The 82,264-nt window shown below is 38.9% G+C and carries 64 protein-coding genes, 2 tRNA genes, 3 rRNA genes and 2 pseudogenes (1 of these 71 running past the window's edge); 31 read left to right on the forward strand and 40 right to left on the reverse strand.

The genetic code is table 11. The features are described 5' to 3' along the window. From AC1M85_RS14230 to bamJ (AC1M85_RS14240), 3 genes are all read left to right on the forward strand, one after another. Positions 1 to 2,090, forward strand: partial view of a polysaccharide biosynthesis tyrosine autokinase gene (locus tag AC1M85_RS14230; protein WP_488213288.1) — the 3' portion only. 97 nt of this gene lie to the left of the window's left edge; the window shows 2,090 of its 2,187 coding nt (coding positions 98–2,187); its start codon lies off the left edge, out of view; its stop codon occupies positions 2,088 to 2,090. A 182-nt stretch (positions 2,091 to 2,272) separates the two neighbouring features. Further along, entirely contained in the window at positions 2,273 to 2,980 is a 708-nt protein-coding gene (gene bamJ / locus AC1M85_RS14235) for a BamJ family beta-barrel-assembly machinery protein (protein WP_488213289.1), read from the forward strand. Positions 2,981 to 3,028: 48 nt separating this feature from the next. Next, the gene (gene bamJ, locus AC1M85_RS14240; protein ID WP_035267761.1) at positions 3,029 to 3,718 is read left to right on the forward strand and encodes a BamJ family beta-barrel-assembly machinery protein; all 690 of its coding nucleotides are present in this window, start codon (positions 3,029 to 3,031) and stop codon (positions 3,716 to 3,718) included. A gap of 72 nt (positions 3,719 to 3,790) precedes the next feature. Here bamJ (AC1M85_RS14240) and murJ read toward each other — a convergent pair whose 3' ends face one another. Further along, positions 3,791 to 5,344, reverse strand: coding sequence for a murein biosynthesis integral membrane protein MurJ (murJ, locus tag AC1M85_RS14245; RefSeq protein WP_488213889.1), 1,554 nt, complete (start codon positions 5,342 to 5,344; stop codon positions 3,791 to 3,793). Between the two features lie 68 nt (positions 5,345 to 5,412). Beyond that, complete coding sequence (ampD, locus tag AC1M85_RS14250) at positions 5,413 to 5,982, reverse strand: 1,6-anhydro-N-acetylmuramyl-L-alanine amidase AmpD (protein ID WP_092767969.1); 570 nt, start codon at positions 5,980 to 5,982, stop codon at positions 5,413 to 5,415. Positions 5,983 to 6,126: 144 nt separating this feature from the next. Here ampD and nadC point away from each other — a divergent pair, with 144 nt between their 5' ends. Further along, complete coding sequence (nadC, locus tag AC1M85_RS14255; RefSeq protein ID WP_179999994.1) at positions 6,127 to 6,972, forward strand: carboxylating nicotinate-nucleotide diphosphorylase; 846 nt, start codon at positions 6,127 to 6,129, stop codon at positions 6,970 to 6,972. 433 nt (positions 6,973 to 7,405) lie between these two features. Next, the gene (locus AC1M85_RS14260; RefSeq protein ID WP_488213290.1) at positions 7,406 to 9,736 is read left to right on the forward strand and encodes a DUF6351 family protein; all 2,331 of its coding nucleotides are present in this window, start codon (positions 7,406 to 7,408) and stop codon (positions 9,734 to 9,736) included. 61 nt (positions 9,737 to 9,797) lie between these two features. Here the strand turns inward: AC1M85_RS14260 and AC1M85_RS14265 are convergent, their stop codons facing one another. Then, positions 9,798 to 12,029 carry a phosphocholine-specific phospholipase C gene (locus AC1M85_RS14265; protein ID WP_488213291.1) on the reverse strand — a complete coding sequence of 744 codons (2,232 nt, stop codon included), beginning with the start codon at positions 12,027 to 12,029 and terminating at the stop codon, positions 9,798 to 9,800. 308 nt (positions 12,030 to 12,337) lie between these two features. Further along, entirely contained in the window at positions 12,338 to 13,054 is a 717-nt protein-coding gene (gene rph, locus AC1M85_RS14270; protein WP_035270511.1) for a ribonuclease PH, read from the reverse strand. Between the two features lie 271 nt (positions 13,055 to 13,325). Here rph and AC1M85_RS14275 point away from each other — a divergent pair, with 271 nt between their 5' ends. The 3 genes and pseudogenes from AC1M85_RS14275 to AC1M85_RS14285 all read left to right on the forward strand — a co-directional run bounded on the left by AC1M85_RS14275 (position 13,326) and on the right by AC1M85_RS14285 (position 15,638). Continuing rightward, positions 13,326 to 13,775, forward strand: a complete 450-nt coding sequence (locus AC1M85_RS14275; RefSeq protein ID WP_488213292.1) for a PAAR domain-containing protein — start codon at positions 13,326 to 13,328, stop codon at positions 13,773 to 13,775. Beyond that, positions 13,768 to 14,052, forward strand: a pseudogene (locus AC1M85_RS14280) (PAAR domain-containing protein); the annotation flags it as partial. The gene AC1M85_RS14275 and the pseudogene AC1M85_RS14280, both read left to right, overlap by 8 nt. Positions 14,053 to 15,215: 1,163 nt before the next feature. Beyond that, positions 15,216 to 15,638, forward strand: a complete 423-nt coding sequence (locus AC1M85_RS14285) for a hypothetical protein (protein ID WP_180028922.1) — start codon at positions 15,216 to 15,218, stop codon at positions 15,636 to 15,638. Between the two features lie 171 nt (positions 15,639 to 15,809). Here AC1M85_RS14285 and AC1M85_RS14290 read toward each other — a convergent pair whose 3' ends face one another. Both AC1M85_RS14290 and AC1M85_RS14295 read right to left on the reverse strand, forming a co-directional pair. Continuing rightward, positions 15,810 to 16,952 (reverse strand): fatty acid desaturase family protein, encoded by a 1,143-nt coding sequence (locus AC1M85_RS14290; protein WP_488213293.1) that lies wholly within the window; start codon positions 16,950 to 16,952, stop codon positions 15,810 to 15,812. 32 nt (positions 16,953 to 16,984) lie between these two features. Beyond that, a complete protein-coding gene (locus AC1M85_RS14295) occupies positions 16,985 to 18,007 on the reverse strand; it encodes a flavin reductase family protein (RefSeq protein WP_481954740.1) in 1,023 nt (340 codons plus the stop codon). A 176-nt stretch (positions 18,008 to 18,183) separates the two neighbouring features. Between AC1M85_RS14295 and AC1M85_RS14300 the strand changes: the two genes are divergently transcribed. Then, on the forward strand, positions 18,184 to 18,828 hold the full coding sequence (locus tag AC1M85_RS14300; protein WP_180028924.1) for a TetR family transcriptional regulator: 645 nt from the start codon (positions 18,184 to 18,186) through the stop codon (positions 18,826 to 18,828). Between the two features lie 27 nt (positions 18,829 to 18,855). Here AC1M85_RS14300 and AC1M85_RS14305 read toward each other — a convergent pair whose 3' ends face one another. Beyond that, entirely contained in the window at positions 18,856 to 19,473 is a 618-nt protein-coding gene (locus AC1M85_RS14305; protein ID WP_180000355.1) for a thiol:disulfide interchange protein DsbA/DsbL, read from the reverse strand. 182 nt (positions 19,474 to 19,655) lie between these two features. Here AC1M85_RS14305 and ubiG point away from each other — a divergent pair, with 182 nt between their 5' ends. The 3 genes from ubiG to AC1M85_RS14320 are packed head-to-tail and all read left to right on the forward strand — an operon-like array spanning position 19,656 to position 21,826. Then, positions 19,656 to 20,372, forward strand: a complete 717-nt coding sequence (ubiG, locus tag AC1M85_RS14310) for a bifunctional 2-polyprenyl-6-hydroxyphenol methylase/3-demethylubiquinol 3-O-methyltransferase UbiG (protein WP_488213294.1) — start codon at positions 19,656 to 19,658, stop codon at positions 20,370 to 20,372. Next, the gene (locus tag AC1M85_RS14315; protein WP_488213295.1) at positions 20,369 to 21,055 is read left to right on the forward strand and encodes an HAD family hydrolase; all 687 of its coding nucleotides are present in this window, start codon (positions 20,369 to 20,371) and stop codon (positions 21,053 to 21,055) included. The genes ubiG and AC1M85_RS14315 overlap by 4 nt, the downstream gene beginning before the upstream one ends. Positions 21,056 to 21,079: 24 nt before the next feature. Continuing rightward, positions 21,080 to 21,826, forward strand: a complete 747-nt coding sequence (locus AC1M85_RS14320) for a YciK family oxidoreductase (RefSeq protein WP_035268812.1) — start codon at positions 21,080 to 21,082, stop codon at positions 21,824 to 21,826. Positions 21,827 to 22,072: 246 nt separating this feature from the next. Here the strand turns inward: AC1M85_RS14320 and dnaJ are convergent, their stop codons facing one another. From dnaJ to AC1M85_RS14340, 4 genes are all read right to left on the reverse strand, one after another. Beyond that, positions 22,073 to 23,188, reverse strand: coding sequence for a molecular chaperone DnaJ (gene dnaJ, locus AC1M85_RS14325; protein ID WP_035268804.1), 1,116 nt, complete (start codon positions 23,186 to 23,188; stop codon positions 22,073 to 22,075). A gap of 94 nt (positions 23,189 to 23,282) precedes the next feature. After that, entirely contained in the window at positions 23,283 to 23,660 is a 378-nt protein-coding gene (locus AC1M85_RS14330) for a hypothetical protein (RefSeq protein WP_035268802.1), read from the reverse strand. Positions 23,661 to 23,795: 135 nt separating this feature from the next. Beyond that, positions 23,796 to 26,930: an efflux RND transporter permease subunit gene (locus AC1M85_RS14335; protein WP_488213296.1), complete on the reverse strand. Its 3,135-nt coding sequence runs from the start codon at positions 26,928 to 26,930 to the stop codon at positions 23,796 to 23,798. Beyond that, entirely contained in the window at positions 26,927 to 28,042 is a 1,116-nt protein-coding gene (locus tag AC1M85_RS14340) for an efflux RND transporter periplasmic adaptor subunit (RefSeq protein WP_488213297.1), read from the reverse strand. The genes AC1M85_RS14335 and AC1M85_RS14340 overlap by 4 nt, the downstream gene beginning before the upstream one ends. Before the next feature lie 142 nt (positions 28,043 to 28,184). Between AC1M85_RS14340 and AC1M85_RS14345 the strand changes: the two genes are divergently transcribed. The 3 genes from AC1M85_RS14345 to AC1M85_RS14355 all read left to right on the forward strand — a co-directional run bounded on the left by AC1M85_RS14345 (position 28,185) and on the right by AC1M85_RS14355 (position 33,208). Then, positions 28,185 to 28,802, forward strand: a complete 618-nt coding sequence (locus AC1M85_RS14345; protein ID WP_035268797.1) for a TetR/AcrR family transcriptional regulator — start codon at positions 28,185 to 28,187, stop codon at positions 28,800 to 28,802. Between the two features lie 116 nt (positions 28,803 to 28,918). After that, positions 28,919 to 31,609: a phosphoenolpyruvate carboxylase gene (gene ppc / locus AC1M85_RS14350; protein WP_481593771.1), complete on the forward strand. Its 2,691-nt coding sequence runs from the start codon at positions 28,919 to 28,921 to the stop codon at positions 31,607 to 31,609. A 303-nt stretch (positions 31,610 to 31,912) separates the two neighbouring features. Continuing rightward, positions 31,913 to 33,208 (forward strand): solute carrier family 23 protein, encoded by a 1,296-nt coding sequence (locus tag AC1M85_RS14355; protein WP_488213298.1) that lies wholly within the window; start codon positions 31,913 to 31,915, stop codon positions 33,206 to 33,208. Between the two features lie 69 nt (positions 33,209 to 33,277). On the opposite strand, the gene AC1M85_RS14360 is transcribed toward AC1M85_RS14355, so the two are convergent. The 4 genes from AC1M85_RS14360 to ilvD form a co-directional block, all read right to left on the reverse strand. Continuing rightward, positions 33,278 to 34,969 (reverse strand): putative bifunctional diguanylate cyclase/phosphodiesterase, encoded by a 1,692-nt coding sequence (locus AC1M85_RS14360; RefSeq protein WP_488213299.1) that lies wholly within the window; start codon positions 34,967 to 34,969, stop codon positions 33,278 to 33,280. A gap of 171 nt (positions 34,970 to 35,140) precedes the next feature. After that, on the reverse strand, positions 35,141 to 35,428 hold the full coding sequence (locus AC1M85_RS14365) for a chorismate mutase (RefSeq protein WP_035270424.1): 288 nt from the start codon (positions 35,426 to 35,428) through the stop codon (positions 35,141 to 35,143). Then, positions 35,421 to 36,743, reverse strand: a complete 1,323-nt coding sequence (locus tag AC1M85_RS14370) for a hypothetical protein (RefSeq protein WP_488213300.1) — start codon at positions 36,741 to 36,743, stop codon at positions 35,421 to 35,423. The genes AC1M85_RS14365 and AC1M85_RS14370 overlap by 8 nt, the downstream gene beginning before the upstream one ends. A gap of 258 nt (positions 36,744 to 37,001) precedes the next feature. After that, a complete protein-coding gene (gene ilvD / locus AC1M85_RS14375) occupies positions 37,002 to 38,831 on the reverse strand; it encodes a dihydroxy-acid dehydratase (RefSeq protein WP_081403313.1) in 1,830 nt (609 codons plus the stop codon). A gap of 381 nt (positions 38,832 to 39,212) precedes the next feature. Here ilvD and fmt point away from each other — a divergent pair, with 381 nt between their 5' ends. Together fmt and rsmB are read left to right on the forward strand one after the other, a co-directional pair. After that, positions 39,213 to 40,175 carry a methionyl-tRNA formyltransferase gene (fmt, locus tag AC1M85_RS14380; protein WP_488213301.1) on the forward strand — a complete coding sequence of 321 codons (963 nt, stop codon included), beginning with the start codon at positions 39,213 to 39,215 and terminating at the stop codon, positions 40,173 to 40,175. After that, entirely contained in the window at positions 40,172 to 41,467 is a 1,296-nt protein-coding gene (rsmB, locus tag AC1M85_RS14385; RefSeq protein ID WP_488213302.1) for a 16S rRNA (cytosine(967)-C(5))-methyltransferase RsmB, read from the forward strand. The genes fmt and rsmB overlap by 4 nt, the downstream gene beginning before the upstream one ends. Positions 41,468 to 41,560: 93 nt before the next feature. On the opposite strand, the gene AC1M85_RS14390 is transcribed toward rsmB, so the two are convergent. The 8 genes from AC1M85_RS14390 to AC1M85_RS14425 all read right to left on the reverse strand — a co-directional run bounded on the left by AC1M85_RS14390 (position 41,561) and on the right by AC1M85_RS14425 (position 50,807). Beyond that, positions 41,561 to 41,671 carry a methionine/alanine import family NSS transporter small subunit gene (locus AC1M85_RS14390; RefSeq protein ID WP_081403317.1) on the reverse strand — a complete coding sequence of 37 codons (111 nt, stop codon included), beginning with the start codon at positions 41,669 to 41,671 and terminating at the stop codon, positions 41,561 to 41,563. Between the two features lies 1 nt (position 41,672). Beyond that, complete coding sequence (locus tag AC1M85_RS14395; RefSeq protein ID WP_488213303.1) at positions 41,673 to 43,157, reverse strand: sodium-dependent transporter; 1,485 nt, start codon at positions 43,155 to 43,157, stop codon at positions 41,673 to 41,675. A 371-nt stretch (positions 43,158 to 43,528) separates the two neighbouring features. After that, positions 43,529 to 44,980, reverse strand: coding sequence for an aldehyde dehydrogenase family protein (locus AC1M85_RS14400; RefSeq protein ID WP_488213304.1), 1,452 nt, complete (start codon positions 44,978 to 44,980; stop codon positions 43,529 to 43,531). A 470-nt stretch (positions 44,981 to 45,450) separates the two neighbouring features. After that, positions 45,451 to 45,565: ribosomal RNA gene (gene rrf / locus AC1M85_RS14405) — 5S ribosomal RNA — on the reverse strand. A gap of 180 nt (positions 45,566 to 45,745) precedes the next feature. Continuing rightward, positions 45,746 to 48,637, reverse strand: a 23S ribosomal RNA gene (locus tag AC1M85_RS14410). A gap of 379 nt (positions 48,638 to 49,016) precedes the next feature. Next, a tRNA-Ala gene (locus tag AC1M85_RS14415) sits at positions 49,017 to 49,092 on the reverse strand. A 39-nt stretch (positions 49,093 to 49,131) separates the two neighbouring features. Next, positions 49,132 to 49,208: transfer RNA gene (locus AC1M85_RS14420), tRNA-Ile, on the reverse strand. A gap of 61 nt (positions 49,209 to 49,269) precedes the next feature. Beyond that, positions 49,270 to 50,807, reverse strand: a 16S ribosomal RNA gene (locus AC1M85_RS14425). Together the 16S, 23S and 5S rRNA genes with 2 tRNA genes alongside form the textbook arrangement of a ribosomal RNA operon. A gap of 524 nt (positions 50,808 to 51,331) precedes the next feature. Between AC1M85_RS14425 and AC1M85_RS14430 the strand changes: the two genes are divergently transcribed. Further along, positions 51,332 to 52,249 carry a matrixin family metalloprotease gene (locus tag AC1M85_RS14430; RefSeq protein ID WP_488213305.1) on the forward strand — a complete coding sequence of 306 codons (918 nt, stop codon included), beginning with the start codon at positions 51,332 to 51,334 and terminating at the stop codon, positions 52,247 to 52,249. A 100-nt stretch (positions 52,250 to 52,349) separates the two neighbouring features. Next, positions 52,350 to 52,724: a hypothetical protein gene (locus AC1M85_RS14435; protein WP_035270344.1), complete on the forward strand. Its 375-nt coding sequence runs from the start codon at positions 52,350 to 52,352 to the stop codon at positions 52,722 to 52,724. Between the two features lie 59 nt (positions 52,725 to 52,783). Here AC1M85_RS14435 and AC1M85_RS14440 read toward each other — a convergent pair whose 3' ends face one another. From AC1M85_RS14440 to purE, 3 genes are all read right to left on the reverse strand, one after another. After that, a complete protein-coding gene (locus AC1M85_RS14440; protein WP_488213306.1) occupies positions 52,784 to 54,064 on the reverse strand; it encodes a lytic murein transglycosylase in 1,281 nt (426 codons plus the stop codon). Between the two features lie 671 nt (positions 54,065 to 54,735). Further along, positions 54,736 to 55,857, reverse strand: coding sequence for a 5-(carboxyamino)imidazole ribonucleotide synthase (locus tag AC1M85_RS14445; RefSeq protein ID WP_180028799.1), 1,122 nt, complete (start codon positions 55,855 to 55,857; stop codon positions 54,736 to 54,738). Between the two features lie 15 nt (positions 55,858 to 55,872). After that, positions 55,873 to 56,385: a 5-(carboxyamino)imidazole ribonucleotide mutase gene (gene purE, locus AC1M85_RS14450; RefSeq protein WP_035270333.1), complete on the reverse strand. Its 513-nt coding sequence runs from the start codon at positions 56,383 to 56,385 to the stop codon at positions 55,873 to 55,875. Positions 56,386 to 56,671: 286 nt separating this feature from the next. Here purE and AC1M85_RS14455 point away from each other — a divergent pair, with 286 nt between their 5' ends. Further along, positions 56,672 to 57,934 (forward strand): DUF2254 domain-containing protein, encoded by a 1,263-nt coding sequence (locus AC1M85_RS14455; protein ID WP_488213307.1) that lies wholly within the window; start codon positions 56,672 to 56,674, stop codon positions 57,932 to 57,934. Between the two features lie 16 nt (positions 57,935 to 57,950). On the opposite strand, the gene AC1M85_RS14460 is transcribed toward AC1M85_RS14455, so the two are convergent. Further along, positions 57,951 to 58,295 (reverse strand): DMT family protein, encoded by a 345-nt coding sequence (locus tag AC1M85_RS14460; protein WP_035270328.1) that lies wholly within the window; start codon positions 58,293 to 58,295, stop codon positions 57,951 to 57,953. Positions 58,296 to 58,547: 252 nt separating this feature from the next. Between AC1M85_RS14460 and mpl the strand changes: the two genes are divergently transcribed. Continuing rightward, positions 58,548 to 59,918: a UDP-N-acetylmuramate:L-alanyl-gamma-D-glutamyl-meso-diaminopimelate ligase gene (gene mpl, locus AC1M85_RS14465; RefSeq protein WP_092768737.1), complete on the forward strand. Its 1,371-nt coding sequence runs from the start codon at positions 58,548 to 58,550 to the stop codon at positions 59,916 to 59,918. A 33-nt stretch (positions 59,919 to 59,951) separates the two neighbouring features. Here mpl and AC1M85_RS14470 read toward each other — a convergent pair whose 3' ends face one another. Both AC1M85_RS14470 and AC1M85_RS14475 read right to left on the reverse strand, forming a co-directional pair. Then, positions 59,952 to 60,239: a GNAT family N-acetyltransferase gene (locus AC1M85_RS14470; RefSeq protein WP_035268576.1), complete on the reverse strand. Its 288-nt coding sequence runs from the start codon at positions 60,237 to 60,239 to the stop codon at positions 59,952 to 59,954. Between the two features lie 21 nt (positions 60,240 to 60,260). After that, a complete protein-coding gene (locus AC1M85_RS14475) occupies positions 60,261 to 60,548 on the reverse strand; it encodes a GNAT family N-acetyltransferase (protein WP_488213308.1) in 288 nt (95 codons plus the stop codon). Positions 60,549 to 61,184: 636 nt separating this feature from the next. On the opposite strand from AC1M85_RS14475, the gene AC1M85_RS14480 reads away from it, so the two are divergent. Beyond that, complete coding sequence (locus AC1M85_RS14480) at positions 61,185 to 62,147, forward strand: TerC family protein (protein WP_035268580.1); 963 nt, start codon at positions 61,185 to 61,187, stop codon at positions 62,145 to 62,147. A 68-nt stretch (positions 62,148 to 62,215) separates the two neighbouring features. Here AC1M85_RS14480 and AC1M85_RS14485 read toward each other — a convergent pair whose 3' ends face one another. Next, on the reverse strand, positions 62,216 to 62,779 hold the full coding sequence (locus AC1M85_RS14485) for a nucleotidyltransferase family protein (RefSeq protein ID WP_488213309.1): 564 nt from the start codon (positions 62,777 to 62,779) through the stop codon (positions 62,216 to 62,218). 164 nt (positions 62,780 to 62,943) lie between these two features. Between AC1M85_RS14485 and AC1M85_RS14490 the strand changes: the two genes are divergently transcribed. The 5 genes from AC1M85_RS14490 to AC1M85_RS14510 all read left to right on the forward strand — a co-directional run bounded on the left by AC1M85_RS14490 (position 62,944) and on the right by AC1M85_RS14510 (position 66,545). Then, positions 62,944 to 63,999, forward strand: a complete 1,056-nt coding sequence (locus AC1M85_RS14490; RefSeq protein WP_488213310.1) for a Rieske 2Fe-2S domain-containing protein — start codon at positions 62,944 to 62,946, stop codon at positions 63,997 to 63,999. Positions 64,000 to 64,051: 52 nt separating this feature from the next. After that, positions 64,052 to 65,383, forward strand: a complete 1,332-nt coding sequence (gene guaD / locus AC1M85_RS14495) for a guanine deaminase (protein ID WP_488213311.1) — start codon at positions 64,052 to 64,054, stop codon at positions 65,381 to 65,383. Beyond that, a complete protein-coding gene (locus AC1M85_RS14500; protein ID WP_257219949.1) occupies positions 65,349 to 65,480 on the forward strand; it encodes a hypothetical protein in 132 nt (43 codons plus the stop codon). The genes guaD and AC1M85_RS14500 overlap by 35 nt, the downstream gene beginning before the upstream one ends. Positions 65,481 to 65,616: 136 nt before the next feature. Continuing rightward, positions 65,617 to 66,144, forward strand: coding sequence for a hypoxanthine phosphoribosyltransferase (gene hpt / locus AC1M85_RS14505; protein WP_035268589.1), 528 nt, complete (start codon positions 65,617 to 65,619; stop codon positions 66,142 to 66,144). A gap of 149 nt (positions 66,145 to 66,293) precedes the next feature. Next, complete coding sequence (locus AC1M85_RS14510) at positions 66,294 to 66,545, forward strand: GlsB/YeaQ/YmgE family stress response membrane protein (RefSeq protein ID WP_035268591.1); 252 nt, start codon at positions 66,294 to 66,296, stop codon at positions 66,543 to 66,545. A gap of 53 nt (positions 66,546 to 66,598) precedes the next feature. On the opposite strand, the gene AC1M85_RS14515 is transcribed toward AC1M85_RS14510, so the two are convergent. Continuing rightward, positions 66,599 to 67,300, reverse strand: coding sequence for a DsbC family protein (locus AC1M85_RS14515; RefSeq protein ID WP_481592399.1), 702 nt, complete (start codon positions 67,298 to 67,300; stop codon positions 66,599 to 66,601). A 217-nt stretch (positions 67,301 to 67,517) separates the two neighbouring features. Between AC1M85_RS14515 and AC1M85_RS14520 the strand changes: the two genes are divergently transcribed. The 4 genes from AC1M85_RS14520 (at position 67,518) to AC1M85_RS14535 (ending at position 72,625) form a co-directional block, all read left to right on the forward strand. Continuing rightward, on the forward strand, positions 67,518 to 68,711 hold the full coding sequence (locus tag AC1M85_RS14520) for an MFS transporter (protein ID WP_488213312.1): 1,194 nt from the start codon (positions 67,518 to 67,520) through the stop codon (positions 68,709 to 68,711). A gap of 289 nt (positions 68,712 to 69,000) precedes the next feature. After that, positions 69,001 to 70,035, forward strand: a complete 1,035-nt coding sequence (locus tag AC1M85_RS14525; protein ID WP_488213313.1) for a DNA cytosine methyltransferase — start codon at positions 69,001 to 69,003, stop codon at positions 70,033 to 70,035. After that, the gene (locus AC1M85_RS14530; protein ID WP_488213314.1) at positions 70,036 to 71,121 is read left to right on the forward strand and encodes a DNA cytosine methyltransferase; all 1,086 of its coding nucleotides are present in this window, start codon (positions 70,036 to 70,038) and stop codon (positions 71,119 to 71,121) included. It abuts the gene before it with no gap. 1 nt (position 71,122) lies between these two features. After that, positions 71,123 to 72,625, forward strand: coding sequence for a hypothetical protein (locus AC1M85_RS14535; RefSeq protein WP_488213315.1), 1,503 nt, complete (start codon positions 71,123 to 71,125; stop codon positions 72,623 to 72,625). 129 nt (positions 72,626 to 72,754) lie between these two features. Here the strand turns inward: AC1M85_RS14535 and AC1M85_RS14540 are convergent, their stop codons facing one another. The 9 genes and pseudogenes from AC1M85_RS14540 to rpmH form a co-directional block, all read right to left on the reverse strand. Next, the gene (locus AC1M85_RS14540) at positions 72,755 to 75,235 is read right to left on the reverse strand and encodes a DUF927 domain-containing protein (protein ID WP_488213316.1); all 2,481 of its coding nucleotides are present in this window, start codon (positions 75,233 to 75,235) and stop codon (positions 72,755 to 72,757) included. Next, entirely contained in the window at positions 75,235 to 75,540 is a 306-nt protein-coding gene (locus AC1M85_RS14545) for a CHC2 zinc finger domain-containing protein (protein ID WP_488213317.1), read from the reverse strand. Before AC1M85_RS14545 ends, AC1M85_RS14540 begins: the two co-directional genes overlap by 1 nt. After that, positions 75,540 to 75,776 (reverse strand): helix-turn-helix transcriptional regulator, encoded by a 237-nt coding sequence (locus tag AC1M85_RS14550; protein WP_488213318.1) that lies wholly within the window; start codon positions 75,774 to 75,776, stop codon positions 75,540 to 75,542. The genes AC1M85_RS14545 and AC1M85_RS14550 overlap by 1 nt, the downstream gene beginning before the upstream one ends. A gap of 315 nt (positions 75,777 to 76,091) precedes the next feature. After that, complete coding sequence (locus AC1M85_RS14555; protein WP_488213319.1) at positions 76,092 to 77,321, reverse strand: tyrosine-type recombinase/integrase; 1,230 nt, start codon at positions 77,319 to 77,321, stop codon at positions 76,092 to 76,094. Between the two features lie 204 nt (positions 77,322 to 77,525). Continuing rightward, positions 77,526 to 78,890, reverse strand: coding sequence for a tRNA uridine-5-carboxymethylaminomethyl(34) synthesis GTPase MnmE (mnmE, locus tag AC1M85_RS14560; RefSeq protein WP_481596657.1), 1,365 nt, complete (start codon positions 78,888 to 78,890; stop codon positions 77,526 to 77,528). Positions 78,891 to 78,970: 80 nt separating this feature from the next. Beyond that, positions 78,971 to 80,725, reverse strand: a complete 1,755-nt coding sequence (yidC, locus tag AC1M85_RS14565; protein ID WP_488213320.1) for a membrane protein insertase YidC — start codon at positions 80,723 to 80,725, stop codon at positions 78,971 to 78,973. A gap of 5 nt (positions 80,726 to 80,730) precedes the next feature. Continuing rightward, positions 80,731 to 81,052 (reverse strand): annotated as a pseudogene (yidD, locus tag AC1M85_RS14570) (membrane protein insertion efficiency factor YidD). A 9-nt stretch (positions 81,053 to 81,061) separates the two neighbouring features. Further along, on the reverse strand, positions 81,062 to 81,454 hold the full coding sequence (rnpA, locus tag AC1M85_RS14575; RefSeq protein ID WP_035268604.1) for a ribonuclease P protein component: 393 nt from the start codon (positions 81,452 to 81,454) through the stop codon (positions 81,062 to 81,064). 32 nt (positions 81,455 to 81,486) lie between these two features. After that, positions 81,487 to 81,621, reverse strand: coding sequence for a 50S ribosomal protein L34 (gene rpmH, locus AC1M85_RS14580; protein WP_000831329.1), 135 nt, complete (start codon positions 81,619 to 81,621; stop codon positions 81,487 to 81,489). Between the last annotated feature and the right edge of the window lie 643 nt (positions 81,622 to 82,264).

Raw genomic sequence — 82,264 nt, forward strand, 5'->3', positions numbered from 1 at the left:
TGAGTCTGGTCTGTGCTCTACTCTACTTGCGTACAACACCAGATACCTACTCTGTTGATGCTTTGGTCCAAGTTGAAGAAAGTAAAGGGACTTCAGCTGCACTTTTGGGTGATCTCTCAAGTATGATTGAGCAGAAACAACCCGCTCAAGCAGAAATTGAAATCTTGAAATCTCGATTAGTCCTCGGTTCAGTGATTGAGAATTTAAATCTAGATCTTAGAGTGTCCGGTACGCAAAACTCTTTCTTTGATCGTTTATTTTCACCACATGACTATTCGACCAGTTATTCACGTCAATCCGTAATTTTTAACGATGACGAAAAATCTTTTGCTATTCCCCATTTCCATGTTCCTCAGAAATTTCGTGACCGTGCATTAGAACTTAATTTTACTGAGAAACAATTTACCCTGACGGATATAAAAACCGAAGAAGTGGTCCTGAAAGGTTTACTGAACCAACTCAATCAAAGCTCTACCCGTGATGGCGTATGGAAAGTTGAGATTCGCACACAAGATCAATTGAATGACCGGTATCTCATCACCAAACAATCTTTACCAACTGCGATGAAATCACTTTTGGCCAACTATTCAGTGGCTGCAAAAGGCAAAATGACTGGTGTTTTAGGATTAAACTATCAAGGTCAAGATAAAGAGCATATTACAAAAGTCCTGAATACGATTTTAAATGCGTATAGTCAGCAAAATGTTGAACGTCGTTCTGCCGAAACTGCGCAAACGCTCAAATTCTTGGATGAACAACTCCCAGAACTAAAACAACAACTGGATGTCGCAGAGCGCGAATTTAACAAATTCCGTCAAGGCTTTAATACAGTTGATGTCACCAAAGAATCTGAATTATATCTCACACAAAGTATTGCCTTAGAAACACAAAAAGTAGAACTTGAGCAAAAAGTCGCTGAAGCTGGTGCTAAATACACCAATGAACATCCAATCATGCAACAAATGAACGCTCAACTTGGCGCGATCAATAAAAAAATCAATGAATTGGATGGCACCTTAAAACAACTCCCAGACTTGCAACGTCGCTATCTACAGTTATTCCGTGAAGTTGAAGTCAAACAACAGTTGTATACAGCTTTGCTGAATTCGTACCAACAACTTCGCATTGCGAAAGCGGGGGAAATTGGTAATGTTCGTATTGTTGATACTGCCGTAGAACCGATTGAACCAATTAAGCCTAAAAAATTACAGATCCTAATTCTGTCCATTTTCCTTGGTGGTTTCCTCGGGACACTTCTAGCGCTGTTACGTGATATGATGCGTTCAGGCATCAAAGATTCTAGTCAAATTGAAAATGAATTGGATCTGCCGGTTTATGCTACGGTTCCACGTTCACCAGTGCAAGAAAGCCGTATTAAAATGCTGAAAAAGCATAAGAAAATTCCAATTCTCGCGATTAAGAATAGCGATGATATTGCGATTGAAAGTTTACGCAGTATGCGCACGGCGATTCATTTTGCGCTGAGTTCAGCTCGAAATAATGTGATTATGATTTCTGGTCCTGCACCTGAAGTGGGTAAATCATTTATTTCAACCAATTTAGCCACGATATTGGCGCAAGCTGACAAACGTGTTTTGATTATTGATGCTGACTTACGTCGTGGTTATCTACACAAATATTTCAATATTGAAACACAGCCAGGTTTGACTGATTACATGACTGATCAGCACTCTCTACAAAATATTATTCGAGACACTGAAGTCGCTGGTTTAAGTGTGATCACTCGTGGTAAGAGTCCGACTAATCCGTCTGAAATGCTGAGTTCTGAAAAATTCAAACAGTTGCTTGAACAGCTTTCAACACAGTTTGATCATGTGATCATTGACACGCCACCTATACTTGCGGTGACTGATGGTATTATCATTTCGCAATATGCAGGTGTGAATATTGTCATTGCTCGCTATGCGAAGACACAAATGAAAGAACTCGAAATCACAGTCAATCGTTTCGAACAAGCCGGTGTGAAAGTAAATGGCTTTATTTTAAATGACATTCAACGTAATGCAGCGGGTTATGGCTATGGTTATAACTATGCGTATGCATATAAAGCTTCAAAGGACAATGATTAATTATTGTTGAATAAAAGCCTGATCTATTCAGGCTTTTTTTATGCCGATCAAACACTGTATATTTGTGAAATTTTGTTGATTTCATTGAAATTCTATATCGCTGAAAGTGAATTGACGCTATGCTGTTTTGGTTCCGCGATTTTAGAATGTCGCACATATAATTGAAAAAAATTGGAAATCTCATGAGTAAAGCTTTACCCATCGCTGTTGCTGTCGTTTTAGGCGGTGCTGCGCTCGTCCCTGTTTATTATGCAAGTCAACATCCAACATCTGCGACAGTTTCTAGCATGACTGCTGATGCAAAACCGATTGATAAAATCAGTTATGCACTCGGTTATGAAGTTGCCAGCCAAACTCCTCCTGAAGTTGCCATTGATCCGTTTATTGTCGGTGTCCGTGAAGCGCATGCTAAAAAAGAACGTGCCTATACCGATGAAGAACTGCAAACTGCCTATGTGGCTTTACAAAAAGAATTAGAAGAAAAGAAAGTCGAAGACTCTAAAGCTGCCGATGCACAAAGCAATAGCTTCCTGGCTGAAAATGCAAAAAAACCGAATGTTAAAACTACTGCTTCTGGTTTGCAGTACCTCGTCAGCAAAGAAGGTACAGGCAAACAACCTGCTGCAAACTCTGTGGTTAAAGTGCATTACACCGGTAAATTACTTGATGGCAAAGTCTTTGATAGCTCGGTTGAACGTGGCGAACCGATTGAATTTCCGTTGAATCAGGTCATCCCTGGATGGACCGAAGGCCTACAATTGATGAAGGAAGGCGGTAAAGCAACCTTATATATTCCATCAAATCTGGCTTATGGTGAACAGGGTGTTCCTGGCACGATTCCACCAAACAGCACACTCATTTTTGATGTTGAATTAATCGAAGTCAAATAAGTTAATCAAAAGGAGAGCCCTCAGCTCTCCTTTTTTTGGATTTGAATGATGAAAAAAATCTCTATATTAAGCAGTCTGCTGATCCTCAGCTCTGCCTCATTTGCGGCAAACATTAGCAATAAAAGTACTGAGAAAGATCAGCTCGGATATAGCTATGGCTATGTGATGGGACGCACTAATGCGGATACATTAAAAGATATTAATTTGGATGCCTTTATTGAAGGATTGAAACAAGGCTCAACTGGTCAAAAATCGAGTTTAACCGATCAAGAAATGGCGCAGGCTTTAACCAAATACAAAAAGCAAAGCGAATCGAAACAGCTGATCGAATTTCAAAAATTGGCTGCAGAAAATTTAAAATCTGGGCAGCAATTTTTACAAGAGAATGCCAAGAAAGCAGGTATCGTCACACGACCAACAGGTCTGCAATATCAAGTGATTCAGCAAGGTCAAGGCAAAACGCCTAAAGCGACGTCAAAAGTGAAAGTTCATTATGAAGGGCGTTTGATCGATGGCACAGTATTCGATAGTTCGATCGCGCGTAATCAAGCGGTTGAATTCCAAGTGAGTCAAGTCATTCCGGGTTGGACTGAAGGCTTACAACTCATGAAGGAAGGTGCTAAATACCGCTTCTTTATTCCTGCTGATTTGGCCTATGGTGAGATCGGTTCGGGCGATGCGATTGAGCCGAACAGCACCTTAATCTTTGATGTCGAACTTTTAAAAGTTTTGCCTTAATATTCACATGACTTATAAAAAAACATCGCTTCCGCGATGTTTTTTTGTTTTATTTAGGGTCTGGTTGAAACACTAGCCATGTTTTAATTGTCTTGGTCTAAAGCCAGTCGCAAATAAACCCAATACATAGGCAACCACACCTAATACACAAAGAGCAAGCACTTCAAATACACGAATCCACGGCGCTACATCTGGGTTATACCAGCTTAGGCCATACCATAGAGCTGCGATCATCACGGCGTTGCCCACCATAAATTGGAAAAATAACTTTTTCCAGTGCGGACCAAATCGGAATATTTCACGCTTGTGTAAATAGAAATATAGCATCCCTGCATTGACTAAAGCAGAACCTGTAGATGACAACGCCAATGCCATATGGAGTTCTTCCCAACCCATCCATTTGAAGATACCAATAAAAACCACATTGAGGATTGCGTTGGCTGCAACTGCCATTAGGCCAACACGTACTGGGGTTTTGGTATCTTGAATCGCATAAAAACCAGGAGCAAATACTTTAATCAACATAAATGCCAAAACACCACCACTCATACATTGTAATGCCAAAGCGGTCATTTCTGTCGCTCGTGCATCAAAAGCACCGTGTTGGAACAGCGCTTGAATAATAGGTGTAGACAACATAAATAAAGCGATACTGGCTGGGATACCTGCAAATACGATGACACGTGCAGCCCAATCTAACATGGCCTTAAATTTAGTTTGATCCTGTTCGGCTTTACGCGCAGAGAGTGCAGGCAAAATCACCGTTCCAATGGCTACACCAATTAAGCCTAAAGGCAATTCGGTCATCCGTTCTGCAGTATAAAGCCATGACACAGAACCATTTTGCATAAAAGACGCCCAAATGGTATTGAGCAGTAAATTAATTTGTGTGACTGAAACCCCAAACAGTGCAGGCAACATTAATTTTAAAATACGCTCGACACCTTCGTGCTTAAAATCAACTTTGGGTGGAATCAGGAGTTTTTTGCGCCAAAGCTCCGGAATTTGTAGGGCTAATTGCAAAATGCCAGCAAACACCACTGCCCAACCCAATGCCATAATGGGTGTTTCCATATATGGTGACAGCCACAAAGCCCCTGCAATCATAGCAATATTCAACAACACTGGCGCAAATGCAGGTGCGGTGAACGAGCCATAACTGTTTAAGATACTGCTGGCAAATGCCGTCAGCGACATAAACATCAGGTAGGGAATGGTGAGACGGAATAAGTCGACTGATAAATCAAATTTGGCTGCATCGGCATGAAATCCTGGAGCATAAACATACAGTATCGCAGGTGCAACAATCATACACAGCAAAGTTAATGCAGTCATCACGGTAAGCAAACATCCAAATACCCGACTAATTAGGATCTGAACTTCAGCATGGAGTTTGGTGGTTTTATATTCTGTGAGAACAGGAATAAATGCTTGGGAAAATGCACCTTCGGCAAAAAGACGCCTAAAAAAGTTGGGAATACGAAACGCTACGACAAAAGTATCGAAGTCTTTACCTGCCCCGAACACATTTAACAGCACCATGTCTCGAATAAGCCCCATGACACGAGACAACATGGTCATTGCACTAACAATAAAGGTGGATCGCCAAAGCGCCATCATATTCACCACTTAAAAAGATTGACGATATTGTAATAAAACTTCGCTTTTAAATTGTTATTTCATTCGACAAAGCATCATATTTTTCGTTGTTTTAATTGATCTCTAAAATAAGACCATTGAAAATGCGGTCCTGGATCGGTCTTTCGTCCAGGTGCAATATCTGAATGCCCTGCGATATGACTTTTAATTTTAGGATAAGCGTGTTGAAGTGTTGCCACGACCTCAACTAAAGCTTGATATTGTTGTTCCGTAAAATCTTGATCATCACTACCCTCGAGTTCAATGCCAATCGAATAATCATTGCATTCTGGATTTGCCATGTACGTAGAGCGTCCTGCATGCCAAGCACGGTCTTTAAAATTAACAAACTGTAAAATTTCGCCTGACCTTAAAATCAACAAATGTGCTGAGACCTGCATCCCTTCAATGGTTTTAAAATAAGGGTGTGCATTCCAATCTAATTTATTTTGGAAAAACTGCTCAATATAGCCTCCTCCAAACTGTGAGGGCGGTAAGCTAATATTGTGGATGACCACCAGTTGAATGTCAGTATGGTCTGGTCTTTGATTAAAATTTGGTGAAGCAATAAATCTTGCACCTTGTAATACACCATCTACCACTTGAAGCTTGGGTACATTCGACATGTGTGATCTCAATCCGTGTTTGCAACTTATGACAATTCATCCACGCTCATCTTTGAAAAGACTTGGACGAAAAAAACAGCACCATTACTTGAGGTGCAATGGTAATATATTGCTCATTTTTCTGGTGCCTACAATAGGGATTTTATGAGCATACCGCAATCTTTGCTTGAACAATCAATTCAAATCAATATCCAACAAGCATTGCAAGAAGATATTGGTGAGCGTGATATCACCGCATTGCTGACACCTGAAGATGAACAAGCAACAGCAACCATTATCAGTCGCGAAACGATGATTCTTGCAGGGCAACCGTGGGTGAATGCTTTAATTAAAGCCTATGATCCAAGCGTTGATGTGATTTGGTTAAAGCAAGATGGCGATCAAGTTCAAGCCAATGAGGCATTTTTAAAACTTGCAGGCTCAGCACGCAGTCTGTTAACCGTTGAACGCCCAGCACTTAATTTTGTACAAACACTTTCTGCTGTTGCTACAAAAACGGCTGAATATGTGAAACATTTAGAAGGTTTAAATACCAAATTACTGGATACACGTAAAACATTACCTGGCTTACGTATTGCGCAAAAATATGCGGTGGGTGTAGGTGGTGGTCAAAACCATCGTTTAGGTTTATTCGATGCTTTTTTAATTAAAGAAAACCATATTATGGCTGCAGGTGGTATTCAGCAAGCAATCGACAAAGCGCATGCTATTGCACCAGGTAAACCTGTGGAAGTCGAAGTTGAAACTTGGGATGAGTTAAACCAAGCTTTAGATGCTGGTGCCGATATCGTCATGTTGGACAATTTCAGCCAACAACAAATGATTGATGCAGTCAAGCATGTGGCTGGTCGCTGTAAATTAGAAGCTTCAGGTAATATTACCATCGAGAACTTACGTGAAGTTGCTACTTCAGGCGTCGACTTTATTTCCATGGGTGTACTGACTAAAGATGTCAAAGCCATCGATTTATCTATGCGCTTTAACGCTTAATTGATTCAATCCTATCTCTCAATAAAAAAGGGGCTTTGCTCCTTTTTTTATTTGCTTAAAACTGTGATGCTACATTAACTTTATCGCAAGAATACAAAAAAATTTGAATTTATATGGTCCTAGTTGATACCTTCCACGCTTTAAGATTATTTTTTAATCAAAATCATGCTAAATCCATAGAATGCAAAGTAAATCATTAAATTTCAACTATTTATTCGCCTTAATTTTACAATTATTCAATTTTCTGTCATGGAATGCTGCCTAATTTTCATTCATAGTGAAGCCAATAAATACAATTAAACCATGAGTTCGCATTGTCTAAATAATAGGAGGGTGTCAACGCATAGACCATGCTGAATGTCAGTGAATAAATAAAAAGAAATGCAGTCATCGGATCGATTGCATCCACCATGTTGTACATTAGGGAAATCACATGAAAACGCAAATGATCTATACGCTTTTAAGCGTCGCGATTAGTAGCAGCTTACTCGTCGGTTGTAAAAGCTCCAGCGAATCTGGGGGGAATTCAGGCGGTGGTAATGGATCACAGCCAACTCCGACCAATCCAACTGATCCTGACAATCCAACGAATAAACTTGAAAAAGAATTCGTGACTGTTTTATCAACTCGCCCCGATCTTGTGACAGATAATGATGTATTGATCGAATTAGACCCATCGATTAATTTTAATGACGCAAATATAAGCATTCATTTAAATGGACAGGACATCAAATCTCGCTTTTCTAATGCTCAGAATAGAGTGCTATTAGATGGATTACAGTTAGGGGAAAATCTACTTAAAATTGAAACACCAAATGAAATTCAAAATTTATATTTAAAAAATTTCAGTACCACAGGTCCTCTTTTATCTGGACCTCAAATTAATCCATGGACCTGTACCAACGGCTCGACTGATTTATTTTGCCGTAAACCTGTTCAATATAATTACTACTATCGGAATTTGGTCGGAACTTTACAAACCTATAATCCTGAGAAACCACCTTCGGCGGGTCTAATTTCCAAAATTAAGACCGATACAGGCGTAGAAGTACCATTTATCATTCGAGAAGAAGTCGGCTATCAAAATCGTGATGAATATCGGTTTGCTGTATTATTTAATCCTAATCAGCCTTGGACTGCGTTGAATCCACAACCCCAATTTAATAATAAGCTGTTAGTAACCCATGGGCAAAGTTGCGGAAATGATTATCAGTCTGCAACTGCACCTACCGTGGTTGCGACATCAACTTCTATTTTGCCAGATATTACCATCAAGGCTTTGGGCAAAGGTTATGGCGTCATGTCTACGGCGCTATCCAACAGTGGACATAACTGTAATTTGGCGGTTCAAGCTGAATCAATCATTATGGCCAAAGAACGTTTTATCGAACAATACGGCACTTTAGACTACACGATTGGACAAGGCTGCTCAGGTGGCGCGCTCGCATCTCAATGGGTAGCTAACGCTTATCCAGGTGTATATCAAGGTTTGTTAGTAACGTGCTCCTTCCCTGATGCATGGAGTACAGCGTCTCAGTTTGCTGATTATCATATTATGATCAATTATTTTAAAACAGCAGAAGGCCGCTCTTTCCTCCCTCATCAAATTAACCATATTCAAGGTCATATTTCTGAGATTAATGGTTATGTCAGTGAACTTGCGCAATTCGATGTTGCTCGACCAAATACCATTTGTAGCGGAATATCAGAAACACAACTGTACAATGCCACCTCAAATCCGAATGGGACACGCTGTTCAATTCAAGAGGCTGCTGTAAATTTGTTGGGTCTCAGAAATCCAACCGAAGTTGATCCAAATACACAACAGCGTAGACAAATTTGGAGTCCTGTCGAAAACCAGCGAAATATTGGGTTTGCTAACCTACCAATTGATAATGTCGGTGTGCAATACGGGCTTCAAACCTTATTTGATGGTGTGATCAATGCTGAAAAATTTGTTTTATTAAATGAACGCCTCGGTGGAGTCGATATTGATATTAACCCAATTCCCGAACGGTTATATGCCACGGAGCAAGGTTTAAAAAATGCTTATCGAACTGGTTTAATCAATGTTGCCAATAATTTAGATCAAGTGGCGATTATTGATTGTCGTGGTCCAGATCCAGCGATATTCCATGATGCTTACCGAGCATTCGCGATTAGAGCACGTTTAGACAAAGCACACGGACATCATAACAATCAGCTTCTGTATGGAGGTGATACCATTATGATTGGCGATCTTAAATGTTTAGAAATCAGTTTCGATGATATGAACCAATGGTTGGATCGCGTAAAAAATGATACAAGCAATTTACCTCTGCCACAGAAACTCACTCGCAATAAAGTAAATCTTAACGACTCATGTATCACATTAGGAACGATTCGAAGATCTGGGTTCTGCAATAACCTTCGTGTACCGGTGTATAAAACACCGCGAATGGTAGCAGGTGATCAAATTAGTACCTACGCCAATAAATGTAAACTACAACCACTCACACGTCGTCTTTACCCCAATATTAACTTTACAGATGAGCAATGGGCTCGATTACAAAAAGTTTTTCCAGATGGTGTTTGTGATTACACCCAAGATCCTGTTGGGTTTGGTAAAACCTATCCTTGGTTAACCTATCAAAATCAAAATGGTCAGATCAATGATGTCATTTATGGTGGTAAGCAACTGGATGAAGATCCAAATCGCCCTGAGGAGCTTATAATGCCTCAACTTCCGAAAGGTTGGATCTCTAATTCATTTCGACTGTCTTAATACCTGAATTTTTCAATTCTGAAAAAAGCCGTGAACATTCACGGCTTTTTTTACTTCGTGTTTAAGATTTAGGTTGCAATAATCCCATCATAGGATCGGTACATGTATGCTGCCCTGTTTCAATACGTCCAGCAAATCGACGTTCATAAGCCTGCTCTCCCTGCTGTTGGGCGATCACAACATTAAAATCATACCATCCCCAAGACTCCGTTAAATCTAGATGAAGTTCAGCCTCATTCGATTGAGTTTTGACAGTCCACATTTTTTGATTGTAGTATGCATTGTCCTTGACCATCATCTCCACGGCTTCAGCACCATCATGCCGTATTTTTAAAATTATTTTAGGTTGACAGGCTTCATAGCAAATTCGAATTTCTGGCAAATGATCTCTTTCAATTTGATGGTGAAGATTTCCCTTGAATGCTCGATGATAACCATTTGGTCCAAGTACCCAAAGATCATATTGATCATCTACTAGCTCCCAAACATCCTCAAGCTGTTTCCCTGCCTCCACCATAAAACGTCGAGGAATAGCATTTAAATCTAGTTTGTCATAGACATGGAAAACCGCACCTTGTTCTCCACCATTTGCAAAAATCAATTGTATGTTTCGGGTTGCAACCTGTACGCGCGCGCTGGTATGTAATAAATAAGGTAATGCTCGAGAATGACGTATTCCAGATTCTTGCATAGGAAATTGTTGATTTGCTGGGACTGGAACCTTGCTGAGTTGCTCTTGCGAACGACGCGTATTGTCAGCTTCTTGTTTGGTTCTTTGCCCATTGAGTGTTGGCAGTACATTGAGGTTAGGTGTCTTAAAGTCAAATGCCGACGTAAGATCACCACAGACTGCTCTACGATAAGGGCTAATATTGGGCTCTTTTACACCAAAACGTTGCTCAAGAAATTGAATAATTGAAGTATGATCAAATACCTGAGAGTTGACCCATCCCCCACGACTCCATGGTGAAATGATATACATAGGAACACGCACTCCTGGACCATACACACCATGCCAGAAGTTTTCATTCTTACCATTTTTAAATTTTAATTCAGGCTGTGCTGTCGAACCTGATACACGTGGGTGATTGAAATATTCATATGATATCTCTTGTTCTGATAACGTGGTTTTACCATGAACTTTTACGATATCACCTGCTTCATTGATTTCTCTTGATGGTGCAGACGGCGATGGTACATGATCAAAGAAACCATCATTTTCATCAAAATTGACCAGTAAAACCGTCTGACTCCATAACTCTGGATCTGCCGTTAAAGTGTTTAACAGTTCTTGAATGTACCACGCGCCTTGAACAGGACTTGATGGTCCCGGATGTTCACTATACGCTGCCGGTGCGACCACCCAGCTCACCTGTGGCAATTTACCGTCTAAGATATCTTGTTTAAATTGTCCTAATAAACCGCCGTCCTTAGGCATCGTATTGGCAATCCCCTTATAGAGAGGTTGTCGTTGATCAATACGCTCATCATATTCAGGCGACAAAATATTGGCATGGCTAACTGGCTTACCAGATAATTCATTGGCTTTGCGATATTGCTTAAATCCCGCCAAAGGATTATCCGTAAAATTATCGGGCATATTTTGATAAACCTTCCAACTAATCCCAGCCTGCTGTAATCGTTCAGGATACGTGGTCCAGTCGTAACCGATCATTGATGAGCCAATACTATCAAACTCGTTGACTACACTCGCGACACCTGCAGCAGTTGGCCCGTTGGTCCCTGTCCAAATAAATTTACGATTGGGATTAGTTCCCGCGTGCATAGCGCAATGGTAGGCATCACATAAAGTAAATGCTTCCGCCAGCGCAAACTGGAACTCGAGCTCTTGTTTCTTAAAATAACCCATGGATTGGGGGTGTTTATGTTCCACCCAATTGCCCATACGCCCACAATCCCAAGCGGCTTGACCATCCTTCCATGAATGAGGTGTGCCCGAAACACGTTGAGCATTGCCCAATGAACTGTCTAGGTGATAAGGCAAAATTTTATTTTTGTTGGCATCATACTGTTCCCACACCGCTCTTTTACCACTCAATGGAATGGTGAATCGATCACCAAAACCACGTACTCCTTTGAATGTTCCAAAATAATTATCAAAAGAACGATTTTCTTGAGTCAAAATCACCACATGTTTCACATCTTGAATAGTGCCAGTTTCCACTTTTGCATCAATGGCTAAAGCTTTTTGAATACTCAGCGGAAAACTTGCTAATGCAGATGCACCCAATAATGTCTTGGTCGAATTTAAAATAAAGTCACGACGGTTCATATATTTATCCTGTTGTTATTCTTGTTATGGTTATGGAGCACAGTGGATTTCACAGCTGGGATCTGAAGGTTGCGGTTTGGATGGTTGGTGATCATCATCTCCTCCACAAGCTGTTAACAAAATACTTGGTGTAAGAATGAATATAAAAAAATAAGCTCGCATGTAGTTATCCTTCTCGTTTTATGCGAACTCAGTGATACGCTTTTTTCGTGACGCTGTAATGAAACTTCAATTGCAAATCTATGAAATAAAAAAAGCACCTCTATCAAGGTGCTTTTTTGCAATTAACGCATGCTATCAGATGCGAATTACCAACCTAGTGCTTGCTGTTGCTTTTGAATTAACTCTTGAATGCCTTTCTCAGCCATTTCAAGCATTGCGTTACATTGCGTACGCGTGAACGGTTTATCTTCCGCAGTACCTTGAATTTCAATAAACTCACCCGCCTGAGTCATCACCACATTCAAATCTGTTTGGCAGTTTGAATCTTCTTCATAACATAAGTCGAGTAGTACTTCGTCTTGATAAATACCAACAGAAATTGCAGCCACCAAACCTTTGAGTGGATCTTGTTTGATTTTCTTTTTCTCAAGTAATGAATTCATAGCATCAATCAAGGCTACCGCAGCACCTGTAATAGACGCTGTACGTGTACCACCATCGGCTTGAATAACATCACAGTCGATTGTAATCGTGTTTTCACCCAATTTTTTCAAATCCACCATGGCACGTAGACTACGGCCGATTAAGCGTTGAATTTCTTGAGTACGTCCACTTTGTTTACCACGAGCTGCCTCACGGTCACTGCGTGTATGGGTTGAACGTGGCAACATGCCATATTCAGCAGTCACCCAACCTTGGCCTTTTCCTTTCAAGAAGCGCGGTACTGAATTATCAACACTGGCAGTACAAAGAACTTTGGTATGACCAAATTCAACTAAAACTGAACCTTCTGCATAACGTGTATAGTTTCGAGTAATTTTAACGTCACGTAACTGGTCTAATGCACGCTGGTCAATACGCATAATACGTCCTAATTTTTACTTAAAAAAAGATTGGGCACATTATAGCAGATTGATGGCATCTAACTTTGTTATAAGTCCGTGTTTTAAAATTGCAGTTTCATTTAAAAACATACATTGGTTTGAACTGAGTTGACATAAAAAATGATCAGACTTCGTATAACGCCCATATGTAAAATGATCACTATTCTTGATAATGTGTGATTACATTTTGAACTTTTTCTTCATTCTGTATTTTGTTATTCTTTATTGAATTAGAATAATTGGATCTAGCATGACTAGCCCTATTTTTTTGCATGAACTGCCAGAAGAGCAGCTAAAAAAGCTTTCCCAAGATGATATTCAAAAGATTCACCAAGCAGAGCAACTCTACTGGAATAATAAGCCGTATACCAAAGTTTATGCTGCATTTAATGGTTCTAAAACGAAAAAAGGTGGTTTAGTAAGAGCCTCTACTGATACCTATAAGGTCAAAGGTATTTCTTTAGCTTTAGTAGGTGATGAAGCGATATACACTGATGGTTCAACAGCAAAAATTATCTCTGGTGCTGGTAGTGCCATCACTGTTCATAATCGATCCGCAGCACTTATTGGCTCACTATTAGAAAATGGTGATGAAATTATCGATAGTCCAATAACCGCTCATGTCTTACGTTTGTATCATGATGCCGCTTTACCCAAAGATTTCATGATTTCAACGATTGGAGGATCAAAGAGTGTCTAAAGGTTTTGGCATACATGGTTCTACAACAAGTCATGGTGGAACAGTGTTATCCACTCAATCGCGAAGTTCTCAAATGGGAAACCTATTTCTTCGTGCGGGAGATGGTTTTGCTTGTCCAAAATGTAAAACGTGGTCAACTTTGATTAAGAGTAATGACCATGTAATTTTTGATGGTAAAGCAGTCGCTTATGTCGGTGATAAGTTCACGTGTGGTGCTACTTTGATGCCAAAACAAGTTCATGTTGTTGGGACAAGTGGAAATGGTTCCAGTAGTTCGACCATTTCTAATTTGCAAACGACTAATAACCAACTTACTAATAACTTTTTGTCTGACAAAAATAATTTCGATATTGAGTTGAGTAAAATCAGTATTAAAACAGATTTATTTATACCTTGTGGTGTTCCTTCTTATCAAGGAAAAAAATCAAATGATAAAATTGATTATGAAATCAAAATTAAGGCTGGAATTTTTGAATATCTAAAATTAGAGATAGAGATGGAACCTGGGAAATATCAGTTAATAAAAAGAATTTCAGGCCCACATCACCCAGGAAAAAAAATAAAAGTTGATTGGGACGGGTTCGTAAATGATATCTATGATAGCAAAAAATTTACTTCAAAAGATGGCATTAATTTTAGAATAAAAGGCTATGCCTTTGATAAAGAGCAATGTAGTCAGACTAAAAATGTAAAATTTAAGTATAAAGACAAAGATTGGATAGACATTTTAATTAATAAAAAAACCTTAAAGATAGCAATTATATTAAGAATTGGTCTGTCAGATGGGGGGGAACAAGGTATTGATTCTTGGAAATATATCCCACCAAATCAGATTCTCATAGGAAAACCTCCATATCGGTCAAGGAATGTTTCCTATGAACAATTAAAAACAATGGCTTTAGATGGAATGAAATATTACTGGAGTCGAAATGGCTCTCATCCAGTTGGAAAAAGTATATTGTTAGATGGAAAAAATTATGAGGTTTTTCTAACTGCTCAAGAGTCAACAGTAAATATGATGCCTATGATGAAGTTAATATTTGCTACTAATTGGCGTCCAAGTAGAAGTGCTAATTGGGAGCTTTACAGGAGTACATTTTATAATACTGGTTATATGTTATTTAACACATCGAGAGGGGCTATATGGCAATTTTGGGATGCATCAAAAGCAAATAAACAATTTAGACTTACATTTGCACATGAAATGGGACATGAATTATTGTTAGCTTATAGCGGTCAAAAGCATTCAAAAGGGCATAAATCCACCTCTGGAATTATTAATCAAAGTCCAAAAGCAGGTACTACTTATCCAAAAAGTGGAGAAATTGATTTAATGAAATATGCAGATGAAAATGAAAATAATATAACTCTATTTCATGAACGATCTGTAGCAAGTCAAGAAGACGTAGCTGGGCTTTTATTTATTTCTGGAATTACAAAATGAAATTTTTTTTTAGTCATTTGCTTATAATATTTATATCCACTTTTTTAGTAGCTTGCACTCAAAAGACTTTATATTTAACTCCTGAAACTACAGGCTATATATATAGTATTGAAAGCAAAAAACCTATTGCCAATTATCATGGTTATATTGGATATGATACAGCTAGAGATAGTCATAATTCTATTACAACCGATAGCAAAGGTAAGTTTAAAATTTCTCCTGAAACACTAAAATATTATTTGATAAAACCAAGTTTAAAAGATTGGAATATGAGTGCTGCACATATTTATATTCAATTTCCTGGTTATAGAACGAAAATATATGATTATTCTGAAAAACTTCAGGAACAAGTTTCTAATTCTGATCCTAGTAAGTTAGAACAACTAGATGTTGGAATAATATTTTTGTCTTCTGAGTAACTTTAGATTTCTTACAATTAACGTAATACCCATTTTTTAATTTAAGTACCTTTATTTGATTCAAAAGCCCGATCCTCACCAATCGGGCTTTTTTGTTGACTCTTCACGTTCCACGCTTAAAACTTTGTTCAATGCTCCATGCCTTTCATGAATTAAACTAAATAGTGGTACTCAAGCAAATATTCCTCTTAATTTTCTTATAGATTGAGAAATTTTAGCTGTCTTATCATTTGGTAAAGAACATTTAGCTAAACGAACCCAAACGCTCCAGAATTGTTTCATAAAGTTAGCTTCATTATAGTGAATGCCATATTCCTCACATAATGCTTTAATTTTTGGCGCAGCTTCTGCATAGCGATTTGCAGGCATATCAGGGAATAAATGATGCTCGATTTGATGACTCAAATTACCACTCAAAATATGCAGCCATGATGTTCCCGTAAAGTTACTTGAACCTCGAATTTGACGTAAATACCATTCTGCTCGCGTTTCATTTTCGGTGTTATCCATCTCAAATGTTTCTGTATCTTCAGTAAAATGACCATTAAAAATCACTGCAGATGACCATAAACTTCTAATCACATTTGCAACTGCATTGCCTACGAAGACAGGAAGCGCATTTGGACCAGCGATAATCGGGAAAAAGACATAATCTTTCACCACCTGACGTCGTACTTTTTTTCTTAATTTTTCAGCATCTTTCCACACTTGTTTCCAAGATTTGGTTTTATAAACAAGCGCGTCTTCCAAGTGTAGGTTTTGAACACCGACATACCATTCAAAAAACACCATCAATTGAATCGCTAATGGAATATTCAACAAAAATCTTGGTTCCCACGGTTGAGATGCTGAAACACGAAGTAAGCCATAACCTACATCATGATCCATCCCCACAATATTGGTATAAGTATGATGTACATAGTTATGGGTATATTTCCAGTCATCGCCTGTTGAGATGGTATCCCAGTCATATGTCGCACCGTTTAAACTAGGATCATTCAACCAGTCAAATTGACCATGCATCACATTATGTCCAAGTTCCATATTTTCAACAATTTTGGACACGCCCAGTAATCCTGTACCCACCAACCAAACAGGTGGAATCCAACCACCAAACATCAGCAATGCACGTGAGCCAATCTCGCTATAGCGAACAAAGTTACGAATCTTATAAATATATTTGGCATCTTGTTCACCCAAATTATTCATAATACTGAGTCGGATCTGCTCAACGCGTTGTCCAAATGCTTCAGTTTGCTCAGCGGTCAGATGTTTAGATTTTGATTGCCATGTTGTATTAAGTGACATATTCATTATTTTTTCCAGTCTTATACGATACCGTTAAATTACAAATTAATCACAACAGGGCTTACTGCCTGACTAATACATAATTTAATTTGTCGATTTGGCTCATGTTCAATTTCACCTGTGAGCATATTTTTAGTAGCGCCACTCACTTTGTTACAGACACATGCATTACAAATACCCATTCGGCATCCATGAGCGGGTCTTAATCCAGCCTCTTCAGCACTCACCAACAAACTTTTTTGAGCTTCAAACGATTTCTGACTGCGGATAAACGTGACAGATTGTTTTTCAATTTCTTCATCTACACGGATTTGAAAAAACTCTTGTTTGAGCTGATTGCTGATCCCCTCTTCATGACAAATTTGATTTACAGCTTGCATCATCGAAGTTGCACCGCATGCATAAATCTGTGCTTGCCTAAAACTTGGCATTAACTGCTCTAACAACGCTAATGTCAGATATTGTTTATGTTGGCGTGTATTAAAATAGTGATAATTAAAATGATCATGTTTTGAAGCGAGCTGTTGTAGTTTCACGTGGAACGCGTCATCTCGACAGAAATAAATCAAATAGATAGGTACAGATAATGTGTTTAAAGCCTTCGTAAGCAATGCATAAATGGCGGTAATGCCACTCCCCGACGCCAATAACACAATTGGCTGTTGAGTCGGCTCAAGCGTAAATTTACCTTGCGCTTGAGAAATTTCCACAACAGAACCTATCGCCAATTGGCTTAAACAATTCGACACTACTCCTTGAGCTCGGACAGCAATCACCAGATTACCTGTCGCAGAAATTTCCACAATCGAATAACTACGTTGTAGACGCACGCCTGCAATTACGACTGTCACTAAAACACTTTGCCCTGCCTCAATCTGTTGAAAATCGAAATTGTGATTTGGACATAAATGAATCTCATAGAAATCGTGACTAAGTGCCTGACGACTCACGAGCGATGCTTTGACTTTTTTCCAAGCCAAAGTGGGATGTATTTTTTCAGCGATAAAATCGACGAAATCTTCTCGAATCCATTCAGGACGATATGACAGATAACTACTCATCTCAAACGTTCCTCTTTTGTATTTCAATTTAATTGAGTGAACAAGTGTTCTAATAGTGAACATGTGTACACTATATTGTTTTTAAAGTTGAGTCAACACATGTTCACTGACATTCGTCGTTTAATTTTTATATTTTTTTGATAGACTCATCTCGACTTCACTTCTCAGGTTTTAAGATGTCTATACGCGATGAACGTAAACAACAAAGTCGTCAGGCTTTACTGGATGCCGCTTTGCGCTTAAGCACATCTGGCCGTTCATTTAGCAGTATTAGTCTGCGTGAAGTTGCACGTGAGGTTGGTTTGGTGCCAACAGCCTTTTATCGACATTTTCAAGATATGGATGAATTAGGCCAAGAGTTAGTGGATCAAGTCGCGTTATATTTGAAAACCGTACTTCATCAGCTCGGTCAAGGTTTAGCCCACCCTGATGCTAAAGCCGAAACCAGCATGGAACTTTTTTTTGAAGCCATCGATTTAAATACCCAACCTTGGATTTTTATGATCGCAGAGCGCTGGGGTGGCTCTGAAGTGGTAAGACGTGCGATTGCTCGTGAAATTGAGTTTCTAAATTCTGATTTGGCCAATGACCTACAAAAATTCGAAATCGTACAAAATTTTCATCATGCTGATGACCTAAAAATGTTGTCGAATATTTTAATTAATTTATGTTTCACATGGGCAATGTCTTGGATTAGCTTAGGTCGTCAATATTCAGGTATGGAGCTTGAATTACAAAAATTAGTACTCAAAAAACAGTCCATTACCCAAATACGATTAATCTTTAAAGGGATTTTGAATTGGAATACTACTGAGGCATAAAAAAACCCGCTCAATGCGGGTTTTTTATTATTTAGCTTTGCGCTCTTTATCCAATAGATAATCAACCACTTGTAACACGCGGCCATTATCACCTTGTACGACATACTTCCCATTTACTACAACAGCTGGCACACCCGTCAATTGATATTGTTGCGCTAATTTATTTGCTTGAGAGACTTTGGCAGTAATTGCGAAAGAATTATATAAACTATTGAATTTCGCTTCTGGGATACCATACTTCGTAAAGAATTGCGCTTGTGATTTTTGGTCAAAAATCTGCTGACCTTTGTCATGGATCGCGTGGAATAAAGGCAAATGTGTACGTTTACGAACACCAAGTGCTTCAGAAACGTAGTAGCCACGTGCATTCTGTTCCCATACTTTGTTCATTGCAGCAGGTGTACGGACAAAATTCACATCTTTTGGAATTTTACGTAACCAAGATTGCATATGAGGTTCTAAAGTAAAGCAATGACCACAGCCATACCAAAAGAACTCACGTACTTCCAATTTACCAGCGACATCAACCTTTCCTGGGTTTTGCACGACCGTATAATCTTTGCCTTCAACAAAGTTCGCCATTGCACCTGTTGAAAGTGCCATCAGCACCGCAGCGGCAACGCCACTAAAAACCACCTTTTTCATTAAGTTTTTATCCTCTAAATCATTCTGATTAGCATATGGTTTCACTATAAAACAAATATGAGAAAATCGTTTTGATTCTGTGAACTTTTTTACAAGATTTATCGCTTTTTTTGGAATTAGCGATACACTAAGATCTGATATAAATTCTACCCATTAAAACGAACTTTGCTAAGGTGGCTGTAATGACTCAACTGAATGTTGACCCACAAGAAATTGCTAAATTTGAAGCACTTGCTGCAGTATGGTGGGATCAACACTCTGAGTTTCGCCCTCTCCATCAAATCAATCCATTACGATTGAATTGGATTGATGAACATGCAGGTGGTCTTAGTGGCAAAAAAGTCCTAGATGTGGGCTGTGGCGGCGGTATTTTGGCCGAAAGTATGGCACGCCGTGGTGCCGATGTCCTCGGTATCGATATGGGCACAGCACCATTAAATGTCGCACGTCTGCATGCAGAACAAGAAAACGTAACCAATATCGAATATCGTCAAATTCCAGTTGAGCAATTGGCTGAAGAACAAGCTGGTCAATACGATGTCGTAACTTGTATGGAAATGTTGGAACATGTACCAGATCCAGCGTCAATCATTCAAGCATGCCAAAAACTGGTGAAACCAAACGGTCATGTGTTCTTCTCCACAATTAACCGTAATCCAAAATCATATTTATTTGCAATTATCGGTGCAGAGTATGTGTTACGTCTTTTGAAAAAAGGAACTCATGACTATCATAAATTTATTAAACCTTCTGAATTAGCGCATGATATTCGTAACGCAGGTTTAAAACTTAAAGATATGACAGGCTTACATTACAACCCATTAACTAAACATTATTGGTTAGCCCCAAATGTCGATGTGAACTATATGGTTTACACGCATAATGAGGTGCATGAATGAAGGCCGTACTTTTCGACCTAGATGGGACATTAATTGACACTGCTGCGGATTTTATTCGTATTATTCAAGCAATGTGTCGTGAAGAAGGTCGAGAGATCGTAGATGCAGCCCTGATCCGAACTCAGGTTTCCGAGGGGGCTCGGGCGATGGTGAAATTGGTTTATCCTGAATTACAGGTTGATGATCCTATTTTCCTTGCACATCGTCAGCGCTTTCTAGATATCTATGGTGCTGATATTGCTGTGGATACAGCCCTTTTTGCAGGGATGTATCCTTTAATTGAGGACTTGGAACAACGCGATATTCCATGGGGAATTGTGACAAACAAACCTCGTTGGCTGAGTGAGGCACTACTTCAAGCCTTAAACTTAACTGAACGTTGTGCCGTTCTCGTATGCCCAGAAGATGTTAAGCACACTAAACCTGACCCAGAACCATTGTATCTCGCTGCTCAACAAATTAATGTTCCAGCTGAACAATGCATTTATGTTGGTGATCATCCACGTGATATTGATGCAGGTCGAAGCGCAAATATGTACACGATTTTGGCTGCTTACGGATATTTACCATTAGAACACAAAGATGACTTAGATTCTTGGCAGGCAGATTGTATAGTAAATGATGTACAAGAATTACATCAACACTTAATCGAATTGATCGAATCTCACCAAAAAACAGCTTAATTAGAACAATGAAGGAGGTCGCACATGAAATATTCAGAATATCAACCTCGCCCAGATTTATTGAAAGATAAAGTAATTTTAATTACGGGTGCAGGTGATGGCATTGGACGCGCAGCAGCGTTGAGCTATGCTTTACATGGTGCGACCGTCGTTCTTCATGGTAGAACGCTGAACAAGTTAGAAGTGATCTATGACGAAATTGAAAGTTTAGGTGCTCCTCAACCCGCAATTTTGCCACTGCAACTTTCTACTGCAACAGCATATGATTACGAACGTCTTGTGGAAACGCTTGACCAACAATTTGGTCGTTTAGATGGGATTTTGCACAATGCTGGGATTTTAGGTGAGCGCGTTGAATTGGCCCACTACCCTGCTGAAGTGTGGGATGATGTAATGGCTGTAAATTTAAGAGCACCTTTTGTTCTTACTCAACATTTACTTCCATTATTAGAAAAATCTCAAAATGCCTCTGTTGTTTTTGCAAGCTCAGGTGTCGGTCGTGAAGCACGTGCGAAATGGGGCGCATACTCAGTTTCAAAAATTGCCATTGAAGCGGTCAGTCAAATTTTTGCAAAAGAAAATGTCTATCCAAATATCCGTTATAACTGCATTAATCCTGGTGCAACACGAACAGCTATGCGTGCTAAAGCATATCCTGATGAAGATCCGAAAGTATTGGCAACGCCTGAACAAATCATGCCAGCTTATTTATATTTAATGGGCGAAGACAGTATAGGGATGAATGGTCAGAGTATTGATGCTCAGGATTAGTTTTTTCAAAATTACATGATGAGGATCTTCAGATCCTCTTTTTTTAAATTATAGTTCCAACAAAACCCATTAAAAATTTACCTTTTGATTTTGAAAGCTTAAATAAATAAGTCTCAACAACTTTTGAATACATCCATAAACTAGGGAATTGTCTAATGGTAGTATCACTACCCTGCTCTAAGCGTCTTAAGTATTTATAACTTAATAAAAACCCGACAATAATGTCGGGCTTTTATTTCATTCTGATCAGTCAAATAAACGATCGAAGAATGATTTCTTTTTAGGTGAAGATTTACTGTCTGCACCATCTAAAGATTCTTGTAACTCTTTTAAAAGTTCACGTTGACGTGCAGTTAAGTTGACTGGTGTTTCAATCACGATACGGCAAAGTAAATCACCTTGCATACTTGTGCGTACTGGTTTTACACCCTTGCCACGTAGACGGAACATTTTACCAGTTTGAGTTCCCTCAGGTACTTTCAAGTTCACACGACCATCAAGGGTTGGAATCTCAATTTCTTTACCCAATGCAGCATCAGCGATACTAATCGGCACATCCATATACAAGTCCGCGCCATCACGTTGGAAGATTTCATGTTCACGAACATTAACTTCTACGTATAGATCACCTGACTGACCATCACGAATCGCTTCACCTTTTCCAGTTAAACGAACGCGATCGCCATTATCCACGCCTGCAGGAATGGTAACTTCAAGTGTTTGTTGACGATCTTTAACACCTGAACCATGACAAGTGCCACAAGGATTTTTAATAATCTTACCTTGACCACGACATGTGCTACACGTTTGCTGAACTGAGAAGAAACCTTGCTGCATGCGGACTTGACCAGCTCCGTGACAAGTCTTACAAGTTTCAACATCATTCGGATTTTTAGAACCTTTACCATCACACACTTCACATGGTGCTGGCGCAGTAAAAGTAATTGTTTTCTTTACGCCACGTACAGCTTCTTCTAAGCTGAGCTCAAGCACATAACGTAAGTCTGAACCACGTCTTTGACGCTGTTGGCGACCGCCTCCACCAAACGCACCACCGAAAATGTCACCAAACTGACTAAAAATGTCTTCAGCGCTAAAACCGCCACCGAAACCACCGCCTCCGCCACCGAAGCCGCCTTCAAACGCATTATGTCCCATGCGGTCATACATGCTGCGTTTTTCACTATCAGATAAAACTTCATACGCTTCAGCAGCTTCTTTGAATTTTTCTTCTGCTTCAGCATTATCAGGGTTACGGTCTGGATGATATTTCATCGCCAACTTACGGTAGGCTTTTTTAATTTCATCATCACTAGCTGTTTTAGAAACCCCTAAAACCTCATAATAATCACGTTTAGCCATGTCTGGCGATGCTCCACAAAAAAATTTGATATGACTTCTCTGCGGAATATGTTGGGGTCATATTCCGAGATTACAAGTAAATTAAATCATTATTTTAAAAAGCGGCTTTTTTCTGGAGATATTTCACTAAGCCTTTAAGCCATGCATTTAGGAGAAATAGCCATGCAATTGTGGTAAAAATGACACCAATCACCGTACACCCTTTCACCCATAACACACTATCCCAATAGATAAAGCAGGCAGGAATAAACCAAAGAGCAGCAAATGCGGCCATCATCATGAATAGCACAACATTTCGTGCAATCCATAATGCTTGAGCATGGATCCAGACTTCAGCGTCTTGCGCTTGAGCCACTTTTTGCGCTAAAAAATAGGCGATTGCAGCACTGATACCAGTGAACAATGCAAGAAACATGAATACATAAGACATCGTAATTAATCGACGATGTCTTGTTAAATTGTCTCGCCCCATGGATGCTTTTTTATACCTCAACCGAGTGCACATTCAGTTTTTTTATGTACTCAGCCCACTGTGTTATTTTGTGTTAAAAACTAGGGACTACTATATTGAATTTTTCAATGCTTCGCACCTAGTATTCACATAAAACTACGCGGTTTTTGACTCTTTTTTTACTTTAAACCATGCCGCATAGAGTGCTGGCAAGAAGAACAGCGTTAATAATGTTGCGATAATGAGTCCACCCATAATTGCTACCGCCATTGGACCAAAGAAGATACTGCGTGAAAGCGGAATCATCGCCAACACAGCAGCCAATGCAGTCAAAATAATTGGACGGGCACGGCGTACTGTCGCTTCTAAAATCGCTTCCCATTGAGAATGACCCGCTTTGATATCTTGCTCGATCTGATCAATCAAGATAAGCGAATTACGCATAATCATTCCAGATAAAGCAATGGTACCTAGCATCGCCACAAACCCGAAAGGCTTATTGAATATTAACAGGAACAATACCACGCCAATTAAACCCAAAGGCGCGGTCAAGAAAACAATAAACGAACGTGAAATACTCTTGAGCTGAATCATGAGCAAGGTAAAGACCACAGCCAAAAATAACGGCATGCCAGCATTTACTGAAGTTTGCCCACGTGCAGATTCCTCCACAGTGCCTCCCACTTCTACCAGATAACCACTTGGAAGTTCGGCACGAATTTTCTCAATAGATTCAGTTAATTCACCAACCACAGTAGCTGGTTGGAGTTTAGTCCGAATATCTGCGCGTACAGTAATCGTCGGCAAACGGTTACGATGCCAAATCAGACCATCTTCAAACTTATATTGGATATTCGCAATCTGTGCCAATGGAACTGTTGTACCTTGACTCGTCGGTACAGCGAGACTTTGTAACGATGCTACATCAACACGTTCCGCTTGATCGCCACGTAAACGAATATCAATTAACTCCCGTTTCTCACGATACTGATTAATCGCAGCGCCTGTTATTGAACTATTTAAGAAATTCGCCAAATCTAAGCTAGATACGCCTAACTGACGCGCACGATCTTGATCAATTTCAAGTGAAATAATTTTACTCGGCTCACCCCAATCTAAATGAACATTGGCGGTATTTGGATTTTCACTGATTGCTTGTGACACTAATTGTGCTCGTTGGCGAACAGTATTTAAATCTTCACCAGAAACACGGTATTGAATTGGATAACCGACTGGTGGCCCATTTTCCAATAGCGATACACGTGTCCGTACTTCAGGCAATAACTTACTAATTTCTTCACTCAGATTCTTTCTAATCTCATCTCGCTCATCTAATGAGGAAGCCAAAACCACAAATTGTGCAAAACTCGCCTGAGGCAATTGTTGATCAAGTGGTAAATAGAAACGTGGAGAACCTGTACCAACATAAGCGACGTAATTATCGATCCCTTTTTGAGTCGACAAGAATTTTTCTACTTTTTTAACCGCATTTTCTGTCGCTGTTAGAGAAGCACCTTCCTCTAGTTTTAGATCCACTAATATTTCAGCACGGTTTGATGGTGGGAAAAATTGTTGTGGAACAAATTTAAACATCAAAATTGACAAGACAAATATTGCAACCGTCGCAGCAATAACGGTTTTACGATAAGTAATACATAACTCAACCCAAGATCTAAATTTTTGATACGTCTTGGTTTGATATGGATCGTGATGCTCACCATGGTGTTGAACGACTGGTTGTGGCTCTGGTTGTTGACGTAATCTTGCCCATAAGCGTTGATACCACGGGGCTTTCTGATTCATTTGATTAAAATCAGGCAGTAATTTGTCACCTAAATAAGGAACAAACAGTACCGCTGCAAACCATGACACCACCAAAGCAATGGTTACAACTTGGAAAATTGAGCGAGTATATTCACCTGTGCTCGACGCAGCAGTGGCAATCGGCAAGAATCCAGCTGCAGTGATCAGCGTCCCCGTTAACATTGGAAATGCGGTCGACTTCCAAGCAAAACCTGCGGCTTTTAATCTGCTATATCCTTGTTCCATTTTAATGGCCATCATTTCAACTGCAATGATGGCGTCATCAACCAAAAGTCCAAGTGCTAAAATTAACGCGCCTAAAGAAATCTTGTGCAGTCCAACATCAAAGAAATTCATGCCTGCGAACGTCATTGCCAAGACCAAGGGAATAGAGAAAGCGACCACTAATCCTGTACGGAAACCTAAAGAGAAGAAGCTGACCAATAAGACAATAATCACGGCCTCTGCGAGCACTTTGATAAATTCGTGAATACTGCGTTGCACCGCTACAGGCTGATCTGAAACTTTTTTAAGTTCCATCCCTAAAGGTAAAGTTTGTTGTAGATCATTAAAGGTCTTTTCTAGATTTTTCCCTAGCGCAATGATGTCACCACCCTTACGCATAGACACCGCAATACCAATACCATTTTTGCCCATAAAGCGCATACGTGGTTGAGCTGGCTCACTAAAGCCACGGTAAACTTCAGCCACATCGCCCAATTGAATGGTCTTATCACCAACCAGTAATGGCATGTTCTTGAGATCTTCGACTGATTTCAATTGTCCGCTGACACGCACTTGAATACGATCTGAGCTTGTTTCAAAGAAACCTGCGCTCGCCATGGTATTTTGTTTTTGTAGTGCTTCTTGAATTGCAGAAACTGGAATACCCAATTGAGCGGTTTTCGTATTTGAAATTTCTATCCAAATTTTTTGATCTTGCAAGCCGACTAAATCAACCTTCCCGACATCTTGCACACGTTGTAGTTGCAACTGTAAGCGATCGGCATATTCCTTCATCACGGCATAATCAAAATCATCACCCGTTAAGACATAAATGTTCCCAAAGGTGTCACCAAATTCATCGTTAAAGAATGGACCTTGAACACCGCTAGGAAGTTGGTGTTTGATATCTCCAATTTTTTTTCTAACCTGATACCAAACATTCGGTAATTCATGAGAACGCAGCGAGTCTTTGGCAACAAAGGTCACCATTGATTCACCAGGACGAGAATAGGCTGCAATACGATCATAGAGCCCCGTACTCATTAATTCTTTTTCAATGCGATCAGTTACTTGTAATGAAACTTCTTCCGCTGTCGCACCTGGCCAATAGGTTTGAACCACCATTACTTTGAAACTAAATGGAGGGTCTTCACTTTGTGATAGTTTTGAGTAGGAATAAACACCCAATATTCCCATCAAAATCATGAAATAAAGGATCAGTCCCTTATTTTTTAACGCCCATTCTGACAAGTTAAAGTTCATATTTTCGCTCCAACTTGTCCTGCTTTCACATTGACTGCACGGTTTTGACGGTCAATCGGATTAATTTTTTGTTTATCTCGCAGTAAGTGTACACCGCCAACCACGATCCAATCAGAAGCTTTTAAACCTTGGGTCACAGGTACCGTATCACGACCATAAGCACCTATTTGAACATTCACCTTACGGATACTGTGATCTGTATTCACAACCCAAACATAAGGCTGATCTTCTGTTGCAGATACACTGGTCAAAGGAACATTAATCACATTTGAACTGGTATTTGAAAAAAATACTCGCGCACTTTGTCCAAGTTGAATTGCTGAACGCCCTTCAGTCAAAGCAACTTTGACACTAAATGTTCTAGATTGGTCGGCAGCAGGTGAAATTTCACGCACATATGCGGCGAAACGCTCCTCTGGTTTTGACCATAGCGTAACCCAAGCCTTTTGACCTGTTTTAATTTCTGATACTGCTTGTTCTGGCACACCAATCACCACTTCACGATCACCATCTATCGCCAGTTGATATGCTGCCTGCCCTGCTGCGATCACTTGACCAACTTCAATACTACGCTCAGTGATGACGCCATTTTTATTGGCAATAAGTTGGTTATATCCCGTCTGATTACTACTCACTGCATAATTTGATTGTGCTTGTTTTAAATTGGACATGGCCGATTTATATTGATTTTCTACGGCATCATATTGCGAACGACTCACCGCATTAATAGGTAATAACTGCTTAAAGCGTTTGTATTCTTCTTCGGCAATTTTGGCTGCAGATTGCGCGCCTTCTAACTGAGCTTTTGAAGCATTTAACTGCAGTTGAGCATCTTTCACATCTAATTTTGCTAAGACTTGCCCGACTTTGACTCGATCCCCAACATCAACATAGCGTTCAGTAATTTGTCCTCCAACACGGAAAGCCAATGCCGTTTGCTGTCTCGCCTGAACTTCTCCTGCATAACTTTTCAGTTCATCTTGGGAAGTATTCGGCTGGGCAACCATCACAAATGGAATTTGTTCCTCTGTGGGTTTATCCTTACTACACGCGGTAAGTATCACGCTACAAATGAGCATTAAACTGTATGTGGCAAATTTTTGAGGACTCATGTGCACTGCTCTTATGTCAATTTTTAGGCAAATCAAATTAGGGATATTAATTTGATTATTTTTTAATTAATATACCGCATGGTACAGTAATTAAAAATCATTTTTCAAGGTATGACCTAAACTGTTTTTTTTGGATTTTTTTGTGCAAATGAATATTGGACGTCCTAAGGATTTAGTTAAAAAGAAACAAATATTAGAGGCAGCTAAACGTTTGTTTCTAAAACAGGGCTTTCATGGTTCAAGCATGAATCAAATTGCCAAAGAAGCTGGCGTGACTAAACTGACGGTGTATAACCATTTTCAAGATAAAGAATCGTTATTTACTTATGCAATTGCAGAAACGTGCGAAGAATCAATCAATGCTCGGCGAATCCAATTACACCCTGAATCCAATTTTTTAGAAGACTTCTATCAGGTATGTAGTTTAGCGCTGCAAATTGTCAATCTTCCTGAAGCCATTAAGCTTGAGCATTTATTATTAGAATTGGCAGCAGAGCAAAATCCTTTGGCTGAACCTTTTTATAATGCATCTCATAAGCGGTTATTTGTGGTTTGGACTGATTTTTTTGCTCAAGCGATTGAGCACGGATTTATCCAGAAAGATGATGCTGAAAAGCAAACACATTTGCTCCTTTCTTTACTCTTAGGGCATCGACATCATGAAGTATTGTTAGGTGTTCGTCAGGTTCCCAGTGAAGCAGAATGTGATGAAATTATTCATCAAGCCATCGAATTATTTATGCTGAAATACAAAAAATAGCTCTCTCCATTCTTAAATGGCGTATTTTTCACCTAATTTTCTTTAAATTATTTTGCAATCGCTTGGCATGTCATGAATAAGCGGTATAGTCAAAAGAACAAGAAAAGGAGAAAAAAATGATTCAACAAATTGATGCTCCATTACGTGAAGACGTACGCTTACTCGGTAATCTTTTAGGAGAGACTTTAAAAGAACAAGCTGGACAAGATTTGTTTAATCAAGTTGAACAAATTCGTGCACTCGCGAAAGGTGCACGTGATGGTGATAGCGAAGCTGAAAAACAATTAGAAAGTTTATTTTTAAGTTTAAAAGATGATGAGATTCTTCCACTCACACGCGCTTTTTCACATTTTCTGAACTTTGCCAATATTGCAGAACAATATCATGTGGTACGTAGCCGTCGCCAAAATGAGTTTGATGAAAACGGCGCTGCAGCGAATGTCCTTATTCCCCTTTTTGAAAAATTTCAACAACAGCTGATTTCAGCGGAAACCCTTTATCAACAAATTTGTGAGCTAAATATTGAGCTTGTACTCACCGCACATCCTACGGAAGTTAGTCGTCGCACCTTGATCCAAAAATATGATGGGATCAACGAGTGTTTATCTAAGTTTGATCAGCAAAAGCTGACCCCCAAACAGCGCGCTCAAGTTCTTTCTGAATTAAAACAATTGGTTTGTTCAGCATGGCAAACCGATGAAATTCGCCAACATCGTCCAACCCCAATTGATGAAGCAAAATGGGGTTTTACTACCATTGAGCAAACTTTATGGAACGCTATTCCTAAGTTTGTCCGTGAATTGAATCAATTGGTTCAAGAGCATTGTTCTCAAGCTTTACCTTTAGATATTGCACCTGTGCGGTTTGCATCTTGGATGGGTGGTGACCGAGATGGAAACCCAAATGTCACACACAAAGTGACTCAAGAAGTTTTATGGTTATCTCGATGGAAAGCCGCGGATCTCTACCTCCGAGATATTGAAGATTTACGTTGGGAGCTTTCTGTTCAGGCGTGCAGTGATGAACTAAAGACTGCCTTAGGTCAGCCTCATCCAGAGCCTTATCGTGAATATTTAAGAACAACACGTGAACGCTTAAAAATTACAAGAGAATGGCTCACTGCAAAATTACAAGGTCAACATTCTGATGTGGATCGTAGCCAGATTATTCATCACAAAGATGAGTTGTTGCAGCCATTATTGTTATGTTATCGCTCATTAGTCGATTCAAACCTTTCCGGTATCGCTCAAGGAAAGTTACTCGATTTTATTTATCGCGTGAATTGTTTCGGTATTGAGTTATTAAAACTAGATATTCGCCAAGAGTCAGGTCGTCATCGTCAAGCAATTTCAGCGATTACTGAGTATCTTGGACTTGGCAATTTTGAGACATGGACTGAACAAGCCCGTCAAAACTTCTTATTACAAGAACTGCAAAGCAAACGCCCTTTACTTCCTAAACATCTTAATGAATCTGCTCAAAGTCTTATTGAGCATCCTGATGTTCAAGAAGTATTCGCTACCATGCGAACTTTGGCAGAACAACCTGCTGAAAGTCTAGGTGCTTATATTATTTCAATGGCGGAATATCCAAGTGACGTTTTGGCGGTTCTATTACTCCAAAAAGAAGCAGGTATTAAGCAACCTCTGCGTGTAGTTCCATTATTTGAAACGTTAAAAGATTTAGATGGCGCAGCTTCGACCATGAATACTTTATTCAGTATGCATTGGTACAAACAACATATTCAAAACAAGCACGAGGTCATGATTGGTTACTCTGACTCAGCAAAAGATGCAGGTTTCATGTCTGCAAATTGGGCTCAGTACCGTGCACAAGAAGAGTTAACAGCTATTGCCAAACAACATGGTATACAACTCACTTTGTTCCATGGTCGTGGTGGCTCAATTAGTCGTGGTGGTGCTCCAACCCAACAAGCACTATTTTCACAACCACCTGGCTCAATCTCAGGTGCAATCCGTGTGACTGAACAAGGCGAAATGATCCGATTCAAATTTGGATTAGAAGAAATCGCACTGCAAAATTTAGAGATTTATACCGCAGCTACCCTTGAAGCGACTTTACTGCCACCACCAGAACCCAAGGCAGCATGGCGCGAGTTGATGCACAAGATGACGGAACTCTCTGTGAATGTTTACCGTCAAACAGTCCGCGAAAACCCTCATTTTGTCCAATATTTAAGAACCGTGACGCCAGAGCTTGAATTACAGATGCTACCTTTGGGTTCAAGACCAGCGAAACGAAAAATCAGCGGTGGTATTGAATCCTTACGTGCAATTCCATGGGTATTTGCATGGACTCAAATTCGATTAATGCTTCCAGCATGGTTAGGTACTGGTGCAGCCATCAATCAAGTCATTTCAGAAGGTCACAAAGCTGAGCTAGATGAAATGTTAGAACAATGGCCTTATTTCCAAACTTTAATTGATATGTTGGAGATGGTGCTATCTAAATCAGATAGCAATGTCGCATTGTATTATGAATCTCATCTCACCCAAGATGAAAATCTTAAAGTATTGGGTGCGGAACTACGCCAACGCTTACATGATGCCGTACAAACTTTATTGGCGATGAAAGGTGAATCTAAATTACTCAGTTCTAATGAAGTTCTTGATCAAGCCATGAAGATCCGTAAACCCTATCTCCTTCCATTACACCTGTTACAAGCAGAACTCATGAAAAGACGTCGCGAATATTTAGCTGAACGAACTGTCGAACAAACTGAAGTTGACCATGCACTAATGGTAAGTATTGCAGGTATTGCTGCTGGGTTACGTAATACGGGTTGATTTCACGACTGCCTATGCTCAAGTACCTTTATGGGCTTGAGCAATTTAGAGACTTTATTCTAAATTTCAGTAATGACAACAAAGCACCTATAAATTTTTTACTCAATATGGATATAGATTTTTTTGATATAGCTGAATTGCAATAGGCTGATTTTACTTTAATTTTAAAACATATTTTTTTTACCAATGGGTAAAAATTCAATAAAAGTCAGACCATTAGTTTTAATAATTTTTCAAGAAACAGATGATTTCTCGTAAAACAGGCGTATGATGTGCACAATTTAACTATTGAGTGCTCACTTTATGACCAGTTGGTTTCCTAAATGGCGTCCCTTCACGGATGATATTGATACGCGTCCTGTTGGCACGACCGAATATTTACCTCCTGCGCAAAGTGTAGTTCTTGGCATTCAACATGCTTTTGCCATGTTTGGTGCGACAGTTTTAGCACCATTATTAATGGGTTTTGATCCTAATCTTGCCATATTAATGTCAGGTATTTGTACCCTGTTATTTTTCCTCATCACTGGCGGTCGAGTGCCCAGTTATTTAGGCTCAAGCTTTGCTTTTATTGGTGTAGTCATCGCGGCAACGGGCTATGCCGGTGCTGGAGCAAATGCGAATATTGCATTAGCTGCTGGGGGAATTATTGCCTGTGGTGTACTTTATGCCTTAATTGGTTTTCTGGTCATGGCAACAGGTACTCGATGGATTGAAAAGCTCATGCCTCCTGTCGTAACAGGTTCTGTGGTCATGATCATCGGTCTGCATCTTGCACCGGTAACGGTAAAAAGTGTCGCGGGTAATCCATTTAATATGTGGATGGCATTGATTACTGTCATGTGTATGGCTTCAATTGCAGTATTCACCAAAGGGATGCTACAACGCCTACTTTTACTTGTGGGTTTGGTGCTGTCTTATATCGTATACTTTGTTATTACGAATATCATGGGTTACGGTACTCCAATTAACTTCACGCCGATTACACAAGCTGCATGGTTTGGTCTGCCTAACTTTCATGCTCCTGAGTTCAGTACGAACGCGATGCTCATCATTGCTCCTGTAGCTTTAATTTTAGTGGCTGAAAACTTAGGTCACATCAAAGCAGTCTCTGCCATGACTGGTGAAAATCTAGACCCACATATTGGTAAAGCGTTTGTAGCCGATGGTGTTGCAACATCATTAGCCGGTGGTGTAGGTGCTCCAGGCATGACCACTTATGGGGAAAATATTGGTGTGATGGCTGTGACACGTGTCTATTCCACGATTATTTTTGCCATCGCAGGTGTATTCGCAATTTTCCTTGGCTTATCACCAAAATTTGGTGCAATTATTCAAACCATTCCAACTGCGATTCTTGCAGGTGCATCAATTGTGGTGTTTGGTTTAATTACCATAGCTGGTGCTAAAATTTGGATCGAACATCGTGTCGATTTCTCTAAAAATAAAAACCTCATGATTGCTGCGATCACGCTGATCTTAGGTACTGGTGACTTTGCGCTTCAATTTGGTAGCTTCAATTTAGGTGGTATTGGAACGGCTACCTTTGTTGCATTATTCCTGAATTGGTTCTTTAGCTTAGGTGGAAAGTCTAACTAAAAATCTATCGCATATAAAAAAAGAGAGCTTAATGCTCTCTTTTTTAATTTTTTATTCTAATTAAGTATTTTAAGATTTTTTTGCAATGGGTTTAGGTCGACCAAAATAATAGCCTTGAAACGTATTACAGCCATTTTCTTTTAGAACTTGGAACTGCTCTTCAGTTTCTACACCCTCTGCCACCACATTCAGATCAAGAATTTGTGCTAAATCAATAATCGTTTTCACAATAGCAATATCACGTGGATTACCGACAATATTTTCTACAAATGAACGATCAATTTTGAGTTGATCCAGTGGAAGCATTTTGAGGTAGTTCAATGAAGAATATCCTGTTCCAAAATCATCCATAGAGAATCTTAATCCACGCTCGATGAGCTTTTTCATTTTCTCAATTGAGTTATGCATATCGGTATAGAACATGCTTTCAGTGAGTTCTAAACGTAATAATGTTGGATCAATTCCTGCTTCATCAATAATCCGAAGCACATTTTTATCAAAGTCAGTCTTACGGAATTGTTCGACACTAATATTGACTGAAATCGTCCAGTTTGAAGATTCTGGGTATTGGCTCCAATCTTTTAACTGTTGGCATGCTAATACTAATACACGATTACCAACATCATGTATGAGATCAGTTTTCTCCACTTCTTCAATAAATCGACCTGGTAAAATCAAACCGTGTTCAGGATGACTCCAACGTAGCAAGGCCTCATACCCAATCACTTCCTCTTCACGATTTACTAAAATCTGATAATAAAGTTGGAACTCATCTCGTAATAACGCTAATCTTAAATCATTTAATAAAGCAGCTTTAGCAATAACACTTTGTTCCATTTCAGGATCAAAAACACAGATGCAGTTTTTACCATTTTCTTTAGCTTGATACAGCGCCATGTCGGCATACTTAAGCAACTCATTTTTTGGCAATTTTGAATTACGGAAAATAAAAATTCCGATACTAGAGCTAGTATGGATTTTATTATCCTTTAATACGAAAGGCTCATTTAATGCAGCACGAACTTTATCAGCGATTTGCATCACTGCTTGATTAGCAATCGTTTCATCTGGATCTAAATCTGAAAGAATAATTAAAAACTCGTCTCCACCAAGACGGACAATTGCATTCTGCTGTGCCACACACTCCATAAGACGCACCGAGACCATTTTGAGTAGGTCATCTCCACGATCGTGTCCTAACGTGTCATTAATATTTTTGAAGTTATCCAAATCCAACATCATGAGTGCACTATGTGTACCATTTTGTTTACATGATTCAATCACCGCCAACATGCGTTCTTGCATAAAACGGCGGTTAGGCAATCCCGTTAATTCATCATGTAATGCCATATAACGTGCATGATCTTCGGAATTTTTTAGCTGTGTGATATCAGTTCGAATGGAGATATAGTTTTGTAAAACGCCATTATTATCTTTAAGCGGCACAATCGTGGTTTCAACCCAATATAAAGAACCATTTTTAGCTCGGTTACAAATTTCGCCTTTCCAAATTTCTCCACTCGAAATGGCTTTCCACATATATTTAAAAAAACTTCTCGGGTGATAGCCTGAATTAATAATTTTATGTGTTGATCCGACCAGTTCTTCATAAGAATACTGTGAGATATTACAAAACTTCTCATTGACATGAGTAATGACACCACGTGCATCTGTTATGGCTACAATTGAATGTGCATCAATGGCTACTTTGTAGTTTTCAAGATCCTTGACTATTTTTTCTAATTGTAACTGGGTATCCATAGCGCCTTCGACCGTCAGTCTAAAAAGTGATGTATCCAAATGTTAACTTAATATTATTTTTTGTAACACTAAGCTTTGTTGAACCAGCTCACAAATCGGCTATATATTTTGTAAATTTCAATGAATAAAAGAGGAAACTAAGTTCCTCATTCTTATTAAGAATTCCGACTGTTATGGTCGTATTTCTTTTAACTCTCTTTGAATAAAGTGTTGAATCATCTCTCGATATATTTTTTCCATCAGTAATGGATCCACACCATTCTTTGTAGCCAATTCACGTATTTTTTCAATCACTATTTCAACACGTTCAGGTGACTGTACATCTTGTATAGTTCTTTTAAAACGAACTGCCTGATCTACATAATATTGGCGTAAACCAATTAATTCTGTTATGGCTTGATCAATTGAATCTATTTGTGCTCGAGCTTGCTGAAGGGTTTCGCATTTTTCTTTATTGATTTTCAATTGATTCGGTATCCCTGTGTTCAGATTCATTTTCACTTTTGTACTTTTGTTCTAACACATTACTGAAAATACTTTCAATCATCCATACACGATATAAGCTATTAAACACATAACTCTTTCCATCGATACGAAGCTCAAGCACTGGTAAATCAGGTTGTGATTTCATCTCACAGAGTAATTGATTTTCTTCCAGCTTTTGACTGATCGACTCTTCAGTGAGCGTCGTGATATTCAAGCTCTGTTTTAAGGCTTGAATATGAGGTCGATACGATAGATCTTTACCTTTACTCCAAACAGCCTGCAAGATTTCATACATTGCATCAAGACGTTGATCCTCAGGCACACTGTAAAACAATCGTGCTATTTCATATGTCGCCTGCTGAGTCGGTCGGCAAAACGGCGTAAATTTTACTTCTGTTCGTTTAGATAAACGCGTTGCCAAACTCCAATCAAATAAATCTCGTCCCTGATATTGCAATGGATAAACGGTAAGTTGGATATCGTAATAATCGGCAAGTTCCTCTTTAATATAAGCTAATAATAACCAAGAGATCGGATCTTCTAATGCAATATAGAGGTCTAACTCAGGATTCATCGCCTGAATCTCAGATAATTCTTCAGCATCATTCATTAGGTGTTCCCGCCACTCAATATGATTGATGAGAAAAATAGGATTACCGGTCAAGAGTCTTTGTTGTTTTAAACGGCGGGTCAATCTTAATAAATCATCTACCGCATGATACCGACGATTACCGAGCTCAAAAAAACTTGCTAAAACTGGCGTGTGATCAAAAGTTCGCTCAGCGATTTGTTGTTCTTTTCGATGTCGACTGGCCATGACATACAAAGTACGTAATTTTCCATACTGCTGTTGCCACAACATATGGAAGACATCTTCCAATAAATAGAGAAAATTTTCACCTGTTAATGGGGTATTTCGTAAAATCGTTTCTGCCTGTTGAATCGCTTCAGCACTTGGTATTTCAGGCTTTTCATTATCGAATCCGAAACGATGCTGGTACGCTAAAATTTGGGCATCACGTAGACTGTAATCTTGCCACTCTTCAGGACTCATATCATTTGGAGCTTCAGCAGGAGTATCTGAGATAACAATTTTTAAAGGCTTAATTTCATCTTTTAAAATGTCATTTAATTGTGCCAATTGCTGGACTGCAAGATAACTATACACATCATCTAAACGAAGATAGATCGTTAAACCCTGCTCAGTTGACAAGACCTCTTGACGATTTGGTTTCTGATAAAACCAACTCGATCGTAGCGGATCAAACCAACGGCGTAACAATGACATGAGATGTGCCTCAGATGATTTTACTGGTAAATTATGTGCTCAAAGTATCGAATTCATCGCTTTTTTTAAAACTAAAAAAGTTTGAACGCGAGCAAAACTTATATCAAGACAAAGAGAATTGATCAATATTTATGACCTTTCTATCAAATATTGTCATTAATGTAATTGACGCTTTCAGATGAAATTCAAACTTTTAGTGATTAAAAAAGCATCCCAAAGGATGCTTTTTAATCATGATTGATCTAGTTTATAAGCAGATTAGATATCACGTACCGCACCTTTTGCAGCACTTGTTGCATGCATTGCATACGCTTTCAGTGCTTTAGATACTTTACGTGGACGCTCTTTCGCAGGCTTCCAACCTTTAGCTTCTTGTACTTCACGGCGCGCAGCCAATACATCATCAGCAACTGCTAAGTGAATCGTACGGTTTGGAATATCAATTTCGATACGGTCGCCATCTTCAACTAAAGCAATTGCACCGCCTTCAGCCGCTTCTGGAGACACGTGACCAATTGAAAGACCTGATGAACCACCCGAGAAACGACCATCAGTCACAAGCGCACAGTCTTTACCTAAGCCTTTTGATTTTAAGTAGCTTGTTGGATACAGCATTTCTTGCATACCCGGACCACCTTGTGGACCTTCGTAACGAATCAGAACCACGTCACCTGCTACGATTTTGCCGCCTAAGATTGCTTCTACTGCATCATCTTGGCTTTCAAATACGCGTGCTGTACCGTTGAATTTCAGAATCGAGTCATCTACACCAGCCGTTTTTACGATACAACCATCAAGTGCGATGTTACCGTAAAGGACTGCTAAACCGCCGTCTTTAGAGAAAGCATGTTCTGCATTACGAATCACGCCATTTTCACGGTCGCCATCAAGACGTGTGTAGTAACGGTCTTGTGAGAATGCTGTTTGTGTTGGTACACCGCCCGGTGCTGATTTATAGAAGTTATATACCTCTTCATTTTCAGTACGAATAATGTCCCACTTATCTAAAGCGTCTTTTAATGTTTTTTCGTGTACGGTTGGTACAGAAGTATCTAACAAACCTGCACGGTCTAGTTCGCCAAGGATCGACATGATACCGCCTGCACGGTGGACATCTTCCATGTGAACATTTTTAACCGCAGGTGCAACTTTACACAGTACAGGCACTTTACGTGATAAACGATCGATATCATCCATTGTAAAATCAACTTCTGCTTCATGCGCAGCCGCTAATAAGTGAAGTACTGTATTGGTAGAACCACCCATCGCGATATCTAAAGTCATGGCATTTTCATACGCAGCTTTAGGGGCAATGTTGCGTGGTAATACGCTGTAATCATTTTGTTCGTAATGGCGTTTTGTGATTTCAACAATCAACTGACCCGCACGCTCAAATAGTTTTTTACGGTTGGCATGCGTTGCAAGTGTTGAACCATTACCCGGTAATGATAAACCTAATGCTTCTGTCAAACAGTTCATTGAGTTTGCAGTAAACATCCCTGAACATGAACCGCAAGTCGGGCATGCAGAACGTTCGTATGCTTTTACTTCTTCATCTGTGTAGTTGTCATCTGCAGCAACAATCATGGCATCCACAAGGTCAATTGCTTGTTCACCACCACGAATTTGGACTTTACCAGCTTCCATTGGACCGCCTGAAACAAACACCACAGGAATGTTTAAGCGCATTGCCGCCATCAACATTCCCGGTGTGATTTTGTCGCAGTTCGAGATACAAACCATTGCATCTGCACAGTGTGCATTGACCATGTATTCAACTGAGTCAGCAATCAAGTCACGCGATGGTAATGAATACAACATTCCGTCGTGACCCATTGCAATACCGTCGTCTACTGCGATTGTATTAAATTCTTTAGCTACACCACCCGCTTGTTCAATCTGACGTGCAACAAGCTGACCTAAGTCTTTAAGATGCACATGACCCGGTACGAATTGTGTGAATGAGTTGACTACTGCAATAATTGGTTTGCCAAAATCTTCGTCTTTCATTCCAGTTGCACGCCATAAGCCACGTGCACCCGCCATATTTCTTCCGTGTGTTGATGTTTTCGAACGATAGTCAGGCATTTTTATTTCCAACTTAAGCTGAGCTCGATGAATATGTATTCAATCTGGCTAAATGATACTGAAATATAAGGCTAAATCAGTTGAACCTTACTTCTATTATGACAGCTTTCTGATTAACAGTTAACCATTGCTTGCAATTGTTCGTATAGGTCTGATTTGCCCTCAACGATCTAAATCGATGTAAGAGATGTGATCTACTATAAACCCTTATCTGAAATCGTAATACAAAACTTTCATGAATCTTTTTTTAAAAATACATAAATTTTATTAATCACACCTTAAGCACAAAATGCACATGAAAACGTTTCAAATTACGACCTTATTTGGGCGAAAATCGCTTTTGGCATATAATGTTCTTTATATTGTTTTGGAAGTGTCTGAGTGAAAATCATCTTTGCGGGAACCCCTGAATTTGCAGCGAGTGCATTAGCAGCTTTGCTAAAGACTTCTCATGAAATTGTTGCTGTGTATACGCAGCCAGACCGTAAAGCAGGACGTGGACAAAAACTAACAGCGTCAGCGGTAAAGCAATTGGCGCTTGAGCACAATATTCCTGTTTACCAACCTTTACATTTTAAATCGTCGACTGAGGAAGGTTTGGCTGCTCAAGCTGAACTCAAGTCTTTCAATGCTGATGTGATGGTGGTCGCAGCATACGGTTTAATCTTGCCTCAAGTCGTTTTGGATACACCTAAATACGGCTGCTTGAATATTCATGGTTCCTTATTGCCTCGCTGGCGAGGTGCAGCCCCTATTCAACGTGCTATCGCGACAGGTGATACTGAAACAGGTATTACGATCATGAAAATGGCAGCTGGTCTAGACACTGGTGACATGATGTTTAAAACGATCTGTCCTATTATGGCTGAAGATACTTCCGCAACCTTACATGATAAACTGGCTCAACAAGGGGCTGAAGCCACTCTCGCTGTTTTAGAAAGTGAAGACACTTTAAAGCATTATTTAGATACACGTGAAGTTCAAGATGAATCACTTACAGTGTATGCTCATAAACTGTCGAAGGCTGAAGCTCAAATTAACTGGGCAAATGATGCTGTGACGATTGATCGTAATATTCGTGCTTTCAATCCTTGGCCCGTAGCTTTCACACCTATTGATGAAACCAACAATTTACGCATTTGGAATTCGAAACTTTCTCCACTCACTCCATCAACTCAACAAATCGGTGAAATCATCGCTGTCGATCAGGATGGTGTTCACGTTGTGTGTGGTGATCATCAAGTGATTTGCCTCACTCAACTTCAGTGGCCAGGCGGTAAAGCGCTCAATGCTGCACAAATTCTACAAAGTCAAAAATTGCAGCCAGGACAGATCTTCGCATGAGCCAACAATCTTCTCATTTAAATTTACGCGGACATGTGATTAAAACATTACTGGCCGTTCAGAATGGGCAATCCCTCACCTCTGTTCTTTCCCAACATCTTTCATTGGTTGGTGAGCGTGATCGGGCCTTATTTCATGAATTGACTTTAGGCACTTTACGCCAATGGCATGCACTTAAAGCAATTACTCTCCCTCTTCTGACTAAACCGCTCAACAATGAAACCGTTGAAAGCTGCCTATATTTAGGTTTATATCAACTGCTTTGCACGCGTATTCCAGCACATGCGGCTATCTCAGAAACGGTAACAGCCACCAAACAACTTGGTTTTGAGGCTTTAAGTGGCGTCGTGAATGCGATTCTACGTCGTGTTTCACGTGAAACTGAAGAATTCGGCAAAGCATTAGACCAAGCCCATGGTTTACCTAGTTGGCTATTTAAGCGTTTGAAAAAAGATTGGCCAGAGTATCTTGAAATGCTTTCAGCTGAGCTTAAACTGGCTGCGCCTTTGACACTACGTGTAAATGAACGACAGGTAAGCCGTGAGGAATATTTAGATATTCTTGATGAAGAAGGGATTGATGCTCATCCATGTGAATGGTCCGATGTCGGCATTATCTTAGATCAATCCGTGCATATTCCTCACCTCCCTGGCTTTGAAGAAGGTGGTTTTTCTGTTCAGGATGAACATGCTCAACTTTGCGCGACCTTATTGCCAAATCTTGATGATAAAATCGTAATTGATGCATGTGCGGCCCCAGGTGGAAAAACAGCACATATTTTAGAGTGTTATCGTCCTAAAAAGCTGTATGCGATCGATCACGACACAAAGCGTTTAAGCCGCGTAAGTGAAAACTTAGAGCGTCTTGCACTTAATCAGTATGCTCCAGTGGAAATACTCACTGCTGATGCTACGGTATGGTCTGCACCTGAACAGGCTGACTGTATTATTCTTGATGCACCGTGTTCTGCTATTGGAGTTGTACGACGTCATCCAGATATTCGTTTACTTCGCCAATCTACCGATATTCAACAAACGGTTGAACTTCAAAAACAAATTCTGAATCACATGTGGCTACAACTCAAAGTTGGCGGATCAATGCTTTATATTACCTGCTCGATTTTGAAAGCTGAAAATGAACACCAAATGATTGATTTCTTCAACACGCATGCAGATGCTCAAGAAATCAAATTAAATGTAAATTGGGGAATTGAACAAATCCACGGCCGTCAGTTATTGCCACAACAAGGTCATGGTGATGGATTCTATTATTGTTTAATTCAAAAGATTTAATGCTATTTTTTAAGATAGTTTATTTCTAATTTACCGACATATAAAAAAGCCATGACTCAAGTCATGGCTTTTTTAATATTGATCTGAAGTAGTTTAATCTTCAAGCTCATCTGGGTTTTTTGCCAAATGAATCATGGCTAAAATAAGACCACCCCATAACAGCACTGTTGAGATAATAAGCATCATTAAAGCAGAAGTATTCATCTTATTTCTCCTCAGGTCCATTGTCTTTTAGACGACTAAAAACAACCGCACAGAACACAAAGATTGCAACTACACCGCCACCAATTGGCAATAGAATCTCAATTGGATAACCGCCATAGCCTTCAGTAAATATTGAGTTCAAAGTTAGCAATAACGCAGCTAACAATGAAATTGGCGTGACTATCGTCAACATGAAGTTCCAACCAACACCTAGCTTAATACTAGCATATTGATTTACATGCTCTTGAAGTTGCTTTAACAACGGTCGACGGAACCATGACACCAATACGATTGATAATAAGCCACCCGCGACAATACCAATATTATTGGCAAAGTAATCGATAATATCGACAAACGTAATCGCGCTGTGAGTTGAGAACAATAAAGTTGAAACAATTGCTGAACCACCTGCAATAATTGTCACAGCCTTCTTACGAGACCATCCTAACTTGTCTTGGAAACCTGCGATTGGAACTTGAAGAATACTGACCATGGATGTAATCCCTGCAACTGTTAAAGATGCAAAGAACAAGAAGCCAAATAAGTCTCCGCCAGCCCCCATGCTTGAAATGATTTTAGGGAAAGCGATAAAAGCTAAACCAATACCACCAGATACAACATCGTCAACTGAAGCACCCGCACTGTAGGCCATGAAACCTAATGCTGCAAATACCCCAATACCAGCTAAAATTTCAAAAGATGAATTTGCAAGAGCAACGACTAGTCCAGAACCAGTTAAATTCGTTTTTTTCTTCAAATATGAAGCGTAGGTCAACATAATCCCGAAACCAACGGATAACGAGAAAAAGATATGGCCAAATGCAGCTAACCACACTTTATAGTTGCCCATCGCTTCCCAGTTTGGTGTAAAGAATGCATTTAAACCTTGGACAGCACCTGGTAAACGAACAGCTTGAATCACGAGAATCGTGAATAAAACCACCAACAAGGGCATAAAGATCTTATTCGACAATTCCACGCCTTTCTTCACCCCACCATACAGGATGAACATAACGATCGCCCAAACGACAACCAAACCTATAAATAAGGTCGGAACAAATCCAAATGCTAAGCCTTCGCCATTCTGAAGATAGGTGGTGAAAAAGAATTTTTCTGTATCACTTCCCCACTGTTGACCAAATGAGTAGAACATATAACTACCCGCCCATGACAATACACTGGCATAGTAAATACCAATAATTAATGTCACAGCGACTTGCCACCAACCCAATGATTCACCATTCATCAACTTCTTGTAAGCTGTAGGTGGGGCCTTACGGTATTTATGTCCAACTGCATAATCTAAAAATAAAAGTGGAAGACCGGCAGCAAAAATTGCAACCAGATAAGGGATTAAAAATGCCCCGCCACCATTTTCATATGCGACATAGGGAAAACGCCAAATATTGCCTAAACCTACTGCAGAACCAATAGCTGCAATAATAAAACCTGATCTGGCGCTCCAATTTTCACGTGAAGCTGTCATATAGTACCTAATCCGTAAATGGGTACACGCTTACTGCTATTGTTGATGTTATCTCGCAAGTAATTGCATACCATTAAAATTTTGTTGTTTGAATCAGAAACGGCCTTTTGAGCATTTTTTTCGAATTACAAACCACCCCTTATTTAATATTCTTGGTTAAAGAAAGATGAAATAAAGGATGTTTAATGAATCAACAATAGCGCTTTTAATCAGATTTTTCTGTAATTAATTCAGGAAAAAACTGTGTTTCATCATTTTTTTATTCTTATTGATTAATTTTTAACTCAATATGTTTATTTTTAAATCACAGCGTTAATCTAAACTAAATAATTTAAAAGGAGCGTTATGCTCCTTTTAACATAAATAATAATTTATCCTTGTTTAATCACAAGCAATCGCTCTTCTTGCATATCTCGAATTGCTGATTGAATCCCTTCTCGACCTAGACCTGAATCTTTAACACCACCATAAGGCATATTATCCACACGGAATGATGGAATATCATTAATGATGACACCACCTACATGTAAATGATTCCACGCATACATCATTTTATTCAGACTTTGTGTATAAACGCCAGCTTGTAGACCAAATCGACTTTGATTAATTGTAGCAATGCCTTTTTCAAAATCTTTATACTTCTCTAGAATAGCTACTGGCCCAAAAGCTTCATCTTTATAAATTTCTAAAGACGTATCAACATTTTCTAGCAATATTGGATCAAATAAAGCCCCTTTTACCTGACCTTCGACTAAAACTTTGGCGCCTTTCTTTACCGCTTTATCGACCCATTTTTTAAGCCTTTTAGCTTCTCCCTCCTTGATCATAGGGCCACATAAGGTCAAGTCTGAATTTGGATCGCTCGCTTTGATTTTTTTAATTTTGGAAATTAATTTCTTCTTTAAATCCGTATAAATATTTTCATGGACTAAAATTCTTTGGACACTAATACAAACTTGACCTGCATGGTTATAAGCTCCCCCAATAAGACGATCAATTAACACATCAGATATTTCAGTATCAGGTTCAATTAAAACAGCAGCATTTCCACCAAGCTCTAAGGTGACTTTTTTTCGACCAGCACGTGCTTTCATATCCCAACCGACTTCATCCGATCCAGTAAAACTGAGTAATTTGAATCGGTCATCGGTTACCAAGATATCTGCCTGTTCGCGAGGACAAGGTAAAACTGAAAATGCACCTTGAGGTAAATCAGTTTCAGCCAACACTTCTGCAATTTTTAGAGCAGAAACTGGTGTAAGTGACGCAGGTTTCAGTACGAAAGGACACCCTGCTGCAATTGCAGGTGCAATTTTATGAGCAGTTAAATTAAGTGGAAAATTAAAAGGACTAATTAATGATATAGCACCAATCGGAACATGTTTAATCATACCTGTGTAACCCTGTGCAGCAGCTGTTACAGCCAATGGCATTAAACGCCCATCGTCGATTTGTGTAACAGCATCAGCAGCGATTTGAAAGGTATTTATAAGACGCTCAACTTCAGCCTGAGCTGCTTTTAATGGCTTTCCACCCTCTGCAATCAAAATTGCAGTTAATTCCTCTCTCATTTCGCTAAAGCGTTTGACACAATGTAATAAAATCTTTTGCTTTTGAAATGGTTCTAATTTTGCCATCGCCTGTTCTGCATCAATTGCAGATTGGATTGCTTTTTCTAAAGTATTTGCATCTGCTAAGGCTACTCGGGCAAATGTTTTTTGGCTAAATTTATCTTTTACTTCAAGCCATTGACCTGTTTGGGATGCTTTAGAGGCAACATAAAGAGAATAATCACACTCAATTTTTTTTTCTGAATTGGTCATCGCGTATCCTTAAATATATTCGGATTTAAAACTTTTAAATTCACTATATCATGACCTCTCAAGCAACTTCTGTTCATGAGTAATTAAGTAATATATTTTTCACTCTTACTTTTTATTATGTAAATGCCTCTATTGCATCTCGCATGCATTTTAATCACTCATTATTTAAAGCATTAAAATACAACCACGACCAATTGATTAGGCGATCATTTTTCTATGTACACAGGGACACCGATAGAAACTAATCATGCTTTATGAATTTGAGCATCAGATGGATAAAAGCGGTTGTTATAAATGTTCAAGACATAAAATTTATCGTTTATATGATTATTTTTTCAATTTTAAGATTAAAAATGTATTTAACGGATATTTTCCCGTACCCATGCATTTCCCTTAATTTTATTTGTTTATTTTTTTCTTTTCACATAAAAAAACACCCCCTTGTATTGAAGGGGGTGTTTAGAATAATGAGCTGGCGATGACTTACTCTCACATGGGTAACCCCACACTACCATCAGCGCTAAGAGGTTTCACTTCTGAGTTCGGGAAGGGATCAGGTGGTTCACTCTTGCTATTGTCGCCAGCACAACTGTTGTGACTTTGCTTGGGTCTTATTCGCATGTATTGTTTGCGTGCCTTTGCTTGGTCAAAGAAGTTATTAACAGCTATTTGAGTTGCTTTAATTTGTGCAGTTTAGCGTTTTATCTAACTAAATCAAGTTATTTGTCATGATTTGAACCACAACACCAACTGTTTGGGTGTTGTATAGTCAAGCCTCACGAGTAATTAGTATTGGTCAGCTTCATACGTCACCGTACTTCCACATCCAACCTATCAACGTTGTAGTCTTCAACGGCTCTTTAGAGGACATAAAGTCCTTGGGAAATCTAATCTTGAGGTAGGCTTCCCGCTTAGATGCTTTCAGCGGTTATCCCTTCCGAACATAGCTACCCGGCGATGCGACTGGCGTCACAACCGGTACACCAGAGGTTCGTCCACTCTGGTCCTCTCGTACTAGGAGCAGATCCTCTCAAATTTCCAACGCCCACGGTAGATAGGGACCGAACTGTCTCACGACGTTCTAAACCCAGCTCGCGTACCTCTTTAAATGGCGAACAGCCATACCCTTGGGACCTGCTTCAGCCCCAGGATGAGATGAGCCGACATCGAGGTGCCAAACACCGCCGTCGATATGAACTCTTGGGCGGTATCAGCCTGTTATCCCCAGAGTACCTTTTATCCGTTGAGCGATGGCCCTTCCATACAGAACCACCGGATCACTAAGACCTACTTTCGTACCTGCTCGACTTGTGGGTCTCGCAGTTAAGCGCGCTTTTGCCTTTATACTCTACGCGTGATTTCCGACCACGCTGAGCGCACCTTCGTACTCCTCCGTTACTCTTTAGGAGGAGACCGCCCCAGTCAAACTACCCACCAGACATGGTCCTCGCTCCAGATAATGGAGCAGAGTTAGAACCTCAATATTACCAGGGTGGTATTTCAAGGACGGCTCCATAGAAACTGGCGTTTCTACTTCAAAGCCTCCCACCTATCCTACACAAGTAAGATCAAAGTTCAATGTCAAGCTGCAGTAAAGGTTCACGGGGTCTTTCCGTCTAGCCGCGGGTACACCGCATCTTCACGGCGAATTCGATTTCACTGAGCCTCTGCTGGAGACAGCGCCGCCATCATTATGCCATTCGTGCAGGTCGGAACTTACCCGACAAGGAATTTCGCTACCTTAGGACCGTTATAGTTACGGCCGCCGTTTACTGGGGCTTCGATCAAGAGCTTCGCTTACGCTAACCCCATCAATTAACCTTCCAGCACCGGGCAGGCATCACACCCTATACGTCCACTTTCGTGTTTGCAGAGTGCTATGTTTTTAATAAACAGTTGCAGCGGCCTGGTTTCTGAGGCTGCCAGTAGCTCAAGGAGCAAGTCCTATCACCGCCGGCAGCGTACCTTCTCCCGAAGTTACGGTACCATTTTGCCTAGTTCCTTCAGCAGAGTTCTCTCAAGCGCTTTGGTCTACTCGACCTGACCACCTGTGTCGGTTTCGGGTACGATTCCTGTGTAACTGAAGCTTAGAGACTTTTCCTGGAAGTATGGTATCAGCCACTTCGCTAGTAAACTAGCTTGCTATCGATTCTCAGCATAGAGTACCCCGGATTTGCCTAAGATACATGCCTACAATCTTCCACCTGGACAACCAACGCCAGGCTGACTTAACCTTCTCCGTCCTCTCATCGCATTACACAGAAGTATTGGAATATTAACCAATTTCCCATCGACTACGCCTCTCGGCCTCGCCTTAGGGGTCGACTCACCCAGCCCCGATTAACGTTGGACTGGAACCCTTGGTCTTTCAGCGAACGGGTTTTTCACCCGTTTTATCGTTACTCACGTCAGCATTCGCACTTCTGATACCTCCAGCAGACTTCTCAATCCACCTTCATCGGCTTACAGAACGCTCCCCTACCACTTGCAATAAATTGCAAATCCGCAGCTTCGGTACATAGTTTTAGCCCCGTTACATCTTCCGCGCAGGCCGACTCGACTAGTGAGCTATTACGCTTTCTTTAAAGGGTGGCTGCTTCTAAGCCAACCTCCTAGCTGTCTATGCCTTCCCACATCGTTTCCCACTTAACTATGATTTAGGGACCTTAGCTGGCGGTCTGGATTGTTTTCCTCTTGACTACGGACGTTAGCACCCGCAGTCTGTCTCCCGGATAGTACTCATTGGTATTCGGAGTTTGCATCGGTTTGGTAAGTCGGGATGACCCCCTAGCCGAAACAGTGCTCTACCCCCAATGGTATTCGTCCGAGGCGCTACCTAAATAGCTTTCGGGGAGAACCAGCTATCACCAGGCTTGATTAGCCTTTCACCCCTATCCACAAGTCATCCCCTGGCTTTTCAACGACAGTGGGTTCGGTCCTCCAGTAAGTGTTACCTCACCTTCAACCTGCTCATGGATAGATCGCCTGGTTTCGGGTCTACACCCAGCAACTAAACGCCCTATTAAGACTCGATTTCTCTACGGCTCCCCTATTCGGTTAACCTTGCTACTGAATGTAAGTCGCTGACCCATTATACAAAAGGTACGCAGTCACCACACGAAGTGGCTCCCACTGCTTGTATGCATGCGGTTTCAGGATCTATTTCACTCCCCTCACAGGGGTTCTTTTCGCCTTTCCCTCACGGTACTGGTTCACTATCGGTCAGTCAGGAGTATTTAGCCTTGGAGGATGGTCCCCCCATATTCAGACAAGGTTTCACGTGCCCCGCCCTACTCGACATCATCATGTAAGCCCTTTCGTGTACAGGACTATCACCTACTATGGTTGCACTTCCCAGAGCATTCCACTAAAGCTTACATAACTTAATGGGCTTTTCCCCTTTCGCTCGCCGCTACTGAGGGAATCTCAATTGATTTCTTTTCCTACGGGTACTGAGATGTTTCACTTCCCCGCGTTTGCCTTGCAACACTATGTATTCATGTTGCAATACCTATCTTATGATAGGTGGGTTCCCCCATTCAGAAATCTCCGGATCACAGGATATTTGCCGCCTCCCCGGAGCTTTTCGCAGGCTATCACGTCTTTCATCGCCTCTGACTGCCAAGGCATCCACCACATGCACTTAATTACTTGACTATACAACCCCAAACAGTCGTTCGACCCTACAAGTAGATCGTTCAACATTACAGTTTGAAGTACTGTGTATCTAAACACTGTACAGCTTCAATTCAAATTCATATACCAAAACGCTTGATTCAGTTAATTTCGCTAGTTCTCATTTCAATCACTTCAACTTAATAACTTACGTTATCTCGTTTCCGCTCTTTCTATGAGTATGAACAAATTATTTCAACTCAAATATATGCTGTTAATGATTCACTACGTCTTCGTCAGATCGCAGTCAACTGTGATAAATCACAGAGCTTAATAATCAAGGCGTGCAGTATACACAGCTTTATTACTAAGCTCTATAAGCTATCAACTCGTTTGCTTACTACGTATTCGAATGAATACGTGGTGGAGACTAGGAGAGTCGAACTCCTGACCTCCTGCGTGCAAAGCAGGCGCTCTACCAACTAAGCTAAGTCCCCAGCTTATCATTTAGATCAATGTATCGTATGAGTATGTCATGGTGGGTCTGACAAGACTTGAACTTGTGACCCCACGCTTATCAAGCGTGTGCTCTAACCAACTGAGCTACAGACCCTCAGATACATCGTCATGAAGAACAACTTGTTGTGGATTCTTACCAATCGTCAATCTTTCGTTAAGGAGGTGATCCAGCCGCAGGTTCCCCTACGGCTACCTTGTTACGACTTCACCCCAGTCATCGGCCACACCGTGGTAAGCGTCCTCCTTGCGGTTAGACTACCTACTTCTGGTGCAACAAACTCCCATGGTGTGACGGGCGGTGTGTACAAGGCCCGGGAACGTATTCACCGCGGCATTCTGATCCGCGATTACTAGCGATTCCGACTTCATGGAGTCGAGTTGCAGACTCCAATCCGGACTACGATCGGCTTTTTGAGATTAGCATCCTATCGCTAGGTAGCAACCCTTTGTACCGACCATTGTAGCACGTGTGTAGCCCTGGTCGTAAGGGCCATGATGACTTGACGTCGTCCCCGCCTTCCTCCAGTTTGTCACTGGCAGTATCCTTAAAGTTCCCGGCTTAACCCGCTGGCAAATAAGGAAAAGGGTTGCGCTCGTTGCGGGACTTAACCCAACATCTCACGACACGAGCTGACGACAGCCATGCAGCACCTGTATGTAAGTTCCCGAAGGCACCAATCCATCTCTGGAAAGTTCTTACTATGTCAAGACCAGGTAAGGTTCTTCGCGTTGCATCGAATTAAACCACATGCTCCACCGCTTGTGCGGGCCCCCGTCAATTCATTTGAGTTTTAGTCTTGCGACCGTACTCCCCAGGCGGTCTACTTATCGCGTTAGCTGCGCCACTAAAGCCTCAAAGGCCCCAACGGCTAGTAGACATCGTTTACGGCATGGACTACCAGGGTATCTAATCCTGTTTGCTCCCCATGCTTTCGTACCTCAGCGTCAGTATTAGGCCAGATGGCTGCCTTCGCCATCGGTATTCCTCCAGATCTCTACGCATTTCACCGCTACACCTGGAATTCTACCATCCTCTCCCATACTCTAGCTTCCCAGTATCGAATGCAATTCCCAAGTTAAGCTCGGGGATTTCACATCCGACTTAAAAAGCCGCCTACGCACGCTTTACGCCCAGTAAATCCGATTAACGCTCGCACCCTCTGTATTACCGCGGCTGCTGGCACAGAGTTAGCCGGTGCTTATTCTGCGAGTAACGTCCACTATCCAAGAGTATTAATCTTAGTAGCCTCCTCCTCGCTTAAAGTGCTTTACAACCAAAAGGCCTTCTTCACACACGCGGCATGGCTGGATCAGGCTTCCGCCCATTGTCCAATATTCCCCACTGCTGCCTCCCGTAGGAGTCTGGGCCGTGTCTCAGTCCCAGTGTGGCGGATCATCCTCTCAGACCCGCTACAGATCGTCGCCTTGGTAGGCCTTTACCCCACCAACTAGCTAATCCGACTTAGGCTCATCTATTAGCGCAAGGCCCGAAGGTCCCCTGCTTTCTCCCGTAGGACGTATGCGGTATTAGCATCCCTTTCGAGATGTTGTCCCCCACTAATAGGCAGATTCCTAAGCATTACTCACCCGTCCGCCGCTAGGTCCAGTAGCAAGCTACCTTCCCCCGCTCGACTTGCATGTGTTAAGCCTGCCGCCAGCGTTCAATCTGAGCCATGATCAAACTCTTCAGTTTAAAATCAATAGTACCTAAAGGGTACCAATCTTGGCTCATCAATTACTGACAAAAAATTTGCTCAAATAAACTTCGAGAAATTTCTACCAATTATTAATGATAATATATATCGACCAATCAACCAGTAAAAATCCACACAAGTTGTTCTTCATAATCTCTTAATGATCTTTCTAACATCTCGTCAATGCTAGAAGCTGGACTCGAAACACTTAACAACTCAGCAATCTGCTTCGCTCGTTTCCGTGTATCTCGTCGGTATGGGGTGCATTCTATAGATTTTTTCTTCCCTTGCAACCCCTTATTTCACTTATTTTCAACGGGTGTTGCTTTTTTCGACTAAAAAGATGAAAAACATGAATTTTTACTCATTTTTTAATCATTATTTATATTTATTTTCATCATTCATTTAAATTTTACGAATAATTTTCATTTTTATACACACTGGAGCTCATATATTTTGATGATTTATTTTCCAAAATGTTTTTTTACGCTACATTGAATAAAAATTAAGTTGAATTGCTCGCATGATGCGCTCCATTATTCTGATCTTTTTCTTTTTATGTATTGCATATTTTACTGTACAACGTTTTATTCATCCTCAATTAAATCACAATTCAACTTTAGATCAGCTTCAACACCCCATTGATCAACGCCTAAGATATCGTATTGGGTTTATTGACCCAAGATTTCAACTTGATACAGAGGCATTACGCCAAATAACTCAAGAGGCAACGAATATTTGGGAAAATCAAACTCAACAAAAGTATTTCGTTTACGACCCCAATGGTCGTCTTACAATTAATCTCATTTTTGATGAACGTCAAAATGAATCCAATTATAGAAAACATACGCTAAAGCAATTTGAAAATAGCAAATCATTAGCCGACCAAATGCGATTACAGCTAGAACAAGAATTACAGCAGCTTGAATTTTTAAAACAGCAAATTGAACAGCAGCAACATAACTATAGTAATGATCTAGATCAACATAATAATTTTGTCCACCATATTAATGGCTTAAACACATCTATTACAGATTCACAATTTCAGCAGATCAATACCTCTAAGACACGACTCACACAACAAAAGCTTGAGATTGTTAGCAATATTGAACGATTTAACACCTTACGAACAGAACTCAACGATAAAGTAGAAAAATTCAATCAATCCCAACACCAACAACGTAAAGCCATTGATGAATTCAACCAAGTTTTTCAAGCCAAAATGTTCCATAAAGGCGAGTTTAATGGTCGTGAAATCAATATTTATGAATTTCAATCTATAGATGAGCTTCGAATCACATTGGCTCACGAATTTGGTCATGCATTAGGTCTTCAGCATACTAATGACCCCAATGCCTTAATGTATCCAATTCTAGAAAAGCAGAATTTCTCCAATTTTAAATTGACTGCTGCTGATCTCGAACTACTCAAAAGTCGATAAAATCAGCATCACATCTCAATCCCATAATTAAATTACGGATTTAATTGAATAGTTTTGAATTCGTGTTAAGGTATTTTAAAATTAATCAGAGGAGAGAGACGTGAGTTATTATCATATTATTCTTGAGGTAAATGATCATATCAGCACGATCGAGGAAACTCGTGATATTGAAATATTTGATATTGTCGAGCTTCAACCTTATCTCTACTCAATTTTACTGCCATATTTCAATAAACAACTCATCGAACTCGATGATGAGAACATTAAATTCGAAGACGTCTTACATATTCAAATTAAGCAAACACTATTACCTATTCAAGATTTAATTGAAGAGGAACAACGCCAACTTCCAAGCGATACAGATGTCACCATTACAGCTTATGAAATTTTTAATGATCGAGAATTAAGTCAAGATGTAACCTTAGTCATTTTTGACTTACTCGATGCTGTTAAAATCGATCGTTCTATTATCTAGAAACCTCATCAGAAAAAAGGTCAACCCATGTTGACCTTTTTTTTAATCCAAGAACCTATTTATTGCATCATCAGCTGAGCCTGCTCATTTCTAAATGCACTCAATATCTGCTGTCCCGCTCGACCTGTAGGATTTAAGCCCAATCGGGTTTGCTCTTGACGAATTGCCTGTCGAGTTTTATCCCCAATTAAACCATCAATCGCACCAATATCGTAACCGCGCTGGATTAAATAGCGTTGAATTTCTCGGCGTTCTGCTCTTGATGTACCAGGATCATTAGTTGGCCAAGCTTTTGCAATTTTAGGTTTTCCTTGCAATCGATCTGATAAATGTGCGATTGCCAATGCATAACTTTCTGCTGCGTTATAACTATATATAGCATCAAAATTTTTAAATACTAGAAAGACTGGCCCAGCACTGCCAGCAGGCGCAAGCAACCCAGCTTGAGAAGAGGCAGAAAGATCACCCTGAATTAAAGGCGAGCCATCCACTCTATTCAATCCTTGATTGACCCAATAAGACAATGCTTTCTTATTACGTCGCCCCTCACCTACAACTGACATTCCTGCAGGAATCTGCACTTCAAATCCCCAAGGTTGACCAGTTTGCCATCCTCTTTTCTTCAAAAAATTTGCTGTTGAAGCCAAAGCATCTGGAATACTCGAGACTAGATCACGTCGTCCATCACCATCAAAATCTACAGCAAGCTCATCATAGGTTGAAGGCATAAACTGAGTATGACCAAAAGCCCCTGCCCACGATCCTCTCAATTGTTCTTCCCGAACATCACCACGCTGTAAAAGTTTCATGGTGGTAAAAAATTCACCTCTAAAATACGATTGACGGCGCCCCTCACAGCTTAAAGTTCCCAAAGCTTGAAGCAATGGATAGCGTCCAGAAATATCACCATAATTACTCTCAACTCCCCAAACTGCAACCACCATTTCAGCTGGAATGCCATAAGCCACACTTACACGGTCAAGTGTTTCTCGATGCTGTTGAAGTTTCTGTTGCCCCAATTGAACACGTTCATCATCAACTAAACCTGACAAATAATCCCAAATTGGCGTCGAAAATTCAGGCTGATAATTTAAACGTTCAATCACAGAATAGTCAGGAGTTAAATTCTGCGTGTAACGATCATACGTCGCCGAGCTAACCCCTTTAGTAATCGCTTGTGATTTTAAATTCGAGATGCATTGCTGAAAATTAGGAGCGGATGACACAGTTGCCGTCATGGATGGCGAGGCTGTCACAGACTGACCATTAATAATCAACTCAGCATGAGTTTGAGACATCGCTAAAAAAAATGAACCTATCGTGAGTGCAAGCCGTTGCATAAGACCCTGTAATTCTAAAATGTTGGAATTATGTCTTTACCTTAACAGCTCACTCTAAAAATTAAAGCATCGAATCGTAAATTTAAATTCATACTTTCTACTTTTTTAAATTTATTTTGAAAATTTAAATTTAAAAACTTATCCACAACCTAGTTTTAAATTCATTTGTTATTGAATTTAAATTTAAACCGCCACACAATATTTAAATTCAAAAAAACTTATCCACAGTCACCCAATACCACAAATTAACATAAATCATTGAAAATTATAAATATTAAAATAATTTAATTTAATTTAATTTAATTAATAGATAAGAATTTAAATATAAATCTTTAAATACATTTTTGAATTCAAACCTCAATAGTAACTTTGAATTCAAAATATCCTGCAAGCCTATTATTTTAAATTTAAAAACTGCGTATGCATTTTATTTGAATTTAAAACCGCTTTGAATTCAAAGTTAAGATGGCTCACATAAGCCATAATCAAACTTATACACAGTTCAAAATATGTGTTCTAATCAGAACTAATAGTATAATTATTATGCAATTTTTTAAAATTTCATCCGACCAATGGCCAGTGATTTTTAAAGAGGCGCAATCATGCCTTAAACAAGATAAATAAAAAAGCGACCACTCGTGTGATCGCTTTTTTTATCAGCAACTTAAAGTTTAGATGGTCATATCTTCACTTAATGCTAATGGGTTTGGTAAAATTTTCGACAACTGACGACAGAGTGTAGTCAATTCTGAGCTATTGATTGGCATTAAGGTAATATGACCAATTTTACGACCTTCACGTTCTGACTTATTATAAAGGTGCAAATGAGCACCCTCTAAAGCCAATACATCTTCAGTCTTTGGATGCTCACCAATAATGTTCACCAATACCGTTGGACGAATTATCTCAGTTGAACCCAAAGGTAAGCCTGCAACAGCACGGATATGGTTTTCAAACTGAGAGCACACAGCACCTTCAATCGACCAATGACCTGAGTTGTGTACACGTGGCGCCATCTCATTAGCATATAAGCCTTTGTCCGTCACAAATAGCTCAAGCGTCAGCACACCGACATAGTTCAAATGGTTAAGCAAGCGAGTGACGTAATCTTGTGCTACAGGTTGTAGATCTACACTGTTCGGTGCAGGGACAATCGAGTGCGATAAGATACCATTGTGATGGTGGTTCTCAGCCAATGGCCATGTTTTCACATCACCATTCTGACCACGTACTGCAATGATTGACACTTCACGCGAGAAAGTCACAAAACTTTCAGCAATCAATTCACCCGCAGGACCAAGTTCCGCCCATGCTTGATCAATTTGATCCGCAGTGCGTAAGACAAACTGACCTTTACCATCATAACCACCACGTGAAGTTTTTAGTACGATTGGAAGACCAAGTTCAGCGACCGCGTTTTGTAAACTTTCTAGTGATGTCACCGCTTTGTAAGGTGCTACTGGAATATCTAACTCATCAAATAACGCTTTTTCAGACAAGCGATGTTGAGCAATCGCTAAAGCCTGACGCGGGGGATGCAGTTGCTTGGTTTCAGTTAATACGTCTACATCTGACAATGGCGTATTTTCAAATTCTAAAGAAAAGACTTCTGCACTATTAATGAAATCCTGTAAGCCATTTTTAGCTTGAGTTGAGATCACTGGACCCAAAGCAGCAGAAGGGCAGTCTGTACTTGCTTCAAAAAAAGTACATTGAATATTTAATGGAAGTGCCGCCTGCGCCATCATTCGACCCAATTGACCGCCACCAAAAATACCGATGGTTTTATCCATAAGATTTCTCTCGAATTAAGCTTGACCAGGAATATTTTTACTCGCAACTTTCTCAGTTTGCGCTAAACGAAAATCGGCTACATTCTTTGCAATATCTGGGCGAGTTAAACCTAAAATTTGTGCCGCCATAATCGCAGCATTGGTCGCACCTGCAGGACCAATTGCCAATGTACCGACAGCAATACCTGCTGGCATTTGTACAATGGAAAGCAATGAATCAACACCATTCAAGATCGAAGATTTAACCGGCACACCTAGAACAGGAAGATCAGTCTTCGCTGCGCACATACCCGGTAAATGCGCTGCACCACCAGCACCCGCAATAATCACTTGGATACCACGATCACGAGCTTGCTCAGCATATTCAAACAAACGATCTGGCGTACGGTGTGCTGAAACAACTTCCGCTTCAAAGGGTACACCAAGCTGATTCAACATATTGGCAGTGTGTTCGAGTGTCGCCCAGTCTGACTGAGAGCCCATGATAATTCCAACGAGAGGAGTGTCTTGTGAAGCGGCCGCATTCATTGCAATGTTTCCAGAGATTAAAGTAAGAGAGATAAATCTCGACGAGAGCCAAGCTTTAATAAGAACTCACTATTATAGACTGAAAATGAATAGGTCTAAAGTTAAGCTGATAAAATAAGGATTAAAAATATATACTTGTTAATAGACATAAAAATGAATTTTATGATTGGTCATTGTTCTGCCTCATCCACCTTAAACATCTGGCTCATTCAAGATAAATTGAAATTGAATTTGGATTAAACTGAACTAAACCATTCAAATTAAAAAATAAAAAGGAGAATATAGCATGTGGTTTAAACTGAAATTATGGTGGAATAACCCTGCAGAAAATTTATGGTTTACACCAGCACTTGGAGCTTTATTAGCGATTTTTTTCTCTTTATTTGCAACTGCAAGTCGTTATTTTATTCCATCACACGCGGTTCCAAATATCAGTATTGAAACACTAAGTAGCCTACTGGATATCATTGCTTCGAGTATGCTGGCGGTCACTACATTTTCACTTTCGATTATGGTTGCCGCATTTGCTTCAGCTTCATCGAGTGGTACGCCACGTGCTTATAAGCTGATGATGAATGATGATAATACTCGTCTCGCAATTACCAGTTTTATTTCCGCATTTATCTATGCCGTCATCGCAAAAATCGCTTTAGGTTTACAATATTATGGCGTTTCGGGTCGATTTGTCTTATTCGTAAGTACCATTTTGGTTCTCATTTATTTGATTGTGACATTAATTCGCTGGGTACAAACATTGTCTCAGCTTGGCACATTAACCAATGCTATTTCTAAAATTGAAACAGCAGCATCTCAAGCTTTAAGTACATTCCGTACACACCCCAACTTTGGCGCTTCTGGACAAAAACCATTGGGCGAAAGCCAACTCAAAATACACCCAAAACAGACAGGTTATTTTACTCATTTTGATATTGAGTCCTTAAATCTTCTTGCTCAAACTCACAATGCACATATTCATCTTGCTTTTCTTCCTGGGAAATTTGTAGACCCATCACTGGTTCTGATTGAAGTCTTTGCAGAAAATCTAATAGATGATGAAGAATTAAAAAATTTAGAACAACAAATTCATGAATACGTAATTATCGAAACGAACCGTAGCTTTTTACAAGACCCAAGATTTGGTTTATTGGTCATGAGCGAGGTTGGACAAAAAGCGATGTCAGCTGCAATTAATGATGTGGGTTCAGCAATTAGTGCGATCAATGCCTTAACGCGGATTATTATTGATAGTCAGCCAGATCCAGAACAGAAAACTTTTAATTTCTCAAATATCAGTGTCGATATGTTTGATATTCGTGAGTTTATTAGCAGTAGCTTTGCACCGATGGCACGGGACTGTATAAGTAATATCGAATTAAATCAAAGAATAATTAAATGCTTATCCATGATTGAAAAAAATGTATCTGAACCGGAACTACGGGAAGCTGCTCATGAAATGGCACATGAAATCTTGGCACGCTGCTTAAAACATTTTGATTTTGAACCTGATCGTCAAAGATTAGTTCGGGAATATGAAAAGAACTTTAGTTAATCTTCATCCTTTTGAATCATGGTGTTCTAAATACAAAATAGACACAACCACATAAGCAAAGTGCAGCCCATACATAATCTAATTTGAAAGGCTGTTTAAACATGAAAATCATGAAAGGAACAAATACCAATAGCGTAACGACTTCCTGAGTGATTTTCATTTGTCCCACAGCCCAGCCATTTTGAGCCAGCATCTTGGTTGCAGGAATCATTAAGCTGTATTCGAATAATGCAATGATCCAACTAAATAGAATGGCTTGCCATAAAGGGGCATCATGCGGCAAAAATTTTAAATGACCATACCACGCCAAAGTCATAAAGCAATTTGCTAAAATCAGAAGCAATAAAGGTAAATAAATCATTTAAATCTCAAGTTAAATCGTCCGCGTTATTCTACGATTAAATCATTTCGTTTCATCATACTAGATTAAAAATATTCATATATTTTAGCTCATAAGTTTAAAAATTTATTTCTGCAAAATTTTACGGAATGCCTTCTAATAATCACTATCTTTTCACCAAGACCCTTGTTATCGTTGACATCAAATCAAATAACACATGACAACAGCACCAAAAAGATGTTTGTGTCGAAAAGAGTAGTGGAGTAAATCATCATGCATCTGCATATTTTGGGAATCTGTGGCACCTTTATGGGATCGTTAGCACTGTTAGCTCGAGACCTAGGGCACACAGTGACAGGCTCGGACCAAAATGTGTATCCACCTATGTCGACACAACTTGAAAATGCGGGTATTACCTTAATGCAAGGTTATGACCGTAGTCATTTGCAACCACACCCAGATTTAGTGATCGTTGGTAATGCCATGAAACGTGGAATTGACGCCGTTGAATACATGCTAAATCAGGGTTTACCCTATATCTCTGGACCACAGTTCCTTGCCGACCATGTGCTACAAGGTAAACATGTATTAGGGGTTGCTGGTACACACGGAAAAACAACCACTACCACGATGTTAGCTTGGGTATTAGATCAAGCGGGCTTGGAACCGGGCTTTTTAATTGGTGGTGTACCACTTGGATTTAAAGAAAGTGCTCGTCTAGGCGGAGGTCAATATTTCTGTGTAGAAGCAGATGAATACGACTCTGCCTTCTTTGATAAACGATCTAAATTTGTTCATTACCATCCAAAGACAGCTATTCTGAATAATCTTGAATTTGATCATGCAGATATCTTTGATGATCTCGCTGCCATTCAAAAACAATTTCACCATTTGGTTCGTACTATTCCAAGTGAAGGCCGTATCATCGCACCAATCACTGAATCAAATATTGATGAAGTTTTGTCACAAGGCTGTTGGACACCGATCGTCCGTACATCGCTTGAATCTCATGATCAAGCAACTATCTCTGCAAACCAACTTTCTGCAGATGGTACTCATTTCCAAGTCTTAAAAGACGGCGAAGTAAAAGGTACAGTCCAATGGTCGATGACAGGTCAACACTCCGTTGCAAATGCTTTAGCAACCATTGCAGCTGCAGAGCATGTTGGTGTTTCCATTGAAACTGCATGCGAAGCATTATCGAATTTTGGTGGTGTAAAACGCCGTATGGAGCTCCTCGATACCATTCGAGGTATTGAAGTTTTCGATGATTTTGCTCATCACCCAACAGCAATTGACACAACACTGGATGGTGCTCGTAAACGACTAGGCGAACGTAAACTATGGGCTATTATTGAGCCGCGCTCAAATACGATGCGAATGGGAAGCCACAAAGATGGTTTAGCATATTCTGCTCGATTGGCAGATGAAGTGATTTGGTATCAACCTGAGGGTTTAGATTGGGATCTACAACCTGTTGTTGAAGCTGCTCCGAATAAAGCTGTGGTAGCGCGTACTTTAGAAGAGATCATCCGAAATGTCGTGAATGAAGCAGGCGAGGGGGATGCCGTTGTGATCATGTCAAACGGTGGATTTGGTGGTTTGCATCAAAAACTCATTCAAGCACTCAAAGCAAAAGAATAAATAAAAAAGCCCGCTCTGCGGGCTTTTTTATATTTAAGCGATAACGTCATGATATTCATTATGAAAACGCTTAAACATGACAACCACATAAGAGCAAGTTGGAACAATTTTTAATTTTTCTGTACGAGCAAATTCTACAAGTCGATCTAACAATAACTTTGCAGTTCCTTGTCCACGTAAACGATCATCGACCCAAGTATGATCCGCTATAATGATCTGTGGAGTTTGGTAACGATAGCTGATTTCTGCAATTCTTGATTGATCTGCGTCCGTGAGATAAAACTCACCGCCTTTCACACTATCGATATGTTCAAACTGCATATGACCGCTCACTGTATGATTTTATTTAAACAGAACATCATGGATTGCTTCATCTTTGTTGAAAACAGATTTAGCAAATGGACAAAGCGGTAGGATTTTAACATTCTTTTGACGAGCTAATTCCACCGCACGGTCAACAAGTTGACGTCCCACGTTTTGCCCTCTTAATGAATCATCAACCCAAGTATGATCAATAATAAATTTATCTTCATCTGCCCATGAATAAGTCATTTCAGCTAAATGATGGCCATCTTCACCAATAAAAAACTCACCTTTTGATCCATTTTCTTGATGTTTAATTTCTAACATTATCATTATCCTATCATTCGTTATTAAATATAGATTAGAACGACATATTTACATAACACTATGAAAAAATGGGACAAACTTGTCTATCAATTACAAATTCAAAACTTTAATTTATTTTAAAAAAAGAAATATTATAAAAAACAAAAATATAGATTGTCAGTCATAATCATTAAATGTTATTTTTTTAATATATAAATGTATTATTATTGTTAAAACATTAATGAGTAAATGAAATGGATATCTATTTAATATCAATTGTAGTATTGATCATCATTGCAATAATCTTATTAATTTCAATTTTTAAAGACAAATTTAATAACCCATTTAAATAATTTGCACACAACTTATAAGTGTGTCATCCTTTGTGCACTCGAAATCAAATGAAACGATTTCAACGTAATTTATTATCAAATTTGAACAAGGGGAGTAGCCTCCTCCAACAGTACTTAAATACTGTGTCAGAATATCGTCATTACACTTTGAAAGAAGTCGGTATCTGAGCATCATTTCGATTATCTAAAATGCATAATCAAAATGGTGTAGGCAAGACCTTGATCATGTTGTTTCAGAATTATTATCTGGCAACTGGTCGAGGTTTTTTTATGCCAAAATCAATTGCCAGTATTGGAGATCACTATGGAAACCATAGGCAATATTTGGCTTTATGTCATTTTTTTTGGCATCGTCACGATTATGCTCTTAATTGACTTTCTAGGTTTTAAACAAAAAGAAGGTCAAGAAGTTAAAGTTAAAACTGCTGCTTATTGGAGTATTGCATGGGTCACTGTCGCAACACTTTTTGGTGGTGGACTATGGCTATATCTAGAAAATACCGCTGGTATAAACGTAGCCAATACGAAAGTTATGGAATATTTTGCCGGCTACTTACTGGAAAAGTCGCTTGCAATTGATAACGTCTTTGTGTGGTTAATGATTTTTGCTGCATTCGCTATACCTCCTGCACTTCAACGTCAATTACTCCTTTATGGCGTATTGGGCGCTATTATTCTCAGAACAATTTTTATTTTTATCGGTGCTTGGTTCGTTCAGGAATTTTCGTGGATCCTCTATATCTTCGGTGCTTTCCTTGTATACACTGGATTTAAATTCCTTAAAGGACAAGAGGATGATCCAAATATTGAAGATATGGCCATTCTGAAATGGCTACGTAAACACATGCGAATTACTCCACAGTTGGAAGGAAATAAGTTTTTCGTAAGGCAAAATGGCGTTCTATGGGCAACCCCATTATTTTTAGTGCTAATTTTAGTCGAGGCATCTGATGTTATTTTTGCAGTCGATTCTATTCCAGCGATTTTTGCGGTCACCACTGATCCTTTTATCGTCCTTACAGCTAACTTGATGGCTATCCTCGGTCTACGGGCTATGTTTTTCTTACTGTCTGGAGCCGCTTCAAAAATGCATTATTTGCCTTATGGACTTGGGGCTATTTTAATTTTTATCGGTTTCAAAATGCTTATGCTTGACGTATTTCATATGCCAATTTGGATTTCATTAAGTTTTATCGTGATTGTCCTTTCAATTACTGCATGGCTTTCAATCCGTTATAGTAAAAAACATCATCAAATGACCTTATAAGGTCAAACTTTGTTGAATTCAATAAAGCCTTCATCTGAAGGCTTTATTTATATCCTTAGATGAGCCATCTAATTCACAATGCTTAACTTAGGCCATCGTTCCAAAAAACATTTTGACTTAAGCCTATGTTCAAAGACTCCACGTGAAACCAAACGATCATTCCACCTTAATTTTAAAGTAAATAAATCTTCAATCCCCAAAGGTGCGAGAATTTCAATATGATTATTCTCCATTAATTTGATGGCGATTGCGGTTGCCGTTTCTGGCCAAAAACTCATAGCATGATGTACTGAAGTATATGGATCAATTTGTGTACCTTCATCAGTTCTATACCAATGATGTACCAGAGCTTGATTTGTAATGTCCCAATGAATATTAGGATATCTATGTTGAAGTGCACCCTTTAAATAATTTCGTCTCTCATCCATTTTTTCTGAAGGATCAAAATAAATGACATCAATTTCAGTTTCAAAAATAGAATAATTTTGATTATGTAAATAAGACCAGATCCAATTTCGAATCAAGCCCGCACTAAAATAGGCCGCACTATCAATCTGCCGTAAACAATGTAAAAGTTCATAAATATCTGCATTAGATCGTATTAAATGGCTTAACTTCTCATATAAGTCCATGGGTAAATTCACTTTATATATTTTGATTAGAATTTAATATTTCCACTCAGCTCTCCAATTTTAAATGTTAAGAGACGGTTGGCAAAGATCTTGCATCATCTCCAAAGAAAAAAGCTCAGTAAATTTAGCGCAGCTCTTCGGAGCTCTTTTTTTAGGAAATGACGATGAATATGATTCCCGCATTAAATCCACTCAGTGCACCTTGCCAATGTAGTTTCGACTTACAAGATTGGGAAATTCTCGCGCAATATTGGTATCCAGTGGCTCGTATTCAAGATGTTTCAACCACACCACATCAGGTCACTTTACTTGATGTAAAAATGGCGATTTACCAAACTGACAAGGAGGAAATTCGATTAGTGCGTGATATCTGCCCTCATCGAGGTGTACCTCTAAGCAAAGGATGGGTAGAGGGTGAAGAAATTATTTGCCGATATCACGGGCTAAGATTCGACCTTGCAGGGAAATGTACGAAAATTCCTGCTCAACCTGATTTAACTAAGATATCTGACCGTTTTAGCTTAACCCAATTTCCAGTAATTTTGAGATATGGACTGGTCTGGACTAGCTTGCATGGACGTGATTTTCAACACAATAATATTCCTCAACTTGACACTTGGGATCATCCTGATCATCAGTCTATTTTACCTCCGTACGTTGATATTGCAGGTTCAGCAGGTCGTCAACTCGAAGGATTTATTGATGTTGCTCACTTTGCATGGGTGCATCACGAAGCTTTTGCAGATCGAAACAACCCAGTTGTACCGAAATACCATACTGAGAGAACAGACTATGGTTTAAAAACAATTTATATTAGTGGTGTCAGTAATTACCCGCATGCTTTGAAACACCTAGAGCCAGAAGGTTTTGAGTGGAAAAGAACTTTTGATATTTACCCACCATTTTCAGCAATATTAACTGTAGATTTTCCAGACAATGGGATTTTAAAAATCTTGAATGCGTGTTGTCCTGTATCTGTCAATCAAACCAGATTATTTGTTCCTTTGACACGTAATTTTGATCAGACTGGAGATTTACAAGCAGTCTATGATTTTAATGCTCAAATTTTTGCCGAAGACCAAGATATCGTAGAATCGCAAAAACCTGAGGAATTACCGCTTGATTTAATGATGGAAGCGCATTTTGAAGCTGATCGATCTTCGACTACTTATCGTCGTATTCTCGCAGAGTGGGGGCTCAGCAAACGATATACAGTTTAATTAAAATAGATCAGTTACAATCAACCGAAAAAATTAAAAGTGTAGGTTTTAAATGTCTTCTGTAGTTGCATCGACGGCGATTCGCGGTCGCTTCCTAGATATTCAGAATACGGTTGCCCAAGCGCGTGAAATTCACGACCAAGTGCGTTACGTAGAAGATGGTTTATTGATTACTCAAGCGGGTAAAATTCAATGGTTTGGTCGTTGGGAAGATGGGCAACAACAGCTCCGTCAGCTTAAATCTTCTATCCAAGTTGAGCATTACCCAGATCAACTGATTGTTCCTGGTTTTATCGATACGCATATTCACTTTCCTCAAACTGAAATGGTAGGTGCGTATGGCGAACAATTACTCGAATGGCTGAACACTTATACCTTTCCTACAGAAATCCAATTTCAAGACAAAGCTTATGCAGACCAAATTGCACACTTTTTTGTCAATGAGCTGCTGAAAAATGGCACAACGACTGCATTGGTTTTTTGTACAGTTCATAAAGAATCTGTTGATGCACTATTTGAAGCGGCAGAACAATACCAGATGCGTTTGATTGCAGGCAAAGTATTGATGGATCGTCATGCACCTGAAGCACTGACAGACACCGCTGAAAATGCTTATACAGATAGCAAAGAATTGATTGAGAAATGGCATGGTAAAGGTCGAAACCTTTATGCCATTACGCCTCGCTTTGCGCCTACCTCTACAGCAGAACAATTAAAAAGAGCAGGGCAGTTAAAAACTGAATATCCTGATGTATATATTCATACTCATTTGAGTGAAAACACCAATGAAATCGCTTGGGTGAAAGAGCTTTTTCCTGAGCAAAATGGCTATTTAGATGTGTATCACCACTATGGATTAACAGGCAATAAATCTGTTTTCGCTCACTGCGTTCATTTAGAAGAGCATGAATGGGATTGTATGCATCAAACAAACTCTGCAATCGCCTTCTGCCCGACTTCAAACCTCTTTCTAGGAAGTGGATTGTTTCCATTGAAAAAAACCTGGGATAAACAAGTCAAAGTCGGTCTTGGCACAGACATCGGTGCGGGGACTTCATTTAATCAGCTTCAGACGTTGAATGAAGCCTATAAAGTTCAACAACTCCAAGGCGACAAATTATCTGCATTTGAATCGCTTTATCATGCGACCCTAGGTGGAGCAAAAGCATTAGCGCTCGAGGATAAACTTGGTAACTTTAATATTGGAAAAGAAGCGGATTTTGTTGTATTAAATTTGAATGCCACTGCATTACAAACATTAAGACAACAACGCGCTAAAAATATTGAAGATGCACTTTTCGCATTGTTTACCATGGGTGATGATCGAAATATTGAGGCGACTTATATTTATGGACAAAAAGCATATCAACAATCAGCATCCTAATGCTCAGACTCAACCACAACACCCAATTAAAAAATATGTGTTGATTGGTGCTGTATTCTTAGTTTGTGCTGTCGTGCTTAAACGTGATGCGCATTAAAAAACCATTAGGTTACATTTCGTTTTTTTAAAAAGGGTGCAACATTCTGGGATATGTTTTAAAATTGAAGCATATTTCAGGTGTTGCAGGTCAACACCTTTTTTAATTTTAGAATTGTTGTTTTAGGTATCTACCCATGACCATTGACATGAAAGTGTTGATTTCCGCTGAAGAAATTCAAGCGAAAGTTAATGAACTTGGTAATCAAATTAATGCTCACTATGCAAATAGTGATCGAGAATTGGTTCTTGTAGGCTTACTTCGCGGTTCAGTGATTTTCATGGCAGACCTATGCCGCACCATTGAAAAACCACACGAACTCGACTTTATGACAGTTTCAAGTTACGGCAGTGGAACGACTTCTAGTCGTGATGTTAAAATTCTAAAAGACCTTGATGGTGAAATTCGTGGTAAAGATGTTCTTGTCGTAGAGGACATCATCGATTCAGGCAATACGCTGAGTAAAGTGGTAGAAATCCTTGAAACTCGTGAGCCAAACTCTATCAAACTTTGCACGCTGATCAGTAAGCCTTCTCGAAGAGAGATCGACTTGGAAGTAGAGTTTCTAGGATTTGAAGTTGAAGATAAATTTATCGTAGGTTATGGACTAGATTACGATCAAAAATACCGTCACATTCCATTCATTGGTGAAATCGGTCTGTAATTTTTTTTAAGAAAGTGGCATATGCCACTTTTTTTATAAACAACAAAATAACAACAACATGTAGCGTGATTCTTCTTTTCAAACATCAATACATAATCAACTATATTTGAGCGACACAATAAAAATTCATGATAAAAAGGAGAACAAGTATGTTTTCACTTATTGGAGCTATTCTTATCGGTTTTATAGCAGGTTTAATTGCTCGCGCAATTCATCCTGGTGACGATAAAGCAGGCTTCATCGTCACGACGTTATTAGGTATTGCTGGTTCATTACTTGCTACATATGGTGGACGCCTTCTTAATATTTATCCCGAAGGCTCATCGGCAGGTTTTATTGCTTCAGTCATAGGTGCAATTATCGTTCTGTTTATTTATAACCTCGTTACCAAAAAATCTTAACGAAAAAAAGCACCTTGTTAAGGTGCTTTTTTTTAATTTCTATGAACTAGATTTTACAAGTTCAGCTCTTTCCAAATTTTTTCAATTTCTGAAGCTGGATAAGCGCCTGTTACCTTAAATCCATTTTCAAAAATAATTGCTGGCGTTCCTTGAACACCTAGACGACGTCCAAGTTCCAAATTTCTTTCAATAGGGTTTGAACAATCAGCTTGGGCTGTTGGTTGTTGATTCTTTTGTAAAAGGGCATTCCATGCAAACTCACGGTTTGCGGAGCACCAAACTTGTTTAGAGGGCTGGATCGATTGAGATTTAATTGGATACATAAACGTATAAATTGTCACATCTTTTAACTGGCTTAAATTATTTTCAAGCGTCTTACAATATGGACAATTTGGGTCAGAAAAGATCGCGAGCTGACGCTTACCATTCCCCCTTACAGTCTTAATGGCATCTTGAAGTGGAAGTTGTTTAAAGTCGACTGAATTATGTTTCAGCACCAAATCACGTGTTAGATTTTTTTGATCTTCGATACGAATCATTGATCCAAAGAATAAATGCTTAGCTTCTTCATCAATATAAATAATCTGATTGTCTAAAGATCCGCTATAGAGACCTTTCATCTCAGTTTTTTGTAAATTTTGAATATTCAATTTTGGGTGCTGCGTTTTAATTTTTTGCTGAAGCAATTCAATATTCGCAAAACTAGAACTTGTAGACAGTGCAAGTAAAGCACTGATTAAAATTTTTTTATACATAAGTTGAGCATATGTTTGATGGATATTATTGCTTATTCTAATCTTCTACTTTCTACAAAGATCAGTTTTTATGTAATTTTAAACCTCATAAATTGTTTCACGTGAAACCAAATATGACAGTTGAATTTTAACTGATTGAAGATAATTGACTCATGCTTAACAGTCGACATAGACTAATGAATCTTCGTATCAGCACTGCTGTTCTATAAGACAAATAATGAATGAAAACCAATCGTGGCGAGATTTTATTCTCGTAAGTATCGCACTCTGTATCGGCACCATTGGAACAGCGCTTGCTAGCCCACTTTATCCAATTTACCAAGAATTATGGGGGTTAAACCCGAGCGATATCACCTTTATTTTCGTTTCCTACATGCTAGGGTGCCTGACCACCTTACTGTTTTTGGGCAGAACCAGTAATACCATTGGTTATGTAAAAACTATGCAACTTGGGCTCATTTTTATCACCATTGGCTTGTTAATGTCTATCTTTGCGAGCGATGTCATGTCTCTCTCATGGGGAAGATTTATCATTGGTATCGCATCTGGATTGATGACAACATCTGCTCTTATTGGGCTTATTCAAACTGTTCCAACTTCCCATAAACAAATTGCACCACAATTAAGCTCAATCATTACTGCTGTTGGATTTGGGTTAGGTCCTTTATTTGGGGGATTTTTTGCTGAATTCTTTGCATATCCTTTGGTAATACCTTATGTACCCATTGTGATAGGTTCAATATTTTGCTTCTTTAGTCTATTTACACTCAAACCTATACCTTTTGATGTGCAAAAATTTAATTTTGCTCCCAAATTATTAACACCACAATCACATGATCGCACTCAATTTTTTATACTGAGCTTGACTGCATTTGCTGTTTTTGCAGGATTTAGTTTATACGCCTCACTATCTCCTTCATTTGTTAAAGACATTTTGCCTTGGCACGGTCCACTGATTAGTGGTTCTGCCATTACTGTCATTTTACTGATTTCAGCTGCGACACAATTTTTTTCAAGATCAATCAAACCGCAATCCAGCCTATTACTCGGTATCATGACTTGCTTCATGAGCGTGATCGCTTTATTCCTCTGTATGGAGTTTAAAATCAGCTGGTTATTCTTCCTAAGCGATGGTCTGTTTGGGATTGGACATGGCTTAGCTTTACTTGGGGCTTTCGGGCTTATTCATCACATGACCACACCTCACAATCGAGCCGCCGTCATGTCTACTTATCTCTTTATCGGCTATCTCGGAACAATTCTACCCATCCTAGCAGTAGGATATTTAGCTGACCATTTTGGGCTTACAAATGCAGTGATTTGGTTCTGTATTGCAATTTCAATTTTATTGATTGTTTTATTCATAAAGCAGATGAGGGTTAAGTCAAGCAAGTTACCTTTAGCCAATTAACCAAAAAGCCCATTACTGGGCTTTTTAAACCACAGATAAAAACTCGTTTACTTCCCGATACAGAACATAATTAATTAAAACAAATTAATAAAAATCAAAAACTTAGAAAAATAAAAATAAACCAGTGACTAATCTGTGCCTTTTTATGTAATTTTAATACTTAATTTAACTAGTTTAAGATCAACCATTGTAACGACATATCTTGTCGTTCGATTATATATTATATAAATTTAGGCATTGGTTACTTGATAACATATAATACGGCAGTTTTTATCTGGAGTTAAGTTTAATGTCTGATCAGTTTAATGTGGTTGATCTATTTTGCGGTGCTGGTGGTCTACACATTGGCTTTGAGCGACACGGCTTCACAACAAAACTTTGCATTGATAATAATCAACAGGTTGAAAAAACTCATAAATTAAATTTCCCTCATATTCCCTTTATCAACAGAGATATTGCATTAATTTCTTCTAAAGAAATTGCTTCTTTTATTGAGGGGGACTTAGATGTAATGGCTGGGGGACCTCCATGTCAAGGCTTTTCAACCATAGGGAAACGATCTTCTTCTGATCCAGAAAAGAGATCCGCTCATGATCCACGTAATGAATTAGTCATCACTTACGCTAAATTAATTAGTGATTTAAAACCTAAATTTATTGTCATGGAAAATGTAAAAGGTATTCTTACCATGGACAAAGGAGCCTACTTACAAAATGTTTTATCCCTACTGAGAGAAGCGGGCTATAACGTTGATTACAAGCTAATTAATATGGCTGATTATGGGGTACCTCAAATAAGACAACGTGTCATTATTTTAGGTAATAGAGTGGGCCTTCCTGTTGAATTTCCTGAACCTACTCATTCTGAAAATCCGAATCTTCTTTGTCAAAAATGGAATAATTGCTGGGATGTCATTCATGACTTAGCAGATTTACCTGAAGATCCAGAATTTAACCATGTGGCTTTAAAGCATACTGAAAAAAATATTGAACGTTATAAGTTAATCCCTGAAGGTGGGCGATTACCAGAAGACAAACTTTCAGAAGAATTGTATCGAAAGAACTTTGGTAATACTTATAAGCGTTTACATCGTGAAAAACCAAGTTTAACTATGGTTCCTGGAAATGATGCTTTTCCTATTCATCCTGTCCTACATCGTAGTTTAACAATTCGTGAAGCGGCACGTATACAAACCTTCCCTGATGAGATGATTTTTGCAGGTAACAGACGTCAACAAGGTCATCAAGTTGGAAATGCTGTACCACCAAAATTTTCAGAAGTTTTAGCTGAATTTATCAAAAATGAATTATTAAAGGTTAAGTAAGTGAATAGTATTGATCTTTTTTCAGGTGCTGGTGGCTTATTAATAGCTAAAAAAAATCTTGGCTGTAACATCTTATTTGCTAATGAAATAGATGATGCTTGTGCAGTAACACATCGCCATAACTTTAAAGATATCCCACTAATACACAAAGATATTAAAGATCTTAAAATTGAAGAAATCAAACAGTATATTGGTGATAAAGAAGTAGATCTTGTTGTAGGTGGACCACCTTGCCAAGGATTTTCTATGTTTGGAAAAAGACGCTTTGTGAATACACAAGGCTATGACCCTAAACAAGATCCACGTAATCACTTAGTATACGAGTACATTCGTATTGTCGAAGAAACACAACCAAAATTTTTCTTCATGGAAAATGTAAAAGGTTTTATGTCTTTAGATAATGGATTATTCGTTCAAGAGGTAATCAGAACTTTTCAAAAATTAGGCTACAACGATATTTGGTGTGAAGTTGTTTGTGCAGCTGATTATGGTGTACCTCAAAAACGTCATCGTATGTTTATGATCGGTAATAGATTAGGTATCAATTTCGAAGCCCCACCAAAAACACATTCAGATAAAGATCCAAATTTATTACCATATGCGACTGTTGGAGAAGCAATTCTAGATATTGCTAATTTAAACGAAAAAGATGTTCCTAATCATATTGCTTTAGCACATAAACCGCTTGTTGCTGAAAGAATGAGTTATGTACCTGAAGGAGGTAAGCTCGATTTAAATATCTTACCTGAACATCTCCAAAATGCGACACGTAAAGATTCTAAAACAGGCAAAGTTTCAAACTATAGTCATGTTTATAAGCGATTAGATCGTAATAAACCCTCTACTACTATGGTACCAGGTCATAATGCTTTTCCTATTCACCCTACCCTCAATAGAACTTTAACCCCCAGAGAAGCTGCACGTATACAAACTTTTCCAGATACACTTGAATTTTTTGGCACAAGACAGCAACAATGTATTCAAGCAGGTAATGCCGTACCACCAAAAATGGCAGAACCTTTCTTTAAAAAGATCAATGAATACATTGAAGAATATAACAAGGGGAACGTAGGGGATGAGTCATGACTTGTACGCAACATGGGCATGTACCGAAATAGCAAATATAATTAGAAATGATCAACCTTCTTACTTTGCCAATACTGGCGGCTACACCACTGGTTGGACAATTGGTTCTGGGAGAGAAGGGGGAAGATTATGGCCCTTAGCTGACGGTGTTATCAGCTCCTATCATGCATCTGTCGCAGACGACTTAAATATTGCAGTTGAATTTAAGCGTACAAATGAAGGATTACATGGCACCCTGACTGCTCTAGGGCAATCTTTAGCTTACTTACATAAAGGGTATCACGCTTCTATTATTGTAATACCTAAAAAATACACTTCCCACAGTACACCAGCTAATCATATTGCAGATATATTAGACCTTACAGCCAATACAATGCCTGTAGGTGTATATGGGTATGAAGAACCTGATTTAGCAAAACTTAATCCTTTTGAAAATAAGATTACTTGTTATCGAAAACCACAGTTATCTTTATCACCCTTATTAACAGGAGCCTCTGTTAGTTCTAGACCTAAATCATCTACCTTATGGGCACACGTTCGAGAAGGAATGAGCTATCCTGATGTTTTTTATAAATATTGTAAAGAAGTTAAGTTCGTTACTTCGTACCCTAAGAATAGAAATTTTCAACTTCCAAATGAATTAATTTCAGCTGTAAATAGGCTGATGCCTACAGCAGATCCAATTAAATTTTTAAGTTATACAAAAGATGATTCTATTTTGGACCGAACTTGGTTACATGTATGGCTTAATTATTATTTTCATAAAAAATTAAGACCAATATATACCAAAGATCCCCATACAGGTGTTTATACTGTAAATGCTAGACCTAGCCTGATTAAACAAAATAAACATGAATTTGCCAATTTTTTAAGTGGAAGAAGAGATTCACTTAAAGAGAAAATAGTTGAAAAATTAAATAATGGATCTATTACTGAAAACCAAGCTTGGGAAGAATACGCTAGAACCGTACGTAACCAAGCTCACAGTTATCGTGAAGTAATTGATTCAGGTCTATACCATCTAAATTTAATTGATAATGAAGGTAATTTAACAAAAGTTGGGTATAGATTTGTCGATGAAGCAGATAAAGAAAATTCGGTATATGCATCTACATCTATGCAAGTTTTAAGAGGAACTGCGTTGGTATATGGCAATTTTTCAGCTTTTTTGCATTATCTATACCAATTATCTGAAGAATTATTTAGTGCAGATTCAATTGCCTTTGCTAGTTTTAATTCAACTTCAAATAAATTCAGTTTTAATGCATCAGAGTATAAAAGTTATCTGTATCAAAAAATGAAAGATGATTTATCATTAATACTTACATCCTCTATACGTTCACCAGGGAATCCTAGGAAAGCATTTCAAGCAGAAATACCATTCCTAAAATATTTAGGAATAATTTCTGAAAATCGTAGTCCATTTCGAGTTGGTACAGGACTACTAATTAACTGGCCAATTGTACAAGAAAGTATCGAATATATGAATGTAAATAACTTGTAACTTTGTTTTTTTGTTAAATATATGATTTTTAAACATTTTAAATGTAACATTGGTAAATATCAAATCGTAACAAGTAACACCCTGTTACTTGTTACGATTAAGTCTTATCATGTGTTACTAAATAAGCTCTTAATTTTCAAACATGTTACTAAAGTTACTGCTGTTACCTTGTTTTACTTCACTTTTAGCTTCAATATCAAAATTCATCATCACATTGGCGTTAAAAACATAGAATCGAGCAACTTTATCTGACTCAGGTAAACGTTTTACTTTAGTTAACGATTTACCATCACATTCAATCCACCTATATTTTTTCAATACTTTTGCAACCACTTTAGGATTAAGCGACTTACATATTTCTTGTTTAAAAATTTCTGGATAAACATAGAACTGCCGTTCTTCCGATTCCACCTTAACAAACCCCATCCGATTAAATATTTTAGTTTGCTCACTAAATTCAGTGTTAATCAATTCAAAGCGACTATTACCATGAAGCGTGAAAAAGGTACGTATCTGATTCAGAATTTCTTCATCCTCGTAGTCACCAACTTGCTCAAAATTACTGATCCAATGATTAAAAATATTTTGAACTGACCTAATGGCTCTACCTGATTTCCATCCCGTAATACCTGCAATTGTTGCCATCTCACCGCTAACAGCCACTAAAGCAAAATAATTTGCAACACGAATGATATGACCTTGTTTATGCTGGCCAATTAACATCTGAGCATATTCATCAAGTAGATTTTTTGCTATTTCTGTTGCTTTGACTTTGTCTGAAGTTAAATACTGCAACCAGGCGGCCCCAGCCACTCCATAATATTTTTTGATATTACTATTAATCAATAATGCTTGTTGAGCTGCATTTTCCGCAAAATCAATCCGATCAAAAATACCATATTCAGACTGATCTATATCGATGTTAATTAATCGGATTTCTTGCCCTAACTTAGCTTGTTGACCAGCTTCATTCATCAGCTCAGACAGTGTTTTTTCACCACTAGAAAGAAATACAAGACGCCATCTTGCGGTCTCACGCACAGTTAGGCTTTTTGTCATTCGACCTTTACCAGAACCATTAATCAGCATGTAAACGATATTACCCAAGTCTTTTGGATTAGGAATCTCACCAATTTCATCCAACACAAGCAAACCATCATTGTGAGTAAATGCAGTTTGTTCCAAAGCATTACTTGTATTGCGCCAAGTGTGATAGTACGACTCAGGATTACCCCATACAGAACAAGCAAGAAAAACAGCAGTACTTTTACCCTTAGATGACTTACCTTTAAAATGTATACCAGCCCCATGACGACCTAAAGGTTCTAATAACTGTCCAGTAAAGGCACTAGAAATAGCTAAAACTAAAAAGTCATGGTTCTCAGCATATTTAGATACATTCTTCTGCCAATCATTTAATGCACCTTTTTGCACATATTTATCAATGACGCTGTGAGTAGATTGATACACAATGAGTTCACCATCATTATTTCCACCGATGACTTTACCGGGCAAAATATATTGCTGATCATGCCATCCAACTTTGTTAACACATATCGCAAATTTATCAACAGGATAATTTGCTATGTATGTTTGAAATAGTTCACGAGCTGATCTAGAAGTAGAAAGAGTAACACCCATCTGAGCAAGGGCTTTACGCATATCTGCCCCATCAGTTTGTAGAGTTTCCATAGGTAAAGCCCATGTATGCTCCACATTCGCATCATCGACCCATTTAAGCAATCTTCCCCAATCGTTTGAGGTCTCATCTCGTGTTTTAGCTAAAATTAAAACAGGGGTAGATAACCAAAATTGATCCAATTCACCATCACGCATTCTTAAATAATGTATGCCATCTGTTGTAATCTCAAACTGACCATTATTGTGGGGCATAGGTGCGGCTAAAAACTTACTTTGCTTGTGTGGTTCAACTACATCAGCTTTTTCAAGCTGTTTAAAATCAATCAACTTATATGGAACTGTAGAAAGGTTCTGTACATCGCTGATTGATGTATCTAATCCAATTGCCCCACGTTTAGCGACCCAATCCATGATGTCATCTTTAGCTTTTAAATTGAGATCATCCAATTTAATTACAGAAACTAACGTATTTTTTTCACAAACAGCTTCATTCAAAGCATCTAAAAATTTTAATCCTGGTTCATCATTATCAGGCCACACAATAATTGAACGACCAAATAACGGACTCAGGTCTGTTTTAGTGACACTTTGGCAACCACCAGTAGTAGTTGCATATAAACCAAGTTTGTTTAAATAATCAGCTTTTTGTTCACCTTCAACAACATATATCAGCTGATCTTTTGCGGTTGAAATCCTAGATAAAGCATATAATGGTTTTTTTCCCTTACCTTGTGAAAAAACCATATTAAAATCAGGTTCTTTTAAAAAAAATCCGCCATCTTTTTCTGAGAATGATCGTATAAACTTTTCGCCACTTACTGGATTTTTAGCCCGCAACTTCCAATAAATCACATCACCATTTTCATCAGTATATTCAAAAATAGTCTCAAAATTAAAACCCTTCTGGTTCGCCACTATTGATCGTGCAAAAAGTTCAGCGCGCTCATGCATTAATTGTGTATTTTTCATTAGCATTTCTCCCAAGCGCCTAATTCTTTACATGCTTCAATAAAACTTAATTTTTTAAATTTCATGTGAAATGCAATTAAGTCACCACCTTTGGTTCCACATGCAAAACAATTAAAACAACCAAGGTTCAAATTAATACTCAAACTCGGATTTGTATCATCATGAAAAGGGCAAAGTATCATCGACCAAGTTTTTGATCTGTCATGATCAAATCCATGATCAGCTAAATACACGGGTACAGATGGGAGTAAATTTTTGTTTAACTTAAATTTATATTTTTGATTTTTAAAATTTGGGTGTGACATTATTTAGCCCCCCATATTTTTGACTTGTTATTTTTGGCAATACGATCTTCAATCCATGAATCTATTTCAGACTCAATCCAAGCAACTCGACGTATTGATAAATGTATGGGGTAGGGAAATGTACCCTGTTTCATCAGAGCATAAATTGAAGAAGCACCTAAACCAGTCTTGATTTGTACTTCTTTACGGCGGATTAAACGTGTTTTTTCAGTATTGTTTAGAGGAATATTCTTCATCTGATTACCTTTATATTAATTAAGGGTTTTCAGACAAATTTTTACGTTTTAAATTTCAACCGATTTTTATAAGGTTGCATATGCCTTGTGGGCTTTAAAATAAATTCAACAGTCAATTTTGACGTTGACAAAATAAGGTACGAGCATTAAAGACAAAAAAATCTGTCATTAAATTCAGCAGTTTTTACATCCTGCCACCTTCATCAAGACAAGTTAATTTGTCTTGATGAAGGTAATCTGAGGCATAATTACTGAAAAATCAACCGATTTTTTTAATTAATGAATATATTTTTTATAAACATATAAATCAATATGTTAGGATTCAATTAACGGTATATCACCAATAATTTTATAAATATAATCACTCCAATTCTGCAACATCTCAATACGTTGCTGTTTATACGAAGCTTTGTTATAAACCCCTCTTACTCCCTTAATTGTGTGATTTAAACTTGCTTCGATCACGTCACTGCTATATCCCTGTTCATGTAAATGGGTACTAGCTGTTCTTCGAAGATCATGGATGGTAAAAGGAGGCAATGTAGTTAATGCCAATACGTTTTTTTGAGCGGTATTAAATGCATTATGACTGATATGAGTACCTTTTTTCCGCCCCACAAATACATAAGGTTCATCGCCAGCTATAATTTTTAGCTGCTTAAGAATGAATATAATTTGATCAGACATATATACAATCATCTCACGGGAATGACCTGATTTACCATCACCTTTAGTTTCAGGAATAAACCAAGTTTTATTATCAAAGTCTATGTGTTCCCATCTAGCCATCAATAATTCAGATTTTCTTACTAAGGTCAATAATGACAGTAATAACCCATATTTGCGTGGTTTATAAATTCTTGAAGAAAAAACAGTCTTATAAAATATCTTAATTTCTGATTCTTTTAAATAACGATCTCGTGGTTTCGGTTTACAAACATGCCTTGATGGTATTGATAATACTGGATTAAATTGGATCATGCCTAAAGTTACAGCATAATCAAACATACGCTTCAGTAATCCTCTTACTTGATTTGCTGCAGAATCATAGCCCTGATCTTTTTTTCTCCAAATAACCTTTCTAATCTCATCAATTGTTATGTCTTTTAAAGGCATACAACCTATAAATGGGTAAATATCATTATTTAGACATAAAATCATATTGTATGGATTTTTTCTGTCCTTGCTGATCACTTCACTTAAATATCTTTCACCATATTCTTTAAAGAGTATGGCATTGCTTTTACCGACTTTTTTGTCATTTTTTTCTTTTTTAGGGGATATCCCCTTAGCCACCATTGAAGCAGACTCGTCTCTAATTTGCCTTGCTTCTTTCAATGATAAATCAGGATAACGGCCTATAACTAAGCGTTCTTGTTTACCATTAAGGGTATATCGATAATGCCAAGATTTTACTCCTGAATCTTTCACCTCAATAAACAAACCATTATTCAGTTTATCTTTAACTGTATAACGCTTTGATTGCGCTTTTAGGTTTTGAATTTCTCTATCTGTTGAAAAAAATATTTTTTTTTTAATCGGCACTTTTAGTCACTCAACTTTATAAAGCATACTTTCATCATTATGCACCTAATGGGTGACTAAAAAAACAGTAGCACCAATTGATTAAAATAAATATACTGGAATAATAAAAGGTAATAAAAAAAGCACTAAGTATTTAAAACTTAATGCCATTTTAATTTTACTGGAATCTATTGGAACGTATTAGAATATTGGCTAAATTTGAAATTACTTTCCGATACAGAAAGAGCCAAAGATTTTTCCGAGTAAATCATCCGCACTAAAATCACCAGTAATTTCACCTAATGCATTCTGTGCGAGACGTAACGATTCTGCGACAAGCTCTCCTGCATGGTAAACAACAAGTTGTTCACGAGCTTCCGCAAGATAAGATTGAGTGCGCTTCATTGCGTCTAGGTGGCGTGTTCTTGCGATAAAGGTATCTTCTTCAGGCTGAAAGCCTGCATGTGCTGTAATCGCATCTACAAGCGATTGAACACCCATTTCTTGCTTGGCTGAGACCGTAATGTGTCTAAAGCCTTGGAGATCAGCAACTTTAGCTTCACTATCTACTAAATCACATTTGTTAGCGATTAAAATTAAGCGTTTAGGATCGATATAATTAGCAAAGTAAGTATCTGCCAAATACATCGGATCTTCACCTTGACTCAAATCGTAAACCAAGAGTAGGAGATCAGCATTTTCTATTTCTTTAATCGCTCGACGAATACCTTCCTTCTCAACAATATCTCCCGTTTCACGCAGACCTGCTGTATCCGTCAGGGTAATTGGCAAACCATTTAGGCTTATTTTCTCATGTAGTACATCACGTGTAGTACCTGCTATGTCCGTTACAATCGCGCGTTCAACACCAGCCAATGCATTCAATAAGCTCGATTTACCTGCATTGGGTTTCCCTGCAATCACCACTTGTAAACCTTCACGCAGAAGTTGACCTTGGCGTGCTGATTGTTGTACTGCACCCACTGATGCTTGCACATCTTCCAATAACGCTAAAATTTTTCCATCTGCAAGAAAATCAATTTCCTCTTCCGGAAAATCAATCGCCGCCTCAACATGCAATCGCAAATGAATGAGTTTTTCTAATACAGTATTTACTTTGGCCGAAAATGCGCCTTGCAATGAACGTACTGCAGAACGAGCAGCTGCTTGTGAAGTAGCATCAATTAAATCAGCAATTGCTTCAGCTTGGACTAAATCCATTTTTCCATTTTCAAAAGCGCGCATTGAAAACTCACCCGCTTTTGCTGCAATTGCACCTAGCTCTAACAGTCGGCCCAATAATGTATTTTGAATCACTGGTCCACCATGACCTTGTAACTCAACTACATCTTCACCCGTAAATGAATTCGGATTTGGAAAACAAATGACCAACCCTTCATCCATGACTTGCCCATTCGCATCAAGAAATTGACGAAATGCAGCATAACGAGCAGGACCGAGTGCCTTACCAGTTAAAGCCTCTGCTATGGCATATGCCTTAGGACCAGACAGTCGAATTACACCTACACCTCCACGACCTGGCGGTGTTGCAATCGCAGCAATAGTGGTTTGATGTTGTAGGTTCGTCATTGAATTGATCTCAAAGCTAGGCAAAAAAAATCCGCCTAAGGATATCACCTTAAGCGGATCGATTCAGCTACTAACAAAACTTAGTTCGTAGATGCTGTATCTTCTTTTGCTAAGCGAGCTTTCTCAACACTCTTATTGATCAGACCTTGCTGAAGAATCGTGATCAAGTTGTTGACAATCCAGTAAAGCACAAGACCAGCAGGGAAGAACAATAAGAACACCGTGAAAATAATCGGCATAAACTTAAAGACTTTTGCTTGCATTGGATCTGTCGGCTGTGGGTTCAACATTTGTTGAACATACATCGTCACCCCCATCAACAATGGTAGGATAAACCATGGGTCCATTGCAGATAAATCTTGAATCCAACCTAACCAAGGAGCGTGGCGTAACTCAACAGACTCCATGAGCACCCAATACAAAGCCAAGAAAATTGGCATTTGAAGAAGTAAAGGTAAACAGCCAGATAATGGATTGACTTGTTCACGCTTATAAAGTGCCATCATTTCTTGTGAGAAACGCATACGGTCTTCGCCAAACTCTTCTTTCATGCGTTGCATTTCTGGTGCAATCACACGCATTTTAGCCATAGAGCGATAGCTCTTAGATGAAAGAGGCCAAAGAATAAGTTTCACAAGAATTGTCAACAGAATAATTGACCAACCCCAGTTTCCAACAATGCCGTGGAAGAATTGCAAACCTAAGAATAGCAATTTCGCAATTGGCCATAACCAACCATAATCAACCGTTTGATTTAAACCAGTTGCCAAGTCTTTTAATTCAGATTGAATTTTTGGACCTGAGTAGAATGTTGCATCAACAGTCATTGTTTTGCCAGCTGGTACATTAATGGTAGGCGAAGTAAAGCCAATGATATTCATACCATCAGCAGATTTACGTGACTCCATTTTTGCAGAATACGGCTGGTTACCGAAGTTACCAGGCACCCAAGCACTTACAAAGTAATGCTGAACCATTGCAACCCAACCACCTTGAGCCTCAACACTTAACTTTTCTTCATTAAAATTATCAAATTTTAATTTGTTATAGTGCTCATCAGGTGTACCCCAAGCACCACCTAAATAAGTGCCCAGCGTAAAGATTCCTTGATCAGTTTTACCTGGATCTTCAGAATTGTCACGTTTGATCTGACCAAACATTTGACCTTGCCAGTTTTGCTGACTACGGTTAATCACTTGATAACTTACGTTAACTGGATATGTACCTTCTTGGAAAGTGAACGTTTTGATGATTTCAACACCATCAGCCGTTTTTAATACCATTGGTACTTTTAACACTTTCTCAGCTTCACCATCTTTATTGGTGGTTGCTTGAGCATCAGCTAAAGTATAAGTCGACTTTTCAAACTCAAATGTTGGACGTCCACTACGGCTACTGTCAGGTCCATTTAAACCAATTAAACCTGATTGAGCGACATAAGTACGTTTCTCATCATTTTCAAGCATAACGAACGGTTGTTCACTATTTTTACTTTTATCATGATTGAGTAGTTCAACACGGACAATGTCCCCACCTTTAGGGTTAATCCAAAGATGATATAAATCAGTTTGAACAGCAACTAATTGTTGATTTGCTGTTGCAGGTGTAGTTGTGTCTTGTTGTTCAGCTGCAATATTTGCTTGCGGTATATCAGTTAAACCCGCTGTCGTTTGGCTCGTTGGCAGATCAGCAGAAACATCTTGGGCAACGACGGCAGCAGGTGCTGTCGCAGCAGTTGTTTCAGTTTGACCATAGTCTTTTTGCCAAGCAAGAATAAGCAAATATGCGGTGACAAACATGGCCCCGAGAATTGCAAACCTGGCCCATTGTTGCATATCGATTACCCCAATTGGTTAGAGTGATTTTTGGTTCAATAAACGCTCACGCAAGGGTACAGTAACGTGAGTCATTTGAGAATCTATTTGCTGAAATGAAATAAAACGAATTGCTTTTTTGGGAACAGGATCATATCCACTTCCACCCCACGGATGGCAACGACAAATCCGTCGCGTTGCATACCAGACACCTTTAATCGGGCCATGTATATGAATAGCTTCTAACGAGTATTGAGAACAAGTTGGGAAATAACGGCAACGAGGTCCAAGGAGCGGACTAATCGCAATTTGATAGAAACGAATCAACCAATGCAATATACGGACCATTGGCCACCTCTAACTTTGAGGAGAGGGAACTGATATTTTATGATGTTTTTTTACAAGACGCTGTAGCTTCTGCCATGCAAATTGTAATTGCTTATGCAATTCAGCATTCGGAATCGACTCAATACCTACCTTAGGCATGACCACAATATCCAACAAATCTATATCTTGCTGATTTAAGCGAAAACTTTCGCGAGCAATACGTTTTATTCGATTTCTTTCATGTGCACGGCGCACTTTCTTTTTAGCAACAACAATACCTAAACGGCTTTTAGGCTGTTTAGTTGGTGTAGCCAAAAATAAGAAATGGGGTTGATGCACTTTAAAAAGCGCACCATCAAATACACCTTTGTAATCTGCAGCACAGCGGATTCTCACCTCTGGACTGAAACTATAAAGTGTCATAACACCCAAATCGTCGATAAACTAAACTGGTATTAAACAGTTAAGCTGTGACGACCTTTTGCACGACGACGAGCTAATACTTGACGGCCAGCTTTAGTCGCCATACGAGCACGGAAACCATGAACGCGTTTACGCTTTAATTCAGATGGTTGGAAAGTACGTTTCATATCGAAACTCCAAAGTTGGTGTTCTATAAAGGTTCGCGATTGTATTGTGCATTGTTTGTTCTGTCAATATTAAACAGTATTGTGTAACACTTTTGATGAAAGTTGCTTGAGTCTGAGAAAGATACAAATTTGTTAAATAATCTATTTATACACAAAATAAATATATGTATTTATTATAGTATTTAAGTTAACCACAGAAATATCCATAAACTTATACACAAGATGAAATTTAATCAAGGCTAATTTTAAATTTGAATTTAAATTTAAACACAAAGAACGATTATCCACAGAAAACCGAATCTTATTAAATAAATTCAAATTTATAAATTTAAATTTATTACTATTAGGGTTGTGATTTTCTATGGATAAGGCATTATTTTTTTTAAAATATATATACTTAGGTTGTTGATAACTATGTTTTCATATTTTTTATAGATTGTGGATAAGTTATTGTTTTTATTTATCCACAGTTTGTGGAAAACCTTATCCACACCCTGTTTTAAATTTAAATTTAGACTTTTAAATTTGATTATTTGTGGTTAAAGTTCAAAATTACTCATGACATATGTGGATAACTTGGGTATGATTGCCTCCCCAATCTCATGGGGTTGTTTTTAAATTTAAATGGAATGAGGGGTTTCAC

This window comes from Acinetobacter sp. 24-47-64 (genome assembly GCF_057737055.1).

Excerpts from the sequence above, each read along its gene's own strand:
- bamJ (WP_488213289.1), top strand. The coding sequence starts at position 2,273 with ATGAGTAAAGCTTTACCCATCGCTGTTGCTGTCGTTTTAGGCGGTGCT.
- bamJ (WP_035267761.1), top strand. The coding sequence starts at position 3,029 with ATGAAAAAAATCTCTATATTAAGCAGTCTGCTGATCCTCAGCTCTGCC.
- ampD (WP_092767969.1), bottom strand. The coding sequence starts at position 5,982 with ATGTCGAATGTACCCAAGCTTCAAGTGGTAGATGGTGTATTACAAGGT.
- nadC (WP_179999994.1), top strand. The coding sequence starts at position 6,127 with ATGAGCATACCGCAATCTTTGCTTGAACAATCAATTCAAATCAATATC.
- AC1M85_RS14260 (WP_488213290.1), top strand. The coding sequence starts at position 7,406 with ATGAAAACGCAAATGATCTATACGCTTTTAAGCGTCGCGATTAGTAGC.
- AC1M85_RS14265 (WP_488213291.1), bottom strand. The coding sequence starts at position 12,029 with ATGAACCGTCGTGACTTTATTTTAAATTCGACCAAGACATTATTGGGT.
- rph (WP_035270511.1), bottom strand. The coding sequence starts at position 13,054 with ATGCGTATTGACCAGCGTGCATTAGACCAGTTACGTGACGTTAAAATT.
- AC1M85_RS14275 (WP_488213292.1), top strand. The coding sequence starts at position 13,326 with ATGACTAGCCCTATTTTTTTGCATGAACTGCCAGAAGAGCAGCTAAAA.
- AC1M85_RS14285 (WP_180028922.1), top strand. The coding sequence starts at position 15,216 with ATGAAATTTTTTTTTAGTCATTTGCTTATAATATTTATATCCACTTTT.
- AC1M85_RS14290 (WP_488213293.1), bottom strand. The coding sequence starts at position 16,952 with ATGAATATGTCACTTAATACAACATGGCAATCAAAATCTAAACATCTG.
- AC1M85_RS14295 (WP_481954740.1), bottom strand. The coding sequence starts at position 18,007 with ATGAGTAGTTATCTGTCATATCGTCCTGAATGGATTCGAGAAGATTTC.
- AC1M85_RS14300 (WP_180028924.1), top strand. The coding sequence starts at position 18,184 with ATGTCTATACGCGATGAACGTAAACAACAAAGTCGTCAGGCTTTACTG.
- AC1M85_RS14305 (WP_180000355.1), bottom strand. The coding sequence starts at position 19,473 with ATGAAAAAGGTGGTTTTTAGTGGCGTTGCCGCTGCGGTGCTGATGGCA.
- ubiG (WP_488213294.1), top strand. The coding sequence starts at position 19,656 with ATGACTCAACTGAATGTTGACCCACAAGAAATTGCTAAATTTGAAGCA.
- AC1M85_RS14315 (WP_488213295.1), top strand. The coding sequence starts at position 20,369 with ATGAAGGCCGTACTTTTCGACCTAGATGGGACATTAATTGACACTGCT.
- AC1M85_RS14320 (WP_035268812.1), top strand. The coding sequence starts at position 21,080 with ATGAAATATTCAGAATATCAACCTCGCCCAGATTTATTGAAAGATAAA.
- dnaJ (WP_035268804.1), bottom strand. The coding sequence starts at position 23,188 with ATGGCTAAACGTGATTATTATGAGGTTTTAGGGGTTTCTAAAACAGCT.
- AC1M85_RS14330 (WP_035268802.1), bottom strand. The coding sequence starts at position 23,660 with ATGGGGCGAGACAATTTAACAAGACATCGTCGATTAATTACGATGTCT.
- AC1M85_RS14335 (WP_488213296.1), bottom strand. The coding sequence starts at position 26,930 with ATGAACTTTAACTTGTCAGAATGGGCGTTAAAAAATAAGGGACTGATC.
- AC1M85_RS14340 (WP_488213297.1), bottom strand. The coding sequence starts at position 28,042 with ATGAGTCCTCAAAAATTTGCCACATACAGTTTAATGCTCATTTGTAGC.
- ppc (WP_481593771.1), top strand. The coding sequence starts at position 28,919 with ATGATTCAACAAATTGATGCTCCATTACGTGAAGACGTACGCTTACTC.
- AC1M85_RS14355 (WP_488213298.1), top strand. The coding sequence starts at position 31,913 with ATGACCAGTTGGTTTCCTAAATGGCGTCCCTTCACGGATGATATTGAT.
- AC1M85_RS14360 (WP_488213299.1), bottom strand. The coding sequence starts at position 34,969 with ATGGATACCCAGTTACAATTAGAAAAAATAGTCAAGGATCTTGAAAAC.
- AC1M85_RS14370 (WP_488213300.1), bottom strand. The coding sequence starts at position 36,743 with ATGTCATTGTTACGCCGTTGGTTTGATCCGCTACGATCGAGTTGGTTT.
- ilvD (WP_081403313.1), bottom strand. The coding sequence starts at position 38,831 with ATGCCTGACTATCGTTCGAAAACATCAACACACGGAAGAAATATGGCG.
- rsmB (WP_488213302.1), top strand. The coding sequence starts at position 40,172 with ATGAGCCAACAATCTTCTCATTTAAATTTACGCGGACATGTGATTAAA.
- AC1M85_RS14390 (WP_081403317.1), bottom strand. The coding sequence starts at position 41,671 with ATGAATACTTCTGCTTTAATGATGCTTATTATCTCAACAGTGCTGTTA.
- AC1M85_RS14395 (WP_488213303.1), bottom strand. The coding sequence starts at position 43,157 with ATGACAGCTTCACGTGAAAATTGGAGCGCCAGATCAGGTTTTATTATT.
- AC1M85_RS14400 (WP_488213304.1), bottom strand. The coding sequence starts at position 44,980 with ATGACCAATTCAGAAAAAAAAATTGAGTGTGATTATTCTCTTTATGTT.
- AC1M85_RS14430 (WP_488213305.1), top strand. The coding sequence starts at position 51,332 with ATGATGCGCTCCATTATTCTGATCTTTTTCTTTTTATGTATTGCATAT.
- AC1M85_RS14440 (WP_488213306.1), bottom strand. The coding sequence starts at position 54,064 with ATGCAACGGCTTGCACTCACGATAGGTTCATTTTTTTTAGCGATGTCT.
- AC1M85_RS14445 (WP_180028799.1), bottom strand. The coding sequence starts at position 55,857 with ATGGATAAAACCATCGGTATTTTTGGTGGCGGTCAATTGGGTCGAATG.
- purE (WP_035270333.1), bottom strand. The coding sequence starts at position 56,385 with ATGAATGCGGCCGCTTCACAAGACACTCCTCTCGTTGGAATTATCATG.
- AC1M85_RS14455 (WP_488213307.1), top strand. The coding sequence starts at position 56,672 with ATGTGGTTTAAACTGAAATTATGGTGGAATAACCCTGCAGAAAATTTA.
- AC1M85_RS14460 (WP_035270328.1), bottom strand. The coding sequence starts at position 58,295 with ATGATTTATTTACCTTTATTGCTTCTGATTTTAGCAAATTGCTTTATG.
- mpl (WP_092768737.1), top strand. The coding sequence starts at position 58,548 with ATGCATCTGCATATTTTGGGAATCTGTGGCACCTTTATGGGATCGTTA.
- AC1M85_RS14470 (WP_035268576.1), bottom strand. The coding sequence starts at position 60,239 with ATGCAGTTTGAACATATCGATAGTGTGAAAGGCGGTGAGTTTTATCTC.
- AC1M85_RS14475 (WP_488213308.1), bottom strand. The coding sequence starts at position 60,548 with ATGTTAGAAATTAAACATCAAGAAAATGGATCAAAAGGTGAGTTTTTT.
- AC1M85_RS14480 (WP_035268580.1), top strand. The coding sequence starts at position 61,185 with ATGGAAACCATAGGCAATATTTGGCTTTATGTCATTTTTTTTGGCATC.
- AC1M85_RS14485 (WP_488213309.1), bottom strand. The coding sequence starts at position 62,779 with ATGGACTTATATGAGAAGTTAAGCCATTTAATACGATCTAATGCAGAT.
- AC1M85_RS14490 (WP_488213310.1), top strand. The coding sequence starts at position 62,944 with ATGAATATGATTCCCGCATTAAATCCACTCAGTGCACCTTGCCAATGT.
- guaD (WP_488213311.1), top strand. The coding sequence starts at position 64,052 with ATGTCTTCTGTAGTTGCATCGACGGCGATTCGCGGTCGCTTCCTAGAT.
- AC1M85_RS14500 (WP_257219949.1), top strand. The coding sequence starts at position 65,349 with ATGGACAAAAAGCATATCAACAATCAGCATCCTAATGCTCAGACTCAA.
- hpt (WP_035268589.1), top strand. The coding sequence starts at position 65,617 with ATGACCATTGACATGAAAGTGTTGATTTCCGCTGAAGAAATTCAAGCG.
- AC1M85_RS14510 (WP_035268591.1), top strand. The coding sequence starts at position 66,294 with ATGTTTTCACTTATTGGAGCTATTCTTATCGGTTTTATAGCAGGTTTA.
- AC1M85_RS14515 (WP_481592399.1), bottom strand. The coding sequence starts at position 67,300 with ATGTATAAAAAAATTTTAATCAGTGCTTTACTTGCACTGTCTACAAGT.
- AC1M85_RS14520 (WP_488213312.1), top strand. The coding sequence starts at position 67,518 with ATGAATGAAAACCAATCGTGGCGAGATTTTATTCTCGTAAGTATCGCA.
- AC1M85_RS14525 (WP_488213313.1), top strand. The coding sequence starts at position 69,001 with ATGTCTGATCAGTTTAATGTGGTTGATCTATTTTGCGGTGCTGGTGGT.
- AC1M85_RS14540 (WP_488213316.1), bottom strand. The coding sequence starts at position 75,235 with ATGAAAAATACACAATTAATGCATGAGCGCGCTGAACTTTTTGCACGA.
- AC1M85_RS14545 (WP_488213317.1), bottom strand. The coding sequence starts at position 75,540 with ATGTCACACCCAAATTTTAAAAATCAAAAATATAAATTTAAGTTAAAC.
- AC1M85_RS14550 (WP_488213318.1), bottom strand. The coding sequence starts at position 75,776 with ATGAAGAATATTCCTCTAAACAATACTGAAAAAACACGTTTAATCCGC.
- mnmE (WP_481596657.1), bottom strand. The coding sequence starts at position 78,890 with ATGACGAACCTACAACATCAAACCACTATTGCTGCGATTGCAACACCG.
- yidC (WP_488213320.1), bottom strand. The coding sequence starts at position 80,725 with ATGCAACAATGGGCCAGGTTTGCAATTCTCGGGGCCATGTTTGTCACC.
- rnpA (WP_035268604.1), bottom strand. The coding sequence starts at position 81,454 with ATGACACTTTATAGTTTCAGTCCAGAGGTGAGAATCCGCTGTGCTGCA.
- rpmH (WP_000831329.1), bottom strand. The coding sequence starts at position 81,621 with ATGAAACGTACTTTCCAACCATCTGAATTAAAGCGTAAACGCGTTCAT.